General features: G+C 71.1%; 84 protein-coding genes and 1 pseudogene. 48 read left to right on the top strand and 37 right to left on the bottom strand.

Features of this window, described 5'->3' with window-relative positions; all coding sequences use genetic code 11:
- Positions 1-475 (top strand): annotated as a pseudogene (locus tag ABZS54_RS05755) (NAD(P)/FAD-dependent oxidoreductase); the annotation flags it as partial.
- 93 nt (positions 476-568) lie between these two features.
- Here ABZS54_RS05755 and ABZS54_RS05750 read toward each other — a convergent pair.
- From ABZS54_RS05750 to ABZS54_RS05725, 6 genes are all read right to left on the bottom strand, one after another.
- On the bottom strand, positions 569-2845 hold the full coding sequence (locus tag ABZS54_RS05750; RefSeq protein ID WP_355531422.1) for an FdhF/YdeP family oxidoreductase: 2277 nt from the start codon (positions 2843-2845) through the stop codon (positions 569-571).
- Positions 2846-2934: 89 nt separating this feature from the next.
- On the bottom strand, positions 2935-4098 hold the full coding sequence (locus ABZS54_RS05745; RefSeq protein ID WP_355531420.1) for an FAD-binding oxidoreductase: 1164 nt from the start codon (positions 4096-4098) through the stop codon (positions 2935-2937).
- A 229-nt stretch (positions 4099-4327) separates the two neighbouring features.
- Positions 4328-5689 (bottom strand): extracellular solute-binding protein, encoded by a 1362-nt coding sequence (locus ABZS54_RS05740; protein ID WP_355531418.1) that lies wholly within the window; start codon positions 5687-5689, stop codon positions 4328-4330.
- A gap of 429 nt (positions 5690-6118) precedes the next feature.
- The gene (locus ABZS54_RS05735) at positions 6119-8581 is read right to left on the bottom strand and encodes a serine/threonine-protein kinase (RefSeq protein WP_355531416.1); all 2463 of its coding nucleotides are present in this window, start codon (positions 8579-8581) and stop codon (positions 6119-6121) included.
- Positions 8582-8742: 161 nt separating this feature from the next.
- Positions 8743-9900, bottom strand: coding sequence for an acyl-CoA dehydrogenase family protein (locus ABZS54_RS05730; RefSeq protein ID WP_355531414.1), 1158 nt, complete (start codon positions 9898-9900; stop codon positions 8743-8745).
- The gene (locus ABZS54_RS05725) at positions 9900-10919 is read right to left on the bottom strand and encodes an acyl-CoA dehydrogenase (protein WP_355531412.1); all 1020 of its coding nucleotides are present in this window, start codon (positions 10917-10919) and stop codon (positions 9900-9902) included. The genes ABZS54_RS05730 and ABZS54_RS05725 overlap by 1 nt, the downstream gene beginning before the upstream one ends.
- Before the next feature lie 289 nt (positions 10920-11208).
- Between ABZS54_RS05725 and ABZS54_RS05720 the strand changes: the two genes are divergently transcribed.
- From ABZS54_RS05720 to ABZS54_RS05710, 3 genes are all read left to right on the top strand, one after another.
- A complete protein-coding gene (locus tag ABZS54_RS05720; RefSeq protein ID WP_355531410.1) occupies positions 11209-12279 on the top strand; it encodes a hypothetical protein in 1071 nt (356 codons plus the stop codon).
- A 385-nt stretch (positions 12280-12664) separates the two neighbouring features.
- Positions 12665-13120, top strand: a complete 456-nt coding sequence (locus ABZS54_RS05715) for an ATP-binding protein (RefSeq protein ID WP_355531408.1) — start codon at positions 12665-12667, stop codon at positions 13118-13120.
- A gap of 436 nt (positions 13121-13556) precedes the next feature.
- Positions 13557-13793, top strand: coding sequence for a DUF397 domain-containing protein (locus ABZS54_RS05710; protein ID WP_020554482.1), 237 nt, complete (start codon positions 13557-13559; stop codon positions 13791-13793).
- Between the two features lie 51 nt (positions 13794-13844).
- Here the strand turns inward: ABZS54_RS05710 and ABZS54_RS05705 are convergent, their stop codons facing one another.
- Positions 13845-14711: a helix-turn-helix transcriptional regulator gene (locus ABZS54_RS05705; RefSeq protein ID WP_355531406.1), complete on the bottom strand. Its 867-nt coding sequence runs from the start codon at positions 14709-14711 to the stop codon at positions 13845-13847.
- A 485-nt stretch (positions 14712-15196) separates the two neighbouring features.
- Between ABZS54_RS05705 and ABZS54_RS05700 the strand changes: the two genes are divergently transcribed.
- Positions 15197-16594 (top strand): SWIM zinc finger family protein, encoded by a 1398-nt coding sequence (locus ABZS54_RS05700; RefSeq protein ID WP_355531404.1) that lies wholly within the window; start codon positions 15197-15199, stop codon positions 16592-16594.
- A complete protein-coding gene (locus ABZS54_RS05695; RefSeq protein WP_355531402.1) occupies positions 16591-19401 on the top strand; it encodes a DUF6493 family protein in 2811 nt (936 codons plus the stop codon). Before ABZS54_RS05700 ends, ABZS54_RS05695 begins: the two co-directional genes overlap by 4 nt.
- A gap of 96 nt (positions 19402-19497) precedes the next feature.
- On the opposite strand, the gene ABZS54_RS05690 is transcribed toward ABZS54_RS05695, so the two are convergent.
- Both ABZS54_RS05690 and ABZS54_RS05685 read right to left on the bottom strand, forming a co-directional pair.
- The gene (locus ABZS54_RS05690) at positions 19498-20169 is read right to left on the bottom strand and encodes an O-methyltransferase (RefSeq protein ID WP_355531400.1); all 672 of its coding nucleotides are present in this window, start codon (positions 20167-20169) and stop codon (positions 19498-19500) included.
- Positions 20170-20172: 3 nt separating this feature from the next.
- Positions 20173-21045 carry an arylamine N-acetyltransferase gene (locus tag ABZS54_RS05685; RefSeq protein WP_355531398.1) on the bottom strand — a complete coding sequence of 291 codons (873 nt, stop codon included), beginning with the start codon at positions 21043-21045 and terminating at the stop codon, positions 20173-20175.
- Positions 21046-21214: 169 nt separating this feature from the next.
- On the opposite strand from ABZS54_RS05685, the gene ABZS54_RS05680 reads away from it, so the two are divergent.
- A complete protein-coding gene (locus ABZS54_RS05680) occupies positions 21215-21640 on the top strand; it encodes an ankyrin repeat domain-containing protein (RefSeq protein WP_355531396.1) in 426 nt (141 codons plus the stop codon).
- A 77-nt stretch (positions 21641-21717) separates the two neighbouring features.
- A complete protein-coding gene (locus ABZS54_RS05675) occupies positions 21718-22386 on the top strand; it encodes a hypothetical protein (protein ID WP_355531394.1) in 669 nt (222 codons plus the stop codon).
- Positions 22387-22585: 199 nt separating this feature from the next.
- On the opposite strand, the gene ABZS54_RS05670 is transcribed toward ABZS54_RS05675, so the two are convergent.
- From ABZS54_RS05670 to ABZS54_RS05660, 3 genes are all read right to left on the bottom strand, one after another.
- Positions 22586-23953, bottom strand: a complete 1368-nt coding sequence (locus ABZS54_RS05670) for a pitrilysin family protein (protein WP_355531392.1) — start codon at positions 23951-23953, stop codon at positions 22586-22588.
- Positions 23950-25287 carry a pitrilysin family protein gene (locus ABZS54_RS05665; protein ID WP_355531390.1) on the bottom strand — a complete coding sequence of 446 codons (1338 nt, stop codon included), beginning with the start codon at positions 25285-25287 and terminating at the stop codon, positions 23950-23952. The genes ABZS54_RS05670 and ABZS54_RS05665 overlap by 4 nt, the downstream gene beginning before the upstream one ends.
- A 177-nt stretch (positions 25288-25464) precedes the next feature.
- Positions 25465-25893: an SRPBCC family protein gene (locus ABZS54_RS05660; RefSeq protein ID WP_355531388.1), complete on the bottom strand. Its 429-nt coding sequence runs from the start codon at positions 25891-25893 to the stop codon at positions 25465-25467.
- A gap of 161 nt (positions 25894-26054) precedes the next feature.
- On the opposite strand from ABZS54_RS05660, the gene ABZS54_RS05655 reads away from it, so the two are divergent.
- Entirely contained in the window at positions 26055-28310 is a 2256-nt protein-coding gene (locus ABZS54_RS05655) for an ATP-dependent RecD-like DNA helicase (RefSeq protein WP_355531386.1), read from the top strand.
- Between the two features lie 97 nt (positions 28311-28407).
- Here ABZS54_RS05655 and pssA read toward each other — a convergent pair whose 3' ends face one another.
- The 4 genes from pssA to ABZS54_RS05635 form a co-directional block, all read right to left on the bottom strand.
- Positions 28408-29256: a CDP-diacylglycerol--serine O-phosphatidyltransferase gene (gene pssA / locus ABZS54_RS05650; RefSeq protein ID WP_355531384.1), complete on the bottom strand. Its 849-nt coding sequence runs from the start codon at positions 29254-29256 to the stop codon at positions 28408-28410.
- Positions 29243-29908, bottom strand: a complete 666-nt coding sequence (locus tag ABZS54_RS05645) for a phosphatidylserine decarboxylase (protein ID WP_026219494.1) — start codon at positions 29906-29908, stop codon at positions 29243-29245. Before ABZS54_RS05645 ends, pssA begins: the two co-directional genes overlap by 14 nt.
- Positions 29909-30302: 394 nt before the next feature.
- Positions 30303-32003: an amidohydrolase family protein gene (locus ABZS54_RS05640; protein ID WP_355531382.1), complete on the bottom strand. Its 1701-nt coding sequence runs from the start codon at positions 32001-32003 to the stop codon at positions 30303-30305.
- A gap of 303 nt (positions 32004-32306) precedes the next feature.
- Complete coding sequence (locus ABZS54_RS05635; protein WP_355531380.1) at positions 32307-33194, bottom strand: NAD(P)-binding domain-containing protein; 888 nt, start codon at positions 33192-33194, stop codon at positions 32307-32309.
- A gap of 266 nt (positions 33195-33460) precedes the next feature.
- Here ABZS54_RS05635 and ABZS54_RS05630 point away from each other — a divergent pair, with 266 nt between their 5' ends.
- The 3 genes from ABZS54_RS05630 to ABZS54_RS05620 all read left to right on the top strand — a co-directional run bounded on the left by ABZS54_RS05630 (position 33461) and on the right by ABZS54_RS05620 (position 35640).
- Positions 33461-33949: a hypothetical protein gene (locus tag ABZS54_RS05630; protein ID WP_355531378.1), complete on the top strand. Its 489-nt coding sequence runs from the start codon at positions 33461-33463 to the stop codon at positions 33947-33949.
- A 169-nt stretch (positions 33950-34118) separates the two neighbouring features.
- Positions 34119-35222: a hypothetical protein gene (locus tag ABZS54_RS05625; protein ID WP_355531376.1), complete on the top strand. Its 1104-nt coding sequence runs from the start codon at positions 34119-34121 to the stop codon at positions 35220-35222.
- A gap of 193 nt (positions 35223-35415) precedes the next feature.
- Positions 35416-35640: a DUF397 domain-containing protein gene (locus ABZS54_RS05620; RefSeq protein ID WP_355531374.1), complete on the top strand. Its 225-nt coding sequence runs from the start codon at positions 35416-35418 to the stop codon at positions 35638-35640.
- A gap of 68 nt (positions 35641-35708) precedes the next feature.
- Here ABZS54_RS05620 and ABZS54_RS05615 read toward each other — a convergent pair whose 3' ends face one another.
- The 3 genes from ABZS54_RS05615 to ABZS54_RS05605 all read right to left on the bottom strand — a co-directional run bounded on the left by ABZS54_RS05615 (position 35709) and on the right by ABZS54_RS05605 (position 42913).
- Positions 35709-37619, bottom strand: coding sequence for an FGLLP motif-containing membrane protein (locus ABZS54_RS05615; RefSeq protein WP_355531372.1), 1911 nt, complete (start codon positions 37617-37619; stop codon positions 35709-35711).
- A gap of 417 nt (positions 37620-38036) precedes the next feature.
- A complete protein-coding gene (locus tag ABZS54_RS05610) occupies positions 38037-39299 on the bottom strand; it encodes a phytanoyl-CoA dioxygenase family protein (protein WP_355531370.1) in 1263 nt (420 codons plus the stop codon).
- A 113-nt stretch (positions 39300-39412) separates the two neighbouring features.
- Complete coding sequence (locus ABZS54_RS05605) at positions 39413-42913, bottom strand: BTAD domain-containing putative transcriptional regulator (protein WP_355531368.1); 3501 nt, start codon at positions 42911-42913, stop codon at positions 39413-39415.
- A gap of 333 nt (positions 42914-43246) precedes the next feature.
- Here ABZS54_RS05605 and ABZS54_RS05600 point away from each other — a divergent pair, with 333 nt between their 5' ends.
- The 3 genes from ABZS54_RS05600 to ABZS54_RS05590 all read left to right on the top strand — a co-directional run bounded on the left by ABZS54_RS05600 (position 43247) and on the right by ABZS54_RS05590 (position 45710).
- The gene (locus tag ABZS54_RS05600) at positions 43247-44125 is read left to right on the top strand and encodes an alpha/beta hydrolase fold domain-containing protein (RefSeq protein WP_355531366.1); all 879 of its coding nucleotides are present in this window, start codon (positions 43247-43249) and stop codon (positions 44123-44125) included.
- 201 nt (positions 44126-44326) lie between these two features.
- Positions 44327-44989: a peptidyl-tRNA hydrolase gene (locus ABZS54_RS05595; RefSeq protein ID WP_355531364.1), complete on the top strand. Its 663-nt coding sequence runs from the start codon at positions 44327-44329 to the stop codon at positions 44987-44989.
- A gap of 340 nt (positions 44990-45329) precedes the next feature.
- On the top strand, positions 45330-45710 hold the full coding sequence (locus tag ABZS54_RS05590; protein ID WP_355531362.1) for an STAS domain-containing protein: 381 nt from the start codon (positions 45330-45332) through the stop codon (positions 45708-45710).
- 40 nt (positions 45711-45750) lie between these two features.
- Here ABZS54_RS05590 and ABZS54_RS05585 read toward each other — a convergent pair whose 3' ends face one another.
- Together ABZS54_RS05585 and ABZS54_RS05580 are read right to left on the bottom strand one after the other, a co-directional pair.
- Entirely contained in the window at positions 45751-46746 is a 996-nt protein-coding gene (locus tag ABZS54_RS05585) for a cobalamin-dependent protein (RefSeq protein ID WP_355531360.1), read from the bottom strand.
- Complete coding sequence (locus ABZS54_RS05580) at positions 46743-48473, bottom strand: SpoIIE family protein phosphatase (protein ID WP_355531358.1); 1731 nt, start codon at positions 48471-48473, stop codon at positions 46743-46745. The genes ABZS54_RS05585 and ABZS54_RS05580 overlap by 4 nt, the downstream gene beginning before the upstream one ends.
- A 281-nt stretch (positions 48474-48754) precedes the next feature.
- Here ABZS54_RS05580 and ABZS54_RS05575 point away from each other — a divergent pair, with 281 nt between their 5' ends.
- Positions 48755-49150: an STAS domain-containing protein gene (locus tag ABZS54_RS05575; protein ID WP_355531356.1), complete on the top strand. Its 396-nt coding sequence runs from the start codon at positions 48755-48757 to the stop codon at positions 49148-49150.
- A 47-nt stretch (positions 49151-49197) separates the two neighbouring features.
- On the opposite strand, the gene ABZS54_RS05570 is transcribed toward ABZS54_RS05575, so the two are convergent.
- Positions 49198-50385, bottom strand: coding sequence for a phytanoyl-CoA dioxygenase family protein (locus ABZS54_RS05570; protein ID WP_355531354.1), 1188 nt, complete (start codon positions 50383-50385; stop codon positions 49198-49200).
- A gap of 250 nt (positions 50386-50635) precedes the next feature.
- Positions 50636-51361, bottom strand: a complete 726-nt coding sequence (locus ABZS54_RS05565) for a FadR/GntR family transcriptional regulator (protein WP_355531352.1) — start codon at positions 51359-51361, stop codon at positions 50636-50638.
- A 297-nt stretch (positions 51362-51658) separates the two neighbouring features.
- On the opposite strand from ABZS54_RS05565, the gene ABZS54_RS05560 reads away from it, so the two are divergent.
- The 5 genes from ABZS54_RS05560 to ABZS54_RS05540 all read left to right on the top strand — a co-directional run bounded on the left by ABZS54_RS05560 (position 51659) and on the right by ABZS54_RS05540 (position 56128).
- Positions 51659-52399, top strand: coding sequence for a (Fe-S)-binding protein (locus tag ABZS54_RS05560; RefSeq protein WP_355531350.1), 741 nt, complete (start codon positions 51659-51661; stop codon positions 52397-52399).
- On the top strand, positions 52396-53940 hold the full coding sequence (locus ABZS54_RS05555; RefSeq protein WP_355531348.1) for a lactate utilization protein B: 1545 nt from the start codon (positions 52396-52398) through the stop codon (positions 53938-53940). The genes ABZS54_RS05560 and ABZS54_RS05555 overlap by 4 nt, the downstream gene beginning before the upstream one ends.
- Positions 53937-54686, top strand: coding sequence for a lactate utilization protein C (locus ABZS54_RS05550; RefSeq protein WP_355531346.1), 750 nt, complete (start codon positions 53937-53939; stop codon positions 54684-54686). The genes ABZS54_RS05555 and ABZS54_RS05550 overlap by 4 nt, the downstream gene beginning before the upstream one ends.
- Before the next feature lie 2 nt (positions 54687-54688).
- Positions 54689-55363, top strand: coding sequence for a hypothetical protein (locus tag ABZS54_RS05545; RefSeq protein WP_355531344.1), 675 nt, complete (start codon positions 54689-54691; stop codon positions 55361-55363).
- Between the two features lie 216 nt (positions 55364-55579).
- Complete coding sequence (locus ABZS54_RS05540; RefSeq protein ID WP_355531434.1) at positions 55580-56128, top strand: type 1 glutamine amidotransferase domain-containing protein; 549 nt, start codon at positions 55580-55582, stop codon at positions 56126-56128.
- Positions 56129-56171: 43 nt separating this feature from the next.
- On the opposite strand, the gene ABZS54_RS05535 is transcribed toward ABZS54_RS05540, so the two are convergent.
- The gene (locus ABZS54_RS05535; protein WP_355531342.1) at positions 56172-56735 is read right to left on the bottom strand and encodes a hypothetical protein; all 564 of its coding nucleotides are present in this window, start codon (positions 56733-56735) and stop codon (positions 56172-56174) included.
- 86 nt (positions 56736-56821) lie between these two features.
- Between ABZS54_RS05535 and ABZS54_RS05530 the strand changes: the two genes are divergently transcribed.
- The 3 genes from ABZS54_RS05530 to ABZS54_RS05520 all read left to right on the top strand — a co-directional run bounded on the left by ABZS54_RS05530 (position 56822) and on the right by ABZS54_RS05520 (position 60278).
- Positions 56822-57499, top strand: a complete 678-nt coding sequence (locus tag ABZS54_RS05530) for a response regulator transcription factor (protein WP_355531340.1) — start codon at positions 56822-56824, stop codon at positions 57497-57499.
- A gap of 119 nt (positions 57500-57618) precedes the next feature.
- Positions 57619-58980, top strand: coding sequence for a HAMP domain-containing protein (locus tag ABZS54_RS05525; protein WP_355531432.1), 1362 nt, complete (start codon positions 57619-57621; stop codon positions 58978-58980).
- Between the two features lie 968 nt (positions 58981-59948).
- Positions 59949-60278, top strand: a complete 330-nt coding sequence (locus ABZS54_RS05520; RefSeq protein WP_355531338.1) for a hypothetical protein — start codon at positions 59949-59951, stop codon at positions 60276-60278.
- Positions 60279-60767: 489 nt separating this feature from the next.
- Here the strand turns inward: ABZS54_RS05520 and ABZS54_RS05515 are convergent, their stop codons facing one another.
- Together ABZS54_RS05515 and ABZS54_RS05510 are read right to left on the bottom strand one after the other, a co-directional pair.
- On the bottom strand, positions 60768-61997 hold the full coding sequence (locus ABZS54_RS05515) for a styrene monooxygenase/indole monooxygenase family protein (RefSeq protein ID WP_355531336.1): 1230 nt from the start codon (positions 61995-61997) through the stop codon (positions 60768-60770).
- A gap of 151 nt (positions 61998-62148) precedes the next feature.
- The gene (locus tag ABZS54_RS05510; protein ID WP_355531334.1) at positions 62149-63306 is read right to left on the bottom strand and encodes a hypothetical protein; all 1158 of its coding nucleotides are present in this window, start codon (positions 63304-63306) and stop codon (positions 62149-62151) included.
- A gap of 174 nt (positions 63307-63480) precedes the next feature.
- On the opposite strand from ABZS54_RS05510, the gene ABZS54_RS05505 reads away from it, so the two are divergent.
- Positions 63481-64680, top strand: coding sequence for a CaiB/BaiF CoA-transferase family protein (locus ABZS54_RS05505; RefSeq protein WP_355531332.1), 1200 nt, complete (start codon positions 63481-63483; stop codon positions 64678-64680).
- 287 nt (positions 64681-64967) lie between these two features.
- On the opposite strand, the gene ABZS54_RS05500 is transcribed toward ABZS54_RS05505, so the two are convergent.
- On the bottom strand, positions 64968-65369 hold the full coding sequence (locus tag ABZS54_RS05500; RefSeq protein ID WP_355531330.1) for a hypothetical protein: 402 nt from the start codon (positions 65367-65369) through the stop codon (positions 64968-64970).
- Positions 65370-65561: 192 nt separating this feature from the next.
- Here ABZS54_RS05500 and ABZS54_RS05495 point away from each other — a divergent pair, with 192 nt between their 5' ends.
- Both ABZS54_RS05495 and ABZS54_RS05490 read left to right on the top strand, forming a co-directional pair.
- Complete coding sequence (locus tag ABZS54_RS05495; protein WP_355531328.1) at positions 65562-68075, top strand: DUF3516 domain-containing protein; 2514 nt, start codon at positions 65562-65564, stop codon at positions 68073-68075.
- A gap of 34 nt (positions 68076-68109) precedes the next feature.
- Positions 68110-68490, top strand: a complete 381-nt coding sequence (locus tag ABZS54_RS05490) for a hypothetical protein (RefSeq protein ID WP_355531327.1) — start codon at positions 68110-68112, stop codon at positions 68488-68490.
- A gap of 209 nt (positions 68491-68699) precedes the next feature.
- Here the strand turns inward: ABZS54_RS05490 and ABZS54_RS05485 are convergent, their stop codons facing one another.
- The gene (locus tag ABZS54_RS05485; RefSeq protein ID WP_355531325.1) at positions 68700-70013 is read right to left on the bottom strand and encodes an ammonium transporter; all 1314 of its coding nucleotides are present in this window, start codon (positions 70011-70013) and stop codon (positions 68700-68702) included.
- Positions 70014-70379: 366 nt separating this feature from the next.
- Entirely contained in the window at positions 70380-71273 is an 894-nt protein-coding gene (locus ABZS54_RS05480; RefSeq protein ID WP_355531323.1) for a helix-turn-helix domain-containing protein, read from the bottom strand.
- 106 nt (positions 71274-71379) lie between these two features.
- Between ABZS54_RS05480 and ABZS54_RS05475 the strand changes: the two genes are divergently transcribed.
- From ABZS54_RS05475 to ABZS54_RS05465, 3 genes are all read left to right on the top strand, one after another.
- Positions 71380-72504, top strand: a complete 1125-nt coding sequence (locus ABZS54_RS05475; RefSeq protein ID WP_355531321.1) for an LLM class flavin-dependent oxidoreductase — start codon at positions 71380-71382, stop codon at positions 72502-72504.
- 229 nt (positions 72505-72733) lie between these two features.
- Positions 72734-73006 carry a TerD family protein gene (locus ABZS54_RS05470; RefSeq protein WP_355531319.1) on the top strand — a complete coding sequence of 91 codons (273 nt, stop codon included), beginning with the start codon at positions 72734-72736 and terminating at the stop codon, positions 73004-73006.
- Positions 73007-73108: 102 nt separating this feature from the next.
- Positions 73109-73543, top strand: coding sequence for an SRPBCC family protein (locus ABZS54_RS05465; protein ID WP_355531317.1), 435 nt, complete (start codon positions 73109-73111; stop codon positions 73541-73543).
- 78 nt (positions 73544-73621) lie between these two features.
- On the opposite strand, the gene ABZS54_RS05460 is transcribed toward ABZS54_RS05465, so the two are convergent.
- Both ABZS54_RS05460 and ABZS54_RS05455 read right to left on the bottom strand, forming a co-directional pair.
- Positions 73622-74341: a M50 family metallopeptidase gene (locus tag ABZS54_RS05460; protein ID WP_355531315.1), complete on the bottom strand. Its 720-nt coding sequence runs from the start codon at positions 74339-74341 to the stop codon at positions 73622-73624.
- Between the two features lie 113 nt (positions 74342-74454).
- A complete protein-coding gene (locus ABZS54_RS05455; RefSeq protein WP_355531313.1) occupies positions 74455-75561 on the bottom strand; it encodes an FHA domain-containing protein in 1107 nt (368 codons plus the stop codon).
- 82 nt (positions 75562-75643) lie between these two features.
- Here ABZS54_RS05455 and ABZS54_RS05450 point away from each other — a divergent pair, with 82 nt between their 5' ends.
- Positions 75644-76441, top strand: a complete 798-nt coding sequence (locus ABZS54_RS05450) for an ATP-grasp domain-containing protein (RefSeq protein ID WP_355531311.1) — start codon at positions 75644-75646, stop codon at positions 76439-76441.
- A 49-nt stretch (positions 76442-76490) separates the two neighbouring features.
- On the opposite strand, the gene ABZS54_RS05445 is transcribed toward ABZS54_RS05450, so the two are convergent.
- Positions 76491-76976 (bottom strand): hypothetical protein, encoded by a 486-nt coding sequence (locus ABZS54_RS05445; protein WP_355531309.1) that lies wholly within the window; start codon positions 76974-76976, stop codon positions 76491-76493.
- A 296-nt stretch (positions 76977-77272) separates the two neighbouring features.
- On the opposite strand from ABZS54_RS05445, the gene ABZS54_RS05440 reads away from it, so the two are divergent.
- From ABZS54_RS05440 to ABZS54_RS05410, 7 genes are all read left to right on the top strand, one after another.
- Complete coding sequence (locus ABZS54_RS05440; RefSeq protein ID WP_355531308.1) at positions 77273-78178, top strand: helix-turn-helix transcriptional regulator; 906 nt, start codon at positions 77273-77275, stop codon at positions 78176-78178.
- A gap of 10 nt (positions 78179-78188) precedes the next feature.
- Positions 78189-78470, top strand: a complete 282-nt coding sequence (locus tag ABZS54_RS05435) for a DUF397 domain-containing protein (protein WP_355531306.1) — start codon at positions 78189-78191, stop codon at positions 78468-78470.
- Positions 78471-78686: 216 nt separating this feature from the next.
- Positions 78687-81233, top strand: a complete 2547-nt coding sequence (valS, locus tag ABZS54_RS05430) for a valine--tRNA ligase (RefSeq protein ID WP_355531304.1) — start codon at positions 78687-78689, stop codon at positions 81231-81233.
- A 64-nt stretch (positions 81234-81297) separates the two neighbouring features.
- On the top strand, positions 81298-82248 hold the full coding sequence (locus ABZS54_RS05425) for a hypothetical protein (RefSeq protein ID WP_355531302.1): 951 nt from the start codon (positions 81298-81300) through the stop codon (positions 82246-82248).
- 251 nt (positions 82249-82499) lie between these two features.
- Entirely contained in the window at positions 82500-83432 is a 933-nt protein-coding gene (locus tag ABZS54_RS05420) for an ABC transporter substrate-binding protein (protein ID WP_355531300.1), read from the top strand.
- Between the two features lie 205 nt (positions 83433-83637).
- Entirely contained in the window at positions 83638-84678 is a 1041-nt protein-coding gene (locus tag ABZS54_RS05415) for an iron ABC transporter permease (protein ID WP_355531430.1), read from the top strand.
- On the top strand, positions 84678-85502 hold the full coding sequence (locus tag ABZS54_RS05410; protein ID WP_355531428.1) for a heme ABC transporter ATP-binding protein: 825 nt from the start codon (positions 84678-84680) through the stop codon (positions 85500-85502). Before ABZS54_RS05415 ends, ABZS54_RS05410 begins: the two co-directional genes overlap by 1 nt.
- A gap of 20 nt (positions 85503-85522) precedes the next feature.
- On the opposite strand, the gene ABZS54_RS05405 is transcribed toward ABZS54_RS05410, so the two are convergent.
- Both ABZS54_RS05405 and ABZS54_RS05400 read right to left on the bottom strand, forming a co-directional pair.
- Entirely contained in the window at positions 85523-86443 is a 921-nt protein-coding gene (locus ABZS54_RS05405; protein WP_355531298.1) for an alpha/beta hydrolase, read from the bottom strand.
- A gap of 88 nt (positions 86444-86531) precedes the next feature.
- Complete coding sequence (locus tag ABZS54_RS05400; protein WP_355531296.1) at positions 86532-87710, bottom strand: FAD-dependent monooxygenase; 1179 nt, start codon at positions 87708-87710, stop codon at positions 86532-86534.
- Positions 87711-87871: 161 nt separating this feature from the next.
- Between ABZS54_RS05400 and ABZS54_RS05395 the strand changes: the two genes are divergently transcribed.
- Both ABZS54_RS05395 and ABZS54_RS05390 read left to right on the top strand, forming a co-directional pair.
- On the top strand, positions 87872-88564 hold the full coding sequence (locus ABZS54_RS05395; protein WP_355531294.1) for a TetR/AcrR family transcriptional regulator: 693 nt from the start codon (positions 87872-87874) through the stop codon (positions 88562-88564).
- Between the two features lie 91 nt (positions 88565-88655).
- Positions 88656-90188, top strand: coding sequence for an APC family permease (locus ABZS54_RS05390; RefSeq protein ID WP_355531426.1), 1533 nt, complete (start codon positions 88656-88658; stop codon positions 90186-90188).
- A 66-nt stretch (positions 90189-90254) separates the two neighbouring features.
- On the opposite strand, the gene ABZS54_RS05385 is transcribed toward ABZS54_RS05390, so the two are convergent.
- The gene (locus ABZS54_RS05385; protein ID WP_355531292.1) at positions 90255-90854 is read right to left on the bottom strand and encodes a hypothetical protein; all 600 of its coding nucleotides are present in this window, start codon (positions 90852-90854) and stop codon (positions 90255-90257) included.
- Positions 90855-91056: 202 nt separating this feature from the next.
- Positions 91057-91749, bottom strand: coding sequence for a nucleotidyltransferase domain-containing protein (locus ABZS54_RS05380; RefSeq protein WP_355531290.1), 693 nt, complete (start codon positions 91747-91749; stop codon positions 91057-91059).
- A gap of 221 nt (positions 91750-91970) precedes the next feature.
- Between ABZS54_RS05380 and ABZS54_RS05375 the strand changes: the two genes are divergently transcribed.
- From ABZS54_RS05375 to ABZS54_RS05340, 8 genes are all read left to right on the top strand, one after another.
- On the top strand, positions 91971-92858 hold the full coding sequence (locus tag ABZS54_RS05375) for a hypothetical protein (RefSeq protein ID WP_355531288.1): 888 nt from the start codon (positions 91971-91973) through the stop codon (positions 92856-92858).
- Between the two features lie 344 nt (positions 92859-93202).
- A complete protein-coding gene (locus ABZS54_RS05370; protein ID WP_355531286.1) occupies positions 93203-94801 on the top strand; it encodes a carboxyl transferase domain-containing protein in 1599 nt (532 codons plus the stop codon).
- A gap of 99 nt (positions 94802-94900) precedes the next feature.
- On the top strand, positions 94901-96874 hold the full coding sequence (locus ABZS54_RS05365) for a biotin carboxylase N-terminal domain-containing protein (protein WP_355531284.1): 1974 nt from the start codon (positions 94901-94903) through the stop codon (positions 96872-96874).
- Positions 96871-98643 (top strand): acyclic terpene utilization AtuA family protein, encoded by a 1773-nt coding sequence (locus ABZS54_RS05360; protein WP_355531282.1) that lies wholly within the window; start codon positions 96871-96873, stop codon positions 98641-98643. The genes ABZS54_RS05365 and ABZS54_RS05360 overlap by 4 nt, the downstream gene beginning before the upstream one ends.
- Positions 98644-98646: 3 nt before the next feature.
- Positions 98647-99813, top strand: a complete 1167-nt coding sequence (locus tag ABZS54_RS05355) for an acyl-CoA dehydrogenase family protein (protein ID WP_355531280.1) — start codon at positions 98647-98649, stop codon at positions 99811-99813.
- A 257-nt stretch (positions 99814-100070) separates the two neighbouring features.
- Positions 100071-101300 (top strand): alpha/beta hydrolase-fold protein, encoded by a 1230-nt coding sequence (locus ABZS54_RS05350; protein ID WP_355531278.1) that lies wholly within the window; start codon positions 100071-100073, stop codon positions 101298-101300.
- A gap of 165 nt (positions 101301-101465) precedes the next feature.
- Positions 101466-103028 (top strand): AMP-binding protein, encoded by a 1563-nt coding sequence (locus ABZS54_RS05345; protein WP_355531276.1) that lies wholly within the window; start codon positions 101466-101468, stop codon positions 103026-103028.
- Positions 103029-103080: 52 nt separating this feature from the next.
- Positions 103081-104040 carry a DUF1152 domain-containing protein gene (locus ABZS54_RS05340; RefSeq protein WP_355531274.1) on the top strand — a complete coding sequence of 320 codons (960 nt, stop codon included), beginning with the start codon at positions 103081-103083 and terminating at the stop codon, positions 104038-104040.
- A 78-nt stretch (positions 104041-104118) separates the two neighbouring features.
- Here the strand turns inward: ABZS54_RS05340 and ABZS54_RS05335 are convergent, their stop codons facing one another.
- Positions 104119-105222, bottom strand: coding sequence for a DUF6745 domain-containing protein (locus ABZS54_RS05335; RefSeq protein WP_355531424.1), 1104 nt, complete (start codon positions 105220-105222; stop codon positions 104119-104121).
- Positions 105223-105228: the final 6 nt, after the last annotated feature.

Here is a 105228-nt window from a genome sequence, read left to right as displayed (position 1 = left end):
CGGGCCGGCCGCGTTCCGGCTGCTGCCCGCGCGCGTGCGGGTCGACCTGGCCCGGCGCATCCTCGGCCCCTCGGCCGCTTGGTGGTTGCGGGATCGGCTGGACGGGCGGGTCCCGGTGCGGGACGCGCAGACGGTCACCGGGGCCCGCCGCGAGCCGGACGGGCGGGCCCGGATGTTGCTCCGGGACCGGACCGGATACCAGCGCGAGGTGCACACGGACCATGTGCTCGCGGCGACCGGCTACCGGATCGACCTGGCCGCGCTGGGCTTCCTCGCGCCGCACGTGCGGCGGCGGATCACCACGGTCGGCGGGCTGCCCGCGCTGGACGCGGCGTTCGAGACGACCGTGCCGGGCCTGTACGTCACCGGCCCGCCGGCCGCGGCGACCTTCGGCCCGGTGGTCCGCTTCGTCCACGGCACCGGCTTCGCCTCCCGCCGCCTGGCAGCCGTACTCGCGGCCCGCTTCCAGGGCTAGTTCCCGGGGCACCGAGCACGGCGTCCGCACAGGTCCGAAAGCGCCGGACGGGCCGATCAGCCCGTCCGGCGCTCGACAAACCCGGCCGCCGTGTCAGCGCGAGTGCGGCTCCAGTCGGACCACGATCGACTTCGAGGTCGGCGTGTTGCTTTCGTCCGCCGTGCTGTCCAGCGGCACCAGCACGTTGGTCTCCGGGAAGTAGGCCGCGCAGCAGCCCGCGGCGGTGTCGTAGGACACCACCTTGAACGACGGCGCTCGGCGCTCGGTGCCGTCGCTCCACTCGCCGACCAGGTCGACCAGGGCGCCGTCCGCGATGCCGAGTTCGGCCAGGTCGGTCGGGTTCACGAAGACCACCCGGCGGCCCTGCTTGATCCCGCGATAGCGGTCGTCCAGGCCGTAGATCGTGGTGTTGTACTGGTCGTGCGAGCGAACCGTCTGCAGGATCAGCCGGCCCGGCGGTACCCGCAGCACCGCGAGGTCGTTGCGGGAGAAGTTCGCCTTGCCGGTCGTGGTCGGGAACGTCCGCGCGTCGCGCGGCCCGTGCGGCAGGACGAAGCCGCCGGGCTCGCGCACCCGCCGATTGAAGTCGGTGAAGCCCGGGATCACCTGCTCGATGCGATCCCGAATCAGGTCGTAGTCGCGTGCGAACTCGCGCCAGGGCACCGCCACCCGATCGCCGAGCACCCGCTCGGCGAGCCCGCAGACGATCGCCGGCTCGGAGCGCAGGTGCGGCGAGGCCGGCGGCAGCTTGCCGCGCGACATGTGCACCGCGCTCATCGAGTCCTCGACGGTGACGAACCCGTCCTGCTCGGTGCGACCCAGCGTGGGCAGGATCAGCGCCCGCCGGCCGGTGACCGCATGCGAACGATTGAGCTTGGTGGACACCTGGACGGTCAGTCGGGTGGCTCGCAACGCGGCCTCGGTCGCGCTCGTGTCCGGGGTCGCCGAGACGAAGTTGCCGCCCACCGCGACGAACACCTCGACCTTGCCGTCGCGCATCGCCCGGATGGTGTCCACCACGTCGTATCCGTGCTCGCGCGGCGGGGCGAAGCCGAACTCCTTCTCCAGCGCGTCCAGGAACGCCGTCGAGGGCTTCTCGTAGATGCCCATCGTCCGGTCGCCCTGCACGTTGCTGTGCCCGCGCACCGGACACACCCCGGCGCCCGGCCGGCCGACATTGCCGCGCACGAGCAGGAAGTTGACCACCTCGCGGATGGTCGGCACCGAGTTCTTGTGCTGGGTCAGACCCATCGCCCAACACACCACGATCCGCTGCGAGTCGAGCACACGCCGATGGATGCGCTCGATCTGCTCGCGCGCGAGCCCGGTGGCCTCGAGCACGTCGGCCCACGGCGTGGTCCGCACATCCGTTGCGAACTCCTCGAAGCCGTGCGTGTATTCGTCGATGAACGCACGATCCAGCACGGTGCCCGGCGCGGCGTCCTCGGCTTCGAGCAGCAGCCGGTTCAGTGCCCGGAACAGCGCGAGGTCGCCGTTCAAGCGGATCTGCGCGAACTCGTCGGTCAATCGGGTGCCCGAGCCGAGCATGCCGGACACCTTCTGCGGATTCTTGAACCGCAGCAGTCCCGCCTCGGGCAGCGGGTTGACCGCCACGATCGAGGCGCCCGCCTGCTTGGCCTTCTCCAGCGCGGACAACATCCGCGGGTGGTTGGTGCCCGGGTTCTGCCCGACCACGAAGATCAGGTCGGCCTGATACAGGTCCTCCAGCGACACGCTGCCCTTGCCGACCCCGAGCGTCTGGGTCAGCGCCGAGCCGCTCGACTCGTGGCACATGTTGGAGCAGTCCGGCAGGTTGTTCGTGCCGAACGCGCGCACGAACAACTGGTACACGAACGCGGCCTCGTTGCTGGTGCGGCCCGACGTGTAGAACGCCGCCCGATCCGGCGAGTCCAGCGCCGCCAACTCCTCGGCGACCACCCCGAACGCGTCCTCCCACGATATCGGCGCGTAGTGCGAGGCGCCCTCGGCGAGGTACATCGGCTCGGTCAGCCGGCCCTGCTGGCCCAGCCAGTAGTCCGACTTGACGGCCAACTCGGCGACCGGGTGCGCGGCGAAGAAGTCCGCGTCCACCCGGCGCACGGTGGCCTCCTCGGCGACCGCCTTGGCGCCGTTCTCGCAGAACTCGGCGACGCTGCGATGGTGCGGCTCGGGCCACGCGCACCCGGGGCAGTCGAAGCCCTGCTTCTGGTTGACCTGAACCAGGGTGAGCAGGCTGCGCTTGACCCCCATCTGGCGGCCGGCATGGCGCAGCGACCAGGCGACGGCCGGCAGTCCGGCCGCGTACTCCTTGGGCGGGCCGATCACGAGGCCCTCGTCGCCGACGTCGTTCACGGGCGGCTTGCTGACCATGCGGGTGCTCCTGCTGCTGTTCGAACCGGTCGCTTCGACACGACCCTGGTGCCCCGTACGTTACGCCCCCGCGGTTGAGTGTCCGCAGCTCAGCAGCCCTGGAGCAGCCGCGGCCCCTGGGCGATCTCGTCCAGACTCTCGGTGTACAGCCGCTGCGGGGCGACGCCCAGCTCGCCGGTCAGCCGGTGTGCGGTGGCCCGAACCATCGCCGCCGACCCGCTGACGAACACGTCGTGGTCGGGCCAGCGCCCGTACCGGGCCAGCACGTCGGGCAGCGCGCCCTGATCACCGGCGAAGGAGCGGTCGTGGGTGACCGCCGGGATCACGTTCAGCCACGGATACACCTCCGCCATCGCGGACAGCGCGTTCAGGTCGTACAGGTCCACCCCGTACTTCGCGCCGATGAACACGTGCGCCCGGTTGGCCAACTGCCGCTGGGCCATGTGCTGGACCAGCGCCTTGATCGGCGCCAGGCCGGTTCCGGAGGCGACGCACAGCGTGCTGCGCAGCGTCTCGCCGCGCAGCACCAGGCCGCCGCGCGCGGGCCCGAGCCGAACGTGGTCGCCGACTCGGGCCCGGTGCACCAGCGCGTTGCTCACCCAACCCGCGGGCACCGCGTGCACGTGCAGTTCGAGCCGGCCGTCCACACGCGGTGCGTTGGCGATCGAGTAGTGCCGCCACACCCTGGGCCACCACGGCGTCTCCAGGCTCACGTGCTGGCCGGGGTGATAGGGCAGCGGCTGATCCGGCTGCACGGTGATCACCGCGATGTCCCGCCCGCGCGACTCGTGGCCGGTGATCACCGCGTCCCACCAGGGCGGGGACTCCTCGGCGTCGTCGGCGGCGGCCTCGATCATCACCGCCGCCGCCCACGTGTACACCTCCAGCCAGGCAGCCTGGAGTTCGGCCGTCCAGCGGGTGCCCAGGTAGCGGGCCAAGGCCCCGATCAGCGCGGAGCCGACCGCGTCGTAGTGCTCGTCGAGTACGCCGTACTTGCGGTGGTCCCGGCCCAGCCGGCGCAGGAAGCGGCGCAGCTCGTGAGGTGTGTCGCCGCCCGCGCCCAGCCGCAGCAGCGCGGCGAGCAGTCGGTCGCGCTGAAGATCCATGGCCGGCGGGAACAACTCGCGCAGGTCGGGCCGGCGCAGGAACAGCAGGGCGTAGAAGTGCGAGACCAGATCGTGCGCGGCGGGGGCGACGGCCGTGAGGCTGCCGCGGAGCAGATCGGCCCGGGAGGGATCGGGACTTCCGGACATGACGGACCGCATCCTCGTGTACTCGGAGAGCGACCCGACGGCGGGACATGTACTGCCGAATCCGGAAACCGCCGGTCACTCGAAGGGAAAGTGAGACGACGGTAGGCGGCCGTGTGAATGCGGAGGGTGGGTAATGCGGGAAGCCCGCCGCGTGAACCGCGGCGGGCTTACGCTTGAGGATTTCTTGCGCCGTGTGGGTGACAAGGACGGTGCGCCGGCCACCCGACGATCAGAGGTTGGTGTCCTTGTCGAAGGTGGCAGCGATCATGGCGTCCGCGCTTCGCCCGGCCCCGTTCGGGTCGAGCCCCTTCGCCAACACGTTCTCGGCGAAGTTCTTGAGCGGCACCGCCGACCAGCCGGGCGCCTGCGGGTAGGGCCGGCCCTGCCCGAGCGCGGCCAACGTGGCCGGTCGCATCACGTTCGTGCTGCCCGAGGTGGTGGTCAGGTCGGCCAGGGCCGGCACCGTCTCGTTCTCGTTCGCCCACCGCTCCTGCCAGGTCGCCGAGGCCAGCACCCGGAGCATGTTCACCGCGCCCGCGGGGTGCGGGGTCTTCGCCGACACCGCCAGCACCCCGCCCCACACGCCGACCGCTCCGGGCTTGTCCGCACCGCGGCCGGGCATCGGGAAGGCGCCCAGGTTGCGCGCCGTCTCGGGGGAAGAGCGCAGCAGATCCGGGAAGATCCAGTCGGCCTGGATCATCATCGCCGCCTTGCCCCCCGCGAGCACGGCGGTGCTTTGGCCCGCCGGATCATTGGCCTCCTCGACGTCCTTCGGCGCGGTCGAATACGCCTGGAGCTTCTGGTAGAAGGTGATGCCCGCTCGGCCCTCCGGGCCGGCGAGCCGTCCGGCCCAGCGCTCGCCCTCGCGCACGGCTATCTCGCAGTCGTCCTGGTACAGGCACGCGGCGATCGTCTGCCACGCCTTGCCGACCAAGTGCAGCGCCTCGAACTTCGGGTCGCTCGCGTAGTGCTGCTTGAGCTTGTCCAACTGCGCGATCCACTCGTCCCGAGTGCGTGGCACGGTGAATCCGGCCGGGTCGCACAGCCGCTTGTCGTAGACCACCACCGGCGCGTACACGTCCATCGGCAGCGCGTACAGCCTGCCCTCGAACGTGCACGCCGCCCGGGCCGCCGGGTGCCAGGCATCCACGTTCAACCGGCTCGCGTACGGCGTGAGGTCGAGCAGGTCCCCGCGTCGCACCCGACGGGCCAGGGTGAAGGTCTGCGCCGGGAAGATGTCCGGGCCGTTGCCCGCGCTCAGCGCGGTGTCCAGCTTGCGATTGTCGATCGTCTCCTGGACCTCGGTGCGGGCGGTCCCGTACGGATCCGCCTTGAGCAGCGCGGCGGCCAGGTCGGTGTTCGTCTTGGCCTGGTCGACGCCCGGGGTCAGCGGCTTTTCCAGCCACAGCGTGAGCGTGTACGGGCCGCTCTCGCCGGTGGGCGGCTCCGGGGTGGGCGGGACCGGGGGCGCCGGCGTGGTGGGGCGCGGCGTCGGTGTGGGCGCGGCGCCCTTGTCCTCGCCGCGGGTGAGCAACCACGCGGCGACACCGCCACCGGCCGCGACGACCGCCGCGACCGAACCGGCCACCATCACTGTGCGCCGAGACGATGCACCGCCGCCGGGTGGCGGCGGAGTGGGTCCCCAGCCTGGGGGAGGCGGCACGTTCGGGTACTGCGGCGGCGGGCCGGCCGGGTATTGCGGTGTCGCACCGCCCGGGTACTGCGCCGGCGGGCCGGCCGGGTATTGCGCCGGGACTCCGCCCGGGTACTGCTGCGGCGGTGGCCCGGCCGGGTAGTGCGGCGGCGATCCGTCCGAGGGTTGCGGGGGTGGTGGCCCGGCCATCGGCGCATGGGTGGGCCGAGGGGGCGGGTGGGCCGATGCGCCATCCTCCGATGTCAGCTCTGATGACACCTGCGGGTCGTCATTCCACGACGGCACAGTGCGGCTCCTCCGGTCGGTGGGATACGGATGTTGTCAAACCCTGGGCCGCTTGCCCACCCGCCCTGCTCGGGAGATCCATCAAGCCGGCGAAACGCCGAACTCGCGGGCCACGATCGGGTTCGCGGCGGCTGCCGCGGCCAGCGGATCGGTGCCGGCCAGGGTCTGCCTGGAAAGCTCGACCAGCGGGCGCTCGGACCAGCCGGGCGCGACCGGATACGCCCGCCCGCCCACCGGCAACGCCGTGATCGAGGCCGCGATCATCGGATTGTCCGGCGGCAGGGCCCGGTCCAGGCCGGTGCGCACCGGGACCAGTCGGCCGTCGGTGGCGATCCGCGAGCGCCAGCGCTCGGTGGCGATCAGCGCCAGCAGGTCCATCGCGGACTCCTTGAACAGGCTGGACGCCGACACCGCGAGCACCGTGCCGCGCACCCCGACCGCGGCCGGTCTGCCCGCCGTGCGGCCCGGGATCGCGAACGCACCCAGCACCGCGCGCAACGCCGGATTCGCCGCCACCACCGCGTCGTACAGTGCCGAGTCGGCGATCGCCGACGCGACGTTGCCCTTGGCCACGCGGGTGACGATCGCCGGGTCGTCGTTGCCCACGCCGATCGCGTCCGGCGCGTAGGACTGCAGGTGACGGAAGAACCTGGCCCCCTCCACCGAGCCGGGCAGGTCGAGCGTGCCGCGCCACGCGTCGCCCTCCTGGACCGCGATCGTGCCGTCGTCCTCCCATACGCACGAGGCCAGGATCGGCCACCCGCCGCCGGGTACGTACAGCGCGCGGTAGTCGGGGTTGCTCGCGTTGGCCAGGCGCAACTTCTCCAGGTCCGCGACCCAGGTCACCCGATCGGCGGGTACGCCCACCTGTGCGGCCTGGAACAACCCCTTGTCGTACAGCACCACGGGCACGTTCGCGGCCAGCGGCAGCGCCATGATCCGGCCGGCGGAGGTGACCGAGGCGCGCACCGCGGGGAACCAGGTGTTGGCGTCGAACCGGCTCTGATGCGGCGTCAGGTCCATGATCAGGTCGGCAGCCTTGAACCGGGCCAGGGCGAGCAGGTCCAACTCGAACACGTCCGGCCCGCGGCCCGCGCGCAGCGCCTGCTCCAGGGCCTGGGTGTAGCCGGCCCTGGACTGGAGCCGGCTGCCCAGCCGGACCCCGGAAGCGCTCTTTCCGAACTCCAGTCCCAGGTCGCCGAGCAGCGCGGTGGGCACCAGGTTCTCGGTGGTCCAGACGGTGAGTTCCTGCACCGAGGTGTGCGTGCTCGGACCGGCCGAGGCGACCGGACTCGGCGGCGGCACGGGCTTCTTCGGTGTGGCTTTGGGCGAGTCGCCGCCCCGGCTCAGCGCCCAGGCCGCCACCGCGCCGCCGAGCACCGCGGCGCCGCCCGCGACGGCCAGGAAGCCGCGGCGGGACTTGGCCCGGGTGTCGGACCGACGGGCGCGGGAGGGGGCTGCCGCCCTGGCGGGCGGCGCGGCGGGCTCGGGCGTGGCCGCCGGTTCGGCCAAGGTCGCGGCCTCGGCCGGTGCCGGGTCGGGTTCGGCGTCCGCCGCGGCCGCAGCCGAGGAAGCGGATGCGGACGCGGCCGCGCTGCCGGGCGGCGGGGCCGGTACGGTGCCCGGCGCGTACGGCTCGCTGCCGGGCATCGGCTGGGGCGGCTCCCACGGATTGGCCACCCGTTCGGCCACCCACGCGGCGCCGGCCGCGGACAGCCAGGTCGGCCCCGGGGTGCCGGCCGCGACCCGGACCACCTCCTCCGGTGCGGGCCGGTGCGCGGGGTCCTTGACCAGGCACGCGGCGATCAGGGTGCGCAACGATGCGGGCACGTCGCCGAGTTCGGGATCACCGTCGGCGACCCGATCGGCCACCGAGCCCGCCGCGCCGCCCCGATCGAACGGGCCGACGCCGGTCGCGGCGAACGTGAGCACGGAGCCGAGCGAGAACACGTCGCTCGGCGGACCCACCGTCAGATCCCGGACCTGCTCCGGCGAACGGAAACCGGGGGAGTCGAGCACGGTGCCGATCACCACGCCGTCGGCGGTTACCGAAGAGCCGGCCGACCCGTGCGCGATCCCGAGCCCGGGCAACCACGGTCCGTCCGGGCCGAGCAGCACCGAAGCCGGATCGAGTCGGCCGTGGTGGAGCCCGACCGTGTGCAACCGATCCAGGGCGGCCGCGAGTTCGCCGGCGAGCACGCGCAGTGAATGGCCGGGCAACGGGCCGTGCCGGCGCACCGTTTCCTCCAGGGTCGGACCCGGGAGGTGGGTGGTGGCGTACCAGAGCTGACGCCCGGTGGTGTCGGCGTCCAGGATCATCGCCGTGCCCAGGCCGGGCAACCGTCGGGCGGCGTCCACCTCTTCGCCGAATCGGGCCCGGAAGGCGGGATCACGCCCGAGGTCGGCCCGGATCACCCGCACGACGACGGGTGTGTCGTCGGGCGCGGCCCCCAGATAGGTCCGAGCCGTGGTCCCTTCGCCGAGCCGGCCCACCAATCGGTAGGCACCAACGCTCGAAGGGTCCTCGTCGTGCAGCGGCCGCATGGCAGAAACTCCGTTTCGCTCACCGGTGTGAACGGTGCCGAAGTCTGCCATGAAGCGGCCCGCGCTCCGGCCACCCGTTCGGCCGCCCGCCATCCGAGCCCGTCATATCGGTGGACGCCGGGCGCCGCACCCCCCGGTGGGCGCCCCGACGCCCGGGCTTCCTAGCGAGCCCGCGGCAGCCCCAACCGATGCTCGGCGATGTTGTTGCGCTGGATCTCGCTGGTTCCGCCATAGATCGTGGTCACCGGAGCGTCCCGCGCGGCATGGTCGACGAACCACGCGTCCCCGGGCTCGCCGAGCAACCCCTCGGGCCCGGCCATGTCCAGGCACGCCTCGGCGGCGCGGTTGTACGCCTCGCTCGCGAACAACTTCGCGATCGAGCCCTCGGTCGTCGGCAACCCACCCGCGCTCGCGATCAGCGCCGGTCGCAGGGCCAGCAGCGCGGTGATCTCGTTGTCGATCGCGATCCGGGCCAGCCGCTTGCGCACCGAGGTGTCGTCCATCGCCCCGCTCTCGGCCGCCCACCGGGTGAACCGCCGCAGCAGCGAGACACCCTGGTTCATGTTGCCGAACACACCGCGCTCGTACGCCAGCGCCACCTTCATCACGCCCCACCCGCCGTCGACCTCGCCCAGCCGCCAACGATCGGGCACCCGGACGTCGGTGAAGTAGGTGATGTTGGTACGGTCTCCGCCCATCGTCTCCACCGGCTGGAAGGAAATGCCCGGCAGGTCCATCGGCACCAGGAACATGGTCAGTCCGCGATGCTTGGCCACGTCCGGGTCGGTGCGGGTCAGCAGGATCACGTATCCGGCCTCGTGCACGAGCGTGGTGAACATCTTCTGCCCGTTCACCAGCCACATCGGCTCGTCCTCCGGGTGGCCCAGGACGCGCTCCGCGCGAGTGGCCGCCGCGGCCACGTCCGAGCCCGACCCCGGCTCGCTGTAGCCGAGCGCCGCGATCGCCTCGCCGCGGTGGAATCGGGGCAGCACCTCGGCCAGATGGAACGCGCTGCCGATCTGCTCGACGATGCCCGCCACCAGCATCGTATTGGCCAGCCCGTAGAACGGTGCGTCGGCCAGCCCGAGTTCGTCGAACAGGACGTACAACTCCAACGGATCGCGGCCGGTGCTGCGACCGGGCCCGGCCATGCCCTCGGCGATCACCCCGGTCGCGGCGAGCGCGCGATGGAACTCCCAGTCGTGGAACGTGCCGGTGCGCCGGGCCCGCTCGATCATGTCCTCGGTCAGGTGCTCCGCGACGAATGCCCGGATCCAGCGCCGGAACTCCTCCACCGACTCCTTCGGCCGAAAGTCCATCAGATGCTCCCCACAGGTCCGAAGAGGTCGTCCGCCAACCGCTGGTACTCCTCGTCCGGGTCGCCCAGGACCAGCGGCCAACCCCGCGCGCGACGGAAGTAGAGCTGGATGTCGTATTCGAGGGTCACCCCGTATCCGCCGTGGAAGTGCACCGCGCGATACGTCGTGGTTCGGGCCACCTCGGCCGCGGCCAGGAACGCCATCACCGCGAGCCGGCCGGCCTCCGCCGGATCGCCCTCGTCGGCGCACCACGCGGCCCGCGCGGCCAGCAGTCGGATCCCGTCCACCGGCCCGACCAGGTCGGCCAGCCCCTGCTGGACCGCCTGGAACGCGCCGATCGGCTTGCCGAACTGCTCGCGCTCCAGCGTGTACGCAACCGCCAGCTCCAACGCCCGCTCGGCCAGCCCGGCCAGCGTGGCCGCCGTATACAACTGCCACTCGCGGCGCAGCATCGCGAAGCGCCGCGCCGCATCGTCCCCGTCGGCCAGCACCACCCGGCCGCCCCGATCGTCGCGCACGTACCGGTCGGCGAGCGGCGCGCACGCGTGGTTGACCAGCGCGGTCATCGGCGGTTCGCCGCGCACGGCGACCAGTTCGTCCTCGTCCAGGGCCACCACGACGTGCGCGACCGCGCCGCCGGGCACCAGGCGGGCCAGCCCGTCCACGGTCGGTCGCAGTGCGGGCGCCACGATCAACGTGCCCTCGGCCGCCTCCGCGCACCACGGGGTGTCGACCAGCAGCGGGGACGCGGCCAGGTGCCCGCTCAGCGGCACCGGCGCCAGGACCCGGCCGGCCTCGTGCAGGAGCAGGGCCAGATCCGAGCGGCCCGCTCCACCACCGCCGGCCCGTTCGGGCAGCGCCATGCCGGGCGCGCCCATCGCCGCCAGTCGCCGCCACAGGTCCGCCGCGAAGCCGAGCGGCTCGGCCGCGCGAACCACGGAAATGGGGCATCGGTCCGTGAAGAACTCCGAAAAGGCGGCTCGTACCGCCTTTTGATCTTCCGTCGGTTCAAGATCCACCGGCGACCTCCGTTCACACCTCGCCGCTCGCACGAGCCGGCCGGCGCAAACGTAGTCCCTGGCGGTGGACCGATCCATGGCATCGCCCGCCCGGGCGAGCGATGTGCCGGAGATCTCGATCCCATGACATTACTTGCCAGTAGCTGACTGGCGGGTTGCTCTTTGCGAAGATCGGCTGCCCGAGTGACAAACAACGAGAACAGGTGCTTTCCGCCGTGCGGATCCGGGGCGATCGAGGCGATCACCCATACGATCCGAGGAATAACGGAAAGCGAAGGGAGAACCCGCTGTGCGTGCATACCGCCACGTGGCGCTGGTGCTGATCGCCCTGCTGGGTGCGGCCCTGATCATCTTCCCGCTGGCCGCCGGCCTGCCGAAGAAGACGCAGGCTGTCGACGATCTGACCAATGACTTCCGCCCGGCCTTCACTCCGGCCGCGATCGCCCAGAGCCGGACCGACCTGGTCACGATGAACGAGATGCTCGCGCAGCTCCAGGCGGAGACGCTGCCGGGCCTGGCGAAGCAGGCCGGGATCGAGACGCCGGCGCTGATCAATCTGATGGGCGTGACCGCACCCGAGGTGGGCAAGGGCCTCAAGGAACTGCCCACGATCATGCCCCGGTTCAACAAGCTCGCGGGCACCATGGACGCGCAGGCCGGGAACTTCCGCCAGGCCGACGACATTCCGACGGCGGACGCACCCAATACCGCGGTCACCTACCTCTATCTGATCCCGGGCATCGTGTTGCTCGTGGTCGGCGCGGGCGGCCTGGTGTTCTCCCTGGTCGGCAATCGGGTCGTGCTGAGCACGGTGTGCCTGGCGCTCGCCGCGGTGGTCGGTCTCGGCATGGTGGTCGGGGTCTTCGCAACCGGGGTGATCGGCAAGACCAAGGCGTCCGAGAAGATGTTCACCGCGTTCCGGCCCACCTTCACCGACGCCGGATACCGGCAGGCGCACAACGACCTGGACACGCTGGGCAAGATGGCGGTCGGGATGAAGACCAAGTCGCTTCCGTCGATGGCCGCGTTGCTGAGGAAGCCCCCCGCGCAGTTCACCGCCGAACTGGCCACGCAGTACCCCAAGGTCGGCAAGGGCCTGGTCGAGACCGACCGCATCCTGGCCAAGTTCAACGCCCTGGTGGAAAACATCGGCGCGAACGTCGACACCTTCAAGAAGGCGGACAGCATCCCGGACGAGGACACCGAGGTCTCGGTCATGCCGTGGCTGCTGTTCGGTCCGGGTCTGGCGGTCTTCCTGGTCGCCGGCACGGCTCTGGTGATCCGGTTCACAGGCCGCGGGAGCGACTCGGTCGACCGGGCCCAGGCGACCCCCAGGCAGCCGTCGGGCGCCTCGGCCTGAGTGCTCGAACGGGCACGGTCGCACATCGGCCGAGCACCGCGCGCGTAGTTTGTCCGGATTATTCCCGAGGTATGGCCAAAAGCAGGAAAAGACCGGTTCCCTGATATGTCCGGGAAGTGGACGTAAAGCGACCCTTGGTCGATCGAAATGCACGTGCATCGGCGTAGTGCAGACGCAGAAATCGTCGATGCACGTGCATCCGGTCTTGCAGTTGGGGTCGGCATCCTCATAATGAAGTGTGTGCATGTGCACGCGCATGTGCATGGACGCTCTGTGAGGCGAGTCCTCTGGCGGCGTTCCCAACAGGCCGGGGACCAGTACCCGCTCGGAGGCACGGATGACCGTCGCGAGTCCCGCAGGGTTCCGGACGTCGACGTTTCAGTGGATGGAGCCTCTGGCCGGGGATATGGGCCCTACATCCGATATTGCGATACAAGCCCTCGCCGCCCGTCGCGAGTCGGTCAAGGCCGCTCGGGACTTCACGCAGTCGGTGCTCGCCGGCTGGGGCGCCGCGTGCTTGGAGGACGACCTCGCGCTGGTCGTGTCCGAACTCGTCACCAATGCGTTGTGTCACGGACTCGGTGCAGGCCGCGACGATGTGGCCGATGTCGCGCACAACATCCAACTCGCGCTCCTGCGCAAGGGTGAGCGAGTGATGTGTGCGGTTCAGGATCCCGGTGAGAGCCTCCCGGAGGCCCAGGCCGGCGGCGAGGACGAGGAATCCGGTCGGGGTCTGTACCTGGTCGGCTGCTTCAGTGATTCGTGGGGCTGGTTCCCGCTGGACGGTATGGGCCGGCGTACCGGAAAGGTCGTCTGGGCGATGTTCGAGATACCGGCCTGACAAACACGTTCCGCAGTGAATGGACCGCATCGCGTTGCAGGCATAGCGTTGCGGGTTTGCGGAGAGTTCTAATTCACATTCGGAAGCGGCAACCGAATGCAGCGGTATCCAACTTAAGGCTGTGAAGCGTTTACCCGTCGATCCGTCGACGGGTTTTCTGCATTCTTACGCCCGTTTCGTCCCTCGCCGCTTAAGCAGCTTTTACGCTTCCTTTGAAACCTTGAGGAATGCATGAGCCCTCCCGTGTGAGTGAAGTCGGGCTGCGCTATCATCACCGTTGTACGCTGCATATGCATGGTCAGATGCACGTGCATGCGTAAGTCGGATCGGTTCCGGAAGAAATTGCGACGGACCGGGACGAAGGAACGACACGTGCCGCAACCGGGGGCGGGCGACCGCCGTCGGGTCGCTCGGCGAGAGGTCCAGGAGAAGCGTCATGCAGGCAACGCACAACGGGGTATCGGCGACCGCGCTCGACGGGGTCACCTGGCAGAAGAGTCGCCGGAGCAACTCGCAAGGCAATTGCGTGGAAATGGCTGCGCTGCCGGACGGCGACGTCGCGGTCCGCAATTCGCGCCACCCCGACGGGCCGGCGTTGATCTATACGCGCGCCGAGATCGAGGCGCTCATCCTCGGGGTCAAGGACGGGGACTTCGACAACCTGCTCGCGTGAAAGCCCGCCCGGGTTGCTCCGCCCGGGTGGGTCCACACACGTCGATCCGGGTCAGTTCTCCTTCAGGATCCGCTGAAGCAGATCCACACTTTTGTCCGGCGGCATGCCGTCCACGCTCAACCGGTCCATGACCTCGGTATACGCGTCGACCTCGTCGCGTTTGTCCAGATAAAGCGCGCTCGTGAGCTGTTCCAGGTAGACCACGTCCGGCAGGTCGCTCTCCGGGAACCGCAACAACAGGAACGGGCCGCCCTCGGCCGCGTGCGCGCCGAACCGGAACGGCATGATCTGGATCGTGACGTTGGGCAGGGCGGCCATCTCGATCAGGTGCCGGACCTGATCGCGCATCACTTCCCGACCGCCGATCGGGCGCCGCAGGGCCGCCTCGTCCAGCACGACCCACAGCCTGGGCGGCTTGTCGCGGTACAGGATCGACTGCCGCTGCATCCGCAGACCCACCCGGCGGTCGACCTCGGCCGCCGACGCGGAGGGCTGACCGGCGATCACCACGGCCCGCGCGTACTCCGGGGTCTGGAGCAGGCCGGGCACGAACTGCACCTCGTAGGTGCGGATCACCGAGGCGGCCTCCTCCAGGCCCACGTAGACCTGGAACCAACTCGGCAGGATGTCGTTGTAGTTGTGCCACCAGCCCTGAGCGTTGGCCTCCGCCGCGAGGCCGAGGAGCGCCGCACGCTCGGTCTCGTCGCCCACGCCGTACATCGTGAGGAGATCAGCCACGTCGCGCTCCTTGAAGCTGACGCGCCCCAGTTCCATTCGACTGATCTTGGATTCGGAGGCGCGGATCTCGTATCCGGCCTCCTCCCGCGAAATCCCCTTCGCTTCGCGCAGACGGCGAAGCTGGGAACCGAGGAGAATACGGCGAACCGTCGAGCCGCTCCCCGGCTGCGTTGCGGGCATCTGCTACCTCCGGCTGAATGGACCAGCGCATAGTATGCCGGCGCGTTGCCACGCGTCCTCGGATCATGGTTACAACAGCACTCTCTTGACGATGTGCCACCACCCACCCGAGTCGTTCACGTGCCGCGGTCCCGCCGCTCATGTTCGGGCCCCGGGCCCCAGCCGCCCATGCTCGCACAGGTGATACCACCTAATCGATGCCGCGGCACCGCGAATCCCCCTCTACTATCGGGTAATCCGGATGTTTGCGACGAACGAACGGGCCGATACGCACGCTACGCGCGCAACCAGTGACTCGTGTCGTATCCACCGCCGTTCGGGTGCCCCGTGGCGTGCCGCGCCCGAGCCGGCCGGACGGGCGCCCGGCGCACCGGAGTCGACGGCGAAGGCGACGCGCAAGCGCGCCCGTTCGGGCCGGCGCCGGCCGAACAGGCGTCGTCTCGGGTCGACTCCCGCTGTCGGACGGGATGTCTACCGTTTTTCGCATGTCCTCCCCGGTGCACTCCTTCACCTACCTGCGGTCGTCCACCCTCGCCGCCGTCGACGGCGAACGCTCACTCGGCCTGCAGACCTGCGGCGGCCTGAGTTCGCACGGCCTGAGCCCCTTCCCGCGCTTCTTCGACGGCTTCCTGACCGCGCCGGAGGCGGCCGCGGGCGGGCTGCTCGCGGTCGCCGACGTCGCGGCGGCGCGCTACCACCAGCCGCTCCGGCCGGGCCTGCTCGACCCGGTGGTGACCGGCAACGGCGACCGCCTGCGTTTCGAGTCGTTCTCCGCGTGTTGCGGCGTGCACGCCCGCCTGGACGTACTGCCCGCCGGCATCGACGGCGAGATGTTCGGCACCGGCACCACCAACGTGGACGTCAACGCGCCGCTGCGCGAGGCGCTGGCGAAGGTCGGCGGCGCCGATCCGCTGCACCTGGCGGTCGGGCCCGACGACGTGACCGTCACCACCTTCGACGGCCCGGTCGTGGAGAAGAAGGTTCCGCTGCCCGAGCGCTGGCTGCGCGGATTCGCCGAAGTCCAGGTGATCTCTGCCGGGTTCGACCTGCGCGCCGAGCTTGCGGCGGGGGAGGCGGTGCGTTTCCTGCGTGCGCTGCCACGCCGCGCCGGACAGCCGCTGTGGGTGGTCCCGGCCGGGCGTTCGCTGCGGCTGACCGCCCGCCCGCTGCCGGGCGCGGTGTGCCTGCCCGGGCCGGATCGGCTCCAGGCACTGACCCGGCTGCTGCGTCACGCACTCGCGCTGCGCGTGTACGGACCCGCCGTACACGCGCGCAGCACCGCGGTGTCCTCCGCCTGGGAGATCGAACTGCCGGGCATGCGGCTGACCTTGACCCTGTCCCCGGATCCGGCCCGGGGCTTCTCCGGCGAGGGCGCGGTGCTCACCGGCCTGGCCGCCGACTCCGGCGCCGCGGACGCCGACCTGATCTCGGCGCTGCTGGCCTGGGAACCCCGGGTCGAGGTGGGCGAGTTGGCCGCCCGCTCCGGGCTCGCCGCCGACCGGGTGCGGGCCGCGCTGGTCCGGCTGGGCACCGGCGGCCGGATCGGCTACGACGTCGCCGAGGCGGCCTACTACCACCGCGAGCTCCCCTACGACACCGGCAGCGTGGAGCGGATGAACCCGCGCCTGCGGGACGCCCACGCCCTGGTGGCGGCGGGCGCGGTGACGCTGACCGGGACCGGCGAGAGCGCGACCGTGCGCAGCGGCGAGCACACCTACGGTCTGCGACTGGCCGGGGCGGGCAGCTGCACGTGCCAGTGGTGGGCCGAGTATCGCGGCGGGCGCGGGCCCTGCAAGCATCTACTCGCCACGCAGATCGTGCGCGGTCGGGCCGCCGGCGACCCGACCGCGACGGCCCAAGCAGCGCAGGAGGCGAACCGATGACCGGAACCGAACCGAGGACGACCGGGAGCGGGAGCCCCGCCGGGACCGAGCCGCCGACCCGGGCACCGCTGACGTGGACCCGGGTGCAGGAGGCCGTGGTCGAACAGGATCGCAGGGGCGAGGACCCGGCTCCGATCGTCGCCCTGTTCGCCCGACGCACCGAGGCCGAGCGCCGCAAACTGCTGCCGGAATACGAGGAGGCGGTCCGCAAACTCCGGAACACCGTGCGCGGCCCGCGCTCGCTGCGCTACGTGGGCGTCGCGTGCCTGGGCGGGCCGGCCGCGATCGCCCGGTGGCTCTCCCGTACGGACATGACGTGGCCCACCAAGGGCGGCGGCGGCCAACGAGCCGTCCACACGCTGCTGGCCCAGCGCAACCCGGCCTGGATACCGAACATCGTGGACCGGCTCGCCGTGAAGATGCCCGTGGACCCGTGGGACAACCAGTGGGACGTGGTGGACGCCCTGGTGCGTGGCAGCGACCTGCCCACCCCGACGACGACCGGCTTCGTGGTTCGCTGGGCGGAGAAGGTGGGGCGGGCGAGCATCGGAACCGGGTACACGCTCACGGAGCGGCTGCGCGACGACCCCTACTTCACCGACCTGTTGCCCGCCCTGTTCGAGGCCGCCGGGGTCGGCGCACACCTGGAGAACCACGACTCCCTGAAGCAGCCCGGCCGGCCCGGCTGGGGTGCCGCGCTGGCCGAACTCGCCGAGGCGAAGGTGATCGAGCGGGACAGCGTCCTGGACGGCTGCCTCTCCCGCCTGCTGCGCGGCGAACGCCCGGCCGCGCTGCGCGCGTTCGTGCACGTACACGAAGCGATGGCGCCCACCGACGACGAACTCGCCGCCCGGGTCGACTCCTACCTGCGGCTGCTCCCGGACGCACCGTCCCCGGTGGCCGGGACCGCCCAGGAGGTGCTGCGCCGGTTGGACGCCGCAGGCCGGTTGGACGCGGAACGGCTCGCCGAGGCGAGCCGGGCGGTGCTGTTCCGCAGCGAGAAGAAGCTGGTGGGCAGCCAACTCACCTGGCTCGGCCAGGCGATCAAGCGCCACCCGGACCACGCGGGCTCTCTGCTGGCCTGTGCCTGCACCGCGTTCGGGTCGACCGCGGTCGACCTCCAGGGGCGCGCACTCACCCTGATCGCCAAGCAGGTCGGCGGCTTGGCCCCGGATCAGGCCGCCCTCGTGCACGACGAGGTGCGTGCGCAACTGCCGCTGCTGGGTCAGGCGCTGCGCCCGGAGGCGGCGGCCCTGATCGGCGAGAGCGTGGCCGCCGAGCCCGAGCCGGCGCCGCCGCTCGTACCGCCGCCTTCGCGCGAGCTGCCGCCGCCGATCGCTTCGCCGGCGGAACTGGTCGAGGAACTGGCGGTGTTGTTCGCCCGCACGCCGAACCCGTGGGTGGACACGCGCGGCCGGGCCACCGACCCGCTCGCCGTGGAGCGGATCGTCTCCGCGATGCTGCGCGAGCACGCACGCGACTGCGAGGCGTTGCGCACCGCGCTGTTGCCGCTTACCGAACGGCACGGACACATAATCCACCAGCACTGGTTCATTCATCAGGTGCAGGGCGCGGTCGGCGCGATGGTGGCCGCCGCCACCGGCCACGGCGGTTCCCGCTCCGGCTGGTTCCGCAGCCTGTTCGGCAAGGGCACCGAGGCATCCGATCACGAGCTGATCCCCGGCGCCAAGGTCGACGTCGAGCGACTCGAACCCGCGCAGCGCTTGCTGCTCGCGCGCCTGTACGAGGTGGGCACCCGGCTGCGTCTGCCGCGCAGCGGCCCGCATCTGGCCGAGATCGCCGACGCGACCGGCTTCGTGGACCCCCAAGCCCTCGTTGCGGGCCTGGAACAGTGGGAGGCTTGCGGACACACCCCTTGGCGTCGGGACGTCGACCAGGCGTTGCTGCGGCTGCCCGCCGACATCGACTCCGCCGTGGTCGCCCGGGCCGGCCGGCTCACCTCGCCCGCCGGGCTGCGGGTGGCCGCGGTGCTGGCCGCCGGCGGGCCGCCGGCCGCGGTCGTCGGGCGGCGGCGCTTCGACCGGATCCACCGCGAGTTCTCCTCCCGGGACCGGGGCTGGGTGCACTTCGACGGCCCCCTGGCCTCGGTCGCCCCCGGCGATCGTGCGCTGCTGCCCGAGAGCGCGCTGATCCTGTACGACCTGGCCGACCCGGGGGCCGCCGCGCGCGGCGGCGGCCGATCCGAGAACACCGAGCCGGACCTGCACTGCTGGCCGCTGGTGCTGCCCCGGGACCGGGACGCGCTCGCCGCACACGTGGCGATCCGTACCCAGCGCGCGATCGGCGGGACCTGCCGAGGCGCGGAGATCCTGCCCGCCCTGGCCGAGTCGCACGGCCCGCTCGGACCGGGCATGTCACTCGCGCTGGCCTACGCGCTCGGCGCGCAGGCGGCCGAGGACCGCGCCGCCGCGGTGGACGCGGTGGTGACCCTGGCCATCCGGGGTGATGCGTGGGACACCGCGGCGCTGGGCCGCGACATCGGCGAGGCGGTGCGTACCCGGGGCCTGAAGACCACCCGGGTGGTCACCTCGTTGCAGGACGCGGCCCGAGGGGGCGCGGGGCGGGAGGTGTGGGGCGTCATGAGCGGCTTCCTGCCCGATCTGCTCGCCGGCACGAAGCACACCGGCCTCGCGGACGCCCTGGTCGTGGCGGCGGAGACCGCCGCGAGCGGCGGCGGGCGGGCCGGGTCGATCCCGGGGCTGGACGCGCTGGCCGACCGGAAGGGGAGTTCGCGGGCGGTCGGCGAGGCGAAGCGGTTGCGCCGGCTTCTGGCAGACCGCGGCTGAGCACACGCCGCGCGTCCACGGAACGGGCCGGAGAGGCCCAGACCCGTGAAGCCGCAGCGGCCGGACGGGTCGAAAACGCCCCGTCCGGCCCTCGGATCACAGTTCGTTCAGCTCCTTCACCCGGGCCAGGGTGACGCCGTCCGCGACCGGAAGCATCACCGGTTCGACCCTCGGGTCGGCCTTGACGTGTGCGTTGAACGCGGCCACCGCCTCCGGCGTCGGGTCGCCGCTCGGCTTGAGGACCAGGCCGCCGTAGAGCACGTTGTCGACGATCAGCAGACCGTTCGGGCGCATCCGCGGGACCAGTGCCTCCCAATAGGAGATGTACCCGTCCTTGTTCGCGTCCAGGAACGCCAGGTCGATGTGCGGGTGTGAGGGCAGCGCGTCCAGCGTCTCCAGGGCCGGGGCGATCCGCAGGTCGATCCGGTCGTCCACGCCCGCCTCGCGCCACGCCTCGCGGGCGATTGCGGTCCACTCCTCGGACACGTCGCAACACAGCAGCCGGCCGCCCTCGGCCAGCCCCTTGGCGATGCACAGCGCCGAATAGCCGGTGAACGTGCCGACCTCGACCGCCACCTTCGGCCGGATCACGCCCGCCAGCAGGGTCAACAGCGCGCCCTGCTCGACCGGCACCTGCAAATTGGCGAACCGGCCCATCTCCCGGGTCCGTTCGATCACGCCGCGCTGGACCTCGTCCGGCGCGAGCGAGTGGTCCAGGACGTAGTCGTACAACTCGGCGGTGACCTGCACCTGCTTGTCGAAGGACATGGCTCAGCTCTCCTCGGGGCGTGCCGCGGAATCGGGGCGCCGGGGCGCTTCGCGGCGCGCGGATGCTTCGGACGGCGCGGGCAGGGCGGTGTCCCAGGGCAGCAGCAACCCGAAGTCGCGGACCAGGAGCCGCAGCACCTCGTGATCGTCCGTCAACTCGCGTTCCTCCCGGGACCCGTCGCTGTGCACCACGGTCAGTAGTCGGCCCTCGATGTACGCACGCCGATGCGGGCCGCTGCACTGCACCCGCAGCGTATTGCGGAACGGCGAGTGCGGGTGCGTCGCGATGTACCAGTTGGCCATCTCGAAGTCGACCGACTCCCGGCGCTCCAGGGTGAACGCGTACACCGTGAACCAGCCGTCCTCGCCGTACACGGTCTGCAACAGCCACAGGTCGCGCTCGCGCACCAGCCGGTAGCGCCAGGCACCCTGCGGATTGGCCACACCCGGCAGCAGCGGCAGCGGCTCCAACAGGCCGCCGCTGCCGAAGCCGACGTCGGCGATGTAGGGGTGCGCCTCGCCGGGCACCTCGACCATGAGCAGCATGTGGGTCATCGGGCGGATCGCGTCCGTGCCCATCCGCACCCGCGCGGCCAGTCGGGTGACCCGAAAGCCCAGCGCCTCCAGCACTCCGGCGAAGAGCAGGTTGTGTTCGAAGCAGTAGCCGCCCCGGCCCTGGCGGACCAGCTTGTCCTCCAGGTCGGCGAGTTCCAGCGAGGGCACTCCGCCCAGGAGGACCTCGACATTCTCGAACGGGATGCCGACCACGTGCGCCAGGTGCAGCGAGCGCAACGTGGCCCAGGTGGGCGCCCGCTCGCCGGACCAGCCGGTGCGGGCGAAGTACGCGTCGAGGTCGAGGTGGTGCGGATGGCGCACGAGCCGTCTCCTTGGGATCCGGGGGCCACGATCGCACCGATTCTCACACGCGAGCCTCGGCCGACGGCGCCGTTGCCCCGGCGCGCCACCCGATAGGTTCGGATCCGGTCGGGCCCGGTGTCGGTCCGCCGCTCACATCCACACGTCGTCGTGTTCTCGGAGGTCGATCATGAGCGAGCAGCAGTCGAAGCAGCAGCCGGAACATCGGTCCGAACAGGACGAGCAGGCGATCGAGGAGTTGGCCGGGCGACTGTTCGAGGCCGCGCGCACCGGCGACGCCGAGACCCTCGGCCGATACGTGGACGCGGGCCTGCCGGCGAACCTGGCCAACGACCGGGGCGACACCCTGCTGATGCTCGCCGCCTACCACGGACACGCCGACGCGGTCCGCGCGTTGCTCGCCCGCGGCGCGGACCCGGACCGGGCCAACGACCGCGGACAGACCCCGCTCGCGGGCGCCGTGTTCAAGAGCGAGCGCGAGGTGGTCGCGGCGCTCGTGACCGCGGGCGCCGATCCGGACGCGGGCACGCCGAGCGCGCGCGAGGCCGCTCGCATGTTCGGCAAAGAGGACATGCTTTCCGCGACCGGTGGGTAACAAAGCTATGACCCTCCGTCAGTTCCCGCCTTCGCCAGGGACAGCCGGGCGGGAGGGCCCGGGGGGAGGCGCGAACGATGTCCGACCAACCCGCGATACCGCGTCTCGACCCGGACGAATTCCCCACCGGTGCGGGCCTGCTGCACCTGCGGTCGGATCTGCCCGAGGCGCTCGACGGCACGTTTTCCCCCTGGTGCGACCGGCACCACGACGACCTGCTGCGGGTGTCCGGTTTCCGGCGGGCCCGCCGCTTCGTGCTGTGCGGGGCGTTCGGCAACGGTGAGGCCGAGGCCGGGCCGCCGGCGGCGCGCTACCTGACCGTGTACGACCTCAAGCACGTCGGGGTGCTCGCCGCCGGCGGCGGCGACCTGCACGACAGCGCGGGTACGCCGCTTCCGCCCGAACTGATCGGCGCGGTCACCTCCTCGCGCCTGGACTGCCGGGAGATCCGCCGCTGGCCCAACGTGTCGGCGAGCCGGCTCTTCCCGGCCGGCGACAAGCTGCTGCACCTGACCGCGCACGGCTCGGGCGCGGCGATGGGGCGCTGGCTGCACGAGGAGGCGGTCGCCGAACTGCTGCGCTCACCCGGGGCGGTGGGCCTGCGCTGGTTCGACGCGGGCGAGGGCCTGCACGTGGTCCTGTGCGAGGTGAGCGGCCCGATGTGGCCGCTCCCTCCGCACGTGCCCCAGGACTTGGGTCCGGCGGTGTGGAGTGGATACCGGCAGGTCTATGTGGCGGGAGGGTGAGGGGGCGGGGGTGGGTCGGGGGCGCTGACGCGCCGGGCCGCAGCCAAACTCGGCGGCCCGGCGCGGCCGGGCTCCTCGCCGCAGCCGATCCACCCGACCGCGGGCAGCCACACTGGGGGCCGCGGGGCCGGAGCAGGGTCCCTCGGTGCCCCTGAAGCCCCAGCCTCCCCACCAAAGGCAACGGGTGGAGCGGGTGGGGTCACATGTCGGAGATGACCACCTCGAAGCCCGCCGCGCGTAGTTCGGGGACGATTCGGGCGGCGTCGCCCTCCACGACCACGGCGAGTTCGTCCGGGCGCAGGTGTGTATGCGCGGCGCGGTCGACCGAATCCGGGTCGGTGGCCAGGATCTCCGCGTACTCGGCGGTGACGTGGTCGTCCGGGAGACCGTGCACGATCGCCTCGACGAGTCGGCCGCCGATGCCGCCGGGGGTCTGCAGGTTGATCGGCATGCTGCCGAGCGAGTGGGCGCGGGTGGCCGCGAGTTCGTTCGGCGTGACGCCGTCGGCGTGCATCCGGCGGATCTCGCCGATCGTGTCCACGACCGCGGCGGCGGTCACCTCGGTGTGCACGGACGCGGAGACGGTGAACGAGCCGGAGCGGCGGCCGTGGCCGAAGCTCGCGTGCGCGCCGTAGGTGTAGCCCTTGACCTCGCGCAGCAGGTGGTTGAGCCGGGAGCCGAAGGCGCCGCCGAGCACGTCGGCGAACAACTCGATGGGGATCAGGTCCGGGGTCGAGCGCGGCGGCGCGGTGTGGCCGATCCGCAGCACCGACTGCACGGCGCCGGGACGGTCCACCACGATCGCGCGCTCGGTCGAGGGGGCGCCGGCGGTTCCGGTGAGCTCGGCCCGCGTCGCGGTCCCGGTCGCGCCTGCGAAGACGGTTCGGCCCAGTGCCGCGAGGTCGAGCGTGTCCAGGTCGCCGACCACCGCGAGGGTGCCGGGCGCGGTCATCCGGTCGGCGTGGAAGCCGCGGATCGCGTCGGCGTCCAGCGCGACCGCCGTGTCGGGAGTGCCGCCGAGCAGCCCGCCGAGCCGGCTGTCCGGGCCGAACAGCGCCCGCCGGAAGGCGAGTCCGGCGCGGGTACCGGGCTGGGCCCACGAGGTCTTCAGCGAGCGCACGTGGTTGGCGAGGAAGCGCTCGACGTCGGCGTCGGCGAACGCCGGCCGACGGACCGCCTCGGTGACCAGGTCCAGGCCCGCGCCGAGTCGATCGGCGGGCAGGTCCAGGCCCACCTCCTGGGTCTCCCACCCGCAGGCGAGCCGCCAGTTCGCGCCCAGCGCCTCGATGGCGAGTCCGAAGGCGTCCGCGTCGTGGTCCAGGCTGCCCTCGTCGAGCAGCGAGCAGGTGATCCGGGCCAGGCCGTCCAGGCCGACCGGCTCGTGCAGCGCGCCGCTCTCCATCACCAGCTTGGCCCAGGCCAGGCTGCGTCCGGGCACGTGCGCGCCGATCACCTCGCCGCCGTCCACGCCGATCCGGCGGACCTCGGGGAAGCGGTACGGGCGCGGGGCCGCGCCGGTGGGTCGCTCGGCGATCAGGGTGTGGCGGGTCGCGATCTGCTCGCTCATGCGGCGGCCTCCGACTCGGTGGTCTCGATGTCGGCGCCGGCCTCGGCGGCTTGCGGGGAGAACTCCAGCACGATCCGGTTGTCCGGGTGCAGCAGGTCGCGGGCGGCCCGGTGCACGTCCTCGGCGGTGACCGCGAGCAACTCGTCGAGGTGGCCGCGGATCGACTCCGCGTCGCCGAAGCGGGTGGTGAATCGGCCGATCGCGTCGGCCCGGCCGGCGGCGGTGGCCACCTCGCGTAGCCATTCACCGGACAACACCGCCCGGACCCGGTCGAGTTCGGCCTCGGTCACCCCGTCCTGCGCGACCTCGTCGCAGACCGCGACGTAGGCGTCGAGCAGTTCGTCCGGTTCGACGCCCTCGCTGGGCGCGCACGAGCCCATCAGGACGGATTCGAAGTGCAGGTAACTCCATGCGGACAGGAACGCGCCGGAGGCTTGGGCCAGATTGCGCGCGGTGACCAACTCCCGGTACAGCCGGCTGCCCCGACCGCGGCCGACGGCGGTCGCCAGCACGCTCGCGGCGGCCGCGCCCGGGGTGCCGAAGCGCGGCGCGCGGTGGCACACGAACAGGCGCGGCGCGGGCACGTCCCGATACACCGTCACATGACGGCCCGCCCCGAAGCGGGACGGCAGCGGCGCGGGGGTGGGTTGCGGGAAGGAGCCGCGCGCGGCGATGCCGCCGAAGTACTTCTCGGCCGACGCCACCACCTGCTCCGGCCGCACGTCGCCGACCACGGTGAGCACCGCGTTGTCCGGCGCGTAGTAGGTCTCGTGGAACGCGGTGAAGTCGGCGAGTTCGGCGCTGTCCAACTCGGCCATCGAGCCGATCGTGGAGGTCGCGTAGGGGTGGCCCTCGGGGTAGGCGAGGACCATCATCTCCTCGCTCCAGGTCCCGTAGGGCACGCTGTCGTAGCGCTGCCGGCGCTCGTTCTTGACCACCTCGCGCTGGTTGTCCAGGGTCTCCTGGGTCAGCGCGAGCGAGCCCATCCGGTCGGCCTCCAGCCACAGCGCGAGGTCCAGCTGTCCGGAGGGCACCGTCTGGTAGTAGTTGGTGCGGTCCGGGCTGGTCGAGGCGTTGATGCCGTCGCCGCCGCAGCCCTCGATCGCGGCGAAGTGGCCGCCCTTGTCCACGTGCGCGGAGCCCTCGAACATCAGGTGTTCGAAGAGGTGGGCGAAGCCGTGTTTGCCCTCGACCTCGTGCCGTGATCCCACGTCGTACCAGAGGTTGACCGCGGCGAGCGGCACCGTGGCATCGGGGCAGACCACCACACGCAGACCGTTGTCGAGCCTGGTCCGGTGCAGGGTCCACGGGAAGTGGGCGGAAGTTGACGGCACGTCAGGTCCCTCCGAGGGGTCGCGGCGCTCGACGATGGATCGCCATTGTTCCAGGTGGACGCGACGAGTGGGCGGACCCCGTACGCACGACGACCACCCACCCGGGCGGGTGCACCGGGTGGGTGGTCGTCGTGTGGGTGTCGCCGGGTGGGCGGCGACGGGTGTGCGGGAGGCGGATTACTTGACGAGTGCGGCGAACTTGGCCAGCGACTCGATCAGCGCCTCCTGGGTGGCCTTGGTGACCTTGCCCGCCATCATCTGCACCGCGCCGCCCTTGACCTCGGACTCGATCCGCAGCACCGAACCCTCGCCGGCGGGCTCGACGATGAAGACCTCGGTCATGATGACGCCCATCGGACCCTTGCCGTCGAGCGACAGCGACTTGCCCGCCTCGACGTCCTTGATGGTCCACTTGATGTCCGCCGGGAAGCCCATGAGCTTCATCTTCTCGTCGTAGGTCACGCCGGCCTCGAGCTTCTCCGGCGCGCCGGCCGGGAACTCGACGTGCGGGACCATCCACTCGCCGAAGACGCTGTAGTCGGTCAGCTTGGCCCACACGGCCTCGGGGGCGGCAGCGATCTCGACCTGCTCGTTGATGACGGGCATGCGTGTGTCCTCACGGTTTTTGAGCTGCGGTGAACCTGCGGCTCGGAGCATGGAGTTCCCGGAACGTACCGCCGATATGTGACACAGTCAATGGTGTCGACGAGTAAAAAGAGAACGTGTTCTAGTTCTGCTGTCACTCCGGTTGGCTAGTCTCGGGCGGCATGACAGGCACGCTGCCGGGAATGCCGCCCGGCGCCGAAACCGGGGGCGGGACAGGCGCCGTTCTCGAAGCCGTCCTGGAGCGCATCACCTACCAGAACGACGAGAACGGCTGGACCGTCGCCCGCGTGGACACCGGCCGGCACGGCACCGAACTGCTCACCGTGGTCGGCGCGCTGCTGGGCGCCCAACCCGGCGAGTCGATCCGGATGCACGGCCGCTGGGGCAGCCACCCGCAGTTCGGCAAACAGTTCCAGGTCGAATCGTTCAGCACCGTGCTGCCGGCCACCGTGCAGGGCATCCGGCGCTACCTCGGCTCGGGGCTGATCAAGGGCATCGGCCCCAAGACCGCCGACCGGATCGTCGAGCACTTCGGTGTGCGCTCACTGGATGTGATCGACGAGGACGCCACGCAACTCATCCAGGTCCCGGGCCTGGGCCCCAAGCGCACCAAGCTGATCGCCGCCGCGTGGGAGGAACAGAAGGCGATCAAGGAGGTGATGGTCTTCCTCCAGGGCATCGGCATCTCCACGTCGCCGGCGGTGCGCATCTTCAAGGAGTACGGCGACGCGTCGATCACTGTGGTGCGTACCGAGCCGTATCGGCTGGCCGCCGACGTGTGGGGGATCGGCTTCAAGACGGCCGATGCGATCGCCAAGGCCGTGGGGATACCGCACGACGCGCCGCAGCGGATCAAGGCCGGACTGCAGTACACGCTGTCCGAGGGCACCGACAGCGGCCACTGCTACCTGCCCGCGGACGTCCTGGTCGCCCAGGCGGTCGAGATTCTGGACGTGTCTTCCGAGCTCGTGGTGCGATGCCTGAACGAGCTGGTCGGCGAGGAGGGGGTGGTGTGCGAGGAGCTGCCCGGTCCGGTCACCGTCTCCGGCACCCAGGGCGATCCCGTCCAGGCCGTCTACCTGGTGCCCTTCCACCGCGCCGAACTCTCCCTGGCCGGCCGGGTGCGCACCCTGCTGGGCGCCCGGGAGGACCGCCTGGCGGCGTTCGCCGAACTGGACTGGACCCGAGCCCTGGCCTGGCTGCGCGCCCGCACCGGCATCGCGCTGGCGCCCGAACAGGAACAGGCCGTACGACTGGCGCTGACCGCCAAGGTCGCGGTGCTCACCGGCGGCCCCGGCTGCGGCAAGAGCTTCACCGTGCGCTCCGTGGTGGAACTCGCCCGCGCGCGCGAGGCGAAGGTGATCCTGGCCGCGCCCACCGGCCGGGCGGCCAAGCGGCTGGCCGAGCTGACCGGATGCGAGGCGGCCACCGTGCACCGCCTGCTCCAGCTCCAGCCCGGCGGCAATGCGGCCTACGACCAGGACAAGCCGCTGGACGCGGACCTCGTGGTCGTCGACGAGGCATCGATGCTCGACCTGCTGCTGGCCAACAAGCTGATCAAGGCGATACCCGCCGGCGCACACGTGCTGTTCGTCGGCGACGTGGACCAGCTGCCCAGCGTGGGCGCCGGCGAGGTGCTGCGCGACCTGCTCGCGGCCGAGCGGGTGCCCAGGGTGCGGCTCACGCAGATCTTCCGCCAGGCGCAACAGTCCGGTGTGGTCACCAACGCGCACCGGATCAATGCGGGCCGTCCGCCGATCACCGACGGCCTGCCCGACTTCTTCCTCTTCCCCGCCGAGGAGACCGAGGACGCGGCCACGCTCACCGTCGACGTGGTCGCCCGCCGCATCCCGCGCAAGTTCGGCCTGGACCCGCGCCGCGACATCCAGGTGCTCGCCCCGATGCACCGCGGCCCGGCCGGTGCCGGCGCGCTCAACCTGCTGCTTCAGCAGGCGCTCACACCCGGCCGCGAGGGCCTGCCGGAGAAGCGCTTCGGCGGGCGCACCTTCCGGGTCGGCGACAAGGTCACCCAGATCCGCAACAACTACGACAAGGGCGCGAACGGCGTCTTCAACGGCACCGGCGGCGTGGTGATCGCACTGTCTCCCGAGGACCAGAAGCTGGTCGTGCGCACCGAGGAGGACGAGGAGGTCGACTACGACTTCGCCGAGCTCGACGAGCTCTCGCACGCGTACGCGGTCACCATCCACCGCTCGCAGGGCAGCGAATATCCGGCGGTGGTGGTCCCGGTCACCACCGGTGCCTGGATGATGCTTCAGCGCAATCTGCTCTACACGGCGATCACCCGCGCGAAGCGGCTGGTGGTGCTGGTCGGCTCGCGGCGCGCGCTGGGCCAGGCGGTGCGTACCGTCTCGGCGGGCAAGCGATTCACCGGACTGGCGCACCGGCTGCGGTAGGACACGTCCCGGCCGGCCGGGACGTGTCCTACCCCGACGACGCGAAACGCCGCCACCCGGTGGGTGACGGCGTTTCGATACGCGGGGTGTGCCTCGGCTAGCGGATCATCCGCAGGCCGATGCGCTCGACGCCCTTGCGGGCCATCGCCATCGCGGGCACCAGCAGCGCCAGGGTGACCTGGGTCGTGGCGCCCATGTTGAGCATCCACTCGCTGCCCGGTGCGTCGGCGGCCCAGGCGATCAGGCAGCTCATGCTCAGGCCGATGCCGGCCATCACCACAATCGCCAGGTTGCCCTGCGGCTTCGGGTATTCGATCCGGCTCACCATCAGTCCGGAGACGGCCACGATCAGCACGGCCGCGGGAGTGAAGGGCAGGTCGAGCAGCACGATCGAGACGACCGTCATCGCGGCCATCGGAATGGGCATGCCCTGGAACACTCCGGGACGTCCCGGAGTGGTCGCGAATCTGGCCAGTCGCAAAACGCCGCCGATCAGCACCGACAGTGCCACCAGGACGGCGGCGGGTGCCTGCCCGGTGTTCATCGGCACCGCAGCCCAGGTGACCACGAAGAACGCCGGCGCGACGCCGAAGGTGATCACGTCCGCGAGGTTGTCCAGCTGCGCGCCCAGCGAGGACATCCGCAGCTTGCGCGCCACCATGCCGTCGCACAGGTCGCACAGGGCGCCGACCAGCATCAGCACCACGGCCGCGGCCATGCTGCGCTCGGCCGAGACGCCGACGTCGCCGCCGCGCGCGGCCATGACCGAACAGGCGAGGAAGTAGATCGCCATGAAGCCGCTCGCCGCGTTGCCCAGCGTGAGCACGTCCGCGACCGAGATTCGCGCGGACAGGCACGCCTGCGGATCGTCCTCGACGGGAGTGCCCAAAATGTTGAGCTCGGAGGCGTCCAGGTCGTTCGTATCGTCGTAATCAGTCCCGGTCAAGACGTGTCTCTCCCGCCGTTGTCCGTTGTCCCACGGTCACCGCGGGCTCGACGCCCGGCGGCAGGTACACATCCACGCGCGAACCGAACCGGATCAACCCGATCCGGTCGCCACAGGCGACCTCGGTACCCGGCTCCAGGTACGGCACGATGCGCCGCGCCACGGTGCCGGCGATCTGCACCAGCTCCACATCGCCGATCGCGGTGTCGAAGATCCACACAACGCGTTCGTTGTGCTCGCTTTCCTTGTTGAACGCCGGGACGAATCCGCCGGCCTTGTGCTCCACGGACTTCACGACGCCGTCGAGCGGTGCACGGTTCACGTGCACGTTCAACGGGCTCATGAAGGTCGCGATCCGGGTGCGGCCGTCGGGCCAGGCGTCGATGCTCTGGACCACGCCATCGGCCGAGGCGATCACGCCGTCGGCGGGGATGGTGCGCTCCGGGTCACGGAAGAACCACAACATGCCACCGGTCAGCGCCAGCGTCGGCACGGCCGCGAAGGCCCAGCGCCGGTTGCGCAGTGCGGCCAAGCCGGTCAACGCGCCGGTCACAGCCGTCGGCACGAGCCAGGGAGAAGCTCCCTTGGCCAGGCGCGGCTGTTGCCTCGGCGCGAACCCCGCCGAAGCCGGCGAGGGGGAATCGTCACTCATCGAGAACCTTTGTCGGGGGGCGTGCCCGTCGGTAACGGGCGGCACTCGGCGGATGCTACCTAGACGGAGGGCCATCGCGCTTCCGTCGGTGATTGCTCACAGCGAACCGATCCTGCTCGAACCGGCGTAATTCGGACGCTGGTCGAGTCTAATTCGGCCGTGGAACCGGTTGCCCGTATCCACAAGGTTGCCCTCCGCGCATACCTGCTGTGAAGAGGCCGCAGGTCCCGCGCCCGTACGCGGTCCGTGGCATCGATCACGTTGGCGGTAGCGTCCCTTCACCTCGCGTCCCTTGGTGGTGCCTATGGTGGATCGTCACGAAAACGTGACACGGCGGTAGGTCGGTCGACCCACCGCCGTACCTCAAGGGTAAACGCGCTTATGTGACGTTCCGTCAGACCTGCGACGAAACGAGCCCCACCATCGTGCCCGGCCGCTCCCCGGTGGGCTCGGTGTCCAGCACCGTGGGCACGCCGCGCACGATGGTGGCCCGGACGCCGGCCGGGCCGCGGGTGAAGCGCCACGAGCCGTCGGGGTTGTCGTACCGCTTCTCCTCGGGCCGCACCTCGATCTCGTCGAGCGCGAACACCACCAGGTCGCCGGCCCGGCCCGGGGCGATCACACCCCGGTCGTTCAGGCCGAAGAAGCCCGCGAGCTTGCCGGTGAGGTTGTGCACGGCCTCCTCGATCGTCATCAGGCCGGTGTCGCGCACGTAGCGGGTGAGCAGGTAGACGTTCTCGCCCGAGCCGCAGAACAGCTGCAGGTGCGCACCGGAGTCGTTGATGTTGGTCAGCGTGTGCGGCTCGTTGAACAGGCCGGCCACGACCGGCTCGTCGAACGCGTCCGGGATGCCGCGCAGGCAGGACAGGATGCCGTTGTTGCCGATCCAGGTGGCCAGCGCGTCGGAGATGTGCAGATCCTCCCGGTCCGCGTACTCCTTGAGTGAGATGTCCAGCGGACCGTGGCCGGTCTCGGAGATCGCGAAGATCAACGACTCGGGGCGATCCAGTCGAGATGTCGACGATGAGACCCGGTTGTCCCAGTCCTCGCGCGCCTGCGCCCGCCACTGCGGATCGGCGAGCGTGGCGAGCTTGGTCTCGGCCGGGCCGTTGATCCAGTGGTTCCAGGAGGCGACCCGCTGGAAGGTGAGTGCGCGCTCGAAGTTGAAGAACGGCTCCAGCGGCTTATGCGGGACATTGGGCCAGAAGTCGACGCCGTCGGCACGCAGCCGCCGATGTAGTGCGATCGTCTGTTCGCGCAGGTAGTCCTCCCGCACGGTGGACGGGATGGCGGTCCACTGGGCGCGGATCCCGCGCGGCTTGCAGATTCGGGCGAATCGCTCCACATCGGCGTCGATGCTCTCCGGCTCGTTGAACCGGGTGATCATCTGGAGCGTCGCGCCGGGGTGCCGGGCGAGCACATCGGCGAGCGCCTCGAACTCGGCGTCCTCGGCCAGGCGGGTCGGTACCGGCTTGAGATAACGATCCTTGTCGAACACATTGGTCGACAAACCAATTGCTCCATAAGTCAACGATTCGTCGAGCAGGGCGGCCATCTCGGCGATCTCCTCGGACGTCGCCGCGCGCGACCAGGACGCCTCGGCGCCCATCACCGTGGTGCGCAGGGTCAGGTGTCCGACGAAGCCGGCCACGTTGACCGAGACGGCCTGACCCCTGACCGCGCTGCTGTACTCGGGCCAGCGCTCCCACGTCCACGGCACCTTGTCCTGGAAGGCGGAGAGCGGGAGGTCCTCCAGGAAGCAGAACAGGTCGAGCACGGGTCCGCGTGCGCTCTCCCGCAGCGGCGCCACCGACATGCCGCAGTTGCCGAAGACGACCGTGGTCGTGCCGTAGGCGGGCAGCGGGTCCAGGTCCGGGTTCCACCACATGGCACCGTCGACGTGGGTGTGGGCCTCGATGAAGCCGGGTGCGACGTAGGCGCCGGTGGCCTCGACGACCCGCTCGGCGCCGCCGCTCGGGGCCAGGTCGGGGCCTACCTCGACGATCACGCCGTCCTTGACCCGCACGTCGGCTCGGATCGGGGCCGCCCCCGTTCCGTCCACGACGGTTCCTCCGCGTACCAGCAGATCGGCCATGGGCTGTTCTCCCTATTACTTGTGCCGGATCGCAATGCCGACGTGGGCAGATGCGGTCCGGCGGCGAGTCTCGGGGCCGGGTGCGCTCCTCGGGATTTACGTTACGTGTTGTAACTTAACCTGGTGAACTATTCAAGGGGTGCGTCGATGGGGTAGGACGGGGGCTGGCGGCCTTGCCGGGTCGGTGGCGTAGCCGTGTCGCGCCGTCCGGCTGTTCGGCGCGCGAGGTGCGCGGGTGCGCGGGTGCGCGGGGTGCGCAGACTCGGCTCGGGCTTCGGGTGCGTCGGTCGGGCGGGCGCCGGGTCAGGACGCGCCGACCGGGCGGCGGATGCTCTCGAAGATCCGGGCGAAGCCGTCCTTGCCGTGGCCGGCCGCCACCTGACGGTCGATCAGGGTCTGTACCGCGGCGATCACGTCGGTGCCGACACCCTGGTCGCGGCTCGCCTCGGCGATGGCGTCCACGGCTGCCTTGTTGAAGTCCAGGCTCTGTACCTCGGCGGTGTAGTCGCCGCTGTCGAAGTACTCCGCGTGCCCGGGCAGGCCCGTGGTCATCGCGTTGATCCAGGGTCCGGCCATGGCCACGAACTCGGTCGCCGGCACCCCCTCGGAGGCCACCATCGCGGCGCCGTGCGCGACGCCGGCGAACATCGCGTACATCGACCCGAGCAGCGCCATGTCGTACAGCGAGGCGCGGCCCGCGTCGCTGCCGTAGTAGCGTGCGCCGCCGAGCAGTTCGAGCAGCTCGCGGTGCGTGTCGAAGGCCGCCGCGGAGCCGCTGTAGAGCAGCGAGGCGACTGGCAGGCCGATCATCTCCGGGATCGCCATGATCGCGCCGTCGAGGTACTCGATGCCGTGCTCGGCGGCCCAGGCGGCGGTCTCCCGGGCCTGCTTCGGAGTCACCGTGGTGACGTTGACCACCAGGCGGCCGGTCAGCGAGCCTGCCAACGGGGTCAGCGCAGCGCGTACCGACGCGTCGTCGAGCAGGCACACCACGACCACGGGCGACGCCTCGACGGCGGCGGTCGCGGTGGGGGCGAGGGTGACGCCCTTGGCGGCCAGGGATTCGGCCCGGCCGGCCGTGCGGTTCCAGACGGTGGTGGGCCGGCCGCCCCGGTGGATCGCGTCGGCGATCGCTCGGCCCATCGCGCCGAGGCCGAGGACGCTCACGGGGGTCGGCTGCTGCTCGCTCACGGGGTTTCTCCAAGCATTGGTTGGGGTGTGGGGTGTGGGGGAGGCGGGTGGCCCGCCGTCGTCACCATGCTTGATCGACACACTCCTTCCTACCAGTACCTACTAATAAGTCAGGTACTGGTATTCAGGTAAGCATGCAGGTCATCGGCCCTCTCGATGCCCCGGTTGGCCGAGGCGGGCGTTTAGCCGGCCGGGCGTTCGGACACTCGTGCTGTTCGTACGCGGGCGCCCCTTCGCCCCGCGGCCCCACGCGAGGAGCAACGAACATGGCGAGCAAGTACGGCCGTACCGTCGGCGCGCTGTCGATCGCCGCCACGCTGGCCCTGTTCTCGGCGGCATGCGGCGACGACAAGGACGGCGGCGGCGCCGGCTCGACGCCCACGGCGATCGCGTCGGCACTCGGTTCGGCCGGCTCGAAGGCGAAGGACGCGCTGTCCTCGGCAAGCGCGGCGGCTGCCTCGAAACTGGCCGAGATCAAGGGCGGTCTCGACGCGACGGCCGACGCCACGATCGGGCCGATCGGGACCGACGGCGATCGCACCACCGCCGAGGTCACCGTCGAGAACAAGACCGCCAAGACGGCCGACTACACACTCGCGGTCGAGTTCCGCGACGCCGGCGGCAACCTGCTCGACGCGATCGTGATGAACATCGACAAGGTCGAGGCGGGCAAGCAGGGCAAGGGCACCGCGAAGAGCAACCGAAAGCTGACCAACGCGAGCAAGGCGGAGGTCGGCCACGCGGTCCGGCACTGAGCCCGGAGCGGGCGGGGCGGCGCCGGGTCGGGTGATGCGGGGTCGGGCGGCTGGGTTGGGGGCGCGGGGTCGAGTCGATTCGGGGGATCTCCCCACGTCCCGGGAATTGGGATCCGCATTTCGCCCGGGCGCCTTTCGCCGTCCATCCGCGCCCGGCACAATCGCCGCCATGGCGATCATCGAAACCCGCAAGAGATCCGCCGGAGCGCGGTTCAAGGTCGCCATGGGCGGCTTTCTTGGCGGGGGCGCGATCGGCATCGCGTCGGCCTGCTTCGTGGTCGGGGGCATTCTCGAACGATGGCCCGTGGTCGCGATCGGCGTCGGGCTCTTCGTGCTCAACGTCGTCGTGGTGAGCGTCGCGGGGCGCATTCGGCGCGCGCGCAACCCGCGTACCCCGGCGCGGCCCGCGCTGGCCGTGATCGAGAGCCGCCGGGCCATCGGCGGCGAATCGGCGAACGTACCGGTCGAGTTCGTGCTGACGGTGGCGCCGGACGAGCGGCCGGCGTACCGGGTCGAGATGAGCCAGGACATCAACCTGGTGGACATCCCCGACTACCGGCCGCGCGGCGTGGTCGTGGTCGAGTACCGCCCGGACGAGCCGTGGGACGTCAAGATCGTCACCGCGCCGACCGGCGAGTGGGTGCGGCGCGCGGCGACCGAATCGGTGGATTCCGCCCCGGAGTCCGCGCTGCTGACCGGCCCGAAGGAGGAAGGCGCGTTCTGCCTGCTCGCCACGCTCGGCCTGTTGCTCGGCGCAGCCGCCGTGGTCCTGCTCTTCCGCGCGGACCTGTTCACCGAGGACGACGGCCCCACGACGACGTCCTCGTCGTCTTCCTCGACGACCACCACCAACAGCCACTCGTCCTCGACCTCGGCCTCCACCATCACCGGGACGGCGACCTCGGAATCGATGCTCGACGACGGCGAGATGCGGCACCTCGCCGGATCGCTGATCACCGGGATGCGGACGGGCAACGCCAGTGAATTCAGCATCGACGAACACGTGATGGCGGTGCGCGGCATCCCCGGCACCCCGCCGCAACCGGGCGCGGTCATCGACCTGAACGCCCTCCCGTACGAGCGCCTCCCCGCCCTGGTACGCGAGGCGAAGACCAAGCTGGGCATCACCGACCCCACCTCGTGGCGGATCGGCTTCGAGCCCGACGCGAAGACCGGCGTACCGACCATCCGAGTCACCGTCGCCGACGCCGGTGGCAAGGCATCCCTGGAGGCGGACGCCCAGGGCAGGATCACCAAACGCAACCCGCGCTGAGGCCCCGGCGCGGGGCGTGCGGTGCGGCCGTCCGCCGACGGGCGGCGCAACCGCGGCTCGGATACGGCGCACACGCGGACGTCCTCGGCCTTGTCCAAACCATCGCCGGCGAGTTCGAGCGCATCCGCGCGGCGGCCCTGCCGGTGGAGGACTCCATCGCACTCGGCAGAGACAGGGCGAACGGACGACGCCCGTGAGCGAAGCCAGGGCGGACTTGTACGCCCACGGCCGCTCCGCCGCCACTTGGCGCAAGTCCTCGGCGAGCGGCGGCGCCGAGAACAACTGCGCCGAGATCACCGACCTCCGCCGAAGGCGGACTCGCCGTACGCGACTCCGAGAACCCGGCCGCGAACCCCTGCGGTTCCAAGCCGACGCACGAGCCGCCTTCCGCGAAGGCACGTTCAACGCCGAACTCTGAACGACACCCGGCGGCGGCCGGCTCCCCGACCAGAGCAGGGGAAGCCGACCGCCGCAGGCAAGTTCGGGCTAGAACCCCGTCGGCGGGCCCGGCGGATACGGCGGCGGTGCCGGGATCGGGGGCGCGCTCGGTGGTGCCGGGATCGGGAATTCCGGCGGTCCGGGGGGTGCCGGGATCGGCGGCAGTGGTGCCGGTGGCTGCTCCGGCGCCGGCGCCGGGCCGTAGGTGAACCAGGCCCAGAAGGCGAAGCCGCCGAGGGAGGCCAGGCCGAACACCACCAGGGTCGCGATCAGGCCGCCCGGCCCGGAGGCATCGCCGCCGGGGTTGAGCACCAGGACATGGACGAAGCACAACACCACGATCGTGTACGCCACCGCCCACCCGATCGGGCTCCAGGCGCGCAGTCGGCCGCCGTCGGTTCCGCGCAGTGGGATCAGGCCGAACACCAGGGTTTCCACGCCCAGTACGAACACCGTGGCCGCCACCGCGTCCAGCAGCACCCACCCCGTCCCGGCGTCGGTCGCGCTCGCCCGGTCGTGTACGAGTTCCAGGCCGCCCCACGCGAGCAGGCTGACCACCAGGCAGCTCAGCGTGCCGGCCAGCACGGCTTGGCCGTCCTGGTTGCGGCCCACCCGCCGCTCGCGCAGCGCGACGAAGCCCGCGACCAGGCCGAAGACGAGGCCGGGTACGAAGCCGGCCAGGCGCGAGATCGCGGTGCACACGACGGCCAGGCCCAGTGCGGCCGGGACGGTGCGGAACGTGGCCGGCACCCGGGTGACCCGACGGGTGAGCCGTTCCGCGGGCCACTGGTAGGCGACCAGGATCACCGGGATCGCGATCAGGAACGCGAGCGCCAGCAGCCCGCTGCGCACCGACCAGCCGGCGCCCGGATCCACGCCGGTCGACAACACGGCGGTGATCAGCACGTACCCGCTCACATGCCACGGACTCGAGCCCACCAGCCAGGACAGCGGACCCGGTTCGGCGCCGGCCGGGCGGTTCGTGCGCCGGCGCCACCACGCGGCGATTCGGCCCTGGTGGTGCTCCCAGGTCTTGTTGAACAGCTCGGTCGGCAGCCCGACGAGCAGCACCAGGACCACGCCGAGCAGGCCGGTACGACCGATCGCGCCCGGGTCGGTGGCGATGTCCGAGGGCAGCGGGACCGCGTCGGTGACCGCGGACCGGTCGCCCAGGTCGGAGGATTCGGTCGGTTCGGGGGTTCCCTTGGGCGGGAACACCGAGAGCGGCCGGGTCGCGAGCAGGCTGCCGCCGCAGGACACCGTGAGTTCGTACGACCCGACGTCGAGGCCCGCGGGCAGCGTGTACTCGATCCGGGTCTTGGCCATGCTCGGCCGCAACGGTCGCGGCGGCGTGGCCACCGAACGCACCTCGACCGGGTTCGGCCCGACCCGCAGCACCGGATCGGCACACGTACGGGAGAGCGTGACCAGGAACATCGTGCCCGGATCGCCCTGCCGCACCACCGGCGGCGTGGCCAATCCGGAATCCGCGTCCGCGCGTTCCGCGGAAACCTCGATCGTGCCCCGGCCGATCTCGGCACCACGCTCGGTGCCGTCCGCGCTCTGACACACCGCGCTCACTCGATGCGTCCCGTTCGGGAAGCCCGCTCGCGCGTCCTGCCAGAACCCGGCCGCCCACCGGTCGCCGGACGTCTCCGCGATCACCGACCAGAAGTTCGGATCGTCCCCGACCGCGACCCCCACCTGGACCCGCCACCCACGTTTGGTGCACTCCCGCGCGCCCGCGCCGTACACATTCACCGGCGCATTCGCCCGCGCCACCGCCGGGACGGTCGCCACCGGCGGCGGATCGGCGGTCGCCCTGATCAGACTCGGCCCCGAAACCACACTGCCGCCCCCACTGCCGCCCCCACTGCCGCCCCCACCGGAGGCCACCGCGGGGCCACCGACGAACAGCCCGACCAGCGCCAGGATCACGACCACCAAGATTCGCCGCATCTACGCCTCCCCGTAAGGCCGGACACGTTACCGAGCCGAGCCCCCACCCAGTCCCACGTCACACCAACCACAGCACCTACCGCTGAAGGACGGGCCCACCATCCGCGGGGGCGACGGTCGGGGCCACACCGGCCACAGCGCCTTCCGCAGCCGACCGCGTCTGCTCCGCAGCCGCGGTCGGGCCGGCGCTCCGCGCCGGGATGCACGTCCGCTACGCGGCCGAAAGACCCGGCCCGGTCCCGCCCCACGCCCCATCGCGAGGGCACGCCGGCAGGACGGGAGGCGCCGCAGACCAGCCCGGCGCGGCACCCGTGCCCCGTGCGCCACGCACACCAGGCGCCTGCGGCCGTCGTGGCCCGACCGCCGCCCCCGCGCAGCGTGAGCCCTTCCGCTCTGCCTCTCCGGTCACGTCGGGGGCTACATTCGCGACATGGTCAGTAGGTCTCCGCTCCCGTAGCCCGGGATCACCTGTTCGTATGTCTCGTACGCGTTCGTGACGTCGAAGATTCGCGGATTGTCGAACTGCACGTACAGCGTGCGGCGGCGGGCCGGGCCGGTCGCCGCAGGCCCCGCATGCAGGCCGCAGCCCATGTGTACGGTCACGTCGCCCGGTTCGGTGGTGATTCCGACCACCGGGAGTTGCTCCCATTGGGCCGGCGTGTACAGCTCGTGCGCGACCGTGCCCCACGAGCCGGCCAGCGTGTAGAGCTGGGAACTGTCCTGGCTCACCGCGTCCAGCCGGATTCCCACGTGCACGCGCGGACACGTGACCGGACAACCGCCGAGCGCGCAGTCCTTGTGCCAGGGCAGGTCCGGGATGGACAGGGGTTCGGGCGTGGTGCCGAACTCCTTGAGTACGGCGATCTGTCCGGAATCGCGGTCGGTCACCGCGACCACGTCCTGGCCGGCCAGACCGCACAACATGCGTACGGTCGGGTCGTCGGCCAGTGCGGCGATCCGCGGCGAGCGCATGCCCAGATAGGTCAACCGGTAGGGCGCACGCAGCCCGCCGGGCCCGTCCGCCCACAGCGACCTCCGGTCGCCCTCGCGGCACAGGCCCCGGATCCGGTCCACCTCGCCCGCCAACTCCTCGACCCGGTCCGCGTCGAAGACCTGACGCACCACCAGGTAGCCGGTGGCCCGCAGGAAATGCGCCATCTCGTCGGGGTCGTCGTGGGTGGTGAAGTCACGGTGCAGGTCGATCGGACGATCCGCGAGGTCGCGCAGGTCCAGTGCCGCGGGGTGGTAGATGGGCGTGCCGGAGTACATGCAGCGGATCGCGGGCTCCCATACGTCCCAGTCGGCGAACTCCCCGCGCACGAACCGCACCGCGTGCGATTCGACCAGTCCCCGGCTGGTGCGCAGTTCGTAGAGGTAGTCCTGCCACGCACCGGATTCGAGTTCGACCACCAACGCGGCGTCCGCGGTCACCCCGGGCACGATCCGCACTTCGCCGCGGTCCTCGACATAGCTGTACGCCTGACCGTTCGGCATGCACAGCGCGATCGGGGCTCGGCCGGCCACGTCCCAGGCGACCCGTTCACCCAGTCCGCCCTCCAGGCGACGCGGCAACTCCACCCGATGGAACGATTCGAAGCACACCACCGGCCAACCCAACACACTGAATGTGCCACGCTCGGCGTCGTGCGCCACCGCCGATCCGGCGCCCGCAATCCCCATTGCCCCGTCCTCCCCGTTCCGCACCCGGCGCAACGGCCGGGTCCGTCACCAACGGTAGGCAAACAGCGTCAGAACAGCGTCAGAGCAGCGCGAAAGCGCAAGGTGACAGCCAGTCAGCGAAGGGAGGAGGTGCCGGTGTCCAGCGGCTCACCGAGCAGACGCACAGCGTCCCCGAGCGTGCGCTCGGCGTGTCCGGGCAGCCCCAACTCGACGCACCGGGCGTACGCGGCGTCGAACTGCGCCCGGGCCGCGACCCCGTCGCCGACGAGCGCGGCCAGCCCGCCGAGCACCCGGCGCACCGGGCCGAGCGAGGAGCCGGTCCAGTCCAGGTGCTCAGCGTACGGGGTCAGCGCCTCGCTCACGAGCAGACCGCGTTCCACATCGCCCAGTTCGATCGCGACCTCGCCCAACCGCATCAGCGAACCGGTCCACAGCAGGTCCACCGGGATCGTCGCGAAGCCCGGCACGCACAACGCGTGGAACTCCTCGCGCGCCGACTTGGGGTCGGTCGACGCGGACGCCGCCCAGCAGGACTGAATCCGCCACCAGGACACGTCCCGCGACCAGTCCGCGGCCACCGCGGCGCGGCGCGCCATCATGCCCAACCGGCCCTGTTCCCAACGCACCGCCAGGATCTGCGAGAGGTTGAACGAGCGCACCGCCTCGCGCGGCAGCCCCGATCGCCGGGCCAGCCGCAGCGCGTCGGCCAATACGTCGGCCGCGCGCGCGGTCCGCCCGCGCAGCAGTTCCAGGCCGCAGCGGTAGATCAGCACCTCCCAGGTGAACCACGGATGCCGCAGCCGCCGGGCCACCCGCTGCGCCTGCGCGTACTCGCGCTCGGCGGCCGGGATCGAGCCGCGCACCACCAGGTCGTAGGCCTGGTTCAAGTGGCTGCGAAACAGCGACTCCTGATCACCAGTCAGTCCGGAGAGCACGGTCAACTCGCCGCTCATCCGCAGCCGTTCCTCGACCAGATCCGGGCCGGAGGCGGCCAGGTGGTGTGCTTCCAGGCCCTGTGCCAGCGCATCGTGCGAGCCCGATTCGCGGGCCGCGTCCAGTGCTTCGTAGAGCATGGTCAGCCGCGCCTCGCGGTCGTGCCCGAAGGTGAGCGCCACCGCGAGCGCGGCCAGCAACAGCGAGCGCAGTGCGATGTCCGCGGGCAGGCCGGAGGCGATCGGCAGTGCCGCCAGCGCCTCGCGCAGCAGCGCGACCAACTCCAGATCCACGCCCACCTGGTAGACCTGCCCCAGGCGCACCATGGCGAGCGCGACTCGGCCCAGCCGGCGCGGGTCGGACAACGCCCGGGCCTCCTCGGCGGCCCGGCGCAGCACCTCCCGGCAGCGCCGGTCGCCGCACCGGTCCAGTGCGGCGCCCCGCGAGAGCAGCAGGTCGCAGCGGGTCTCCGGGGCCGGATCGGCCACCATCGGCAGCACCTCCAGGGCCTGCCGGTAGTGTTCGGCGGCGACCTCGAACGCGCCGCCGTCGCGCGCCTCGTCGCCCGCGCGCCAGGCGTAGTCCAGGGCGCGGCGGGCCTCGCCGAATCGGCAGGCCAGTCGGAAGTGGTGGGCCAGTTCGGGCAGATGCGCGTCCCGGTCGCCGCGTGCCTCCAGGGCCAGGCCGACCTTGCGGTGCAGTTGCAGCCGGCGTGCGGTGGGCAGTTCCTGGTAGAGCGTGGAGCGGACCAGGGCGTGGACGAAGGTGAAGCGGCCCGGGCGATCGGTCTCCTCGGCCCGCACCACATGGGCACGCTCGGCATCGTCGAGGGCGTCCACGACGGTGTCGAACCCGCCCGGGTGTACGGCGGCGACCAGGTCGATATCGAAGGCCGGGCCGACCACGGCGGCCACGGTGAGCGCCTCCAGGGTGGACTGCGGCAGGCCCAGAAGCCGCTGGCGCAGCACGTTGCGCACTCGGCGCGGGACGTCCGCGGGCACGCTCTTGCCCAGCGCCGACCAGTCGCTGACATCCGCCCATTGGCGCAGCAGTTCGGTGGCCAACAACGGATTGCCGTCGCTGAGTTCGCGCAGGACGTGGGCCCGGACGCCTTCCGCGCGCGGTGGCAGCGGGCCGGCCAGCACGTGCGCGAGTTCGACCAAAGCCGCCACGTCCAGGCCGCCCAGCGGCACGTGCAGTGGATGCAGGTCGCGGTAGAGGTCGGCGATCAGCCTGGTCATCGGGTGGACCGAGCCGAGCCCGGTGTCGCGGTAGGCGAGCACCAGCACCGCGCGGGTGCCGACCAGCGCCCGGGCCACATGGCGCAGCATCAGCATGGTCGAGGTCGAGGACCAGTGCACGTCGTCGAGCAGCAGTACCAAACCACCCCTGCCGGCCGCGTGCCGGAACACTCCGGCGACCGCCTCGAACAGCCGGTAGCGCTCGGTGTTCGAGTCGGGCGGCCCCTGAGGCTGGGTCAGGCCGGCCGGTTCCAAGGGCAGTTCGGGCAGCAGTCGGTGCAACTCGCCGCCGAGGTCGCCGACCCGCTCGCGCAACTCCTCGGCCGCGACGTCGGCGAGGTGCGCGCGCAGCATGGTCACGAAGGGTTGGAACGGCGCCGCCACGCCCTCGTCGCTGCGGCCGGTCAGCACCAGCGCGTTGTGGCCGGCGCGGGTGGCGAACTCGCTCAACAGGAAGGATTTGCCGATTCCGGCGTCGCCGCTGACCAGCACCACGCGCGAGCCGACCTCGGCCCCGGTGGATTCCTCCAGCAGGCGCAATTCGGCGGAGCGGCCCACGATCGGTCCCGGCGCGCCGTGCGGGAACGCGTCGTGCGCCGAGCGGGTGGGTGCCGGGGCGGGCAGGGCGTCCCGGCCGGGAGCGGGCGAGGCGAAGCGCGCGGCGGGCGCGGGCACCGGCAGCGGTTGCGGCGTGGCGTCGCCGAGCAGGCGCAGGAAGGCCGATTCGGTCTCCGGGGACGGCCCCACGCCCAATTCGGTGGCCAACAGGCGCCGACATCGTTCGTACGCACGCAGCGCCGCCGCCCGGTCGCCGCCGGCCGCGTGCGCGGTCATCAGCAGGCGGTGGCTGCTCTCGCGGAACGGATCCAGGTCGACGAGTTGGCCCGCGCGGGTCACCGCCGCGTCGGCCCGGCCCAGGTGCAATTCGGTGGTCACCGACACCGCGAGCGCGCGCAGCCGGGCCGAGCGCCAGCGGGTGCGCCGCTCGTTGACCCAGTCGCCGTCCTGGCCGGGCAGAAACGGCAGGGCGAGGATCTCGTGCGCGTCGTGTGCCCGGGATCGGGCCTGCGCGAAGGCACCGTGCACCGCGAGCGCCTCGGCCTCGATCAGCGCGCTCTCGGCCGCCTCCACGTCGACCTCGGTGCCCTCGGGCAGAGACAACACGTAGCAGCCGGCCCGGTGCCGCAGCACCGACGAGGCGTCGTATCCGGCCTGGCCCAGGAAGCCGCGCACCCGACTGAGCACGCCGCGCAGCGCGCCCTCCCACGACTTGGGCGCCTGCTCGGGCCACAGCAGGGCGGCCAACTCCTCGCGCGGCACCGGATGCCGGCGCCCCAGTGCCAGTGCGGCGAACACGAGCTGGGCCTGCGGGCCGCCCAGGAGATCCTCCGCGGCGCGGCCCGCGGGGCCGTCTACGCAGACATGGCCGAGAACACGCACCCGGACCACCATGTGACGGACCCCCCTCCTGCTGTCGTCTTCGCGACAACCGATTCCCCGGCGCCGGTCCGGGAGCGGTTCGAAGGACCCCGCGCGCCACATGGTACGAACCGAACGGTGCAACCGGCGGCCAATTGCGCCGGCCCCATGTCACAACCCGGCCAATCACTTGATCCGTACTCGGGTTTCCCGGAGGCTGTCGGCGGCACGGCATCGTGGGGTACGGACCCGGGCGGCCGATCCCGTGCCGGGCGTGGGAGATCCGGTATCGGGGCAGCCGTCAGGTGGGCATCGGGCCTGTGGGCACTCGGGTTTCGGTTGGGGAGGGCACGGATGAGCCTGGATGGTTGGAATCTGCCGCCGGTACGCGAGGGGCGTGCCGCGTCGGACGAACTGGACGCGCGGCGACGCGGCACCGCGGCGTATCGCCAGGAACCCGAACCCGGGGTGACGGTGCGTCAGGAGTTGGTGGGCGGCGTGCCGTGCACGTTCCTGGAGGTGCCGGACCCGGCACTGACACTGCTCTACTTCCACGGCGGCGGTTACCGGATGGGCGACGCCACGGGCTGGTTGGGCATCGGTTCGCGGCTCGCGCTGGTCGCGCGGGCCCGGGTGGTACTGGCCGAATACCGCCTCGCGCCGGAAGCGCCGTATCCGGCCGCGCTGCACGACGTGGCGAACGTGTACGACACGATCGTGGACGCGAACGGCGACGCGCATCCGGCTCCGTTCGTGGGCGGCGACTCGGCCGGCGGCGGGCTCGCGGCGGCGCTGGCCATCGCGGCCCGGGGCGCCCGGGTGCCGCTGCCGTCCGGCCTGGTGCTGCTGTCGCCGTGGCTGGACCTGACCGTGACCAAGCCCACGTACGATTCGAACGCGGCCACCGACCAACTGATCTCGAAGAAGTCGCTGCGCGAGGCCGCCGAGCTCTACCTGCAACTGCACGACCCGGGTGATCCGTTGGCGTCGCCGCTGTTCGCCGACCTGTCCGGCCTGCCGCCGGTCCTGCTCCTGGCCTCCTGCCACGAGGCCCTGCTCGGCGACAGCACCGCGTTCGCCGCCCGAGCCGCCACGGCGGGTGTCCCGGTCCAGGCCCACCTGGTCCCCGACGTCCCGCACGCCTGGCCCGCGATCGACCCGGCGATGCCCGAATCCCAGGAAGCCATCGGCACCATCGCCCGCTTCCTGACCACAAGGGCGATGGAGGCCTGAACCCACCAAGGGCCTCGGGGCGCCATCGGCCCACCCCGAGGCCCGTAAAACCCGGCCCCTAAAACCCGGCCCCGACACCTGAGGCAACGGGTGGGCGGGCCGGCGCAATCCCCAAACCGACCAACGCCCAACGGCAACCGTGCACCGAGACCGGGCACTCCCAACGAGGCCGAGCGGCCACGAGCAAGGCATCATCGACCCGTGAGCACCATCGAATACGTCCTCCCCCTCGTGGCGCACATCGAGAAGGACGACCCGCCGGCCCGAACCGACGCCCTGGAGGCCGCCGCACGCGCGGTCCTGGTCCTGCTGGCCGACCCGAGGTCCACCGACCCGGACGGTGAATGGCACGACGTCGTCGAGGCATGGCAGGGCCACCGCATCCGCAAGGTGGTCCGGCGCGCCCGCGGTGGCGAGTGGCGGCGGGCTAACACGTTGCCGGGCATCACGGTGGCCCACCGCACGGCGGAGGTTCGGGTGTACCCGCCGATCCCGCTGGACGCATGGCCCAAGGACCTGGCCAAGTTGCAGGTATCCGGTACCGACCTGGACGAACCGGCAGCGCCGCCCGCAGCAGCGTCCGGGCAGCCCGTGTTGTGGCTGAACCCGACGCTGGAGATGACCGCCGGCAAGGCCATGGCGCAGGTGGGGCACGGCAGTCACCTCGCGTGGCTGGACATGGGCCCCGCCGGGCGCAAGGAGTGGGCGGAGCGTGACTTCGATCTCGCGGTCCGGGTCGCCGAGCCGGCCGCGTGGCCCGCGTTGACCACGAGCGGTCGGCCCGTCGTGCGCGACGCGGGCTTCACCGAGATTGCGCCGGGCTCGTGCACGGTGGTCGCGGACGTGCCGTGGTCGACCCGCTGAGCAGCGCTTCCCCGGTCCGGCCGGACGGTTGCCGCCGGATTACCCGAGGTGACGTTGTGTAACCGCGTGAGTCGACCAACGGGAAGTGGGTACCCCGGGAGCGGCTTTCGGCAATCGGTGTACGCTGCAACCGAGACCCGTACGTGACCGGATCGTCACTGCCCCGGCTCCCGGGGCCCACTACGGTAGGTCACAGGCCGGGCCGACCACCCGGCTCCCGAGCCACGTGTCCAGGGGCTCCCCGGATCCGTCGGCGCATTCGATGGGGGACGGGTCGCCGATCGTTGCGGGCATCCTGCGTCGCGGCTCAGGACACCATGGGCGAGGGGAATGCCGGCGCGTGACTCTTCAGGTGATCAAGGACGATCTCCAGGGCTGGACCGTGCTGCACGTGCTCGGGGAGGTCGACTACGCGGTCGTCCCCGAGCTGCGCGAACACGTCAGACGCGCGGTCGCCGACGGCGACCACCGGATCGTCCTCGAACTCACCGAGGTGGAATTCCTCGACTCCACCGGCATCGGCACCCTGGTCGCCGCCCGTCGCCTGCTCCGCTCCACCGGCGGCACCCTGCGGCTGGTCATGCCCAGCAACAACGACCACCACGTCAACCGCGTCTTCACCGCCCTCGGCCTGCGCCGCCTCTTCGACGTGCACCCGGACCTGGACGAGGCCCTGTGTGACGACACCCCGACGGACGAGGACCTGAGCGCCGCGGGCTGATCCGTTGCGGGACACCCGGCCCAACCCCGACCCGGGTCCGCTACAGCACCGCCCCCGCCACCCTCAGCGTGGCGCCCGCCCCCGGCACGTGCGCCAAACGGGCGGCGAAGGCGCGGTACGCCGCGGCGAGGGCCTGCCTCGGGACGTGGCGGTGGCCCAGGACGTCGGCGAACCACCGGGTGAAGTCGACGAAGAGGACGTGGTCGTCGAGGAAGAGCGAAACCGCGAGAGCGTCGACGGCGGTCACCAGCCCGTCCCGCAGTGTGGTGTCCGAGCGCTCGCTCTCGATCGGGACCAGGGCTGCCATGCCGGCCGCGACCAGTGGGGTGCGCAACAGACCGACGCCGTCGTGGGCGGCGTCCGGGAGGTGGCGCAGCCGAGGTGCCGGGGTGGTGATCGTGGGCCAGTCCGGGCCCGCCAGCATGTCGGCGGCCTGCCGGGCGTCCTGCGCCCAGCCGTTCGCGCCCACCACGCCCGCCCACCGGCCGTCCGGACCGAAGCCCGGGCCGCCGACCAGAACCGGTACGCCGACCCGCCGGGCCACCTCGACCATCGCCCGCGCGCCCGGCAGCGCGGTGGAGACCATGCAGCCGATCGCGACCGAATCCGCCTCCGCGTCGGGCAATATCCGGGCCAGTTCGCCCGTGCCGGTGCCCGGCGGTAGGACCATTGCCTCGATGCCGCGTCCCCGTAACAGCGCGGCCAGGATCGTGGACGCCAGCCCGTGCCAGTCGCCCTGCGCGCAGCAGACCACGACCCGGGACGCGGAGCGTGGCCGCGGCGTCGCGTCCGCGATCAGGTGCACCACACGACCGGTGACGTGCGAGGCGCCGTGTTCGCGCGCCACGGTCCACTCGCCGGTGGCCCACCGCTCGCCCACCGTGCGCAGCGCCGGGATCACCAGGTCGGTCAATACCCGGTCGCCGGGCACGCCCTTGCCGAGCAGGTTTCGGACCAGGGTCAGTGCCTCGACCTCCTCCGCCCGCCCGATGTGCGCGAGGAACAGGTCGAGTTCGTCGGAGACCACGTGCGTCATGCGCCGTCCGGATGTTCGTCGGGAACCGGGCAGTCGAGCTCGACCAGAGTCGGCAGAGCCTCGTCGTCGTCCCGGTAGGGGATGTGAATGGCCAGCAGGACCACGTCGTCCACGACCGGGGCGTCCCCCAGACGCACCATCAGCCGCTGTTCCAGGCGTTCCACGAGCGCGTCCACCGGCATGCCCGCGCAGGACGCCAGGTCGTGCCGCAGCGCCTGTACGCCGTATGCCTCGCCGTCCGCGTCGCGCGCCTCGGTGACCCCGTCGCTGTACAGGAGCAGCGTCGAGCCCGGCGCCAGCGCCAACTCCCGCTCGCCGAACACGGTACCCGGGATGCCCGCGACGAGTGGGTCGGTGAACTCCATCGCCTGTACCCGACCCGCCGGATCCATCCACAGCGGCGGTGGATGCCCGGCGCAGGTCAGCCGGATCAGCGCCGAACCGTCGGGATGCACCGAGCAGTCGCCGGTGATCGCGGTGAGCACGAGGGAAGGGTCGCCGAGGGTCAACTCCGCGTCCAGGAGTGCCATGCGCTGCGCGGGCGCGCAGCCGGCGTTCGCCGCGGTGCGCAGGATCAGCAGCGACCGTGAGCTGAACATGCCCACCGGCGTGCCCCGTCCGCACACGTCGCCGACCGAGAACGCCCAGGTGCCGTCGATCGGGGTCGGGTGCACGGCGTAGAAGTCGCCACCGAGACCGTCGGTCAGCGCGACGGGCCGATAGCGTGCGGCGATCCGCGCGCCGGGCACCTCCGGCAGCGGGCCGGGTACGAGCGCCTGGGCCAACAACATGGTGCGCCGGTCCTGTTCGACGTACAACCGCGAGGTGCGCAGCGCGACGCCCACCCGCTCGGCGTAGTCGACGGCGAGCGAGATCTCCTCCTCGGTGAACGGGTCCGAGGTCGCCGAGCGCACGAACGTCAGTACGGAGGGCGCGTCGTCGTCGGTGTACACCGGAACCACCAGCGCGCAACAGGCATCCACCGCGACCAGATCCGCGACCGCCTCGTCCGGCACCAGCCGGGCGAGCAATGCCTGGTCCATCAGCGGGTGCAGCTCCTGCCGTCGGGTGCGCAGCACCCGGCCGACCCCTGCCGGCGCGGTCCACGCGGCCCCCAGACCAGTGGTCACCCGGGCGATCGGGGCGCCGGTGGCGGGTGCGTACGTGGTGCGCAGCCGGCCGTCCTCCATACTCGGCACGGACAGTGCCACCCAGTCGGCCAGTTCGCGTGCCGGTAACGTGGTCACCAGATCGGTGAGTCGGCGCGGATGGGTGGTCGCGGACAACAGGCGACCGGCCTCGGCGAGGAAGACCTTGCGCCTGCGCTCGGCCAACAGCGCGTCCTCGCGCCGTCGTTCGGCGGTGGTGTCCTGGATGTACCACGCGTAGTGGCCGTCGCCCAGTACCGCCCGCCGACCGCGCACGCGCCGGTCGAAGACCTCGCCCTGCCAGGTGGTACCGGTCGCGGGCAACGTCGGATGGGCCGTGCCCACGGCGCAATCCGGCAGCAGCCGCCCCGCCGCCGCGTTGAGGTAGCACACGGTGCCCTCGGGCGTGAAGACGACCACGCCGGTGTCGCCGTGTTCGAGCACCTCGCCGAGCGACCACGCGGGCGGCGCGGGCTCGTCCGGGACACGTGGCGGCTTGAAGCCGTTGGTCCGCCGCTCGGCGGCCGGCTCCTGCGTGTTGCTGCCCCGCTCGTCGCCGGAGGGGTGTTGTCCGGTCATGGTCTACGGAATCCCTTGCGTCCGTGCGTTTCGAACCGGCTCGCGCCGGCGCTCGCGCAACCTTCAAGGTACGACCGCAAACGTCGCCCGGGTGTGGGTTCCGCCGGAATCACACCTATAGGGGAAGACGGTCCACGAGGGGCCGACGCGACGAGTAGGGTGCCGATGCGGTTGTGTCGTTTCCGGGAGGGATGCGGAGTTTTCTCCCGAGACGTGCGAACCGTACCGAGCGGTCGCGCACCGCGCGACCGAACCGACACTTGATCAGGTGGAGTGCTCCCATGAGCCTTGACGATCTCCCACCGGACGACGTCGATCACACATCGTTCTCGGCCAAGCCGTGCGTCGTGCACACCGCGATGGAACCCGACCTCGGTGGCACGGTCTCCGTGCAGGGCGACATGGACATGACGGCCGCGCCGGTATTCCGGCAGGCGGTGGACCGCCTCGTCGACGAGGGCGCACGCAGCCTGCGGATCGACCTCTCGGGCGTGCCGTTCATCGACTCGTCCGGCCTGGGCAGCCTGGTGTACGGCTACCGCCGACTGCGCGACCGCGACGGCGACATCGTGGTGTGCGGTGTCGGCCCGCAGCCCGCACGTGTGCTGCGGATCACCCACTTGGACCGCATCCTCAGTGTGGAAGCCGCGGCCGTCCCCGCCGCGCCGCGCCGCTGAGCGCGGGCCGCCGCGAATCCGACCGCGGCCGGGCCCGGCCGTCGGGCTCAACGCCCCAGCCCGGCCTCCAATTCGCCCGCGCTGCGACTGCGGATCAGGTCGTTGACCGCCTCGCCCGGACCGACCTGCTCGAACAGAGTCGGCGGATGGAAGGTGACGTACATCGTGCGTCGCCCGCCCTCGCCCGCGGGCGCGGGGGAGGCGTGCAGCACGTCCGTCATGTGCACCGTCACGTCGCCCGGATCGGTGGGCACCGTCAGGTGCGGCAGTTCGGCCAGGTCGGCGGCGCTCGGCTGCGGGCAGGTGCGGCCCTGTGAGCCCGGGATCGCCTCCAGGTAGCCGTTCTCGGCGGAGGAGCCGGTCAGTTGGATGCCGATGGCCACCGACGGGCACATGATGTGATGGCCGCCGAGCCCGCAATCGGTGTGCCACGGGATGTTCGCCAGGCCCTTGAGTCGACCGGGCGGCTTGAGCAGGACCGAGATCCCCTCCATCCGGTCCGTCGACGCCACGAGATCCTCGTGCACCAGCGTGGCCAGCCGGACCAGGCGCGGGTCGTGGGCCAGCGCGCCGATCGGCGCCGAGCGCTCGCTCGCGTAGACGATCCGGCACAACACCTGCTCGCCGCTCTCGCGCTCCGCCCACCAGGACCGGTCGTCGTCCGGCCGGGCAGCGGCGGCGAGCCGATCCACCTCGGCCTCGAACACGGCGATCTCGGCGGCGGAGAACACCCCGCGCACCCGCATCACCCCGGTCGCCTCGAAATGGTCGGCGAGTTCGCGATCCGAGTGATCGAGTGTCAGTTCGGCAGCCGGGTCCACCGATCGACCGTGCCGATCGAACACTTCCTTGCCGTGCGGGAGATGGATCTCGATGCCCTGATAGAGCGCTCGCAGCACTGGCTCCCAGCGGAACAGGTCGTGCACACTGCCGCGTTCGGTGTGCACCTCGCCCGCGATGGCGAGCGCCGCCGCGGTGCGCAGCAGGGTGACCAGGTCGGTCCACGCGTCGGGGGACAGTCGCACCACGCACGTGGCGTCCTGGTCGATCCCCTCCACGATCCGCAGCCGGGAGTCGTGCGCACGATACGTCCACGCGCCCTCGCCGATCCGCATGCCGAGCGGGTCGAGCCCCCGCAGGCCCGCCTCGGCCCGTCTGCCGGGCTCACCGATGAGCAATCCCGGGACGATGTCCCGATGGTACGTTTCCGCGTCGATCCGGTCGTGCCCGAGCATCCTCGCGACCTCCTGCGCTGTACGTTGCCGCGCAGTATGCCGGGCGAACGCGGTGGGTTGCCAGAGCGTTTCAAGGTTTACCCTCGACTGGCCTAAAGACCGCCGGAATTTCACCGGGAGCCGGGGTCACCCGCACGGATCCCCGTGCCCCACAAGCCAAATGACGATCCGTCAGCTAGCCCCACCGGCCCCCGAGCCGCGCCACCGCCCCCCGATGCGGCCCCACCCCGGTCATCGCCCCCACGGCGCGTCAGCGCCCCCGCCCCCGAGTCACCTGCGGATAGGCGCGGCGCAGGTGGGTGGCCAGAGCCTCGGCCGCCGCGCGCGGGTCGCGGGCCTCGATCGCGGCCAGGATCGCCCGGTGATCCGCGCGCAACGCCCCGGTGTCCGGGCCCAGTTCGGCCACCGCGCGCTGCTGGTGCCGACGTACCGTGTCGCGCAGCGCGCGCATGAACGTGGCGACCAGTGCATTGCCGGACAACTCGGCGATCGCCGTGTGGAACTCGGTGTCCTGCTCGTTGAATTGCTCCGTTGACACATCCGGCGCGTCCATCGCGGCCACGATCGCGCGCAGCCGGTCGAGGTCGGCCTCGCTCGCGTGCCGTGCGGCGGCCTCGACCGCCCAGGACTCGATCAACAGCCGGGTCTCGACCACGTCGTCCACCGCGAAGTTGGCCAGGCCCAAGTGCAGTCCCAGTACACCGGTCAGCGCCGGGCCCGCCGATCCGGCCAGGATCGCGCCCGCCTCGGGGCCGCTGCCGGTGTTGGCGACCAGGACGCCCATGGCTTCCAGGACCCGCATCGCCTCGCGCACGGACGGGCGGCTGACCCCGAGTGCGGCGGCGAGTGCGCGCTCGCCCGGGAGCTTGTCGCCCGCCCGCAGCCGGCCGGTCGCGATCTGCTCCTCGATCTGCGCGACGACTTCCTCGAACGCGCGCACGCGCTTGACCGGGCGCCAGTCCGGGCCGTCGTTCACAGGGGCTCCTCGGGCGCGATTCCGGGCGCGGGCCGACGCCCGCGTCTTGTGGCACAGCATGACATGCCCTTAGCGTGTGCACACCACAGTGTGGTCAGACCACACGATCCGGGGTCGGACACGTCGGATCCGAGGACGCCGAGCCACGCCGGCCGACAGCAACCGACAGAACCACCGGCAACCAAGCAACCAAAGAAACCAAAAGCAACAAGACAACCAAGAGAATCAAGACAAACAGTCACCATTCAACCTGATCCATCCCGATCCGGACCCGCCAACCGCGAGGAGGCCGCCCGCATGCGCGTCGGGCTGTTCATCACCTGTGTGAACGACACCCTGTACCCCCGCACGGGTCGGGCCGTCGTCCGCCTCCTGGAGCGATTGGGCTGCGAGGTCGACTTCCCGCTTGCCCAGACCTGCTGCGGACAGATGCACTGGAACACCGGCTACGGCCCGCGGATCGAGCCGATGGTCCGCCGGTTCGCGGACACCTTCGCGGGCTACGACGCGGTGGTCACCCCGTCCGGGTCGTGCGGGGCGATGATCCGGGACAACCACCCGCGCGCCGCCGCCCGAGCCCAGGACCCCACCCTCGCGGCCGACGTCGCGGCGGTGGTTCCGAAGGTGTACGACCTCACCGAGTTCATCGTCGACGTGCTCGGCGTCACCGACGTCGGCGCCTACTTCCCGCACAAGGTCGCCTATCACCCCACGTGCCACTCGCGGCGTCTGATGAAGCTCGGCGACCGGCCGACCGCGCTGCTGCGCGAGGTACGCGGCCTGGAACTGCTCGGCTTGCCCGGCGAACAGGAGTGCTGCGGCTTCGGCGGCACCTTCGCGGTCAAGAACCCGGACGTGTCCACCGCGATGGGCGCCGACAAGGTCCGGCACGCGGCTGGTACCGGAGCCGAGGTGTTGTGCGCGGCGGACAACTCGTGCCTGATGCACATCGGCGGCCTGATGGACCGTCAGCGCACCGGGATGCGGGTCCTGCACCTCGCGGAAATCCTGGCCTCCACCGAGAAGGAGCCGGCATGAGCAAGGCCGTTCCGCCGACGGGCGCAACCTTCGTCGGCATGCCTCCGTTCCCGCAGGCCGCCCGGGCCGCGGTCGGCGATGCCCAACTGCGGCACAATCTGCGCAAAGCCACCCATACAATCCGAGACAAGCGGGCCCTGGTGGTGGACGAACTCGCCGACTGGGCCGAACTGCGCGCGGCCGGCGCGGCGATCAAGGACCGCACGCTGCGCCGGCTCGACGAACATCTGCTCGCGGTCGAGGCGGCGGTCACCGCCGCCGGCGGCACCGTGCACTGGGCCGCCGACGCCGTCGAGGCGAACCGGATCGTCGCCGACCTGGTCCGGGCCACCGGCGAGACCGAGGTGGTCAAGGTCAAGTCGATGGTCACCCAGGAGATCGGGCTCAACGAGGCGCTCGCCGCCGAGGGCATCCGGGCCTACGAGACCGATCTGGCCGAGCTGATCGTGCAACTGGGCGAGGATCTGCCGTCGCACATCCTGGTGCCCGCCATCCACCGCAATCGGGCCGAGATCCGGGAGATCTTCGTCCGCGAGATGGGCGAATGGGGGGTGCCGGCACCGGCCGGCCTGACCGACGAGCCGGCCGCGCTGGCCGAGGCCGCGCGGCGACACCTGCGCGAGCGTTTCCTGTCCGCGAAGGTCGCGGTCTCCGGCGCCAACTTCGTCGTCGCCGAGACCGGCACGCTCGTGGTGGTCGAGTCGGAGGGCAACGGGCGGATGTGCCTGACCCTGCCCGAGACGCTCATCTCGGTGGTCGGGATCGAGAAGGTGGTGCCGACCTGGGCCGATCTGGAGGTGTTCCTGCAATTGCTGCCGAGGAGTTCGACCGGCGAGCGGATGAACCCCTACACCTCGATGTGGACGGGGGTCACACCCGGCGACGGCCCGCAGGCCTTTCACCTGGTGCTGCTCGACAACGGCCGGACCGACGTGCTGGCGGATCGAACCGGCCGGCAGGCGCTTCGCTGTATCCGCTGCTCGGCCTGCCTGAACGTGTGTCCGGTGTACGAGCGCACCGGCGGACACGCGTACGGGTCGGTGTACCCCGGTCCGATCGGCGCGATCCTGGTGCCGCAGCTGGGCGGCGTTGCGACCGCGAAGGTGGACGCGCAGACCGCGTCGCTGCCGTACGCGTCCTCTCTGTGCGGTGCCTGCTACGAGGTGTGCCCGGTCGCGATCGACATCCCCGAGGTGCTGGTGCATCTGCGCGAGCAGGTGGTCGAGGGCGGCGGTCACCGCGCGGAGAAGGCGGCGATGCGGGTGGCCGAGTGGGTGCTCGACGATCCCGGGCGACTGCGCCGGGTACAGCGGGTCGCCGCGCGCTCGCGCAAGCTGATCCCCAAGCGGGCGCCCGGCCCGGGCGCGGCCTGGACGGACAGCCGGTCGATCCCGGCGGTGCCGGCGGAGTCGTTCCGGGACTGGTGGGTGCGGGAGCGGAGCGGGCCCGCGGGTGCGTCGCAGGCGGATGTACGCCCGACAGGTCCGGCGGCCGCGGCTGCGGTCGTCGAGGCGGACGAGACCGAGGGGGAGGGGCGATGAGTTCGCGCGAGGTGATCCTGAACCGGGTGCGGCGGGCCCTGACGGATGTGCCGAGGGACGAGGTGTTCCCGGTCCCGCGCGACTACGCGCGAGCGCATGTGGTCGAGGGTGTGCTCGAACTGTTCGCGGAGCATCTGCGCGACTATCGGGCGGTCGTGCACGAGGTCGCCGAGAGCGGGCTCGCGGACGCGATCGCCGAGGCGGTCGAACGGCGCGGGGCGCGTCGCCTGGTGACCCCGGCCGGGCTGCCGCCGGCGTGGACCGCAGGGCTCAAGGCTGCGACGTGTGTACCGGACGGCTGGGTGCACGGATTGATGGGCGACTTGTCGGATGATCCTATTAATAACAGGCCTGAGTTGGCCGCCCCTCATCTCACAATCGCCGAGCTGGACGCCGTCGACGGTGTACTCACCGGTTCCGCCGTCGCGATCGCCGAGACCGGCACGATCGTGCTCGACGCGGGACCGGGGCAGGGGCGCCGGGCGTTGACCCTGGTGCCGGATTGGCACCTGTGCGTGGTCCGGGCCGAGCACGTGGTCGCCTCCGTGCCGCAGGCGCTGGAGCGGCTGGTCCCGGGCCGGCCGCTGACCTGGATCTCCGGCCCGTCCGCGACCAGCGACATCGAACTGGACCGGGTCGAGGGGGTGCACGGGCCGCGGACCCTCGAAGTCCTGATCGTGCGGAGCCCGCCGATCACCCAGAGTCCGCCGACCATCGAAGGTACGCCGATCATTTACAGTCCATAGGCGTGGCACCTGATACGAAGGCACTCGTCCTCTCGACCAAGAACCTGATGGAGATGGTCGACCTCCTGAGCAACACCAGCCCGCCCGAGGCGTACGACGCGATCGCCGAACAACTGGCGAACACGCGCCTGATCCTGGGCCGGCTGGCCGCTCCCACGCCGACCACGCTGTGCAATGAGCACCCGTACGGCCCGGTCGACGAGGACGCCCGGGACAAGTGCCTGTTCTGCGAGAACCGGCGGCGGCGCGGCCGGGCCCGGGACGCGGCGGACGCGCGCCCGCGCTCGGCGCCGTGCCCCAGGCACCCGGAGCGCGGTCTGCTCGCGCTCGGCGAGACGTGTCCGCTGTGCGGGACACCCGAGGGCGCGCCGACTCCGCGCCACGGAGTGCCGACCGTCCGCGATCCGCGACCGGCCCCGCTGTCCGGCGCCCGGGGCGTGGACATGCGGCTGACCGTGCTCACCCGGCAACTCGCCCAGCTGGCGGGCGAGGCGGGCCAGGATGCGCGCGGCGAGGCGCTGCTCGCGGCGGCGGTCGACGTGCTCAAGGGCGCCCAGGGCCTGATCCAGGCGGCCAACGCGTTCACCGACGGGCGCGGTGACGAGGCATACAACACCGCGACCCGGGCCGCCCGGGGTCTGCGGACGACCGCGGCCGAGGTGCTGGAGGACCTGTAGCCCCGGTCGGCCGACGGATGGACGGTGTCCTCGAACGCCGGACGGGCCGGCCGGCGCGGGTGCGCTCGGCTGTGGAGGTGGTGGGCCTCGACGGCCGGGCCGGCCCCGGGACGTGTGGTGTTTGTCGGTGGGGCGGTCGGGCAGGCGGACACGAGGCAACCGTTGCCGCCGTACCGCAGGGAGGGACGTGCCCGCATGGCATCCGAGCTTCAGGGTCTGACCGTGGCCTTTCTCGTCGCCCCCGAGGGCTTCGAGCAGGTGGAGCTGACCGAGCCGTGGCAGGCCGTGGAACGGGCCGGCGGCTCGCCGAAACTGATCTCCACCAAGGCCGGCGAGGCCCGGGGCTTCGATCATCTCGACCGGGCCGACGCATTCCACGTGGACGCCGGGATCGACGCGGTGGGATCCGGCGACTTCGACGCGCTCGTCCTGCCCGGCGGGTTGGCCAACCCGGACTTTCTGCGTACCCAGCCCAAGGCCGTGGAGTTCATCCGGCGGTTCTTCGTCGAGGGCAAGCCGGTCGCGGCGATCTGCCACGCGCTGTGGACCCTGGTGGAGGCCGACGTCGTGCGCGGGCGGCAACTCACCTCGTGGCCGAGCCTGCGCACAGACCTGGAGAACGCGGGCGCGACCTGGGTCGACGAGGCGGTGGTGGTGTGTACGGCGGGCACCAACACACTGATCACCAGCCGCAAGCCGGACGATCTGCCGGCCTTCGACAAGGGGCTGGTGGCCGAGTTCGCAAGGGCCGGGAAGATCCGGTAGCGCGGGCGACCGGCTCCGGGCCGGCTCCGCGCCTCGCCACCGCTCAGCCCTCGTAGGTCGACGCGATCGGCTGGTGTCCGTTCCACACCACGAACACGGACGAGGTCCGCCGGTTGCTGACGAAGTCCACCCGGATCCACTTGTCGCCGGGCCACACCTTCACCGCCCACCCGGGGTTCGGCGTCGCGGCGATCAGGGTCACGCTGTTGGCCTGATACCGGAACGAGGCCCGCCCTCCGCGCACCTCGAAACTCTGCACCGCGGGAGCCGGCGGGTCCTCCCGAAGCTGCGCCGGCGGTACGGCCGGCGTCGTCGCGGTCTTCGGCGACGGCGGCGCGGAGGACGCGGACGAAGTCGCGGACGCCGAGGTCGGCGGCGGCGTGCGGTTGATGGCGGAGATCAGGTCGGGCGCCTCGCTGGTCGGCGGTGCGACCGGCGGCGTAGGGCTCATCGTCGGCGGCGGTTCGTCCCCGGCGACCAGGGTCGGTGCCTGCGGCGGCTCGAACACGGTGTCGCGCAACACGCTGCGCACACCCCACCAGGACAGCGCGACGGCCATCGCGGTGACCGCGAGCCACACCGAGATCGATGTGATGGTTCTCCGCACGAGCCCTGTCCTCCAGCCTCTGTCCCGACCCCGGTGTTCGCCTCCCGGGCCGGCCGGATCGGAGAGTACGGGTACGGTTCCGAACCATGGCACAGGTGCTCGTGGTCGAGGACGACCAATTCGTACGTTCGGCGCTGATCCGCTATCTCACGTCGTCCTCACACGCCGTTCGCAGCGTCGGAACGGCTCTCGAAGCGTTGCGCGAAGTCGCCCAATACCCCTTCGATGTGGTCATCCTCGACCTTGGTTTGCCGGATTTGGACGGTTCCGAGGCATTGAAGATGTTGCGCGGCATATCCGACGTGCCGGTGATAATCGCGACCGCCCGGGACGACGAGGCCGAGGTGGTCAGGCTGCTCAACGCGGGCGCCGACGACTACGTGACGAAGCCGTTCTCCGGCGAACACCTGGGCGCGCGCATGTCGGCGGTGCTGCGTCGCGCGCGCGGGCGGACCACCCCGGATGTGTTCACCGTCGACGGGCTGTCGATCGACACCAGGCGCCGTGAGGCACACCTGGACGGCCGGGAGCTGGAGCTGACCCGGCGCGAGTTCGACCTGTTGGCGTTCCTGGCAGCACGGGCCGGGACGGTGGTGCCGCGGCGGGAGATTCTCGCCGAGGTGTGGGGCCAGTCGTACGGTGACGACCAGACCATCGACGTGCACCTGTCCTGGCTGCGGCGCAAGCTCGGCGAGAAGGCGCGGGAGCCGAGGTATCTGCATACCGTGCGGGGTGTCGGGGTGAAACTGGAGCCGCCGGCGTGAGGCCCGGCTCGGGCGCGGAGGCCGCGTCCGCCGGGGACGGGTCGGCGGACGCGCGTACGGCCGGCCGGACGCAGGCTTCGGGAGGCCGGGAGGGCAAGCCGCCCCGGGCGCCCAAGGGGGTGCGGGGCACGCTGGTGCGGGTCTCGCTGGCGGTCACCACGATGGTCGCGTTGGCCTTCCTGATTCCGCTGGTCCTGGTGATCCGGGAGATCGCCGCGGACCGTACCTTCACGGACGCCGAGCGGCAGGCCGCCGCGTTGCAGCCGGCGCTGGTGATCACCACCGACCGGGCGACGTTGGAGCCGGCGATCGCGAGTGTGCCGGCCGGTTCCAGCGGCCGGATCGCGATCCATCTGCCGGACGGTTCAGTGCTGGGACGCCCGCGGGCGAGCGAGCACAGCGTGGCCACCGCGCGCGAGTCGGCCCGTTCGTTCCGGGTCCGGGCGGGCGGCGGATGGGCGTTGTTGCAACCGCTGCTGTTGGACCAGGGGCGGATCACCGTGATCGAGGTGTACGTCCCGGACGGCGATCTGGAACACGGCGTCAATACCGCCTGGATGGTGCTCACCGGCGTGGCGGTGGTCCTGGTCGGCGGCTCCGTGGTGGTCGCGGACCGGCTCGGCGCGCAGGTGGTGCGTTCGGCGCGGGGCCTGGCCTCGGCGGCCCGTGCGCTGGGTACCGGTGACCTGGCGGCCAGGATCGCGCCGCAGGGCCCCTCCGAACTTCAGGAGGCCGCCACGTCGTTCAACACGATGGCGGATCGGGTGGAGCAACTGCTGGCCAACGAGCGGGAGATGGCCGCCGACCTGTCGCATCGGCTGCGCACGCCGCTGACTGCGCTGCGGCTGAACGCGGCGGCGCTGGGCGAGGACCCGGTGGCCGAGCAGACCCGGAACGCGGTGGCGCAATTGGAGCGCGAGGTCGACGAACTGATCCGAACGGCGCGGCGATCGAGCGCGAGCATCGAGGCGGTGGGCTGCGATGCGGCCGAAGTGCTGCGCGAGCGGATGGACTTCTGGTCGGCGCTGGCCGAGGACGAGGACCGACCGTGGCAACTGGTGGGCGCGGACCAGCCGGTGCGGGTCCCGGTGCCACGGGGTGACCTGGCGGCCGGGCTCGACGCGATGCTGGGCAACGTGTTCCGGCACACCGAGGAGGGCGTGCCGTTCTCGGTCACCCTGCACTCGGGTCGGGACGCGGTGATCCTGCTCGTGGCGGACGGCGGCCCGGGGATCGCCGATCCGGAGAGTGCGCTGCGACGCGGACACGGGCAGGGCGGCGACGGCTCCACGGGACTGGGGCTGGACATCGTCCGGCGCCTTGCCGAGGCCACGGGTGGGGAGGTCGGGTTGGGGCGGTCGGTGCTGGGTGGCGCCGAGATCAGCGTGCGACTGGGTGGTGGGCGTACCGAGGCGGTCGTCCGGCGGAGTCGGCGGGCGGGCAAGGGCGGTCGCGGTCGGCGACGGATGGGGGTCGGGTGAGGTGGGCAGGGTGGGGCGGGCCTTCCGACTGGTTCGTTGTTCGGTTCGGGTGATGGGTGGAGCCCCGGTTCGAAATCCGGTCCGGGCTCGGTTCGTGCCGGGATCGTGCTCGGTTCGGTCCCTGGTCGGGTGTGCGGAGAGGAGGCTCGGCCATGGAGATCTTCTCACTGTGAGTCGCCATGCGTGTGCCGCCCGGCACCTCGACCTTGATCAACCCTTAAGTGGGCCTTAAACCCTCGTCTCGGGCCGAATCCGGTTGGGTCGACAGGTGTTCTTCGGCCACGGTTTTCACTAGCCTTCAGAACGACGGTCCATTCGGAACCAACGGGACTCCCCCCTTTCCGAATGGCCCAGGCGCAGCCCAATCCCCCCCAGGGTCTGTAGCCGTTTGGGGATCTCGCATCCCCGGCTGCTCGTGTCCCCACCCCCACCCGGGGCACGACCGGCATCCCGACCCGAGAGCGAAAACTCTCGGGTCGGGCTTTTTTGTCGGGCGACTTCGTCGCCGGCTCGCGAGGCACCACTTTTTCTTTCCTCCGCTTCCCTCCGGGTCACACCGTCCAAGGTTGCGGCTCCGCCGCTCTCCGCGCTTCGCGCGTCGATCACCGGGTGGGCGCGGTCGGGGGCGCTGACGCGCCGGGGGTGGCGGGTTGTTGGGTGGATTCGTTGCTTCCTTGGCCTCCGGGCGGGGCGTAGCACGGCCGGCTCTGGTGGTGGTGCCGTCGAGCAGCAGCGAGAGCCTCGGGGAGCGTCGACCCATTCCCTGTCGTATCAAGAACCGATAACGGGTCCGAACCAATGTTGCGGCTGCGTTCACCCGCCGACCACCCTGGCGTCGAACCGTGCACGCCGACCGCGGACAGGCTCTACGGATCGCCCATGTCCTGGAGAGCCACCCCATGCGCCCTGACCGCGAAGCCCGATCGCTCCCGATGTCCACCCCGGCGAACTCGAGGCCGGGCCTGTCCGTGACGTCCGTCACCGGCAAGGCGAGCGAACTCGGCCGCCCCGACGGCCAGGGCCCGTGGTGGGCCACCGCGACCGCCGAGGTCACCGGCACGAGTGGCAACCCGGTCGCCGGCGCCTGGGTCACCGCCGAGGTCCGCTCCGACGGCCACACCCTCAAGCACTTCGGCCTCACCCGCCGCGACGGCACGGTCGACTTCGGTATTCCCGTGCTGTGGAGCAACGACGCGACGGTAACCGTCACCACCGTCCGCCACCTCGAACTGCCCTACTACCCCAACCTGTCCACCGCCCACGAGGTCCGCATCCAGCGACCCCGCCGAAACCCCTGACCCGCCCCCACCGCTTTCCCGGCCAACGCTGTCCCCCGACCAACGCCGCCCTTTTGAGGGCGCTGTCCCGCTGCGTCGCGCCCACGCCCCACTTCCCCCGAACCCCACCCCCCCCGCGGGCGGCCGCCCCCCCCCCCCCCCCCCCCCCCCCCCCCCCCCCCGGGCCCCCCCCCCCCCCCCGACCCGCCCCCGCCCCCGGTGATCGACGCGCGAAGCGCGGAGAGCGGCGGAGCCGCAAGTGTCGACTTCGTGGCCCGGAGCGAAGCGGAGGGACACGAAGTCACGAGCGAGGGGCCGCTTTTTCTTGGAGGAGCGAAGCGGGGGAAAGAAAAAGCGGTGCCTCGCGAGCCGGCGACGAAGTCGCCCAACAAGCAGCACGCCGCGCCCGCGACTCCGGTGCGTCGCTTCGCCGCGCCCGCGACCCCCGCCGCCCCAACCCGCCCGCCGCCCCCCACGACACGGCCCACCCCCTCCCGACACACCGGCTACCTACAACGCCCCCACCTTCGTCAGGAACGCCATCGTCTTCTCCGGGTCGTACATGAACTCCTCGAATTCCACCGGGTTGTCGAAGGCGCTCATGACCGCGTCGCAGACCGCGGGGCAGGTGTTGCCCGCGCCCATCAACATCTGGACGTGCTCCGGGGGGACGCCCAGGAGCGATGTGGAGAACTTGACGCCGTGTCGGGCGCGGGACCAGAACGCGTCGAACACCGATTGCATCCAGGCGGCGTCGAATGGGCGATCACCGTGTGCGACGATCTCGTTCAGGTACAGGTCGGCGGCCCGTGCGGCGTTGTTGGAACCCTGCCCGCTGATCGGGTCGTTGGTGACCAGCACGTCGCCGATGCCCAACGCGACTCCACCCGAGGGGAGTTCGGCGATCGGCTTGCGCACGATGGGGGAGAAGCCGCCGCTGAGCACGCACATCGGGTCGGTGAGTTCGGCGCGGCTGATCCGGTCGTAGTCCCACGGCGCGAACTGCCGGACCAGGTCCCGCATCACCGCCCAGTGGGTGTCCGGGTCGCGCACGTCGCGGAACACGTCGAGCGGGCCGCCGGGCACGGCTTCGAGCAGGATGATGTCGCAGGGCCCGGACAGCGTCAGGCCCGGGAACATGATGATCTCGCCGAGTCCGGGTATCGCGTTGACGTGCAACGCGTCGTACCCGACCTCGGGGCGCGGCGTCGCGCCGTGGAAGTACGCGACGGCCAACTGCCGCTGTGGCGTGGTGAATTTCGACCTGTCGTGGTCTCGATCGAACATCGACACCAACTCGCCCTTGCCGGCGGCCACCACGACCAGGTCGTAGTTGCGGGTGTACCAGTCGATGTCGGAGACCGCGACCGGGTGCACCACGAGGTTGCCGCCGCGCTCCACGAACAGGTCCATCCACGCGGGCATCTTCATCCGCTGGTCGACCGACTGCGCACCGCCCAGGTCGCCCAGCCAGTTCACCACCGGCGTGCCGTCCGGTCCGGGGATGGTGAACCCGGCCCGGGGAATCGGCGGCACCCGACCGGACCACAGGTCCAGGCCGTGCGGCTGCTCCAGCGCGATCGTCGACGGCATCATGATCTGCGTCGAGGTCACCCGCCCGACGCGGATCTCGTCGGGGGTCCGCTCGGTCATCACGGTCACGTCGTAGCCGTGGGCCAGCAACCCCAGGCCGAGTTGGAGCCCGGATTGGCCGGCACCGACGATGAGGATCCTGCGCATGGCTGACGTCCCTTCCCCTGATCAAGGTCGACAGCATCGTATGGCTCGCGCTGCGTGTTCAGCGGAGTACCGACCGAGAAAGAACCGCACGACCCGACACCGAACAGCCGAAACCGCACACCCCGAGACCGCAATGGCCGCCGCACATGTCCTACATGAACGAGGACTCCGCCGTGAGCCCCAGCGCCGGGTCCGCGCCCGTGACGATCGGCTGGCAGTTGCCCCAGCCGACCCCGCCGCCGACCGGGTCGGTCACCCGGACCACCGTGTCCCGGATCTGGTGCAGCCGTCGGGCCTGTTCGGGGGTCGAGCAGTCCGCGATCCGCTCGCCCTCCACGTGCAGGTCGCCGCGCCACTCGCCGTGGTGTCGGCCGTCCAGGCCGAAGTACAGGCCCGCGCCGAGGTGGAAGCCGGTCGCCGAGACCACCTCCAGTTCCAGCGGCCGGGTCGAACCGTCCGCCATCGTGGCGTGCAACTTCCCGCCGCGCAATCGCCGGTTGACCGGGTCGTAGCTCAAGTCCGGTACCAGGTCGGCCCATTCGTCCACCCGCCCGTCGGGGTGCTCGACCCCGCCCATCACCCGCTTCTGCGTGAAGCCGGGCCCACTGGTGATCTGGTAGTGCAGGAACAGCGCATACCGGCTGCCGTCCTCGCGCTCCATCAGAATGGGCGCCCAGATCATCCGGAACGACATCGACGCGGGCATGCCGGCCGGCTCCAGGTCGACCGCCGGCGCGCCCACGTCGTAGCGGGTGCCCCACGAGTGGTCCCGCGTGGACACCCACGTGTCGGGGGTGATCTCGGAGCGCTCGCCGTCCACTTCGACCCAGCCGGACGCCACCCCGGTCTGGTGATAGCGCACCAGATCGGCGGTGGTGCGATAGGCGCGCCGGTTGTGCGTGCGGTCCTCGGAGACCGCCGGGACGACCGCCTCGAAGGTCCAGTCGAAGGCGATCGGCTGGGCCTCGTTCGCCTCCAGCACGAAGCGCACCACCCTGAGCGGCTCGACCACCTCGTAGCGGATCGGCCCCACCGTCGTGGTGTGCGGTTCGGGCGACAACCGGCGCGAGGCGCGCACCGTGAGCTGTTCGACGCCGCGCGAGACGCCCGCGTAGCCGTCCATCACGTTGCGGTTCGTGTACTTGCCCAGCCCGAAGCCCAGTTGCAGGCTGCCGTCCCGGGCCGCGGCCATCGCGCAGACCTTCTCGGTCCACGACGGGTCGGTGGTGGCCACCGTCGCGAACGTCTCGGCGACCTGGTGATGAAAGCCTTCGTCGGCCGCGGTGAGCGGCCCGATCGGGTTGGTCACGAATCCTCCGTCGATCAGCGTCGAATCCCGAGCACCGGGACGCTGCCGGATTCTCCGCCGGCCCACGCCAACAGACCAGAGCCTTGACCTGTGACAGAGAACCTGTTTTCGTCGTCCGGGCATCCGAGCCATCGAGTGCCGTCGCGCGAGCGACACCGGAGGGGGAGCGGCAGCATGGAACGTGTTCCGATCGACGGACCCCTTGCCGGCGTGCGCGTAGTGGACCTGTCCACGGCCGCGACCGGTCCGTACGCGGTGACCCTGCTCGCCGATCAGGGCGCCGATGTGATCAAGGTCGAGCGCCCCGGGATCGGCGACATCTCCCGCTGGATCGGCACCGCCACCGGAGGCATCAGCGCGCTCTACCAGATGTGCAACCGCGGCAAGCGCTGTGTCGGGGTGGACCTGCGCACCGACCGGGGCCGTGACCTGGTGCGCACACTGATCGCGCGGGCCGACGTGGTGGTGCAGAACTGGCGGCCCGGCGTGGCCGAACGGCTCGGCCTCGGCTACGCCGACGTGCGTCGGGACGACCTCGTCTACTGCTCGATCTCAGGTTTCGGCGCGCACGGGCCGTATGCCGGCAAGGGCGCCTACGACACGGTGATCCAGGCGTACGGCGGGGTCGCCGAGAACCAGAAGGACCCGGAGACCGGCCGCCCGAGGTTCTCCAACCAGGCTCTCGCCGACAAGGTCACCGCGATCACCGCCGCGCAGGCGATCACCGCGGCCCTGTACGCACGCGAACGCGGGCGCGGCGGCCAGCACCTCGAACTGTCCATGCTGGATGCGGTGATCTCGTTCATGTGGGTCGACTCGGCCGGCAACGACGTGCTGCGCGACGGCGACGGCAGCCAACCCGGCAGCTTCGTCGCGGACGTGCGCCCGTACGCGTTCCTGGACGGCTGGGGTATCGCCACGCCCACCTCGGACGCGGACTTCGCGGGCATGTGCCGTGCGTTCGGCGTCGACGGGTACGACGACCCTCGGGTGGCCACGATCGCCGAGCGGCGGCGCAACCGCGAGGTCGGCCATGTGCTGGTGACCCGTTGCCACGAGGCCGCGACCAGGCTCACCGTCGCCGAGGGCATCGCCCGCCTGGAGGCGGAGAACGTGCCGTGCGGGGTCGTGCTCGGGCCCGGTGACCTCGCCGGCGACCCGCACATCGCCGCCGTCGGCGTGCTGGAGGACGACGTCCACCCGACCGCCGGGCGGTTGCGGCAGCCACGGCATCCGACGCTGTTCGGCGGTACGCCTGCGCGGCTGGGCGCGCCGGGTCCCACGCTCGGGGCCGACACGGACGCGATCCTCGCCGAACTCGGCCTCGACGCGGAGCGGGTGGCGGAGCTGCGGGCGGCCGCGGTGGTCTGCTAGGCCCTGCGGGCGGCTGTCGGTGGCCTGCGGCCGGCTTGGTCCTCAACCGCCGGACGGGCTGGGTTTGGTTGGCGATGCTCGTTGGCTGCGGGTGTTGGTGGCTTGCGGTCTTTTTGTCCTCAAGCGCCGGACGGGCTGGAATTGGGGTGCCCCGGTTTGGTGGCTGCGGTTGTCGGGTGGTCTGTGGCCGGCTTGGTCCTCAAGCGTCGGACGGGCTGGAATTGGGGTGCCCTGGTTTGGTGGCTGCGGTTGTCGGGTGGCCGGTGGGCTGCTTGTCCTCAGTGGCCTCAGGGTCGAGTGACCGTCCACTGGTCTCTGGCGCTCCAGGGGGAGTCGTGGCCCTGGGCGTCTTGGACTTGGACGCTCCAGTAGTAGGTCACGCCCCGCTCGACGCGGAGGCCGGATGGGCGGAGGCCGGTGTGCTCGGTGGAGTGCACCACGCCGCTGTCCCATACGTTCGGGTCCACACCGCCGTCGGTCACGGTGTCGACCGCGAGGGGGTCGGTCGAGATGACCAGGCGGTATGTGCGCTGCGGGTGGATCCGGCCCCCCAGGCGGACCGTCCAGCTGAGTCCGTCGGGGTCCGCTTCCGGGTTGTGCGGCGGTGCGACCGCGGTCAACGAGGGCTGCGAGGTGCTCGCTGTGCACCCGAGGAGGGTCCCGGTCAACGCCAGACCCGTGAGAACCACGAGGCCCATCCGACCCGCTCGTCGTACCGGCCTCACGCGCACCCCTGGTCCCGGTGACAAATGATCACGGTGACTCTACGGATGTGACACGCGTCACCGGAAGTGCTCCGTCCGCGGCGTAGGGGACGTGCGCGTACCGGCGGAATCCGGGTTGCGTCCGGGCGGACGCTCGCGAGCAGGCAGGATAGACGGGTGACTCTCATCGATCTGCTCCCCGCCGAGGCCGACCCCGACGCCCTGTACGAAGCCTTCGCGTCGTACGCGGAGGAGCGCGGCCTCACCCTGTATCCCGCGCAGGAAGAGGCGCTGATCGAGCTGGTCTCGGGCAACAACGTCATCCTGAATACGCCGACCGGCTCGGGGAAGAGCCTGGTCGCCGCCGGCGGCCACTTCGCCGCGATGGCGCGCAAGGAGCGCAGCTTCTACACCGCGCCGATCAAGGCGCTGGTCTCGGAGAAGTTCTTCGACCTGGTCGCCCAGTTCGGCACCGAGAACGTCGGCATGATGACCGGCGATGCCTCGGTCAACGCGACCGCGCCGATCATCTGCTGTACCGCCGAGGTGCTGGCCAACATCGCGCTGCGCGACGGCGCGGACGCGGACGTCGGCTTCGTGGTGATGGACGAGTTCCACTACTACGGCGACCCGGACCGGGGCTGGGCCTGGCAGATTCCGCTGATCGAGCTGCCGAAGGCGCAGTTCCTGCTGATGTCCGCGACGCTCGGTGACATGGACCGCTTCCACGGCGACCTGAAGCGGCGCACCGGCCGGTCCACCGCGATCGTCAAGTCGGCCACGCGTCCGGTCCCGCTGTACTTCTCCTACCGGGTCACCCCGCTGCACGAGACCATCGAGGAGCTGCTGACCACGCGTGAGGCGCCGATCTACATCGTGCACTTCACCCAGGCGTCGGCGGTCGAGCGGGCCCAGTCGCTGATGAGCATCAACATGTGCACGCGCGAGGAGAAGGACCGGATCGCGTCGGTGATCGGCGGTTTCCGGTTCACCACCAAGTTCGGCCGCCAGCTCTCGCGCTGGGTACGGCACGGGATCGGCGTGCACCACGCGGGCATGCTGCCCAAGTACCGCCGGCTGGTCGAGCGGCTGGCCCAGGCCGGACTGCTCAAGGTGATCTGCGGTACCGACACGCTGGGCGTCGGGGTCAACGTGCCGATCCGCACCGTGTTGTTCACCGCGCTGTCGAAGTACGACGGCCAGCGGGTGCGCCGGCTGCGGGCGCGCGAGTTCCACCAGATCGCCGGCCGCGCCGGGCGGGCCGGTTTCGACACCGTGGGGAACGTGGTCGCGCAGGCTCCCGAGTACGAGATCGAGAACATCAAGGCGCTCGCCAAGGCCGGCGACGACCCGAAGAAGCGTCGCAAGGTGGTCCGCAAGAAGGCCCCGGAGGGCTTCGTCGGCTGGAACGACGAGACCTACACCAAGCTCCAGGAGGCCGAGCCGGAGCCGCTGGCGTCCCGCTTCCGGGTCACCCACGCGATGCTGCTCGCGGTGATCAACCGGCCCGGCAACGCCTTCGAGGCGATGCGGCACCTGCTCACCGACAACGACGAACCGCGCGCCCAGCAGCTGCGACACATCCGGCAGGCGATCGCGATCTACCGCTCGCTCCTGGACGGTGGCGTGGTGGAGAAGCTCGCCGAGGCGGACGAGGAGGGCCGCATCGTCCGACTCACCGTGGACCTCCAGGCCGACTTCGCGCTCAACCAGCCGCTGTCCACGTTTGCGCTGGCCGCGTTCGACCTGCTCGACCCGGAGGCGCCGACCTACGCGTTGGACGTGCTCTCGGTGGTCGAGGCCACGCTCGACGACCCGCGCCAGATCCTCGCCGCGCAGCTGAACAAGGCCAAGGGCGAGGCGGTCGGGCAGATGAAGGCGGACGGGATCGAGTACGAGGAGCGGATGGAGCGGCTCGCCGACATCCAATACCCGCGCCCGCTGGAGGAGTTGCTCGAACACGCCTACGCGATCTACATGCGCAGCCACCCGTGGGTCGGTGACCACCCGCTGTCGCCCAAGTCGATCGTGCGGGACATGTACGAGCGGGCGATGACCTTCGGCGACTACGTCGGCTGGTACGAACTCGCGCGCACCGAGGGCATCGTGTTGCGCTACCTGGCGAGCGCCTACAAGGCGCTCAACCAGACCGTGCCGGACGACGCGAAGAACGAGGACCTGCACGATCTGATCGCGTGGCTGGGCGAGTTGGTCCGCCAGGTCGACTCCAGCCTGCTCGACGAGTGGGAGAAGCTGGCCAATCCGGACGCGACGCAGGAGGAACTCGACGACATCGAGGGCCGCACCGCCCCGGTCACCGCGAACGAGCGGGCGTTTCGGGTGCTGGTGCGCAACGCGCTCTTCCGCCGCGTGGAACTCGCGGCGCTGCGCCGCTACTTCCAGCTCGGCGAGCTGTCCGAGCAGGAGGGCGACGGCAACTGGGATGCGGAGCGCTGGCAGGACGCGCTGGAGGACTACTGGGACGAGCACGACTCGATCGGCACCGGCCCCGACGCGCGCGGCCCCAAGCTCATGCAGATCACCAAGGAGGACTCGGCGTGGCGGGTGCGTCAGGTGTTCGACGACCCGGCGCGGGACCACGACTGGGGGATCACCGCGGAGGTGGACCTGACCGAGTCGGACGAGACCGGACGCGCGGTGCTGCGGGTGGTCGCGGTCGACCGGATGTGAACCCGCGCCATCGGCGTTCGGGCAGACTGGGCCCATGACGAAGAAGGCGGCTGTCGACGCGCACGGTTCGATCCTGTCCTGGCGCTCGCACAACTCGGTGTTGTCGATCGGCTCCGAGGGTTCGGTGCTCTCGATCGGATCAGTGGGTTCGGTGCTCTCGGTCGGGTCGGTCGGCTCCGCGCTCTCCGTCGGCTCGATCGGCTCGGCGCTCTCCGCCGCGTCGATCGGCTCCTATCTGGGAGTGGCGTCGGCGTTCTCGGCGCAGTCGGTGTGGTCCGCCTTCTCGATCCAGTCCAGCGGCGGCGTCTTCGATCACCACAACACCCGAAAGCTCGCCCGCCGGGCAGCCCTCCCGGCGGGCGCGGCGATCGCTGCCTTGGCCACCGCGGCGATCCTGGCGCGCAACTCCCGCTGACGTGCTCGGCCCCTTGGTCGATGGTCGGACCACGCTCAGACGACCTGGCCGATGCGTTGGCCGCGCTGTTTCATAGAACACCCGACCCATCTTTCAGCGCCTCTGAAACCGCCCTTTCACTCTCAGGCATATGGCACTTCGTCCTCGGGCGGCCGGGGGCTCGGAGCGATCTCCACTCGCACGGGTGAAACGCTGTCGGAGAGAGCGGGTCAGCCCAGGTCCAGGTCGTCGGTCGGTTTCGGGGCGGGGCGAGGGCCGGCTGCGCGCTTCGTGCCGGCGAAGGCGGTGAGGTCGTAGGCCGTTTCCGCGTGTACCGCCAGGTCCAGGCCCAGTTGCTCGTGGTCGGCGTGGGCGCGGAAGCCGATGGTGCGGTCGATCAGCTTGGCGATCGTGTACGTAACGCCGAAGGAGAACGCGGACACCACCACGATCGCCACCAATTGTTTGCCGACCGGCGCGAGTCCACCGCCGTGCAGCAGACCCTCCGGACCACCGGTGACGTCCTTCGCCGCGAACAGGCCGATCAGCAGCGTGCCGACCACGCCGCCGACGTAGTGCACACCGACCACGTCGAGCGAGTCGTCGTAGCCGAAGCGGTGCTTCCAGCCCACCGCGAAGCTGCACAGGACACCCGCCACCAGGCCGATCACCAGCGCGCCGGGCAGGTCCACCACGCCGCAGGCCGGGGTGATCGCGACCAGGCCTGCGACCGCACCGGAGGCCGCGCCGAGCGTGGTGGCGTGCCCGTCCCGGCGCTTCTCCACCGCGAGCCAGCCGATCAGCGCGGTACACCCGGCCGCCTGCGTATTCACCAGCGCCTGGGCGGCCAGACCGTTCGCACCCAGTGCCGAGCCGCCGTTGAAGCCGAACCAGCCGAACCACAGCAGGCCCGCGCCGAGCACCACGAGCGGCAGGTTGTGCGGCCGCATCGGATCGCGCTTGAAGCCGATCCGCGGGCCGAGTACCAGTGCCACCGCCATGCCCGCCGCGCCGCAGTTGATCTCGACCACCAGACCGCCCGCGAAGTCGAGCGCGCCGAGCCGGTGCGCGATCCAGCCGTCCGGCCCCCACACCCAGTGCGCCAGCGGCGCGTACACGCAGACGACCCACACCGCGCAGAAGAGCACCCACGCCTTGAACCGGGTGCGGTCGGCGATCGCCCCGGAGATCAGCGCCACGGTCAGGATCGCGAAGGTCAACTGGAACGCCATGAACAGCAGCTCGGGCACCGTGCCGTGCAGGTCGGTGGGCTTGGTGCCGGCCATGAACACATCGCCGAGATCCCCGAGCAGCCCGCCGCCCACGTCGCCGCCGAAGGCCAGGCTGTAGCCGAAGGCGATCCAGACCACGGTCACCACCGCGATCGCCACGAAGCTCATCATCAGCATGTTGAGCACGCTCTTGGCCCGGACCATGCCGCCGTAGAAGATCGCCAGGGCGGGGGTCATCAGCAGCACGAGCGCGGTGGCCACGAGCAGCCATGCGGTGTCTCCGGCGTTCAGGGCGTCGGTCGCGACGGTCATGCGGCTCCCTCGTGGGCCTGATGGGGTCTCAGGTCAGGGTGCGCAGCCCGGGTTTCCTGCCGTATACCTCGGTGTTACGCGCGGGTTAAGGAACCCGCCCCGTGTTACGCGCGGATTGCCCGACGATGAGCGAGTGCTCACGCGGTGAGCGCTCCGACACGCTCACGAAACATACTCGCGAGGCACACCCGCGAGGCACACCCCGCGAGGCACATCGACGGAACACGCCCGCGAGGCACACTGGCGGAACACGCCCCAGGGCACACCGGCGAAAACGGCGGAACACACCTCGGAACCGCACCCGGCGGGCCACTCGCGAAGCACGCTCGCGAAAGGCCCCACACCCACCGGCATCGGGGTCCCGGCCTACTCCGGTGCCCGGCCGCCCGAGCGGCGGGTCACCAGGCGAGCGACCGAGGCCAACCGCTCGCCGTGCGTCGTCACCCGGCGGCCGGTCACGCCCTGGAGGCCGTTCAGGGTGAGTGCGACCGAGACCCGGCCGGCGGCGTCGAAGACCGGGGCGACCAGAGTCGAGATGTCGTAGACGGTGTCCGGGTCGACCGCGATCAGCTCGTACTCCTCCTCCCCGAGCGCGGCGGCCAACTCGGCCAACCGGTCGCGCAAGGACGCCGCCTCGCGCGGGTGTTCGGCCATCCGCTCCAGCGTGGCGCCGATCCGGGTCCGGGTCGGACTGTCCAGGGTGATCGAGTAGCCGCGTTCGCGGACGGCCGCCAGCGTCGGCGGCAGCAGGATCCGGGCCGTGCCGCGCACCCGTTCGTCCAGCCTGTCCAACCAGGCGTCGACCTCCGCCGGCGTGGACCACGCGTGGAAGACCTGGCCGAGCGGCGGCACCATGCGCAACCGCTGACCCACCCGGACGTCGGCGGAGGCCAACTGCGGCCGGCCCTCCACGGCCAGGATGACGATCTCGTCGCCCACCGCGACGCTGGCGATCAACTCGGTGTCGAACTCGTCGGCCAACTCGCGCAGATGGGTTCGGGCCAGGTCCACCGCCGGATTGCCGCGGAGCGCCGCGTCGCCGAGCGCGACCAGGGCCGGTCCCAGCTCGTAGGTCTTGCGGCGCGGATGCCGTACCAGGTAGCCGGCGTCCTCCAGGGCCTGGAGCACGGACAGCGCGGACGCGAGGTTGATGCCGAGCGCGGCGTGCAACTCGGAGAGCGTGTACGCGCTGCCCGGGTGTGCGGCGAAGAAGTTCAGGATCTCGACCGCACGACCGGCGGCGAGGGCGGGACGAACCATGACGGCCACTCTCCGACCCGGCAGGCACCTTGTGGCCGGTACCTCGGCGGGTCACACTCGGGATCACGAAATACGGGATTGGAAAACATTTTTCAATATACCGAAAATGGGTGCCTCGATGAAGCTCGACGTGCTTTACGAAGTGGACGTGCCACGCCCGTGGCACGGCGAACACCCGTACGGCCAGCGACACGCGGAACAGCGTGCGTATCGCGAGGCGGTCGAGCAGATCCGGCTGGCCGACCGGATGGGCTTCCACACCGTCTGGGCGGTGGAGCACCACTTCCGCGAGGGCCGCTCGCACATGCCGGCCTCCGAGGTCTTCCTCGGCCACCTGGCCGGGATCACCGAGCGGATCCGGATGGGCTTCGGCGTCACGCTGACCCCGTTCGGGTTCACCCCGCCGCAGCGGATCGCGGAGAAGGTCGCGACGGTGGACATCCTCTCCGGCGGCCGGGTCGAGTGGGGGACCGGTCGATCCACGCCGATGGAGCAGACCGCGTTCGGTGTGGACATCGCCCGCTCGCGGGACGACTGGCGCGAGGCGATCGAGATCGTCACCGGCATGTGGCGCGAGGAGTACTTCGAGTACGAGTCGGAGCGCTTCTCCTTCCCCCGCCGGATGGTCACTCCCAAGCCGTTCCAGGACCCACATCCGCCGTGCTGGATGGCGGCCACGTCGCAGGGCTCGGCGCAGATCGCCGGCCGCAACGGGCTGGGCATGTTGTCCTTCTCGATCATGCAGCCGCTGGAGACGATGGCCGCCCGGGTCGCCGCCTACCGCGCGGCGGCGGCGACCCCGACGCCGCTCACCGACGTGACCACGAACAAGGTCGCGGCCTACACCCTGGTGCACACGACCGGGCGCAAGCAGGTCGACCGGCGGGTCTGGGACTCGGTCGCGTGGTGGTACAAGAATCTCGCGATGTTCACTCTCGAATGGGAACTGCCGCACCTTTCCCCGGCGGAGCAGGACGAGACCTTCCCACTGCTGAAGCCGATGTTCGAGGGCGCCGTCCCGGTGGAGACCTTCGACGCGGCGGACATGATCGTGATCGGCGACGTGGAGACCTGCATACGCAAGATGAAGCGTTACGCGGACCTGGGCGTGGACGAGCTGATCTGCTACGTCCAGTGGGGATTCCTGGAACATCGGGACATTCTGCGGACGATCGAAATCCTCGGCAAAGAGGTCATTCCGGAACTGGAGAAGTATCAACCGAACAAATAGTGGGCGCATCCGATCGGTCGCTGGTACTTCTTGGCGCCGTGATCAACTCCTTCCAGGGCGTGGACAGCGAACAGGCCTGGAAGAAACCGCGGTTGACCCTGCAAATCTGGTCCCTTCGCCGCCGAGTGCCGACCGAGCGGCGCCGAGCGGGCCCGCCCGATCAAGGCGCCGACCGCGCCGCCGATTCCGGCCCGGCGACATACGTCGGGCCCACGGGGTCGAACTGGATGTGCTGCCGCGTGATGTACGTCGCGTCGTGATCGCGGCCTCGGCCGGCGGGACGAGCACGTTCGCGGCGGTCGGGCCGATCGAGATCGACGTGGCGCCGTTCCAGGCCACCTCGTTCGTCCGCTCGGTACTCGACGCCGCCACGGTCGAACGGGTGTTGCTGCTCGGCACGTTCTACCGGCACGGCGCCGGCTGGAAGTTCCGTACGGAGGGCCAGGGCTACGAGTTCGACCTGGCCGGGCCGGCCGGCTCGTACGCTGTGGAGGTCGCCTGAGACCCGGTACCGACCGGCGGGTAACCGGAGCGCGATTCGGTGCCCGGGCGGCCAAGTGGTTTGCTTGACCCGGCCGACAGCAATCGAGGGCAAGGAGTGGTCATGGCGCAGGTCAGGGCAACCGCACACACGACTGTGGCGGCGGCGCCGGAGGCGGTTTTCGCGGCCGTCGCGGATTACGCGGACGTGCGGCCCAAGCTGCTCACCGAGCACTTCTCGGAGTACGACGTCCGCGAGGGCGGGAAGGGCGCCGGCACGGTGGCGCACTGGCGGCTGCAGGCCACGAGCAAGCGCTCGCGCGACTGCCTGGTGACGGTCACCGAGCCGGCCGCCCTGACGCTGGTGGAGACCGACGCCAACTCGTCGATGGTCACCACGTGGACCGTGTCGGCGGCCGGCGCGGGCAGCCGGGTCGAGATCGTCACGGTGTGGAACGGGGCCGGTGGCATCGGGGGCTTCTTCGAGAAGACCTTCGCGCCCGCCGGGCTCAAGCGGATCTACGACGGCGTGCTCGCGAAGCTGCCCGACGCGCTCTGAGCAGACGCCGACCGCACCCGGGACGACGCCGGCCGACCCCACCGCGAGGTGGAGCCGGCCGGCGTCGGGCCGTTCGGGTCAGGTAAGCAGTGAACTCGCGCCGATGCCCAGGGCCGCGGCCGAGACCAGCCCGAAGAAGGCGACCCACACCGCTCCGGGGATCCGGGTCAGGTCCGCGAGCTGATCCGCGTCCGACCACGGCGCCCGGCCGCGACTGCGCATCTGCTGCAGCTCGAAGACCGGCCGCGCCCCGGACACGAGCAGGAACCACACCAACAGGTAGGCGAACGCCGCCTGGATCCGCGCACTGGCCAGCCACGAGATCGCGAAGATCACCCCGCCGGTGGTCAGCAGCACCAGCGCGCCGAACCAGTTGCGTATCGCGATGAACATCAGCGCGAGCAACACCAGCGCCACCCACAACACCATGGTTATGTGCGCGCCCGCGAGCAGCGCCGCACCGCCCGCACCCAGGACGGACGGCGTGATGTAGCCGGCCATCGCGGTGAGCACCATCCCCAGGCCGGTCGGTTTGCCCACGGACACGGTCACGCCCGAAGTGTCCGAATGCAGCCGTATGCCGGACAATCGGCGCCCGCTGAGCAGCGCGACCATCGCGTGGCCGCCCTCGTGTGCGATCGTCACCACCGACCGCAACGGCCGCCAGGTCGGGCGATACAGCACCACCGCGATCGCGACCGCCCCGGTCACGAGCGCGAGCCAACTCGGCGGATCCGGTTGGGTCCCGACCACCCGGTCCCACAGATCCTGCAACGACACCGTGTCGACGCTGCTCACGCCGCCCCTCTCGTTCTACATCCGTCCCCTGCCCCCGCCTCGAACGCTACCGCCCACGCCACCCCACCCACCGCGTCCCGACCTTCCCGTGACGCGACTGTCGCCGACTCGATTCACCCTCGGCTCCGCAGCCTCGTCGCCTCCCCGCCGCTGTCGTCGGTGATTCGCGGGAGGTCGTCCGCGTTGAAGCGTCGACCGGAGACCTCGACTCGCACCCCGCCGCCGAGTACGAGCCGATCGCGCGGGGTGAGGATCTCCTCCACGTCCACCTCCAGCGGGCGCCCGGGTTCGTACGCCGAGCCGTTCCAGCGCTCGATCTCGGTGCCGTTGGAGGAACCCAGGTCGACCGCGAGCACGTGCTCGCCGGCCCGGCCGGCCGCGAAGCGCAGCAGCACGTGCTGGCGGCTGACGTAGCGCACCGCCTCACCGAACCGGTCCTGCCGGCTGCCCAGGTTGTAGCCGTTGACGATCCGGCCCCGGCCCAGCACGAGGTTGCTGCCCAGTTCGAGCGGGAGACGCTCGATCGACTCGCCCGTGGAGTGATCGGCCAGGCCGACCTGTCGGGTCGGTCGCCGGGGCCCCAGCGCCCGGAGCGGACTCGCGCACCCCGGGCAGACCGCCCGCGCGCCGGCATCCACACGGGGCCAGACCGGCAGTCGGCCCGTCCACATGCGCGCGTACAGACACAGCGGCTCGACGCACCGCCACCGGGTGTTCATGATCTCCGGGTGTCGGGCCGGGTCGAGGTGCTTGTCCCGGAACTCCTTGATCTCCTCGGCCCGGGAGACCCGCTGGTGGTGCTCGGGGCCGATGCCGCGCGGCACGAAGTGCACGCCGTGCGCGTCCTGCTGCCAGTGGTGGAAGCGCTCGGGGTGCGCCTCGATCCACGGATGCCGGCGGCGGAAGTCGAGGAAGTAGTCCCCGCTGAGTACATGCAGCAGGTCGGCCTCGGCGCGTTCGAGGACGAGCGTGTCCGCGACCGCACGCAGGGTCACCTCGCGTCGGGCCGCACGCCGCTGCAACTCGCGTTTGTCGCTCGCGTCCAAGGCGTGCAACAGCGCCTTGTCCGCGACGAGTTCGATTCGCGCGTCGGCGCCGTGCCGAGCCCGCCAGCCGTGCACGACGGCGTCCAGGCGGGCCAGAAACGGCCCCTTCTCGCCGATCGGATACAGCTCTTCGGAGTGACACACATTGGCCACATCCACGATCGCGTCCCACACATGGTCCCCCTGACCGAGCCCTCTCCCAATTCCTATCCGAAACCCGGTCGCCCCGCCGGGCTACACGCCCTAATGTGCCGGCGTGATCGAGACCCTGGCCCTGTCCGGGCAAGCCACCCCGACCGCCGACCTGTTGGCCCGAGCCGCCGTCGCGCGCGGGATGTCGGTCGCCGTGCTCGCCGGTCCACGTCCCGACCTGCGCGGATCCGCGGCCTACTACGGCGGACCGCGATTCGCCGACACGGTGGCCGCCTCGCTGGACGTGGCCCTGCTGGAGCCGGCCGACGACTGGCTGAGCACGCTGCCCGAGCGCTGGACGCGGCGGGAGATCACGGCGACGACCATGGCCGAGGCACGCCGGCTGCGGACGCCGGCCTTCGTCAAGCCGCCTAGCGACAAGTCGTTCGAGGCGGCCGTGTACGCCGACGGCACCCGGCTGCCGCGGGCCGTGCCCGGCGAGACCCCGGTCCTGGTCAGCGAGATCCGGACATTCGTCGCCGAGTACCGGCTTTTCGTGCTGGACGGCGTCGTGCACACCGGTTCGCGTTACGCGACTTTCGGTCGGCTCGACCCGCTGCCGCTCACCGAGGACGTCAGGTCCGGCGAACTCCTGTCCTTCGCAGCCGAGTTGCTCGGCGATCCGGACGCCGACCTGCCCGGCGCGGTGGTCGTGGACATCGGCCTGGCCGGTACGGCCGACACCGCCGAGGAGTGCTGGACCGTGGTCGAGGCCAACATGGCGTGGTTCAGCAACATCTACGGGGCCGACCCCAGCCGCTGCCTCGACACCATCCTCGCCGCCGCCGGTCCCCGAACCGCCCTGCCCATCGCCGACCGACGCTTCGTCCGCCCAACCCACACGCGGCTCGCGTCCGGCTGAGCGCAGGCATCGCCCGCGTGCCCGGGTGTGCCCTCGCCCCGTCGGGATGTCAGGGAGTTGGCTCGGGTTTCGAGCGGATGGTGGGGTAGGCCGATTCGACGCGGAGGTAGGTGGCGGCCAAGGTGGTGACGCAGGTCAGGTTGGTGCCCAGGCCCGGAGGGACGATCCAGGTCATCGACGAGCCGGGGTAGGGGCGCGGGCCGGGCACGGTGAGGCAGCCGCCGTGGCCGACGTAGTGGTATCGCGTGCCGTCGGACGGGCCGATCGCGGCGAGCCACACCTCGGCGCTGCCGGGCCCGACCAGGTAGGCCCACTTGCCCGCGTGTTCCTCGGCGATCACCGCGCCGGTGGGTTCGGCGGCGGCGGTGAGCAGGTCGAGCACGGCGGCGCCCAGTTCGGCGCGCATCACGACGGCGTCGAACAACCGGCCGGTGTCCGCCGCGCGGCGGGCGCCGGGGTTGGTCAGCCAGGTGTACCGCGTGTCGCGCGGATCGCGGGTGGCGGCGCTGATCCACGCGATCCCTGCCTGGTTCACGCCGGCATCTTGCTCCTGCAGCACGTTCCCTCGCCTCCCAATGGTCGGGAAAAGGCGCGACCGGTCACTCGCGAACGCCCCGACGGGTGGTCGAGAGGTCGCTGTAAGTAGCGTCCCCGGTGGGAGCAATAAGTGCAAGTCAAACAAACCACTCGACTTGCATCGTGTCGGATATGAGTACCATGACGGCGACTCACGGGGTCGAACCCCCGAATGCCTCGAAAAGGCGGAAGCTCGAAAGAAGTTCGAACGACCTGGAGAACCGCGGCACGAGCGGCGCGGGATCGGGAGGAAACATGGGCGCCGAGCAATATCCGACGGTTCGCAGGCGTGTTCTGGGCGCCAATTTGCGTCGGCTGCGCGAGGACACGTCGTTGCTGCTCGAGGACGCCGCCGACGCCCTCTCCTGCCATCCCGCGAAGGTGAGTCGGATCGAGTCCGGCCGCAGCGGGATCCGTGCGCTCGACCTGAAGGCGCTGCTCGACCTGTACGAGGTGCACGACCCGGGCGCGCGCGAGGGCTGGCTGGCCCTCGCCCGCGAGGGTCGCCGGCAGCGCTGGTGGCGCGACCTCGCCGATCGACTGCCGCAGGACTTCCTGGACTTGATCGGCCTGGAGGCCGAGGTGGCGTCCTGCCTGGGATTCCAGCCGAGCATCGTCCCCGGACTGTTCCAGACCGAGGAGTACGCCACGGCGGTGATCCGCGGCGGCACGGTGGGACCGGTCGACGAACAGTGCCGCACCCGGGTCCGGGTGCGGCTGGATCGACAGCGCGTACTCACCCGCGAGGAACCGGCGCCGCTGGAGGTGTTGATGGTGATCGGCGAGGCCGCGCTGCGCCAGGAGATAGGCGGCCGACGGGTGCTGCGCGAGCAACTCGTGCGCTTGATCGAAATTGCACAACTGTCGAACGTGACCGTGCAAGTACTACCCTTTTCGGCAGGCGCCTATCCGGGCGGCCCCACGCCGTTCTCGATCTACGGATTCCCTCCCCCCTCGGGGATGGAAGTGGTCTCGCTGGAGAACATCACCAGCCACGCGTACCTGGAAAGAGCCCAGGACACCGCTCACTACGGCAAGGTCTTCGCCGACTTGCGGGGCATCGCACTCAGTCCCGTCGAGTCCGAGGCCTTCATCGCGGCCAGTGCCCAGCAACTCGCAGACCGAGTCACTCGCGACCGGAGCGACTCGCCCACTGAGTAGGAAGAACGCCATGCCAGAGAACACCATGCCCGCGAACACCATGCCCGCGAACACCATGCCCGCGAACACCATGCCCGCGAACACCATGCCCGCGAACACCATGCCCGCGAACACCTCGTTCCGCTGGGTCAAGAGCTCCTACAGCATGCAGAACGGCGACTGCGCCGAGATTCGTCCGCACTTGGACGGCGCCGTCGACGTCCGGGACAGCAAGGACCCGGCCGTAGGACTGCTGACCCTCGGCAACGCCCCCTGGGCCGCGTTCGTCGGCACTCTGCGCCCGACCGCCTGACCCGACCACCTCCGACCACCCCCGACCGAGGTCCGCGAGCCGCCCCGCCCCCCGAAGGGCGGCCCGCCGACCGACCCGCCGACTCGATCCACCCGCGCACCGATCCACCCGCGCACCGATCCACCCGCGCACCGATCCACCCGCGCACCGGTCCGCCACACCGCCGCACGGGAATCGGGTCGAGTCGGGCCCCGGCTCCCGGTACGCTCCGGGGGCATGATCGCCCCCTCCGATTCCCCCCGCATGCCCGACAAGCCCTCCCTCGACGGGCTGGAAGCGAAATGGTCGCGCGTCTGGGAAGAGACGGGCGTATACCGCTTCGACCGGAGCCGGACCCGCGAAGAGATCTTCTCCATCGACACCCCGCCGCCCACGGTCAGCGGATCGCTGCACGTGGGACACGTGTTCTCGTACACCCACACCGACGCGATCGCCCGCTACCGGCGGATGCGCGGATGTGAGGTCTTCTATCCGATGGGCTGGGACGACAACGGTCTGCCCACCGAGCGGCGGGTGCAGAACCACTTCGGCGTGCGCTGCGACCCGGCGCTGCCCTACGACGCCGACTTCGTGCCGCCGCAGCAGCCGGGCAAACAGCAGATCCCGGTCTCCCGACGCAACTTCATCGAACTGTGCGAGCAACTGACCCACGAGGACGAGAAGGCGTTCGAGCAACTGTGGCGGCTGCTCGGGCTGTCCGTCGACTGGACGATGACCTACCAGACCATCGACGTGGTCTCGCGTACCGCCTCCCAGCGGGCCTTCCTGCGCAACCTGGAGCGCGGCGAGGCATACCCGGCCGAGGCGCCCACGCTGTGGGATGTCAGCTTCCGCACCGCGGTCGCGCAGGCCGAGTTGGAGGACCGGGAGCGTCCCGGCGCCTTCCATCGACTGGTGTTTCGCGGCCCCACCGGCGACGCGCTGGAAATCGCCACCACCCGGCCGGAGTTGCTGCCCGCGTGCGTCGCCCTGGTCGCGCATCCCGACGACACGCGCTACGCGCACCTGTTCGGGAGCAGCGTGCGCACACCGCTGTTCCGAGTGCCGGTGCCGGTGTACGCGCATGCGCTGGCCGATCCGGAGAAGGGCTCCGGGCTCGCCATGGTGTGCACCTTCGGCGACACCACCGACGTCACCTGGTGGCGTGAACTGCGCCTGGACACCCGGGCGGTGCTCGGCCGGGACGGCCGCGTCCTGAGTGATCCGCCGGCCGGGATCGACACCCCCGAGGCGGTCGAGGCGTACGCCCGCCTGGCCGGCGCGACCGTTTTCACCGCGCGCGAGCGGATCGTGGCGATGTTGCGCGAGAGCGGCGAACTGGTCGGTGAGCCGAAGCCGATCACGCACGCGGTCAAGTTCTACGAGAAGGGCGACAAGCCGCTCGAGATCGTCACCACCCGGCAGTGGTACCTGCGCAACGGCGGGCGCGATGCCGACCTGCGGGCCCGACTGCTGGCCCGGGGCGCCGAATTGGCCTGGCATCCCGCGCACATGAAGGTCCGCTACGACAACTGGGTCGAGGGTCTCAACGGCGACTGGCTGATCAGCCGGCAGCGCTTCTTCGGAGTCCCGGTGCCCCTGTGGTATCCGCTGGACGAGGCCGGGCTGCCGCGGCACGACGCACCGCTGCGCCCGGCCGAGACTGATCTGCCGATCGACCCGTATACCGACGTGCCGCCCGGCTATCGAGCGGAACAGCGCGGTGAGCCCGGCGGATTCGTCGGCGACGCGGACGTGATGGACACGTGGGCAACCTCCTCGCTCACGCCGCAGATCGCGGGCGGCTGGTGTCGCGACGACGACCTGTTCGCCCGGGTCTTCCCGATGGACCTGCGCCCACAGGCGCACGAGATCATCCGTACCTGGTTGTTCTCCGCCGTGGTGCGAGCGGACGCGGAGAACCACAGCCTGCCGTTCGCGCACGCGGCGATCTCCGGCTGGATCCTGGACCCGGACCGCAAGAAGATGTCCAAGTCCAAGGGCAACGTGGTCACCCCGGTCGACCTGCTCGCGCAGCACGGCTCGGATGCGGTGCGATACTGGGCGGCGAGCGGTCGGCCGGGCGTGGACACCGCGTTCGACGTCGGCCAGATGAAGGTCGGCCGCCGGTTGGCGATCAAGCTGCTCAACGTCGGCCGGTTCGTGCTCTCGACCGGCGCGGCCGAGGCACCCGACGCGGTGCGCGAACCGCTCGACCTGGCCCTGCTCGCCGAGGTGGCGGAGGTGGCCCGCGCGGCGACCGAGGCGTTCGAGGACTACGACTACGCGCGGGCGCTGGACCGGACCGAGCGGTTCTTCTGGTACTTCTGCGACGACTACGTCGAGCTGGTCAAGGCCCGTGCCTACGGCGAGGCCGGCTCCGCGGCGGGTGCCCGGTCGGCCCGGGCCGCGCTCGCGAGCGCGCTGTCCGTACTGCTGCGACTGCTCGCGCCGGTGTTGCCGTTCGCGACCGAGGAGGTGTGGTCGTGGTGGCAGGAGGGCTCGGTGCACCGGGCGGATTGGCCCGCGCCGCAGCCGCCGGCGGCCGACCGGGCGCTGCCGGCTCTCGCGTCCGAGCTGATCGCCGGCGTGCGCAAGGCCAAGTCGGCCGCGCAGGTGTCGATGCGCGCCGCAGTGGCGGGTGTCACGATCACCGGCGACCCGGCCGAACTGGCCCGGGTGGCCCTGGTCGAGACGGACCTGCGCGCGGCCGGACACATCGCCCGCATCGACCTGGTGCCCGCGGACGGTCCGCTCACCGTGGACGTCAGCCTCGAGGAGTGATCACAGGCCGGAATCGACGGCAATAATCATTGACTCGGCCAAGTACCCGTAGTACCCGTTGGCCATGATCACTGAGCATGTCGAGCACCACCCCGACGACCGGTTCCACCCGCCGACCAGCGACGACCCGTACTGGTCGGAGACCTCCTGGTTCACCTTCACGGTTCCGCAGAGGCGCCTGTCCGGGCAGCTGTATCCGTTCTTCCGGGCGAACCAGGGGGTCGCGGCGGGCGGCGCGTACTTCTGGGACGACAGCGGGCGGCACCCGCACGAGGCGGTCTACGCCAAGAACTTCTGGCATCTGCCGATCCCCGACCAGGACCTGACCGACCTGCGGCTGCCGAACGGGTTCCGGGTGCGCTGCGTGCGGCCGCAGGCGGTGTACGAGGTCGGCTACGACGACCCGGACGGCGGCGACGAGATCCACGTCGACCTGACCTTCACCGCGGTGCTGCCGCCGCACTACCTCGGCGACAAGCACGTGGACCAGCCCGGGCGCTACACCGGCACGGTGGTGCTGCGCGGCGAGGAGATCCCGGTCGACTCGTACGGCTTCCGGGACCGCTCGTGGGGCCCGCGCTCGCAGTTCGGTCCCGGCCTGATGCAGTCGCCCGCCAAGCGGGGCGGCTACAGCTACGCGACCGCCTCCGAGCGGGACGCCTTCCACAGCATCACCATGGACTTCGGCTCGGGCTGCGTGTCCATCCACGGCTACCTGCTCCGCGACGGCACCTGGGCCAAGTTGGCCAAGGGCCGCCGCGAAGTGGTCGAACGCGAGGACGACACCGGTTGGGCCACCCGGATCGTGCTGGAGGGGATCGACGAACTCGGCCGCGAACTGCACGCGGAGGGGCGCATGCACAACCGGCTCGGCTTCTTCCTGAACCCGAACCTGTTTACCGTCAACGGCCTCACCGAGTGGACCTTCGACGGCGTCACCGCGTGGGGCGAGGACCACGAGAACTTCTCCGCGGCCGAGATCCGCCGGCACAGCCGGGCCTGGCGCGCGCGCTGACCGGATCGACCGACGCGGGACGCAAAGGAGCCAAGGCCGCTGCGGTACCGGTGCTGCGGCTGTCCTCGCCGGGGGAGCGGCCCGCCGTCCGCGTGTGACGTTGTCCACCCGCCCCGGGCTTGAAGTTAGGTAAGCCTCACCTTTAGGTTGCGAATAACAAGGCAAGGCTTGCCTAAGAACGGAATTTCTTCTTCCGCTCACCCCACCGCTCGAAAGGCCGCCGGATGCGTCTGCGTCGAACAAGCTTGCGGGTGGCCGCGGCCGTCCTCGCCATCACCGCGTTCGCCACGGCGTGCGGCGAAGACGACAAGAAGTCCGATGGCAAGGAGGCCGACAAGGCCCCGGCCGGTTCGGTGCTGCCGGCCACCGTGGACACCACGATGGGCAAGGTCACCGTCAAGGACGCGAGCCGGATCGTTCCGCTCGGCGGCGACATCGCGCAGACCGTGTACGCCCTGGGCCTGGCCTCCAACGTCGTCGGTGTGGACACCTCCGGTGCGGTCCTGCCGCAGAGCAAGGGCAAGCCGACCTTCGGCAACTCGCGCGGGCTCAACCCCGAGGGCATCCTCGCCCAGCGACCCACGGTCGCCATCGGCAGCGCCTCGGTCGGCCCTCGCACCGCGATCGACCAGCTCAAGGCGGCCGGCGTACCGATCGTTCTGATCCCGGACAGCGGCAAGCCCGAGGACGCGATCACCCGGATCACCACCATCGCCACCGCGCTGGGCGTGCCGGATCGGGGCAGGATGCTCGCCGACAAGACCGCCGGCGAGATCGCCACCGCCAAGGCGAAGGGCGCGCAGGCCGCCACCAAGCCGCGTGTGGCGTTCCTCTACATCCGCGGGCAGGCCAACCTCTACCACATCGGCGGCAAGGGCCTGGGCCCGGACAGCATGATCAGCGCCGCCGGCGGCATCGATACGGGTACCGAACTGGGCGTCGAGATGTCCGCCGCGCTGACCCCCGAGGCGATGGTCTCGGCCAAGCCCGACGTCATCCTCGTCTTCCGGAAGGGCCTGGAGTCGGTCGGCGGCGTCGACGGCGTGCTCAAGCTGCCGGGCGTCGCACAAACGCCCGCCGGCCTGAATCGGAAGGTCGTCGCGATGGACGACCTGGAGCTGGGCGGCGGTGGGCCGACGGCCGGTGTCGCGCTGAACGAGCTCGTCGATCTGCTGCATGGCTAGGGTCGGCCGGTCCGCCGCCCGCCGTTCCGGGGGCCCCGGAGCGTCCCGTCCGGCGCCCGAAAACACCCGAGGGGAAGGTGTGGGGGAGACCGTGGCAACGGTGACGGAGCGTCAAGAACCCACCGAACAACCGGGCTCACCGCCTCCCGTGGTCGAACTCGGCAGGACGACGACCCCGGCGCCGACAACCCGGGCCACGCCCCCGGTGGCCGCGGCACCGCGTCGGCACGGCCGTTGGCTGATGCCGACCCTGGTGCTGCTGCTCCTGGCCACGAGCGTCGTCTCGGCCGGCATGGGTGCCTTCGACATCCCCTCCGACCAGGTGCTCTTCTCGGTGCTGCACCATCTCGGCCTGGACATCGGCCATGTGTCGGCAGCCAACGAGGCCGTGTTGTGGAACATCCGCTTCCCGCGCATCGTGCTCGGCATCATGGTCGGCGCGTGCCTGGGCTGTGCCGGAGCCGCGATGCAGGGCGTGTTCGGCAACCCGCTTGCCGAGCCCGGCGTGATCGGGGTGTCCTCCGGGGCGGCGCTCGGCGCGGTCGGCGCGATCGTGCTGGGCGTGTCCACCTTCGGCTCCTGGACGGTGACCGCGTTCGCCTTCGTCGGCGGCCTGCTCACCACGCTCTTCGTCTACCTGCTCTCCCGCTCCGACGGCCGTACCGAAGTGGTCACCCTGGTCCTGACCGGCATCGCGATCAACGCGCTGGCCGGCGCCGCGATCGGGCTGTTCACCTTCGTCGCCGACGACGCCGAACTGCGCAGCATCACCTTCTGGAACCTGGGCAGCGTCGGCGGGGCGAGCTGGAAGATCATCGGCGCGCTCGCACCGTTCGCGCTCATCGGCCTGCTGGTTCTGCCCCGGTACGCCCGGGCGCTGGACATCATGGCGCTCGGCGAAAGCGGCGCCCGACACCTGGGCGTGGACACCGAACGGGTACGCATCGTGGTGGTCGTGCTCAGCGCCACCCTGGTCGGCGCGGCCGTCGCCGCGGCCGGTGTGATCACCTTCGTCGGCCTGGTCGTCCCGCACATCATCCGGCTGATCGCCGGTCCGCGACACCGGCTGCTGCTGCCCGCGAGCGCCCTTCTCGGCGCGCTGGTCACCGTCGGCGCCGACCTCGCGGCGCGCACCGTCGCGATGCCCAAGGAGGTCCCGCTCGGCGTGCTCACCGCGCTGATCGGCGCCCCGTTCTTCCTGTGGCTGCTGCGCAAAACCCGTTCCCGGCAAGGAGGTTGGGCATGATGAGGCTGCTCGCCCGGAACCGCACCGCGGCGCCCGCGACGGCGCCCGAGGTCGGCACGATCGGCGTCGAGGCCGAGAACGTCGGCTACGCCATCGCCGGCCGCAACCTGGTCGACGGCGTCTCGTTGACCGTGCGCCACGGTGAGATCGTCGCGGTGCTCGGCCCCAACGGCGCGGGCAAGTCCACCCTGCTCGGCCTGCTCACCGGCGACCTGACACCGCATCACGGTACCGTGCGGATCGCCGATCGGGCGTCGTCCGACTACTCACAGCGCGAACTGGCGCTGCGCCGCGCGGTGTTGCCACAGAGTGTCACACTGTCCTTCCCGTTCACCGTGGACGAGGTGGTGCGGATGGGCCGCGCGCCGCACGCGGGACTGCCGAGCGAGGAGTCCGAGGAGGCGATCGTGGCCCGCGCTCTGGCCGAGACGGACGTGGCGCACCTGGCCGACCGGGTCTACCCGTCACTGTCCGGCGGCGAGCGGGCCCGGGTCTCGCTCGCCCGAGTGCTCGCGCAGGGCGCGCCCGTACTTTTCCTCGACGAGCCCACCGCCGCCCTGGATCTCAAGCACACCGAGGACGTGCTGCGGCTGGCCCGGGACCGGGCGCGCCGGGGCGACGCGGTGGTGATCGTGCTGCACGACCTCAACCTGGCGGCCGCCTACGCGGACCGGATCGCCCTGCTCGCGCAGGGCCGACTGGTCGCCTGCGGACCGCCCGATCAGGTGTGCACCGCGCCGGTGTTGTCCGAGTTGTACGGCCATCCCGTGGACGTGCTGCGCCGGCCCGGTACGGACGAGTTGCTGATCCTGCCGTCGCGCTGACGCCACCCGCCGGCCATCCCCTACGGGTGCAGCGCCTTGTGCAGCGCCGCGAACGAACCCGAGGCGCACTCCGCGCAGCGCGGGACCAGGTCCACGAAGCTCATGAAGCCGTGCACCATGTCCTCGAACAGCTCGCATTCGACCGTGCCGCCCGCCGCGCGCAGCCGCTCGGCGAAGTCCGCGCCCTCGTCGCGCAGCGGATCGTGACCGGCCAGGACCACGTGCGCCGGCGCCAGGCCGGACAGGTCCTCGATGGTGCCGATCGAGGCGTACGGACCCAGTTCGTCGAGCGCGCGTCCGCCGAGGTAGTGCTCCATGAACCACGCGATCGAGGCGGCGGTGAGCAGCGGCGCGTTCGCGTTCTCGACCCGCGACGCGGTGTGCTCGACGCCGGTCCCCGGATACCACAACATCTGCAAAGCCGGTTGCGGCAGGCCGTGTTCGCGGGCCAGCAGGCACGTGGTCGCGGACAGCGTGGCGCCCGCGCTGTCGCCGGCCAGCGCGATCCGGCTCGGGTCGGCACCGAGTTCGGCGGCGTTGTCGAGCACCCACCGGTACGCGGCGAACGCGTCCTCGATCCCGGCTGGGAACGGGTGTTCCGGGGCGAGCCGGTAGTCCACCGAGATCACCACGCACTCGGCGTGCCGGGCGATCCGCCGGGCCTGCGCATCGTGACTGTCCAGGCCGCCGATCACGAACCCGCCACCGTGGAAGAACACGGTCACCGGCAGATCGGGCTCCTCCGACGGCCGGTACACCCGAGCGGGCAGCGCGTCGACGGCGCCCGGGATGGTGCGATCGTGCACCTGGGCCAACTCGGTCGTCACCGGAAGCAGCCCGATTCCGGCATCGATGGTCGCCCGCGCGGTGGCCGCGTCGCCCACGAACAGATTTTCCGGCGTGAAACTCAGCAACTTCGCGAGCTGCGGATCGATCGCCACCGTGTTCCTCCTCCGTCAACCAGATACCGGCCGGTACGGAATGTACGACGCATCCCGTGCGGGCGGAACCGCGCAGCCCGCCGAAGGTTCAGGCCGAACCGGCCGGCGGGCGCCAACTCAGGATCGAGTCCAACGGCCGCAGGGCCGCATCCGGCGCCAACCGCCCGGCGACCCTCAGGAGTCCGTTCCGGATCGCCACCGCGCCCCGACCCTCCCACTGCGCCATCGCCCCCAGCCGGCGCGACTTCCGCACCACCTCCGAGGTGTGCGCCAGCCGCCGCGCGGTGTACCCCGGCAGCGCATCGACCACCCCGGAGGCGGCCACGCCGGTGAGCACGTCGGCGAGTTCGATCGCGTCCTCCAACGCCTGATTGCCGCCCTGACCCAGGTTGGGGGTCATCGCGTGCGCCGCGTCGCCGATCAGCACGACCCGTCCGCGATGGTGCGCGGGCAGCGGATCGGCCATCTCGTGCACGTCCAGGTGCAGGATCTGCTCCGGTGTCGCGGCCTCGATCAGTTGGCTGATCGGTGCGTGGAAGTCCCGGTACAGGCGCAGCAGTTCGGCCCGTTCGTCGCCGTGCACGACACCGGCCGGGCGGTTCGCGGTCGCGTACCAGTAGACCCGGCCGTCGGCCAGCGGCATCGCGCCGAAGACCAGGCCGCGGCCCCACGTCTCGCCCGGCACGATCTCGGTCGCCGGCACGATCGCGCGCCACGTGGTGAATCCGGCGTAGCGCGGGCCGGGGTGCTCGGGGAAGAGCGCCTGTCGGATCGGCGAGCGGATCCCGTCGGCGCCGACCACGAGGTCGGCGGTCAGCGTCTCGCCGGTCGTGGTGGTCACCGACGCGCGGCGGTTCGCTTTGCCCGGCAGCACGCTCGACACCGTCGTCCCGGTGCGCAGCGCGTCCGCCGGCAGGCCCGCGAGCAGCACCCGCATCAGCTCGGCCCGAGGCGCCAGCACCATCGGTTCGCCGAAACGCTCGACGAACGCCTCGCCGCTGGTGGGCGCGAGCACCCGCCCGTCCGGCCGTCGCAGCGTCGCGGCGCCTCGGATCGCGGCCAACCCGCGGAGCGGCTCGCCCGCGCCGATGGCGTCCAGCGCGCGCAGCCCGTTCGGCGCGACGGCGATGGCCGAGCCGATCGGCTCCAGGGTGGCGGCGCGTTCCAGGACCACCACCGACCAGCCCTTGCGGTGCAGGGCGGTCGCGGCGGTGAGCCCGCCGGGGCCGGCGCCGACGACGATCGCTTCGGGCTTGGTGATGGTCATGGTTCCCCCGGTATCGATGCTTTGGCGTCCGCTACAGGTGTAGAGGGCGTGGCACTGACTCTACAGCTGTAGCGGTGATTTCTCTACGGCTGTAGTGGATGAATCTCTATAGCTGTAGAGAAAAGGCCTCTACAGGCGTAGCGACATGGCAGGCTGGCCGTGTGACCACCGCGAAGCGCACCAGCCCCGACCGTCCGGACCGCCTCGTCCTGATCGGCGACACCGCGATCCGCCTGCTCGTCGAGCGCGGCATGCGCGGCCTGACCCATCGCGCCGTCGACGAGGGCGCGGGCCTGCCGCCCGGATCCACCTCGTACTACGCGCGCACGCGCGCCGCGCTCCTGGAGGTGGCGCTCGCGCGGATGACCGTCCTGGAGGCGGGTGAGTTCGCCCCGGCGTTGGCCGACGGAGAGTCGCCCCCCGCCCTGCCGAGCGACTCCGCGGGCATCGCCGATCTGGTCGCGGCGATCGTGGACGCCGCGATTCGGGATGGGCGGGACCAGAAGATCGCCCGCTACGAACTGGCCCTGGAGGCGACCCGCCGGTCCGAGCTGCGCGCGGTGTACGACGAGGCGGGCGCGATGTTCCGGGGTGCGGCGGTGGGCATGCTCGCCGCCCTCGGCTCGTCCGCGCCCGAGCGGCACGGCCGTTTCCTGGTCGCGTGGTGCGAAGGGGTGATGTTCGACTCGATCGCCGGTTCGGGCTGGGCGACGCCGCCGTCGCGGGCCGACATCCGGGTCGGGGTCACCGAAATCCTGTCCGGGATGCTCGCCGGTTCGGCCCCTCGGCCCCCCGGTCGGCCCTTCGGAAATGCCCCAACGAGTGACATGGGCGACTCACCGGATCGTTCGTGACCCCCTTGGTCAAAAGTCGTTTCATCCTGACTTAGTCTGTTCGCTTGTGAGAAATGAGCACGTACGCCAAAAGGGCGATGGGCACCACCGGGTGGGAGAGTCGCACTACCTCCCGGAGTCCGATCTCAAGGACAAGGGGCTGAACCGAAACTCCATCGGCCTGCTGGGGAGCGTGGTCGTCGCCATCTCCACGGTGGCACCGGTGTACACCCTCACCGGCGCGCTCGGACCCACGGTCAACAAGGTCGGCACTCACGCTCCGGCGATCTTCCTGGTCGGCTTCGTCCCGATGTTGCTCGTCGCCTTCGCGTACCGCGAGCTCAGCAAGGCGGTGCCGGACGCGGGCACCTCGTTCACCTGGACGGTCAAGGCGTTCGGCCCGCGGGTGGGCTGGATGTGCGGCTGGGGCCTGGTGATGGCAACCGTCATCGTGTTGTCCAACCTGGCCGGTATCGGCACGTCGTTCTTCTATCTCGCGCTCGGCGAGGCGTTCAACAGCGACTGGGTCAAGGACCTGGACGACAACAAGCTGGTGCACGTGCCCACGTGTCTGGTCTTCATCGCGATCGCCACCGCGATCAGCTATCGCGGCATGACGGTGACCAAGCGGGTCCAGTACGTGCTCGTGGCACTGCAACTCGCGGTGCTCGCGTTGTTCATCGTGATGGCGATCGGCAAGGCCACGGCCGGCGACGTGCCCACGTCGATCCCGTTCTCGTGGGGCTGGTTCAACCCGTTCGGCATCGACGGCGGCTTCACCGCGCTGACCGCGGGTCTGTCGTTGTCGATCTTCATGTACTGGGGTTGGGACACGGCCCTGAGCATCAACGAGGAGACCGCCGGCGGCCCCAAGGTCCCGGGTCGGGCCGCGATCATCTCGGTGCTGTTCATCGTGGTGGCCTACCTGATGACCGGCGTCGCCACGCTGATGTACGCGGGTACCGGAACCACCGGGGTGGGCCTGAACAACGACGAGGACGACAACATCTTCGCGAAACTGGCCGACCCGGTGATGGGTTCGGGCCTGGGCATCCTGATGTTCATCGCGGTGCTCGCCAGCTCGGTCGCCAGCTTGCAGACCACCTTCATTCCGGTCGCCCGCACGCTGCTGTCGATGAGCGCGTACGAGGCGGTGCCCAAGGTGTTCTCGCGTGTGCATCCCACGTTCAAGACGCCGGGCTTCGCGACCGTCTCGGCCGGGGTCGCGACCGGCGCTTTCTATACGATCATGACGGTCCTGTCGGAGAACGTGCTCACCGACACGATCTACGCACTCGGCCTGATGATCTGCTTCTACTACTCGCTGACCGCGTTCTCCTGCGTGTGGTACTTCCGCAAGGACCTCTCGCGCAGCCTCCACGACCTGATGGTCAAGGGCGTCATGCCGGCGCTCGGCGGCCTGATGCTGGGCGCGATCTTCATGAAGACGCTGGTGGACGTGGCCGACCCGAACTACGGCGACGGCAACCGGGTGGCCGGGGTGGGCAGCGTGTTCATCATCGGCGTCGGCCTGTTGGTGCTCGGCGCGGTACTGATGGAGATCCGTCGGATCGTGAGTCCGGCGTTCTTCCGGGGCGAGATCCTCAAGCGGGACACACCGGTGCTGGTGCCGGACGGGGACTGAGGCATCGTCACCGGTCGCGCACGCCACGGGGATGTGTGCGCGACCGGTCGACCCTGGCCTGAGCGGTTAGCGGTTCTGGATCGCGTCCATCGCGACCGCGACGCAGATCGCCAGGCGGCGGTCCATCGTCGAGTCGGGCAGCTTCACCAGGTACTGGTCGCGCAGCTTCATCTGCCGCTCGACGGTCAGCACCGCGTTGCCGCCCTCGTCGACGAAGTCGAAGTGGTAGGTCGGGGCCGGCAACCAGTCACCGACCACGGGTATGAAGCCCCACACGCGGCGCAGGATCGCGCCGAACAGGCTGCGCTCCTGGCCCACCGCCTTGGGTGCGTCCGGGCGTTCGAGGTTCCAGGTGGAGCGCAGGAGGGACTTCTTGAAGTCCTTCGAGAACATGCCGAGGTTGCTGCCCTCGATGCCGGTCACGTCGTGCTGTGCGCGGATGTCGAGCATCTGGCGCGCCTTGAACCGGGCGAGTTCGGTGGTCTTGGTGTCATCCGTGTAGAGGATGACCTCTTCCTTGAGCTTGCCGCGCTTTTGCTGCGCGAACGCGATCACCGGCCCGTGTTGCCCGTCCGGACCGACCAGGTGCACCACGTACTGGTTCACGATCGGGCGGAAGTTCTGGCGGATGATCAGCTGTGTCTCGTTCTGGAACGGCATGGTCATGACGTGCGGGATCCCCCCAGGGATACGGAGCGTTGGCGTATCTGTCCGCCGGAAGCGCACAACCTACAGGTGTTCGAACGACATGGGCAGCCGAGATTTCGCCGGAGAGGAAACCTTTCCCTACCGACGCCGGTCCGGCGAGGCCGCTGCGCGCCGGCCGGTGCGGCGTCGCACCCGCCCGAGGTGCCGGGTGGGGGTGGGGTCAACTCGCGAGTGCGGCCAAACGGAGGTCGATGACCAGGGTGTCGACGGCTTCGCGGTCGGGGTGGTCGGGGAGGACCGAGTCGATCGCGTCGAGAGCGGCCTTCTCCTGTTCGAAGCGCAGCGTGAATGCCTCGGGGTCCTCGGCGGCCAGTCGGCCCACGGCGAACAGGTCCTCGCGGTGGGCGCTCACATCGAGAAGCAATTCGCCGGTGCGCAGCAGCTGTTGCGCCTGAAGCAGCAGCCGCAGGCAGTGCCGGCCGTGCTTGGCGGTGCGCTTGGCCGTGTCGGCGGAGAACCCTTCCTTGCCCGCCTCGTGCCGGCCCAGCAGCCGCTTGGCTTGCTGGACGGCATAGCCGCCGTACGCGTTCCGTACGTACTCCGTGGACAGGAACGCGTTACGCAGCGCGCGGAGTCGGCGCCCGGCCTCGGTCTCGACCCGGTACTCGGGGAGCCAGAGCAACTCGGTGATCGTCGGGTTGCACTTGAGCGCCAGGCCGCAGTACTTGCCCAGTTCGTGCATCGTCACATCGGGCTTCGTGGTCACCTGGGAGCCGCTGGTCACGTTGGCGCCGTTCAGCCCGAGAACTTCGCGCGAGTCGGCGATGTACACCCCGAGCAGGTCCTCGTCCGACTCCGCCGTGGCCAGCCCGTAGGCGGTCGAGCCGACCACTCCCATCAGCAATGTGCGCATCTCGCCGATCCCCGCTTCCCCGTGATCCTGCCGCCGATCCCGCAGTATCCGACATCCCGCGTGCGATGCGAATCCCGTTTTCCCGTGTGGCCGGGCCGTCGGGCCCGGCGGGTCGGCGCGTGGGCCGGGGCGACGCCCCGGACCGCCGGCGGCGGCGTCGAGTGGTCCCGATCACTTCCGACTCCCTTTGCATATACCCCATGGGGGTATAGATTTCGGATGTGGCCGCCACCAGGGCCACCGAGCGGCCCGACCGGGCCCGCTCGGCCACATCGCTCGATGCTCGGGAGATCGCCATGACCGTCCACGCCGCCCCCACCACCCCCGAGGGCCTCCAGGTCTCGCGTGACGGCTACACGCTGGTCCCGGTCGCCGCCCCCGCCGGCACCTTCGCGTTCCGCATCGACGGTCCCGACGGAGCCCCGGTGCGCGAATACCTACCGCAGCACGACAAGGACCTGCACCTGATCGTGGTCCGTCGCGACCTGAGCGGCTTCCGGCACGTGCACCCGGTGCTCGGCGAGGACGGCGTCTGGACCCAGGAGCTGACTTTCGACCGGGCAGGCACGTACCGGGTCTTCACCGACTTCGCCCCGGCCGCGACCGGCACCCCGCTCACCCTCGCCGCGGACGTCCACGTGGCCGGCGACTTTCGCCCGGTGCCGCTGCCCGCGCCCGCCCCGACCGCCGAGGTGGACGGCTACACGGTGACCCTGGCCGGTGAGCCGGCCGCCGGACAGGGTGCGCACATCACCCTCACGGTCGCCCGGGACGGCCGGCCCGTCACCGACCTGGAGCCCTACCTCGCCGCGTTCGGCCACCTCGTGGTGCTGCGCGAGGGCGACCTCGCCTACCTGCACGTGCACCCGGGCGGCGCGCCCGGCGACGGGGTCACCCCGGCCGGCCCGGAGATCGCCTTTCACACCGAGCTGCCCAGCGTCGGCACCTACCGGTTCTTCCTCGACTTCAAGCACGGCGGGGTGGTGCGGACCGCCGAGTTCACCGTCGAGGCCGACAAGCCCGCGGCGCCGGCCGGCGGGCACGGGCAGTCCCAGGCCGTCGACCCGCACGCGGGCCATCACGGGCACCACGGTCACCACCAGGGCTGACCCGTACAGCGACAAACGGCGACCCCGACCCGACACCGACGCGGCTCCGGCATCCCGGGCCCGCGTCGGTGCCGTGTTTTCCCGGAAAGCGGGGTACCTGAGCGATGCCCGACGCTCACCCCGCCCCGCTCGGAGGGCCGCATGGCCGACGACGATCAACCGCGACAACCTCCCGCCGTCACCCGATCAGCCCACTTCGCACATGCCCAGGCCCCTTCGCGCCGTCGATCGTCGTAGCGCGCCGACCCTTCCGCAGCCAAGTGACCGGCCGTTAACATCCGGAAGTTGCCTTCGACAGACATCGACACACGTCGACATGCTTCGTCAGGCGAGGAGGCGAGCTCGTGCCCGTTCTTCGTTCCCGGCTCGACCCCCGGTCGGACACCTACCGGGACAACCGCTCGACGCAACTCGCCGCGCTCGCGGCGCTGCACGAACAGCTCGACCTGGCCCGCGCCGGCGGCGGCGAGCGCTACGTCCAACGGCACCTGGCGCGGGGCCGGCTGACCGCGCGTCAGCGCATCGAGCTGCTGCTCGACCAGGACGCGCCCTTCCTCGAACTGTCCTCGCTCGCCGCGTGGGGCACCGAGTTCACCGTCGGTGCGGGCCTGGTCACCGGCATCGGCCCGGTCGCCGGCGTGGAGTGCGTGTTGATCGCCAACGACCCGACGGTGCGCGGTGGTTCGCTCAACCCGTACGCGCTGCGCAAAAACCTGCGCGCGCTGGAGATCGCCCGCCGCAACCGGCTGCCCGTGATCAGCCTGGTCGAGTCCGGCGGCGCCGATCTGCCGACCCAGGCCGAGCTGTTCGTGCCCGGCGGGCGGGTCTTCCACGACCTGACCGAGCTGTCCGCACTGGGCATTCCCACCATTGCCCTGGTGTTCGGCAACTCGACGGCGGGCGGCGCGTACATCCCGGGCCTGTGTGACCATTCGGTGCTCGTCGCGGGGCAGGCCAAGGTGTTCCTGGGCGGCCCACCGCTGGTGCGGATGGCCACCGGCGAGGAGGCCGACGACGAGGAACTGGGCGGGGCCGCCATGCACGCGCGGGTGTCCGGTCTGGCCGACCACTACGCCGTGGACGAGTACGACTGCCTGCGGATCGGGCGGCGGATCGTGGCCGAGCTGAACTGGCGCAAGCACGGCCCCGGGCCGACCCACCCGGCGGACGAGCCGCTGTACGACATCGACGAGGTGCTCGGCCTGGTCTCGGCGGACCTGCGTGTCCCCTTCGATCCGCGCGAGGTGCTGGCCCGGGTGGTGGACGGTTCGCGGTTCGGCGAGTACAAGCCCGGTTACGGGACCAGCCTGGTCACCGGGTGGGCATCGGTGCACGGCTTCCCGGTCGGGGTGTTGGCCAACGCGCGCGGTGTGCTGTTCGGCGAGGAGTCGCGCAAGGCCGCGGAGTTCATCCAGTTGGCGAATCGCTCGGACACCCCGCTGTTGTTCCTACAGAACACCACCGGCTACATGGTGGGCACCGCCTACGAGCAGGGCGGCATCGTCAAGGACGGCGCCAAGATGATCAACGCGGTGACCAACTCGACCGTGCCGCACCTGACCCTGAACATCGGGGCGTCCTTCGGCGCCGGCAACTACGGCATGTCGGGCCGCGCCTTCGACCCGCGGCTGCTGTTCGCCTGGCCGACCGCCAAGCTCGCGGTGATGGGCGCCGCGCAACTGGCCGGCGTGTTGTCCATCGTCGGCCGACAGGCCGCCGCGGCGCGCGGGATCGCCTTCGACGAGGAGGTGGACGAACTGCGGCGCGGCGCTATCGAGGCGCAGATCGAGCGCGAATCACACGCCTTCTTCGTCACCGCGCGGCTGTACGACGATGGTGTGATCGATCCGCGCGACACCCGTACCGTGCTCGGCATCGCGCTGTCCGCGGCCCACTCGGCACCGGTCGCGGGCACCACCGGATACGGGGTCTTCCGGATGTGACGCCGCCCGAAAGCACCGCGGGCACCCGGCCGCCCGGGACCCGACCCGGCGCGCACGCGCCCCGCACCGAACCCGGAACCCGCACATCGAGGGGATCGTATGCCGCTCATCCGCAGGCTGTTGATCGCCAACCGCGGCGAGATCGCGGTCCGGATCGCCCGCACCGCGCACACGATGGGCATCGACACCGTGGCCGTGTACGCCGATCCGGACACCGACTCGCCGCACGTCGCGGCGGCCGATCAGGCGGTGCGGCTGCCCGGCGACGCCGCCGCGGACACCTACCTGCGCGGTGACCTGCTGATCGAGGCGGCCCGCACGACCGGCGCCGATGCGGTGCATCCGGGCTACGGATTCCTGTCCGAGAACGCCGACTTCGCCCGGCGCGTCGAAGCCGCCGGGCTCGTCTTCGTGGGGCCCGCACCGGAGACCATCGCTGCGATGGGCGACAAGCTCGCCGCGAAGGAACTGCTCGGCGCCGCCGGCGTGCCGGTGCTGCCCGGCGGGATCGTTCGCGAGGACCGGGACGCGCGCGAACTCGCCGCCCGGATCGGCTTCCCGCTCCTGGTCAAGGCCGCCTTCGGCGGCGGCGGCCGAGGCATGCGCACCGTGCGCGAACAGGCTGCCCTGGCCGAGGCGGTGGCCGCCGCCCGACGCGAGGCCGGTGCCGCGTTCGGCAACGACACCATTTTCCTGGAGCGACTGGTGGAGCGCCCCCGGCACGTCGAGGTGCAGATCTTCGGGGACACCCACCGGAACGTGCTCGCACTCTTCGAGCGGGACTGCTCGATCCAGCGCCGGCACCAGAAGCTGATCGAGGAGAGCCCGTCGCCGGCCGTCGACCCGGCGCTGCGCACCCGGCTGTGCGCGGCCGCGGTGGCCGCCGGCCGGGCGATCGGCTATGTCGGAGCGGGCACCGTGGAGTTCGTGCTCGACCGTGCCGGCGCGTTCCACCTTCTGGAGGTCAACACCCGACTCCAGGTCGAGCACCCGGTCACCGAACTCACCACCGGCCTCGACCTGGTCCGGCTGCAACTCCTGGTTGCCCAGGGCCATCCGCTGCCCGCCGAACCGGTCGCCGCGGGCCACGCGATCGAGGCCCGGCTGTACGCGGAGGACCCGATCCGCGGCTACGCACCCTCGGTCGGCACGCTGCACCGCTTCGAACTCGCCGAGCGGGACGGCATCCGGGTGGACACCGGGGTGACCGACGGCAGCCGGATCGGCCCGCACTACGACGCGCTGCTGGCCAAGGTGATCGCGTACGCCCCGACCCGCGACGAGGCCTGCCGCAGGCTCGCCCACGCGCTCTCCCGGGCCCGGCTGCACGGCGTCCGCACCAATCGCGACCTGCTCGTGGGCATCCTGCGCTCGCCCGAATTCATGGCCGGCGACGCGGACACCGGCTTCCTGGACCGGCACCCCGCAGCCGAACTGTGCGTCGGTGACCCGGCGGCACCGGCGATCCACGCCGCCGCTGCCGCGCTCGCCGGGCAGGCCGAACGGCGCGCGGCGGCCCGCGTCCTGGGTGGTATCCCGAGCGGCTGGCGCAACGTCCGCAGCGCGGACCAGCAGGTGACCTACGAACACGACACCAACGGCCGCACGGTCGTGTCCTATCGCCTGCCGAACCAGGTCGCGATCGACGGAAAGCCTCTGCCCGGCCTGGTTGTTCATGCCGCACACGCTGATCGGGTGGACCTGACCGCGGACGGCGTGCGGCGCACCGTCTCGGTACATCGGGTCGGCGACACGATCCACCTGGACAGCCCGCTGGGCGCGAGCGAGCTGACGGAGCTGCCGCGGCTGCCGGAACCGGCCGAACCCGCGGCCGAACCCGCCGGTTCGTTGCTGGCCACGATGCCCGGCACGGTGGTCCGGGTCGTGGTCGCCGAGGGCGACCACGTCGCGGCCGGACAGCTCGTGCTGGCCGTGGAGGCGATGAAGATGGAGCACGAGGTGACCGCACCACACCCGGGCGTCGTTCGCCGACTGCCGGTCGGCCTCGGCGAACCGGTCGACGCCGGCGCGGTGTTGGCGATCGTGACCGCTGACGCGGAGGCGGCCGGATGAGCGACACCGGGAACGAGACTACGCCCGCCGCCCGTCGCCCGGTCCGGATCGCGAACTGCTCGGGCTTCTACGGCGATCGCCGGGCCGCCGCGCGCGAGATGGTCGAGGGCGGCCCGATCGACGTGCTCACCGGCGACTACCTGGCCGAACTGACCATGTCCATTCTGTGGAAGGCCCGGGCCAAGGACCCCGACGCCGGCTACGCGCGCACCTTCGTGGCCCAGCTGGAGCAGGTCATGGGCACGTGCCTGGACCGCGGCATCCGGATCGTCTCCAACGCCGGCGGACTCAACCCGGCGGGCCTGGCCGAGCGGCTGCGGGCGAGCGCGGAACGCCTGGGGCTGGCCCCGCGGATCGCCTACGTGACCGGTGACGACGTGCTGGACCTGATCGACGCGGGACCGCGCGCGGTGACCGCCAACGCCTATCTCGGCGGCTGGGGCATCGCCGAGGCGCTCGCCGAGGGCGCCGACATCGTGGTCTGCCCACGGGTGACCGACGCCTCCCTGGTGGTCGGGCCCGCCGCCTGGTGGCACAGCTGGCGACGCACCGACCACGACCGGCTCGCCGGCGCCATCGTCGCGGGCCACGTGATCGAGTGCGGCCCCCAGGCCACCGGCGGCAACTACCCGTTCTTCGGCGACCTCCCGCGCCTGCAACGCCCGGGCCGCACGAACGACTTCGCGCTGGACACCCGCCGCCCCGGCTTCCCGATCGCGGAGGTGGCCGCCGACGGTTCGTCGGTGATCACCAAACACCCGGGCACCGGCGGCCTGGTGTCGATCGGCACGGTCACCGCGCAACTCCTGTACGAGATCGCCGGACCCGCCTACGCCAACCCCGACGCGGTGGCCCGCTTCGACACCATCACGCTAGGCACGGCGGGTCCCGACCGGGTGCGGATCCGCGGCGTGCGCGGGCTGCCGCCGCCGCCGACCCTCAAGGTCGCCGTCAACGAACTCGGCGGCTACCGCAACACCATGACGATGGTGCTGACCGGCCTGGACATCGAGACCAAGGCCGCACACGCCGAACGCATGCTCTTCGACACGCTCGGGGGCCGGGATCGGTTCGCCGAGGTGGACGTGCGGCTGCTGCGCTACGACCGACCCGACGCGCCGACCAACGAGCAGGCCACCGCGCATCTGCGGATCACCGTCAAGGACCCCGACGCCGGCAAGGTCGGCCGGGCCTTCTCCGGCGCGGTCGTCGAACTCGCGCTGGCCGGCTACCCGGGCTTTCACACCACCACCCCACCCACCGCCGAGACCGCCTACGGCGTCTTTCGCGCCGCGTGGATCCCGGCGACCGAGGTCGAGCACACCGTGGTGCTGCCCGACGGCACGTCCCGCCCGATCGCGCCGCCCGAGCACACCGCGCCGTTGCCCGATGCGACATCCCCGCCGGAAGCACCCGCTCGTACCGCAGGACCGACCCGCCGGGTTCCGCTCGGGCTGGTCTGTGGCGCCCGCTCCGGCGACAAGGGCGGCGACGCCAACCTGGGCCTGTGGGCCCGCGACGACGCCGGATTCCGCTGGCTGCGCGGGCATCTGACGGTGGATCGGCTGCGCGAACTGCTCCCGGAGGCCGCCGCGCTGCCGATCGAGCGCCACGTGCTGGCGAACCTGCGCGCGGTCAACTTCGTGATCACCGGCCTGCTCGGTGAAGGCGTCGCGGCCTCCACCCGCCCGGATCCACAGGCGAAGGGCCTGGCCGAGTACATCCGGTCCCGGCATACCGACATCCCCACGACGCTGTTGGACGGGTGAGCCATGCACTTCCGGGAGAGCGACGAACACCGGGCCCTGCGCGCGGCGGTGGGCGCGATCACCGACGGATTCGGCCCCGGCTACTTCGCCGAACACAGCCGCGACCGCCGACCCACCACCGAGCTGTGGCAGGCACTGGGCAGGCACGGCTACATCGGCGTCAATCTGCCCGAGGAGTACGGCGGTGGCGGCGGCGGTCTGGTCGAGCTGGCGATCGTCTGCGAGGAGGTCGCCGCGCACGGCTGCCCGCTGCTGTTGCTCCTGGTCTCCGGCGCGATCGCCGGCGAGGTGCTCACCCGGTTCGGCACCGCCGAGCAGAAGAGCACCTGGCTGCCGCGCCTGGCGACAGGCCGGGGCAAGATCGTGTTCGCGATCACCGAGCCGGATGCCGGCTCCAACACCCACCGCCTGGCCACCACGGCGACCCGGGACGGCGACGGCTGGTTGTTGCGCGGCACCAAGCAATTCATCTCCGGAGTCGACGAGGCCGACGCGATCCTGGTGGTCGCCCGGACCGGCACCGACCCCGGCTCCGGCCGCAGCCGGCTCTCGCTGTTCCTGGTCGACGCCGCCGACCCGCGCCTGACCGCGACCCCGCTGGCCATCGAAGGCTCGGCGCCCGAGCGGCAGTTCACGCTCTTCTTCGACGACGTACCGGTCTGCGCCGACCGGTTGATCGGCACCGAGGGCGACGGACTGCGCCAGGTCTTCCACGGCCTCAACCCGGAACGGGTGACCGGTGCCGCGCTGGGCGTGGGCATCGCCCGGTACGCGCTGGCCCGAGCCGCCGACTACGCCCGCACCCGCGAGGTGTGGGGCCGCCCGATCGGCACCCACCAGGCGATCGCCCACCCGCTCGCCGAGGCCGCGATCGAGGTCGAGCTGGCCGCGCTGATGACGGCCCGGGCGGCCTGGCTGCACGACGCGGGCGAGGCGATGGCCAAGGCCGCCGGAGAGGCCGCCAACATGGCCAAGTACGCCGCCGCCGAGGCCGCCATCCACGCGGTGGACGCCGCCATCCAGACCCACGGCGGCAACGGCATGAGCCGCGACTACGGTCTGGTGCCCCTGTGGGGCATGGCCCGGACGTTGCGGATCGCACCGGTGAGCCGGGAGATGATCCTCAATCATGTGGCGCAGCACACACTCGAGTTGCCGCGATCGTACTGATCGCCCCCTACGCGCGTACTCATCGCCTGTACGACCACGGAGGACTCGGCGCACCTGAGTGCGACTTGTGAATGACCCGGTTCGGGACTCGGGATCGACGCGGCAGGACGCGGCCTGGCACAAAATAGACGGGCAGGCTGCTCCGCTCCCGGCGCGACTGCGCGGGGTGTTCGCCGGGACCGGCGCCATCGGTCGGGCTCGGCGAAGAAGGCAGTGGGAGCGTGGATCAAGTGCCGGCGGGGCGCCCCTTGTGGGACGTGGACATCACGAGCATGTGGTTCGTCATAGGCATGGCGGTCGCCACGGCCGGCACCGCCTTCGCCACCATCTGGTTCTGGAACCGCCCCACGCTCCAGCGCACCCGCCGGATCTGCACGCTGCTGTTCACCCAGCTCATGGTCACCTTCACCATCCTGGCCGCGGTCAACGCGCAGATGTACTTCTACTCGACCCTGTCCGACCTGATGCACATCGCGGACGGGCCGCCGGTGCCGGACGTGCCGGTGTCCACCGTCAAGGTCAAGCACCTCGACCCCAGGCCGGCCGTCCCGTTCTCCGACGACAACGGCAACGGGCTGCCGTTGATGGTCACCAAGCCCCCACTGACCGACCAGCCCAGGACCCGGCACCCACGCCGGCCCGGCGCGGATCCCAAACACGGCGTGCTGGTCAACACCACCATCCAGGGCACCCGCACCGGCTACCGGCTCGACACCTTCGTCTACTTGCCCGCTGCCTACTTCACCCCGGACAACGCCCGCACCCGCTTCCCGGTCATCCAGCTCACCTCCGGCTTCCCGGGCACCCCCGACACGTGGCTGCGCCGGATGAAGGTGCACCAGATGCTTTCCGGGCTGATGGAATCGGGCCGGATGCCGCCGGCGATCGTGGTGATCGCGGCGCAGAACCCGATCGCGGGCCGGGACAGCGAGTGTGTGGACGCCCCCGGGGGCGCGCGCGCCGACACCTACCTGGGCCAGGACGTGCCGGATGCCATAGCGGCCAACTTCCGCACCGCGCCCGCGCCCGCCGGGTGGGGTTTGTTGGGCTACTCCACCGGCGGCTTCTGCTCGGTGAACCTGGCCCTGCGCCACCCCGACCGCTACACCGCGGCGGCCAGTCTCTCCGGCTACTTCAAGGCGATCACCGACGTGACCACCGGCGACCTGTACCGCGGCGACGACGCGCTGCGCCGAGCGAACAGCCCGCTCCACACCATTGACGACACGCGCAGGCCGCCGGTTCGGATGTACCTGTTCGCGGCCAAGGGCGAGGGCAAGACGGCCCGGGAGGCCCGCGAGTTCGCCCGTAAGCTGCGGCCGACGGACACCGTGAAGGTGCAGATAGAGCCGTCCGGCGGGCACAACTTCGGCACCTGGGCCAGGGGCCTGCCGGCCGCGTTCGAGTGGCTGGGACGCGAGTTGGCGTCGGCACCGGGCGGCGAGGTAGGCGGGCCGGCCTTCGCGGGCGGGCGACCGCTGCACTGAGCGCGTGCTCGGCGGCGAACCGGGTACGCCGGCTCGGGCGCGGCCGACCTCTTCAGTACGGCCGGGTACGGTGCGAGACTTCTGCGGCGCCATCCGAACGGAAGCTCAGGGAGCCCGCGCCCGGTTCGGGATCGGGACACCGTCGCACCGAGACGAGGATCGCCCATGCATCCCGGTGTCATCGCCGCCGCGCATCCCGACCGCCCCGCCGTGATCATGGCCGGCACCGGCCGGGTCGTCCGCTATGCCGAACTGGATGCGGAGTCCAACCGCTTCGCGCACCTGCTGTACGACGCCGGGCTGCGCCCCGGGGACCACATCGCCATCGCGTTGGAGAATCATCCGCTCTACCTCGCGCTCACGTGGGTCGCACAACGTTCCGGCCTGATCTACACGCCGGTCGGCGTACGACTACACCCCGACGAGCTGGCCTACGTCGTGAACAACTGCGGTGCCCGCGTGTTCGTCTCCTCCGCGGCGACGGCCGACCTCGCGGGCGCCATCCGTGAGCGGGCGCCCCGGGTGGAGCGGTGGCTGATGCTGGACGGCGCGATCCCCGGATTCGAACCGTACGAGGTCGCGGTCCGCACCTGCCCGAGCACGCCGATCGCCACCGAGTTCGAGGGCGCGGACATGCTCTACTCGTCCGGCACCACCGGTCGCCCCAAGGGCGTACTGCCCAACCGTGAGGACCACTTGCTGGGCACCGGACCGGCCCTGACGCTGTTCCACCTGATCGGCGCGCTCTACGGGATGGACATCTCGGGCGAGGGCGGCGACGTCTACCTGTGTCCCGCGCCGCTCTACCACGCGGCGCCGCTGCGCTACTGCATGCAGTTCCTGCGGGCCGGGCACACCGTGGTCGTGCTGGAACGTTTCGATCCGGAGGCCGCGCTGGCCGCCATCGAGCGCCATCGGGTGACGCACAGCCAGTGGGTGCCGACGATGTTCGTCCGGATGCTCAAGCTGCCGGCCGAGGTGCGCGAGCGCTACGACCTGTCGTCGCTGCGCTACGCGGTGCACGCCGCCGCGCCGTGTCCGCCCGACGTCAAGGAACGCATGCTGGACTGGTGGGGGCCGGTGCTGTACGAGTACTACGCCGGTACCGAGGGCAACGGCTACGTCGGCTGCACCCCCGAGGAATGGCTCGCGCACCGGGGCACGGTGGGGCGGGCGATCCTGGGCACGCCACACATCTGCGACGGCGCGGGCCGCGAACTGCCGGTGGGCGAGGAGGGCATCGTCTACTTCGCCGACGGGCCGCAGTTCTCGTATCACGGCGACCCGGACAAGACCGAGGCCGGCCGCGACCCGGCGGGCCGGGGGTGGACCACACTCGGCGACATCGGGCACCTGGACGCGGACGGCTACCTGTATCTGACGGATCGCCAAGCGCACATGATCATCAGCGGTGGGGTGAACATCTACCCGCAGGAGGTGGAGAACCTGCTCGCGCTGCATCCGGCGATCGCCGACGTCGCGGTGTTCGGCGTCCCGGACGAGGAACTGGGCGAACAGGTCAAGGCGGTCGTACAGCCCGCCGAAGGCACTGCGGCGGGACCGGAGTTGGCCCGCGAGCTGATCGCCTACTGCCGGGCGCGGATCGCCCACCACAAATGCCCGCGCTCGGTGGACTTCCGCGCCGAGTTGCCCCGGCACCCGACCGGAAAGCTGTACAAGCGGCTGCTCGTCGACGAATACCGCGCGGCGGCGACGGGTTCGGCCTGAGCACCGGGAATCACCTTGACGCACGGCGTGATCGCCTTGGTACGGTCCGCGCGTGTTCACCCTTGCCGAACCTCCGGTCTTCGCCCGCCTGCGGGATGCCCGCTCCGTATTGATCGCCGGGGCGGGTGGTGGCTTCGACGTGTTTTCCGGACTGCCGCTGGGCCTGGCACTGGCCGAGCAGGGCAAGCGGGTGCACTACGCGAACCTGTCGTTCGTGACCGTGGATCGATTGCCGTCGTCGAGTCGGCTGTTGCCCGGACTCGCTGCGGTGCGGCCGGACACGCCGGGCAACGACGACTACTTCCCGGAGCGCACACTGGCGACCTGGCTCGGCCGCAACGGCTTCGCAGACACCGTGTATGCGTTCGGGAAGACCGGGGTGGTGCCGCTGCGGGCCGCGTATCGGCGGCTGGTCAAGGACCTGGACGTGGACGCGATCGTGCTCGTGGACGGCGGCACCGACATCCTGATGCGCGGCGACGAGGCGTCGTTGGGCACCCCGGAGGAGGACATGACCAGCCTCGCCGCGGTGGCCGGCGTGCGGGTGCCGATCCGGCTGGTCGCCTCGCTCGGCTTCGGCATCGACGCCTACCACGGCATCTGCCATGCGCAGGTGCTGGAGAACCTGGCGGCGCTGACCCGGGAGGGGCACTACCTCGGCGCGTTGTCGATCCCGCGCGAATCGCGGGAGGGAGCGCTGTTCCTGGACGCGGTGGCGTACGCGAACCGGGTCACCCCGCTGCGGCCGAGCATCGTGCAGGGGTCGGTCGCCTCGGCCCTGCACGGGCGGTTCGGCGACGCGCACTTCACCGAACGCACGGGCAACAGCGAGCTGTTCATCAATCCCTTGATGAGCATGTACTTCACCGTCGATCTGGTCGGGCTGGCCGAGCGCTCGTTGTACCTGTCCCGGTTGGAGGGCAGCGAGAGCATCCGGGACGTCGCCCGGCGGATCGCGGACTTCCGGGACGAGTTGGCGTTCACCCGGCCGCGGCAGGCGATTCCGCACTGAGGGGTGGGCGGGGGCGGCCTCGGCCCCGGCCGCGGTGCCGGGCACGCCGGCGGACCGCGCGGCCGTGGTGATCGGGCGTCAGGTTTCGTGCAGTGGGCGGTAGTCCTCCGGGCTCAGGCCGAACGTCCAGGCCACGCCCTCGCGGGCGGTTTCGGTGTCCGGGGGTACGCGCAGCCAGTAGGTGCGGGTGCTGCCGTCCGGTTCGGGGGTGGAGTTGAGCACCTCGACCATCACGATCGGTTCGTCGTCGTCGAGTTCGATCTCCCACAACACGCCGGTCTCGTCCCGGTCCAGCGGCTGGGCGCCGACCTCGCGCAGGTAGCGGTCGTAGCCGTAGATCTCCAGCATCACCCGGCGCAGCTCGGCGTTGCCCTCGTTGTGGATCGCGCGCACGGTCAGCCGGCTGCCGCCGGGGCCGAGGCCGCCGACGAAGTCGGCCGGTACGGGCATGCCGCGCCACGCGTGCAGCGCGAAGCCGTCGGCGTAGGTCAGCGCGGGGCCGTCGCCGTTGTGCAGCCGCGACTGGTCGTCGCGGTGCATCGTGGTGGGCCGCTCGCTGACCAGCACGACCCGCTCGTACGGCCACCACCAGCCGACGTGCCGGGCGACCTCGCCGAGTTCGGCCAGGACCGGGAAGTCGAACTGCGGGAAGCGCTCCTTGAGCCCGTCGAAGACCGCGAGCCAGGCCGCGTCGTGCTGGCCGCCCAGGGCGCTGTGCGTGGTCGCGCGGACCTTGTCCGCGACGTCCCAGCGGCTTCGGGAGGCGGGGGTGCGCACGGAGGGGTCCCACGCGCCGACGCCGGAGTGCACGGCCTCGCGGATTCGCTCGGTGAGCTGCCGGGTGGGCTCCCACAGCCGCTCGGCCCCCTCGGCCCAGGCGAGGTCCCAGCCTGCCTTGCCCAGCGCGGCGGTTGCCTCGGCCTTGGCGGCCGTCCAGGGGCCGCTCCAGAGCCGTTCCTGCACGGGTCGACCCGGGCGGCCGGGCACCTTCACCGACAGCCGGGTGGCGGCCAGATCGGCGGGCTTGCAACTGCCCGCCGCCACGGCCGCGGCCACCGCCGCCGCGAGCGGCGAGTCGTACCAGACCACGCGCTCCGGTTCGGGCAACCCCGCGGCCCGATACACGGCCCGGATGGCCTCCTCGGCGGCGGGCCGATCGGCGGGCCCGGTGGCGGCGGCCACGTGCGC

This window comes from Embleya sp. NPDC005575 (assembly GCF_040605455.1).
Classification (GTDB): Bacteria; Actinomycetota; Actinomycetes; order Streptomycetales; family Streptomycetaceae; genus Embleya.
This window is presented reverse-complemented; position numbering and strand designations above follow the sequence as displayed.

Excerpts from the sequence above, each read along its gene's own strand:
- ABZS54_RS05730 (WP_355531414.1), bottom strand. The coding sequence starts at position 9,900 with ATGGACTTTCGGCCGAAGGAGTCGGTGGAGGAGTTCCGGCGCTGGATC.
- ABZS54_RS05555 (WP_355531348.1), top strand. The coding sequence starts at position 52,396 with ATGAGCAAGGCCGTTCCGCCGACGGGCGCAACCTTCGTCGGCATGCCT.
- ABZS54_RS05400 (WP_355531296.1), bottom strand. The coding sequence starts at position 87,710 with ATGACCATCACCAAGCCCGAAGCGATCGTCGTCGGCGCCGGCCCCGGC.
- ABZS54_RS05365 (WP_355531284.1), top strand. The coding sequence starts at position 94,901 with ATGCCGCTCATCCGCAGGCTGTTGATCGCCAACCGCGGCGAGATCGCG.
- ABZS54_RS05655 (WP_355531386.1), top strand. The coding sequence starts at position 26,055 with ATGACAGGCACGCTGCCGGGAATGCCGCCCGGCGCCGAAACCGGGGGC.
- ABZS54_RS05515 (WP_355531336.1), bottom strand. The coding sequence starts at position 61,997 with ATGCGCAGGATCCTCATCGTCGGTGCCGGCCAATCCGGGCTCCAACTC.
- ABZS54_RS05435 (WP_355531306.1), top strand. The coding sequence starts at position 78,189 with ATGCCAGAGAACACCATGCCCGCGAACACCATGCCCGCGAACACCATG.
- ABZS54_RS05425 (WP_355531302.1), top strand. The coding sequence starts at position 81,298 with ATGATCACTGAGCATGTCGAGCACCACCCCGACGACCGGTTCCACCCG.
- ABZS54_RS05710 (WP_020554482.1), top strand. The coding sequence starts at position 13,557 with ATGCAGGCAACGCACAACGGGGTATCGGCGACCGCGCTCGACGGGGTC.
- ABZS54_RS05550 (WP_355531346.1), top strand. The coding sequence starts at position 53,937 with ATGAGTTCGCGCGAGGTGATCCTGAACCGGGTGCGGCGGGCCCTGACG.
- ABZS54_RS05615 (WP_355531372.1), bottom strand. The coding sequence starts at position 37,619 with ATGCGGCGAATCTTGGTGGTCGTGATCCTGGCGCTGGTCGGGCTGTTC.
- ABZS54_RS05625 (WP_355531376.1), top strand. The coding sequence starts at position 34,119 with ATGGCGATCATCGAAACCCGCAAGAGATCCGCCGGAGCGCGGTTCAAG.
- ABZS54_RS05530 (WP_355531340.1), top strand. The coding sequence starts at position 56,822 with ATGGCACAGGTGCTCGTGGTCGAGGACGACCAATTCGTACGTTCGGCG.
- ABZS54_RS05360 (WP_355531282.1), top strand. The coding sequence starts at position 96,871 with ATGAGCGACACCGGGAACGAGACTACGCCCGCCGCCCGTCGCCCGGTC.
- ABZS54_RS05600 (WP_355531366.1), top strand. The coding sequence starts at position 43,247 with ATGAGCCTGGATGGTTGGAATCTGCCGCCGGTACGCGAGGGGCGTGCC.
- ABZS54_RS05675 (WP_355531394.1), top strand. The coding sequence starts at position 21,718 with ATGTCCGACCAACCCGCGATACCGCGTCTCGACCCGGACGAATTCCCC.
- ABZS54_RS05700 (WP_355531404.1), top strand. The coding sequence starts at position 15,197 with ATGTCCTCCCCGGTGCACTCCTTCACCTACCTGCGGTCGTCCACCCTC.
- ABZS54_RS05485 (WP_355531325.1), bottom strand. The coding sequence starts at position 70,013 with ATGACCGTCGCGACCGACGCCCTGAACGCCGGAGACACCGCATGGCTG.
- ABZS54_RS05630 (WP_355531378.1), top strand. The coding sequence starts at position 33,461 with ATGGCGAGCAAGTACGGCCGTACCGTCGGCGCGCTGTCGATCGCCGCC.
- ABZS54_RS05480 (WP_355531323.1), bottom strand. The coding sequence starts at position 71,273 with ATGGTTCGTCCCGCCCTCGCCGCCGGTCGTGCGGTCGAGATCCTGAAC.
- ABZS54_RS05645 (WP_026219494.1), bottom strand. The coding sequence starts at position 29,908 with ATGAGTGACGATTCCCCCTCGCCGGCTTCGGCGGGGTTCGCGCCGAGG.
- ABZS54_RS05345 (WP_355531276.1), top strand. The coding sequence starts at position 101,466 with ATGCATCCCGGTGTCATCGCCGCCGCGCATCCCGACCGCCCCGCCGTG.
- ABZS54_RS05490 (WP_355531327.1), top strand. The coding sequence starts at position 68,110 with ATGACGAAGAAGGCGGCTGTCGACGCGCACGGTTCGATCCTGTCCTGG.
- ABZS54_RS05670 (WP_355531392.1), bottom strand. The coding sequence starts at position 23,953 with ATGAGCGAGCAGATCGCGACCCGCCACACCCTGATCGCCGAGCGACCC.
- ABZS54_RS05580 (WP_355531358.1), bottom strand. The coding sequence starts at position 48,473 with ATGACCGGACAACACCCCTCCGGCGACGAGCGGGGCAGCAACACGCAG.
- ABZS54_RS05640 (WP_355531382.1), bottom strand. The coding sequence starts at position 32,003 with ATGGCCGATCTGCTGGTACGCGGAGGAACCGTCGTGGACGGAACGGGG.
- ABZS54_RS05570 (WP_355531354.1), bottom strand. The coding sequence starts at position 50,385 with ATGCTCGGGCACGACCGGATCGACGCGGAAACGTACCATCGGGACATC.
- ABZS54_RS05585 (WP_355531360.1), bottom strand. The coding sequence starts at position 46,746 with ATGACGCACGTGGTCTCCGACGAACTCGACCTGTTCCTCGCGCACATC.
- ABZS54_RS05465 (WP_355531317.1), top strand. The coding sequence starts at position 73,109 with ATGGCGCAGGTCAGGGCAACCGCACACACGACTGTGGCGGCGGCGCCG.
- ABZS54_RS05380 (WP_355531290.1), bottom strand. The coding sequence starts at position 91,749 with ATGCGCACATTGCTGATGGGAGTGGTCGGCTCGACCGCCTACGGGCTG.
- ABZS54_RS05745 (WP_355531420.1), bottom strand. The coding sequence starts at position 4,098 with ATGTCCGGAAGTCCCGATCCCTCCCGGGCCGATCTGCTCCGCGGCAGC.
- ABZS54_RS05715 (WP_355531408.1), top strand. The coding sequence starts at position 12,665 with ATGGAGCCTCTGGCCGGGGATATGGGCCCTACATCCGATATTGCGATA.
- ABZS54_RS05385 (WP_355531292.1), bottom strand. The coding sequence starts at position 90,854 with ATGACCATGCCGTTCCAGAACGAGACACAGCTGATCATCCGCCAGAAC.
- ABZS54_RS05610 (WP_355531370.1), bottom strand. The coding sequence starts at position 39,299 with ATGGGGATTGCGGGCGCCGGATCGGCGGTGGCGCACGACGCCGAGCGT.
- ABZS54_RS05740 (WP_355531418.1), bottom strand. The coding sequence starts at position 5,689 with ATGGTGGCCGGTTCGGTCGCGGCGGTCGTCGCGGCCGGTGGCGGTGTC.
- ABZS54_RS05690 (WP_355531400.1), bottom strand. The coding sequence starts at position 20,169 with ATGTCCTTCGACAAGCAGGTGCAGGTCACCGCCGAGTTGTACGACTAC.
- ABZS54_RS05440 (WP_355531308.1), top strand. The coding sequence starts at position 77,273 with ATGGGCGCCGAGCAATATCCGACGGTTCGCAGGCGTGTTCTGGGCGCC.
- ABZS54_RS05575 (WP_355531356.1), top strand. The coding sequence starts at position 48,755 with ATGAGCCTTGACGATCTCCCACCGGACGACGTCGATCACACATCGTTC.
- ABZS54_RS05410 (WP_355531428.1), top strand. The coding sequence starts at position 84,678 with ATGAGGCTGCTCGCCCGGAACCGCACCGCGGCGCCCGCGACGGCGCCC.
- valS (WP_355531304.1), top strand. The coding sequence starts at position 78,687 with ATGATCGCCCCCTCCGATTCCCCCCGCATGCCCGACAAGCCCTCCCTC.
- ABZS54_RS05695 (WP_355531402.1), top strand. The coding sequence starts at position 16,591 with ATGACCGGAACCGAACCGAGGACGACCGGGAGCGGGAGCCCCGCCGGG.
- ABZS54_RS05505 (WP_355531332.1), top strand. The coding sequence starts at position 63,481 with ATGGAACGTGTTCCGATCGACGGACCCCTTGCCGGCGTGCGCGTAGTG.
- ABZS54_RS05705 (WP_355531406.1), bottom strand. The coding sequence starts at position 14,711 with ATGCCCGCAACGCAGCCGGGGAGCGGCTCGACGGTTCGCCGTATTCTC.
- ABZS54_RS05560 (WP_355531350.1), top strand. The coding sequence starts at position 51,659 with ATGCGCGTCGGGCTGTTCATCACCTGTGTGAACGACACCCTGTACCCC.
- ABZS54_RS05660 (WP_355531388.1), bottom strand. The coding sequence starts at position 25,893 with ATGCCCGTCATCAACGAGCAGGTCGAGATCGCTGCCGCCCCCGAGGCC.
- ABZS54_RS05355 (WP_355531280.1), top strand. The coding sequence starts at position 98,647 with ATGCACTTCCGGGAGAGCGACGAACACCGGGCCCTGCGCGCGGCGGTG.
- ABZS54_RS05735 (WP_355531416.1), bottom strand. The coding sequence starts at position 8,581 with ATGCGGCCGCTGCACGACGAGGACCCTTCGAGCGTTGGTGCCTACCGA.
- ABZS54_RS05680 (WP_355531396.1), top strand. The coding sequence starts at position 21,215 with ATGAGCGAGCAGCAGTCGAAGCAGCAGCCGGAACATCGGTCCGAACAG.
- ABZS54_RS05750 (WP_355531422.1), bottom strand. The coding sequence starts at position 2,845 with ATGGTCAGCAAGCCGCCCGTGAACGACGTCGGCGACGAGGGCCTCGTG.
- ABZS54_RS05475 (WP_355531321.1), top strand. The coding sequence starts at position 71,380 with ATGGGTGCCTCGATGAAGCTCGACGTGCTTTACGAAGTGGACGTGCCA.